Source organism: Legionella sp. ST3F1, assembly GCF_048553315.1.
Classification (GTDB): Bacteria; Pseudomonadota; Gammaproteobacteria; order Legionellales; family Legionellaceae; genus Tatlockia; species Tatlockia donaldsonii.
On the sequence record NZ_JBLZIO010000009.1, the window covers coordinates 1 to 115,343 of the forward strand.

Sequence of the window (115,343 nt, forward strand, 5' to 3'; positions counted from 1 at the left end):
ACAGCTAGCCGAAATCCAGGCCTTACTTTCCAATACCTGGATAAGACTACCGATTTGTTTCGACCTGCGTTTAAGTGAGCAGGAAAAACAATGTCTTTACTTATCCGCCCAAGGCAAAGGGCTTAAAGAAATTGCCAGTTTTTTAAATGTCTCCATGCGGCGAGTGACTCAATATCGGCAAGCAATCTTTAAAAAACTAGGATGCAGGAATATAACCAGTGCAATTATTGTAGGTATTCGCTACGGTGTGATTAAGAAGGAGAATGTACTGGAAGATTAAATTGGTTTGGTAAGTTGCAAATTTCACTTCCTGTGTCAGCACATCCTTGTGCTGGCTCCCTTTTCACGGACATCATGTCCTGGATATTTGCAACTTCCAATAACGCCAGTATGACTTAATTGCTGATGCTCGTCATTAAGACAAACCTGGTAAATAATGTAAGAAATATCTTACAAATCATCAAGCTGAGGGTGTACCAAGTATGATTTATTATTAGATGTAATCATGGTGGGCAGCGGAATCGAACCCGCGACAATTTTTCCTAACGTATGGTTATCAATGGGATTATATTAATCCCTCCGTTTTTTGGGCAGATATTGGGTGGTTTTTCACAATGGGTTATCGCTGTTTCATCGCCCAGTTAATCGCAGGATGATTCTTAATTCTTTGTGATATTTCCAGATCATTGGTGATAAGTTCAGGTGATATAATCCCCTCGTTTCGAATTTTATTAATGAACAAAAGCTCGTGCTCTTCAAGGGGTAATATGCTGGATAGCTCCTGCCTTAGTTCGCTTATTCTTGCAGTCGCCCATTCTTTTAATTCTCTTGTATTTCTTGAAACAGAGAGCTGATGCATCACTGGAACCAATCGATTGCGCAAATCCGTTAAATCATAATCTATTTGTTCTGGTTCAAGCTTTGAAAACTCAATCCTCGTCATTGCCAAATAGGTGACAAAAGCAAGTTTTAACTTATTTTTATCGATGGGTATCTGGGTTAACAGATAATGCGCATCAAACCAATCCCTGCTCGCACCTCGATCAAATAAAGCAGATAACTTACCTGCCGCTAATTCATGAATATCAAGGACTGGACCATTGAGGGTTTTGTAGGCTTCGATGTTTGGGGATTTTAAACCGATTGGAAACAACGGTTGTCGATACATGAAGTTGATATCAATTTCCAATGAACCCCGCTGCCCCAACAGACTTGGATAAAACCATACCATCTTCCCTCCGGCATGTCTCATGGGTGCTCGATGGCGCTCAAATTGATTTTGTACCATGATCTGCTCAACAGCATCGGCAATCATTGGTTTTTCTTCCAGCATTTTTTCTCGATCAAGTGCTCCAATATAGTTGAGATCGATATCGACAGACAGTCTTGGTAATTGTTCAAAACAGAACAGGTTGAGTGCCGTTCCACCTTTTAGAATGAGGCGCTCTTGCAGGAAAGGAACTGCCATGATTTGTTGAAATACATCAAGCAGCCGATAAACTTTTTCAAGAATTTCCGGTTTATAACCGCCAGCTCGCGCTTGACTCATCAGCTGCTCTTTAGAATTCAACATCAGGTTCTTCCCATGATTGATTGATTACAGATAAAGGTAAATAGATGTTCCAATCTTTAACAAATTGAAATGATTCGCCGGATACCCCCGCTATGTATTGAGCAACTTTGGGCTTTTCTGCAAGCAGAGGAGCCAATTGCTCTTTTGTAACAGCAAAAGCTCCCTGACGTTGACTTAAAAAATACCCCACTTTTGCATTGAGTCGAGCATTGTTCAGCATTAAACAATAATCAATTACCTGATCAATATTCAAAACCGCAAGGCTGCTGAGTGACCGAACGACCTCTTCCCATCCACCACAAAGCTCGATCCGATCCAGTGCATCAACATAGGTGCGAGCGGCATTGGTCACCCTGATATCAACACCTTGCCGGTTTACAGTATCAACATAACTATTTGCTGCTTGTTTTTTTTGTAATGCCTGCGGTGCCGCAACCGATTGATACCAGTGACCATCAAAATCAAACGGTTTGCTTTTTTGCTGAGTAATATAGGTCAATTGTCCAAAGCTGGAATAAGCCACACCCAGTAATTCCAATGCTGAATGATAGCCAATCACGGCATCTTCAGTTGCTTTCCCTGCTACAAGATAAGGATCTATCAGTACACTGTCAGTAGTTTGATTAGGAGGAATAACGGCATATAGCATTCGGCGAATGGGCTTTATTTTGCCTGATTTTGCGTAATAGGTTAATGCAGTATTTACTGATATTGGAGAGATATCGCCGTGAGTTAATTTGAATTGCACAAATTCCTCATGCCTAAAGACTGGGTGTTCAAAGAAAAATTGATCAACTGACATTTGCATTAATCTCCGATAATATGCATATATTAGTACTTATTGGAGATTAATGCAAAAATCATTCATTGTAAAAATGTGATTTAAACTGAACTGGAAAGTCAGTGTAAGAGTAATAATAAGAATAGATGGGGCTTATGGCGTGCTTACTTGGCTTAGTACGCTATACTACTAACAACATCGTAGTATAGAAATATTGGAACTTATAAAACTATGGCTATTGGTGTAGTAGTAGATGGATATTATACCGGTCGTTATTATGCTAAGTGTTTTGGAGCACAAAACCTTAAATGCATGCATGTTCAGAGCACTAAAAACTTGCCTGAATTACTTACTTCCGATTTAGATGCTAAAGACTATTTAAAAACGTTAATCCACTCTGATTTAGAGCAAACCATTTCTGAAATTAATCAGGTGGGAAAACCTATTATTATTGTTCCTGGATCAGATACAGGAATAATTCTTGCAGATAAGCTCGCTAATTTTTATAAGTTGAATACGGCAAATGATGTCACTATTAGTCCTGCGCGAAGAGACAAATTTTTAATGGGAGAAGAAGTACGTAATAACGGCATTAGGACGATTAGGCAAACAAAAGCAAAAAGTGCTTCTGCTGCAATTAAGTGGATAAGCAAGGAGAAGTTGCGCTACCCAATTGTAGTTAAACCGTTGAAAAGTACCGCAGGTGAAGGGTTTACCTTGTGCAAAAATGAAGAAGATGTTGAGAAAAGTTTTGCTCTTTATTTAAATAAGCCTGATTTATTTAATCACTTGAATGAGGAAATGTTAGCACAAGAGTATATTCAGGGGCCTGAATATGCGGTGAATTGCGTTAGTTGTAATGGCTACCATAAAGTAAGTGAGATTTGTCGCTATTCAAAAATAATTACCGAAGAGGGACATTCTTTATATCTATCTATTGACTTTATACCCTTAAATATACCGGAAGCAAACGTGTTATCAAATTATTTATTTAAGGTGTTAGCTGCTTTAAAAATAAAGTATGGGCCTTCTCATACAGAAATCTTTCTTGATGAAAATGGTCCAGTTCTATGTGAAGTGGGGTGCCGTCCTATGGGACCAGCCGCTAGTCCAACTGTGTTTAATGAAATTTATGGGCATAATCAGTTTGATTTGTCAGTAATCGCGTATACCCATCCCGAAGAGTTCATTTCTGTCACAACCAATCTAAAGCGCAGTATAAAACAACACTATAGTTTTGCCTTCATGTACAACACGAAGATAGGGATATTCAATAAATTAAATGATGCCAAAATAAAGCGTTTACCGAGTTTCAAAACCCTGGAGGTATGTGTTGAATCAGGAACGCGTATTAAAAAACCTCGCCATGTAAATGATGCAATCTGCATAGTACATTTAAAGCACCATGATGCGCAGGTTATACAAGCCGATATTAAGCAATTGAGAATATTGGAGCGAGATGATTTGGTCCTGGAAATTTATCCCGATTAGTCTCTGACCCCTTTTCTAGCAAGTGTAGCAAGTGTAGCAAGCGTAGCCTTGGTGCAGCCAAAGGCGTAACCAAGGTTTTATTTGTGGTTTATCGTTGGGTCGCGACCCAACCTACATGAAAGATAAGAATGAATTTTAATTTGGTGGAGGCGGCGGGAATCGAACCCGCGTCCGCAAATCCTCTGCCGTCAGCTCTACATGCGTAGCCTTGTCTATTAAGTTAACCGTGGCCCCTCCGACAGGCAGGATGGTACACGGCGATTCCCTTGATTTAACACCTTGATGCGGGACGGACCAAGATGCGAGCTTATCTTCTATGACCGTTGATTCGATACCGGTAAGCAAGCTCGGTCAACGGGGCGCTGGTTTTATGGCAGCGCACGGTGCGGTTACACTATCAAAGCTTACGCAGCGATAGCTTCACCTGCAAAGTTTTCATCGTTTGCATTTATATTTAGTGAGTCTGATTTACGAGAGTTCTCATTCTCGGCATGCACATCAGGTTTCGCAACCCACGTCGAAACCAGGTCGCCCCCTTTTTTTGTACACTTTTATTATAACACAGAACACAAGGGACAAGTTCAACTCGACTCAATTATTTTCACAGGAAAACACCTGGCTTGTAGAGCAACAAGCCAGGTGCTTTTTTATTAGGGATTAATGCCATTGTGACGCAGAAGGGCATCTACCGTTGCTGCCCGGCCTCTAAACCCATGGTAAGCATCGGCGGCTTTCTTCGAGCCCCCGGCTTCCAGGATAAAATGGAGGAAATCATGTCCTGCCTGCGTGTTGAAGATGCCTTCTTCCTCAAAGCGGGCAAAGGCATCACTGGAGAGGACTTCTGCCCATTTATAACTGTAATAGCCGGCTGCATAACCGCCGCCAAAGATATGGGAGAAACTGTGTTGAAAGCGATTGTAAGATGCAATCGGCACAACCGTCGTTTGTCGACGTACTTCAGTCAGTGTTTTACTGATAAAGTCTGGCGTACGCGGACTAAATTCCAGGTGGATGCGAAAGTCAAACAAAGAAAACTCTAACTGGCGCATCATCGCCATGGCGGATTGGAAATTTTTAGCAGCCAGTAATTTTTCAAAGAGCTCGTCAGGTAAATGCTCACCGCTATCGACGTGCTGCGTCAATAATTGCAGGGCTTTTTGTTCCCAACACCAGTTTTCAAAAAATTGGCTGGGCAGCTCAACCGCATCCCATTCCACGCCGTTAATCCCGGACGCACTGAGATAATGAACTTTGGTTAATACATGGTGTAGGCAATGGCCAAACTCATGGAATAAGGTTAAGACCTCATCGTGAGACAAGGTCGGCATTTTTTTCCCGGCCGGCTTGGCAAAATTACAGGTCAAGGTAGCAACAGGGAGTTGAATACTGTCGTCAGCCAGTTTACGCCGGCTTTGGCAGGAATCCATCCACGCGCCGCCGCGCTTGTGTTGACGGGCAAACAAATCCACATAGATATAACCGCGTACCAGTCCTTTCTCATCCGACACGCGATAGCACTTGACGTCATGATGCCAGATATCCACCCCTTTCACTTCTTCCAGCTTCATTCCATACAGTTTGTTGATGATGGTAAATAAGCCTTCCATCACTTTCGCAAGCGAAAAATAGGGGCGTAGCTCTTCCTGTGAAATCGCATACTGGGCCTGTCGTTTCTTCTCGGAGATATAGGTGATATCCCAGGGTTCAAGCTTGGTTAAGCCATGGTGTTTTTGGGCAAACGCCTGCAACGCCTGGAGCTCGGTTTCTGCCTGATGGTGGGCGCGAATTGATAAGTCGGTCAAAAAATCAATGACCTGTTTTGGCGATTCAGCCATCTTGGTCGCCAGTGATAATTCGGCGTAATTGGCGAAACCTAAGAGCTGTGCTTTCTCATGGCGCAGAGCGAGAATCTCATTCATGACGTGACTATTATCAAATTTTCCAGCCTGGGGTCCTTGTTCGGAGGCACGGGTGGCATACGCTTCATAAAAGGTTTCGCGAAGGGCTCGATCGTCGGCATGAGTAATAATGGCGATATAGCAGGGAAACTCAAGGTTGAACATCCAGCCAGACAAGCCTTTCTCGGCGGCTAATTCAGCGGCGGTATGCAAGGCATGTTCAGGTAAACCCGCCACCCGTTTTTCATCGCTAATGTGCAGGCTAAACGCCTGGGTAGCGTCCAGGACATTGTTTTCAAATTGATTGGATAATTCAGACAAGCGTGTTTGGATCGCTTCAAAACGTTGTTTCTTTTCTGCCGATAAAGCAACGCCAGCCAGTTCAAAATCACGGAGGGTATCTTCAACGATCTTTTGCTGGACAGGATCTAATTGGTCTTTCGCTAAAGACTTAACCGCATCATATAAATCATGGTTATGGCCAATGGCTGCTTCGTACGCGGAAAGCTTGGGTAAACAGGCTTGATAACACTCTCGCAGCGCTTTGGAATTAACAACGGCGTGCAAATGGGATAAAGGCGACCAAAAGCGCTCCAGAACATCGTCTATGTCTTCCAGCGGACGCATCAGATTATCCCAGGTATAGTGGGCATTCTTTTGCGCCAACAGGGTAGTTATCTGCTGAAGGTTATCTTGTAAAAGCGAGTCAAGGCGGTTCACAAAACCCGCCGGATCGAGAGAAGTAAATTGTGGCAAACTAGCGGTTGACATAGAGATCCTCAATGCTATCAAAGCCCTAAGGATAGCATTGAACGTATTGAACCTCCATGCTCTTACATAAACGAGGAGTTAGGTGAATCATGCGTGATGATAGGGTCGCTGCTTGCCAGGGGGGACTGACTAACTAGAAAGTGAGGCTCACTATTTGAATGAGACATTCCTTTCTCATTAGAAATCAACTTTCCCATACCTTTGCGGACTTCCTCCTCTAAGCCAGTGTTCTTGGGTGGTTCTGTAGGCTCGCTAGGACGAAACAAGGTGAGCCCCGTTTCATAGATTGATTTACCACTTTTATCATTCAACGCGATGACGCGATCAACAGGCCTTAGTTGTCCCAGGGCCTGGAGATGTCGATTAACCATGAATGTAGTCGTTAATACGATCAATGCACCGAGAAAGGGAAGAAGTGGCGCCGCTGCGAAAGCCGGGAAGGCGAAGCACATCCCAAACATCAGCGTCTGGGTGTTAACCAGGGTGACAAACAATCGTCTGTCTTCAAAATCTACTCGCTGGGCAAGGTGCTCACGATAGCTTTTTAGCTCTAACCATTCTTTAGTTTCTTCACCCCCCATTTCCAGGGCCATATCGTCATAGATCTTTTGCTGCCCAGTTAAACGGTTGTGTTCAATGCGGGCTCGTAAACGGGCCCAGAGTACGTCGAAGAGAAAGAGGCTAAGCGTGACATAGATACCGAGAGGCGCCAAAGGCCCAGTCAGCACAAAGCAGTTTAGTAATCCTGATGTCATCCACAGGGAATCATTGCCTAATTCAAACCAGCGCTGCTGCAATTGCCCCAGAAACCCCAACCACAATCCCATTCTTTTGTCCTTTGTCGCTGTCCACCAGCTAGGAACAAGAAAATTTAATAAAACGATAGAATTTACGGTTAATCTCGGTGCAAAAAACAGCCAGGAAGCGTGACTGACAATTACTCCCAGGTAAGGGTCAGCGGCTGCCACTTTACGGCCTAACTTGGACTCTATCAGATAATCACGGACGAATTGAAAATCCTTTATGATTGGTACCAAGGTGGTAAACAAACGCCTGCTGCGGCCAAACATCAAACGGGGAAAATTCCAATTGGGGGTCGCGCCCCGTACGCGCTGGCCAGACCAGGAAGACAAGGCAATCGCTTTGTCCTCTGACGCGCCAAACGAATAATTTTGTGTCGCTAATAAGTCCCGAAAGACCTTTTTCTCATCCTGCAGACGCGCAACCTCATGCCCTTCACCCAAAAAATCACGATAAAGGGGGGTTAATAATTCGGCCATCATCAGGGCAGCAACCAATTGCTCAACCAGCTCAGCTTTACTGACACCGGGACGACTGAAGTCGTGGAGAAGCCTTGTGCAAAGTACGCTATACGTCACGTTCAGCTCAAGATGCTTTGAGATCATTGGATGAAAGAACGTGGCGGGCTGCTTGGCCAGCTCTTTACCAAATTCCCAATTAATGGTTTCGTTATCCCCTGGACTCGTAACAGGTAGTTGATCAATTCCAATTAACGAACCCATGTGTCGCAACACGGCTACTGTCATACAACCCCGAAAATGAGTTAAACCAAAAAATAATCTCAAAAAATAACCAAAAAGTAAAATTTAAATGAACTTAACTACTATTTGCTCCACAAAAGCTCATTATTGTGCATAATTATTACAACAAGCACGCTGCTAACTTGCTGAATAGAAGCTTCTGAGCGACAATAGTGCCCCTAATGATTACATAAGAGAACGCATGAGTCTTTCTAATGATTTAGCCAATGCCATCCGTTTTTTAAGTATCGATGCTGTTGAGCAAGCCCAATCCGGGCATCCAGGCATGCCTTTGGGCATGGCAGATATTGCTACGGTATTATGGAAGAAGTTCCTTAAGCATAATCCTAAAAACCCTCATTGGTTTGATCGGGATCGGTTTGTTTTATCAAACGGCCATGGCTCCATGCTGCTCTATTCCCTATTACATTTAACAGGCTATAACCTAAGCCTGGATGAGCTTAAAAATTTCCGCCAATTGCATTCCAAAACCCCTGGCCATCCTGAACATGCTGATACCCCGGGTGTTGAGACAACAACGGGTCCGTTGGGGCAAGGACTGGCCAATGCGGTGGGTATGGCTATCGCAGAAAAATTATTGGCAAACCACTTTAATCGTTCCGAGCTGGAACTGGTTAATCATTATACCTATACTTTTGTCGGTGACGGTTGCCTGATGGAAGGTATTTCCCATGAAGTCTGTTCGCTCGCCGGCACCTTGGGACTGGGCAAGTTAATTGCCTTTTATGATGACAATGGCATCTCCATTGATGGCAAGGTCGAATCCTGGTTCACTGATGATACCGCCAACCGCTTTAAGGCTTATCATTGGCAAGTGATTGGCCCTATCGATGGCCATGATCCCAGTGCGATTGAAAAAGCCATCGAACAAGCCCGTCAGGAAACGAAAAAGCCCAGTTTAATTATTTGTAAAACCGTGATCGGTTATGGTTCACCGGTTGCCGGCAGCGAAAAATCACATGGTTCCCCCTTGGGAGCCGCCGGTGTCGCCAAGGTGCGAGAACACTTTCATTGGCCTCATCCACCCTTTGTAATCCCTGACGCACTTTACGCCGCATGGAATCATGTCGAACAGGGACAACATGACGAAAGCCACTGGCTTCAAAGCTGTCAAACTTATCAGCAACACCATCCACAAGATTACCAGGAGTTTTTACGTCGTATTAATGGCGATTTACCCGACAACTGGCCAACTCAGAGTGCCGCTTTTATCGAGCAATGCCGTACTAGCGATAAAGCGTTGGCAACGCGTAAAAGCTCCCAGCAATGCATTGAGCAATTTGCTCGTATATTGCCGGAAATGTTGGGTGGTTCCGCTGATTTAACCGGCTCCAACAACACGGATTGGTCGGGTAGTAAAGCGATTAGTGCCGAGGATTTTTCCGGTAACTATCTTTATTATGGTGTGCGCGAATTCGGTATGGCGGCGATTATGAATGGCTTGGCCTTGCATGGCGGCTTTATTCCTTATGGCGGTACTTTCTTAGTCTTTGCCGATTATGCCCGTAATGCAGTGCGCCTAAGTGCGTTAATGAAGCAACGTATTATTTATGTGTTTACCCATGATTCAATCGGCCTGGGTGAAGATGGCCCGACTCATCAACCCATAGAACACGCAGCGATGTTGCGCATGACCCCTAATATGCAGGTATGGCGACCCGCTGATCTGATGGAAACTGCGGTGGCCTGGCAACAGGCGCTTGAACATCATACGGGTCCATCCAGCCTACTGTTATCAAGACAGAATTTGCCTGCTCTAAACCATGATGCAAAGGCCGCTGAACGAATTGAACGAGGCGGTTATATCCTGAGTGATTGCCAGGGATTACCTGATGCCATTCTGTTAGCAACCGGCTCCGAAGTGCAACTGGCTCTCGCTGCTGCAGCGCAAATGACGGCATTAGGGAAAAAAATCCGTGTTGTTTCCATGCCCTGTTGCGAGCGTTTTATTGCTCAGGATAAGAACTATCAGGAAGACGTTTTACCCAATGCGGTCCGCAAGCGAATAGCCATTGAAGCGGCTGCGAGTGGTTATTGGTACCGTTTTGTAGGTTTGGACGGCGCGGTCATTGGTATTGATCGTTTTGGTGTTTCTGCACCCGCTGCGGAAGCTTACAACTATTTAGGCCTTACTGTTGAAAAGATAGTAGCCGCTTTAAAAGCTCTATTTTAAACTGACTCGCTACGAGTCACTGTTATTCGGAGAAGTAGTATGACGATACGAGTCGCTATAAATGGTTACGGCCGCATTGGCCGCTGTATTTTGCGAGCCATTTATGAATATGGGCGTCAAAATGAATTTAATGTAGTAGCGATTAATGATTTATCGGGGATAGAAACCACTGCTCATCTTACTCGCTATGACTCCACGCATGGTCGTTTTGCCAACGATGTCCGTGTGGATGGCGATAATCTAGTGATCGATGGCCATCCTATTCGGGTGATTGCCGAGCGTGATCCGACTGCACTGCCCTGGAAAGCGATGGAAGTTGATGTGGTTTTTGAATGCACAGGCCATTTCACCAGTCGTGATGCAGCCATGAAGCATATTGCAGCGGGTGCCAAAAAAGTTTTAATTTCAGCACCGGGTAAAAATGCCGATGCCACGATTGTCTATGGCGTAAACCATCAAAGTTTGCGGGCAACCGATATCATTGTTTCCAATGCGTCCTGTACGACCAATTGCCTGGCACCCGTCGTTAAACCTCTGAATGATGCGTTGGGTATCGATCATGGCCTGGTCAATACCGTTCATGCTTACACGAAGGATCAAATGTTATTGGACGGCAGCCATAGTGATTTGCGTCGTGCCCGTTCTGCAACGCAATCGATTATTCCCACCAAAACAGGGGCAGCAGTGGCTGTGGGTTTGGTGTTACCAGAATTAGCAGGAAAATTGGATGGTTTTGCCATGCGTGTTCCTACTTTAAATGTGTCTGTTGTCGATTTAACCTTTACTGCGCAACGTGAAACCAGTGTTGCAGAAGTCAATGACATCATGCGTAAAGCAAAAAATGAAATTCTGCATATTTGTGAAGAACCGCTGGTATCTTGCGATTTTAATCATTATCCAGCCTCTGCTGTTTTTGATACCACTCAAACCAAAGTGTTAGGAAATTTAGTAAAGGTAGTTGCCTGGTATGACAATGAATGGGGTTTCTCTAACCGCATGTTAGATACAGCAAACTACATGATGAATCGTTAAGGATAAGTGTAATGAAGTTAATGAAAATGAGCGAAATCAGCCTTCGTGGTAAACGAATACTGATTCGTGAAGATTTAAATGTTCCGATCAAAGACGGACTCATTACCAGTGATCAGCGTCTGCAAGCTGCTTTACCTACTTTACAAGCTGCTCTCGATGAGGGAGCCGCCGTGATGGTGTTGTCCCATTTAGGCCGCCCGGAAGAAGGTAAATTTGATAAGCGTTTTTCTTTGCAGCCAGTCGCTGATTATTTAGCCAAGCACCTTGATTACCCTGTGCGTTTTGAGAGTGATTATTTGGATGGAATCCAAGTCAATAATGGGGAATTGGTGATTTGCGAAAACGTGCGTTTCAACGTGGGTGAGAAAGCCAATGATGATGCCTTAGCGAAAAAATTGGCCAAGCTCTGTGATATTTTCGTCATGGATGCCTTTGGTACGGCGCATCGTGCACAAGCCTCAACCTATGGTGTTGCGAAATATGCACCTGTTGCGGCAGCGGGTCCCTTGCTCGTGCGGGAACTGGAAGCCTTGCAGCATGTCCTGAGGAATCCTGAAAAGCCTATCGTTGCTATTGTTGGCGGCGCTAAAGTGTCCAGTAAATTGAGTCTGCTAAAACAATTGGTTGGTATGGTCGATTACCTCATCCCCGGCGGCGGTATTGCCAATACTTTTTTGAAAGCCCAGGGATTCGAAATTGGGGTGTCACTTTATGAAGAGAACTTGCTTGGGGAAGCCCGTGAAATTTTAGATTTGGCGGTTAAAACAGGCTGTCAAATTCCCTTGCCTTCCGATGTTGTGGTGGGTAAATCGTTTTCAGACAGTTGTCCGGCGTTCAATAAATCACTAAGCAATGTTGCCAGCGATGATATGATTATGGATATCGGTCCTGAAACAGTAAGCCGTTATGTGGATATCATCGACACCGCAAAAACGGTGATTTGGAATGGTCCTGTAGGGGTATTTGAATTCCCGCAGTTTGCCTATGGTACCAGGGCGTTAGCCATTGCCATTGCGGACAGCTCTGCATTTTCAATTGCTGGGGGTGGTGATACCTTGGCTGCGGTGGATCAATATGATTTGAACCAGCAAATTTCTTATATATCGACAGGAGGCGGCGCATTTCTGGAGTTTCTGGAAGGTAAAACACTTCCCGCTGTTGCCATTCTGGAAGAGCGCGCCAATGTTACCACGTCGCACTAAAATCGTTGCGACTCTCGGTCCTGCCTGCAGTGATGTAAAGACGCTCCGTGCGATGCTTACTGCAGGTGTGGATGTTTTACGAGTTAACTTTTCTCATGCCAATGAGACTGTCCTTGCCCTTATCCAACAAGCCCGGGCAATTGCTGCCGAATTAAAACATCCGCTAGCCATTATGGCTGATCTTCAGGGTCCGAAATTAAGGATCGGCGTCTTCAAAAAAGGCAAAATTAATTTGCACGATGGCCAGGCGTTTACCCTTCATTGCGCCAGTCAGGAACCGGGTGACCAACAGGAAGTCAGTGTTGCTTATAGCAACTTATGTTATGAGTTGGCCGTGGCTGATCGCCTGTTGCTCGATGATGGCTTAATCGAATTGGAAGTGGTGGACATTAAACCGCCTTTAATCCATTGCCAGGTGATTGAAGGGGGGGTATTGCATAGCAACAAAGGCTTAAACCGCAAAGGGGGAGGCCTGGCAGCCAGAACCCTGACTGAAAAAGACAAGAAAGATTTAGAAACGGCTATTGCGATTGATGCGGATTACCTTTGCCTTTCTTTTGTTAAAGATGCAAAAGACATTAGTGATGTGCACGATTTATTGAAACAATTTGGTGGTATCGATATACCGATTGTTGCAAAAATAGAACGAACGGAAGCCTTGCAGCATTTAACGGAGATCATTAACGCGGCTGATGCCATTATTGTTGCCCGGGGTGATTTGGGTGTGGAAATTGGAGCGGCAGAAGTCCCGGCCATCCAAAAGCGTATTATCGAGCAAAGTCGTCGCCTGGATAAAGTAGTCATTACCGCGACTCAAATGATGGAATCCATGATTAATCAGCCGCAACCCACGCGTGCAGAAGTATCTGATGTTGCCAACGCGATCCTCGATGGTACGGATGCAGTGATGTTATCTGCCGAGACTGCCGCCGGTCATTTTCCCGTGAAAGTGATTAGTATGGTCGATAAAATTTGTCGCAGTGCAGAAAAGCATGCCGCTTTCTTCTATCAGGCGGATAATGAAAGCTGTCATTATCATCGCGCTGATCAGGCGATTGCCATGGCGACTATCCATGCTGCCAATCACTTTCCTATTAAAGCAATCGTTGCCCTCACTGAATCGGGAGCCACGGCTATCTGGATGTCACGGCAACATAGCAATGTTCCTATTTATGCAGTAACCGCGAATGCCCGTACAGTGAGTAAATTAAGTTTGGTCAATAATGTTTTTCCTATCCTGCTTGATTACCATCATCTGGCAAGTGAGGCAATTAATGAGCAAATAATTGCCCATCTTTTAGAGCTTGGTTTGTTAGAAAATAACGCGTATGTGCTTTTAACAAGAGGGCGTCTGATTGGCGAAGCGGGTGGAACCAATTGTATGGAAATCATCCGCGCTACAGATTAGAAATGCAGTGTATCCTTCTTGCTGTCTTGAACGACCTGATATTGCCAGAAACGACCTTGTCAAAACCGCAGCTTTTCCAGCGTTAGAAAAGCAGTTTCAAATCACTTCAATAAATCGGATCCGTCAACAAAAATCAAGCGAACTACTCAGCGGTCTCTTCTTCCATTTCAACCTTACGTGATAATCCCAATTTTTCTTTTAAACGGGCTACCGCATCGGGATCAAACTGACGTGATGTTTTATGCTTGACGACTATGGCTGCTGCCGAACGCTGTGGTTGCACCAGGGCGTTTTGTGCACTAAATGCGGGTGTACGTTCTGGATAGGGAATAAAGTCTGGTGTCTGGTTAATCCCGTGTGAGGAGGGTTTGCTATAACTGCTGGATGTTTTAACAGGCGCTGCTTTGCGTGCGTTTCGTGCACTTTTTTCAATACGTTTTTTAATTTTGGTCGCTGCTTTTTCTGCTTCCTCTTCGGTGACCATTTCAGTAGGCGCACCCGTTAAATCAACCCGCATTTCACGCGCTTTCAGGCAAGTGAGATAATCAATACGACGAGTAAACAAAACAACGGCTTCACGCAATTTACTTTTTGAGATACCTGCTTCGGCAGCCTTATCAGCATAGGCTAAAACGTCATTCATGATCCCAATTTTCAAGGGGCGAATGTGCAGGCTATTGTCAAATACTTCAGGGAAGGTAGCGGCAAGCCACAGTAAGGCTTCATTACGCGCTTTTTTGGATTGATTTTTTTGTGTTTTATTCAGTATTGCTGTGCGTGGATGAAGTTCTTGCCTTCTCATTGTACTACCCTTGTTAGATAACGCTTAACGGCTACAGTAAAAGACGATGCCGCTGGAAAATACTTGGGAAAAGTTGCGGAATATCGTTTCGCTGTATCGGAAAAACAAAAAAATTCGCTGTAAAATGCGCATACAATGTACAGCGTTTGGATCCCATTTGCAAGCTTTGCATCACCAGCAAATCAGCACGAGAAATTTCTTTTCTCGGATGACCAAGCCAAGGCAAATCGATATGCAGCGACTTTATAGCAACCAAGAAACAGGGCTTGCTTCTTTCTCAATAAAAATTTAAGGTGGGTTGTATTAGAACTCCTGGTTCGGTGTATACTTTAGCTAGTGCAATGTGAAGGTTATTAGCATGATAAAACGTATGTTCATGACATTTCTTGCTGTTTTTTTTCCCTGGCTCATACTGTTCATGGATGATAATCCTGGTGGCGGTGTGGTAGCCTTGATTATGCAAGCGACAATCATTGGCTGGTTTCCTGCCAGTCTTTGGGCATTGCGCATAGTCAATGAAAAAGCAATGGCTGAGCGGGTCGCCCGTGCGGAAAAAGTCGTTCGTGATGCGCAAGAAAAATCGAAACAAAAAGAAACCAGACCCTAAAAGATCCTCTCTACGCTTATTTAATCGGAGATAGCATGCCCGCTCGAGTCATTGTCAATGGTGCCCAAGGAAAAATGGGAGTACTTGCCTGTGAAACCATTAAAAATCATCCTGATTTCGAATTAGTAGCGGGGTTGGGCCGTCAGGATAACCTGCGCCAGGCAATTAGAGAAAAACAGGCCGCGATCGTCGTTGATCTTACCCGTGCTGACTCTGTCTATGAGAATAGTGTAACCATTATCGAAAGCGGTGCTCATCCCGTTATCGGTACTAGCGGCCTTGTTGAGGAGCAAATCCAACATTTGCAAAGTCTGTGTGCTGAACAACAATTAGGCGGTATTATTGTACCCAATTTTTCAATTGCGGCTGTCTTAATGATGCGTTTTGCTGCCCAGGCTGCCCGCTTTCTTCCTGAGGTAGAGATTATTGAAGCCCATCATCAACAAAAATTTGATGCGCCTTCAGGGACAGCGATGAAAACTGCGGAAATGATCGCCAAGGCAAGAGGTCAAGATAAAAAAGAGCTGCCTTCCCACGAACTGATCCTGGGAGTCCGTGGTGGTTTACACCAAAATGTTCCTATTCACTCACTTCGGTTACCCGGTATTCTTGCGCGTCAGCAAGTTATTTTTGGCAGTCGTGGTGAAACCCTGACGCTCACCCATGACAGCATCGATAGAGCCTCTTTTATGCCCGGTGTTATTCTATCCTGCCAGCGAGTACAGCAATTGGATTCCCTTTATTACGGCCTGGAACAACTCCTGGACGCTTGATGATCGTCATTATGCGACTAGTACACAGCGATTGGTTGTTGGTTTTCTCTGAAAAATTCATTTTTGATGGTAATCAGATGTTCAACTTGCTGTGCACATATTTGTTCAGGTTCAGCATGCTTGAATAAAGCAAGAATACTATCATAAAGCATTTGCGTCACCTTATCGCGGGTTGACGATGTTTCTGGACGCTGATGAACAATCTCATAGATCTCGGCAAGCGTTTTGGTCATGTGCGCACTGGAGTACTGGCCAGGAACATTCAATAACTGTTTGATCTGATCAACGCCGGTTGGCGGCGCAGGATAAAAAGGAAAGCTATAAGTTCTCTTTTCCCACTGTTCCTTTTCTTCCACAATAATTTTTATCTGCTCAATGAGCTTTTTCTGATTTGGTTTAGATAATTTTTGTGCGGCGACAACACAGGCAGCAAAATTAGGGGCGATTCGCGCCTTGGCATCACCAATTTTTCCGACCTCATTATTAGTCGCTATGATATCATCAACGGTTAGGGCTTTTTTTCCTAATCGGTCACAAATGGCTTCCGCAATATCAGCAGGCCAATAATTAGCCGGCGTTTTAATACTATCTGCCCCTGGCGCATTTTGTCCGGCATGTTCTGCCCCATGTCTTGATAGATATAATTCAACAACCAGTTTCACAAAATTTTTGCGTGCCGCTCCTGTATCAGTAAAACCAGGCCAACGACCGTATAATTCCTGATACAATAACATGGCATCTGTATGGATGATTTCGATTGCTTTCCTATCTTTACCACTCACGCAGGATCCATAACTCACGCCATCCATGTACATGATTAACAGATTTTCGAGAGAGCTTAAGAAGAGTTCCCGGCCCGAATAATCAAGGATAGTCCCTGATCCAAAAGGGGAGTTTAATACCGCTCGATATTCTTTTGCCAAGGCAGTCAAATCATCGAGACCTTGCTGATAAGTCACGAAGGTTTGATGTTCGGACTCCAGGTGGTTATGCATGATAAACAGATGTTGGCTAACGACTTTTTGCCAATCGGGTAACTGCTGTAACGCCTGATAATGGGTACGGAATAACTCGGCCAGATTGTCTTTTACTGATTTGGGGCCCAGGATATAGAAACTACTCGGGGTCAAGTCATCTTGTAACTTGTTCTCAGCAAGATAGGTCGAAGCAAAGGCCTCCCGCACGAGCTCTTCAATTTGCTCATAACTCCAATGACCTTCCAGATCAGGTAATTGACCCAGAACGGAATAAGCCTCGGCCTGCTGCAACAAAGCCGTGCATCCTGGATCGGTGGCTGGCGTAGGATAAAGTACCCGCGCCATGTTGAAGGGATGATTGGTAGAAAAAAGTAACTTCGCCCCTTCTTTTTTTGCGGCCGCCACGGCTTTTTGGCGATGCTGCTCAAGGGTGTAATCAGGCATAAATCCACTGAGCAATTTGACTGGGCTGATTAACGTTTGCAGCAGTAGCATTCTATTTGCGGCGATATTTCTAATTTTTGCCAGATTCCGCAGTGTGTATAACTCCCCGACCTGATGGAGCTGGCCTGCGACATCACGGGATGCCAGATGGCTTGAGCGCAGTTTGGCTGGAAATGCTTTCGTAATCTTACCGTCCTGGTTGAGGAGTAATAACTGATGTTCAGCAAAATTTGCGAGGATGGGTAAGGTGCGTAAACGGCTGGGTAAAAAAGAAATAGCCTCTTCCACTCGTTGAACCTGATTCAGGACCGTATTAAGGAAACGCTGTTCGTAATCGGCCAGCGTTAAATACCAATAGGGTACGGTCTTTAATTCGGTCAACTCCTCATTAAACTCGGGTGAATTGCTGGCATGCATTCTTTGTAACCGGCTTTCCAATGCTCGCAGATTGTTAGTCACTTCACTGACTGTAACCGTGGGGGACACCAAATTTCTGATCAGGTTTTGTTGATTAGCCGGCAAATCTCTAAACCAGGCAGGCAGGTTAGTTTCCCCAGCAGCAATACGTCTAAGTTCTTCTTGTAGGGAAGCGGTTGTTTTTAGCTTAAGCCAGATGACGAGTAATTTGTTCAGATCAATCGCTAAATTTTCAATGGAATTGACTTGGGTGTTACTCCCATGAAAATAGGCTTGCTGATAAAGCGGTAAACGACGAAACCAGTCTGGTGTGGTGAGAGTCTTCTTCTTTTTTGCCCACTTTAAGCCAAGCGCTTTGATGGTTGCCAACTCGCTTACCGTCTCCTCTGAATAGGGGGGCAGTTGTCTATCCCATTGCAAGACGAATTCATTCTGGCTACTAACCTTGAGTGGCGTTAAAGTCGCCAAATCAGCGCGGCCTTCGTGCATAAGGACATATTGCTCGGCTTTGTTAAGCTGTTCTATGGCTATCTTCTTCATTTCCTCCAATTTTTTTTGTGCGATAGCCTTCCGATCGCTAAACATGGATATTTCCGCACCATCCTCTTGCGGCCAATCGTAGTAATCAACGATAGCGTCAGTTAACAACGCCGTATACTGAGAAAGAACGTTCTGATAGTCTTCAATTGAGCCATTAGGAGGCAGCTTGCATAGTTTTTTACACCAGTCGAGATAGGTTTTTAATGCAGGGGGTTCTATTTTGAGCGGTTGGGTCTGGAGAATAAAGAGGAATGCTTTTTCCAAACTATCGATGCGGCGTTGGTAACTTCGTAATAAATTGGGCGATTCGGTATAGCGTTCTAATTCAAACTCGCCCAAAATTGCTTTTAAGCGCTCTAACAGCAGCTCACTCATTTCGACGTGCTCAGCTACGCGAACGATCGTTTTTTTCCCCATGCTTACTATCCCTGGTACACATCGGTTTTTTATTATTAAATAAATCGATACTCTAGACAATTTTTATCAATGATTCTTACAAGATATTCATTACAGTTCATGCTAAACTGACTATTCATAACAATCTGAAGGGATATGCAGATGTCGACAAAAATAGGAGATTACACCGGCTATTCAGATTCAGGTATCACTGATGCAGTTGAAAATGCCCTGCAAAAAGCTGTGGAACAGCATTCTTACTTTGAAATAATAGAAACGCGCGGCGTACATGCGGGTGACGATAAGCGCCATTATCAAGTGACACTCAGTCTTTTTTCTGATTAATTTAAAGTACTATTCTGGGATTATGAAAAATTTCGAGGTCGAGGCAAAATTTGATTTTAGTGAGGGAGTTTAGCTTAACTAAGCGACTGAATTAAAATCAAATTTTAACGAAGAGAACGGCGTTTTTCGTAAGTCCTGATTCTGAAGGAGTTTCGCAATGGTTTATACGGTTCCTCATTATATAGGTGGCAAATCCCTGCTCGAAACCACCACAAATTCTCATACTATTTATAATCCAGCTAATGGTGAAGCAATTGGCCAGGTTTATTTTGCTGACAAAGCGCTTTGTGATAAAACGGTGGCCATTGCCAAAGAAGCCTGGCCTTCCTGGGCGGAGACTGCCCCCGTTAAAAGGGCAAGGATTTTATTTAAATTTAGAGAGCTGCTGGAAAAATATCTGCCTGATATTGCTAAACTGGTGACACGCGAACATGGTAAAACCTTAGATGATGCCAAGGGCTCTATTTTACGCGCCATTGAAGTGGTTGAGTTTAATTGTGGACTGGTCAATCAATTGCAAGGTGACTTTTCCGCTGACGTAGCAACTCAGATGGATTGCCATACCCAACGGCAGCCTTTAGGCGTTTGTGCTGGCGTCTCACCCTTTAATTTTCCCGTGATGGTGCCAGTATGGATGACCATCCCTGCTATCGCTTGTGGTAATACCTTCATTTTAAAACCCTCTGAACAAGACCCCTCAGCCACCATTCGCTTATTTGAATTATTAACTGAGGCAGGCTTACCCGCCGGTGTGGCAAATTGTTTACAAGGGGATAAGCAGACTGTTGAGCAGCTATTGGCACATCCTGATATTGCGGCCTTTACTGCGGTTGCCTCAACCCCGGTTGCCGAAGCAATTTACCGAACTGCCACGGCACATGGTAAACGGGCCCATACGTTTGGCGGTGCAAAAAACCATTGTGTGGTGATGCCTGATGCTGATTTTGATCAGGCCGCCAACGCGATTGTGGGTGCTGCGTTTGGTTCAGCCGGCGAGCGTTGTATGGCGCTTTCAGTCGTGGTCACCGTAGGCGATCAAACGGCTGATAAACTCCTGGATAAGTTAATACCCCTTGTCCGTGCGATTCGGATTAATGCTGGTGATGAAGCCAATAGTGATATGGGGCCCTTGATTAGCAGTGCCCATAGACAGCGCGTGCTGGCTGCAATTGATAAAGGGGTTGAAGAAGGGGCAAAATTATTAATTGACGGCCGCTCCTTTAAGCACCCTGAACATCCGGAAGGTTATTTTGTCGGTCCCTCCCTTTTTGATCAGGTTAATGAGTCCATGTCTATCTATCAAAATGAGATTTTTGGTCCGGTTCTGGTTGTCGCCCGAGTCGCTGATTTTGAGCAAGCCTTATCGCTGGTCAACCGCCATCAATATGGTAATGGCACCGCCATTTTTACCCGTGATGGCTTTAGTGCCCGCGAATACAGTCAACGCGTCCAGGTTGGTATGGTGGGTATCAATGTCCCTATTCCAGTTCCCATCGCAAGCCATCCTTTTGGCGGCTGGAAACGCTCTTCTTTTGGTGATACGAACATGCACGGTGAAGAAAGTGTTAATTTTTACACTCGCCGTAAAACCATTACCAGTAAATGGCCTACCACGAAACTTGGTGAAAACAGCTTTGTGATGCCGACAAATGGATAAATACGCTTTTAAGAGATGGCTGGAAATGAGGTAGTCAAACTTGTTAACGTAACCAGGTTGGCTACAAAAGAAATTGTTAGGAGATGAGAATGGCGCGCATTGGATTCGTAGGTTTAGGCCACATGGGTTTGCCTATGGCTATTAATTTAGTGAAGGCGGGGCATTCCGTCACGGGTTTTGATTTGCAGGCAAAATCAGTCGATGCTTTGGTCGCCGCAGGAGGCTCTAAAGCGTCTTCTCTGGCACAAGCGGCTCAAAATCAAGACTTCATTATTACGATGCTGCAAACCGGGAAACAAGTTCGGCAGGTTTGCTTGGGTGAACAGGGGCTCTTTGCCCATACAACGCCTAAGGCATTGTATATCGATTGCTCCTCTATTGATGTACAGACCAGTCGCGAAATCCATCAACACGCAACCATAAGACACATTCAGGTAATCGATGCCCCAGTATCTGGCGGTGTAGCCGGCGCTTCTGCCGCAACCTTGACCTTTATGGTCGGTGGAAGAGAGCAGGCTTTTGAAAAAGCAAAACCGGTCTTATCCGCAATGGGCAAAAAACTGATCCATACTGGTGCTGGCGGCAGCGGACAAGCGGCCAAAATCTGTAACAACATGGTTCTGGCTATTTCAATGATCGGCATATCAGAAGCGTTTACGTTAGCAGAGCATCTGGGCCTGTCGCACCAAAAATTATATGAGGTTGTTAATAATTCATCGGGCCAATGCTGGGCAATGAGTCAGTATGTACCTGTACCCGATGTCCTTCCCAATGTTCCTGCGAATAATGCCTATCAACCCGGTTTTACTGCCGCGATGATGCTGAAAGATTTGACGCTCAGTCAAAGTACTGCCGCGATGGTGAATGTTGAAACGCCTATGGGCGCTAAAGCCATGGCGCTTTATCAAAAAATGAATGAAAAAGGGCTGGGGCATATGGATTTCTCTGCCATTATCAAGCTTATTGCCCAGGATAAGGACGAGGATTAATGAGTTCATGGAAAATTCAACGCAAGAAGTAAAGGACACTTTAGAGCAATTTTGGGCTGAGACAGCCCGGAAGTATGTTGATTGGCTGGAACCATGGAGCAGCGTTTTAAAAGGGAACCTCACGCAGGGTGACATGCAATGGTTTACAGGCGCCAAACTGAATGTCAGCGCCAACTGCCTGGATCGACATTTACCTGCAAGAGCCAATCATCCTGCGATTATTTGGGAAGGCGATAACGCGAATGAAAGTCGCATTCTGACTTTTGCCGAGCTCCACCAGGAAGTATGCCGGATGGCCAATGTTCTTAAAAAATTGGGTATTGCTAAAGGCGATACCGTTGGTATTTATCTGCCCATGATCCCGGAGGCAGCGATTGCAATGCTTGCCTGTGCCCGAATTGGGGCCGTACATACAGTCGTATTTGCCGGTTTTTCAGCAACCGCCTTAAGACAGCGTTTAGAGGCTGCCAATTGCAAACTCTTAATCACCGTCGATAGTTACCAGCGTGGCGGCAAAAAGGTTGCCCTTAAACAGCAAGCGAATGACGCGAGTAAAGGGCTTCCTTTGCAAACGTTGGTGATCAGCGATCAGGAAACGACGGTTCCCTTTGATGCTAATCGGGAGCACCGGTGGCATGAACTCAAGCAAACGGTTAGTAACTTTTGCCCTGCTGAATCGATGGATGCCGAAGATCCCCTCTTTATCCTTTATACTTCGGGCAGTACAGGAAAACCGAAAGGCGTCGTGCACACAACCGGCGGCTATCTGGTGCAAGTCGCTTATAGTCACCAGCATATTTTCAACTGCAAGGATAACGACGTTTTTTGGTGTACTGCCGACATTGGCTGGATAACGGGGCACAGCTATGTGGTTTATGGCCCTTTATGCAATGGGACTACAACGCTTATGTTTGCTGGTGTTCCCACCTGGCCGTCACCTGCCCGTTGCTGGGAAATAATTGACAAATATCGCGTGAATGTTTTTTATACCGCTCCCACTGCTATTCGTGCTTTAAAAAGGGAAGGCGATAAATGGTTAACGACAACAAGTAGAAAGTCATTGCGTCTATTAGGTACGGTGGGTGAACCCATTAATCCTGAAGTTTGGCAATGGTACCAACAAACCGTTGGCTTAAATCATACTCCCATCGTTGATACCTGGTGGCAAACGGAAACCGGCGCGATCATGATTTGCCCGCAGGGCGATCTTCATACAGCCAAACCCGGAGCCGCTAGCCACCCCATGCCAGGCATTTATCCAGTGTTGCTGGATGAAGACGGGAAGGAGATAAAAGGAGCTGGCGAAGGGTTGTTAGCCATCAAATACCCCTGGCCTTCGATGGCGAGGACCATCGCCGGTGATCATGCACGCTATTGTCAGACGTATTTAAGGGATGGTTATTACCTGACCGGTGATGGTGCGCGTCGAGATAGTGACGGTGATTACTGGATTACCGGACGTCTTGATGATGTCCTCAATGTGGCTGGCCATCGTCTCGGTACTGCTGAAATTGAAAGTGCCTTGGTTGCCCACCCATTGGTAGCCGAAGCGGCAGTGGTAGGCATTGAGCACGAGATTAAAGGGCAAGCCGTTTACGCTTTTGTTAGCTTGAAAGAAGGGCAAAAGCCCAGTCCTCAACTACAAGAGCAACTGCTTAACATCGTCAAAACGACCATTGGCGCCATTGCCAAACCCGATGTTATTGAGTGGGTTATTGATTTGCCGAAAACTCGCTCGGGTAAAATTATGCGTCGCATATTACGCCAGATTGCTAATAAGAAAATCTCTACACTTGCTGAATTGGGTGATTTATCTACCTTGGCCAATCCGCAAACGGTCACGGAGCTTATGAAACAGGCGGTGGGGAAAACGGACTAGTTGATGTTGATAACATAATGAATTTTATAAATCCGGTCGATATCACGCTGGCGGGTCAGTTCAATACCCAACAAGCCATGCTTTATCAACGCCAATGGTCCGCCCTACTCAGTTTGGACGATCAAAACAAACCAATAGAAACGGTTGCTGGTGTCGATGTCGCTTATGATAAAGCAACGAATCAAGCGTTTGCGGTCGCTATCGTTATCGATGCTGATTCCCTGGCAATTCGCGAGGTGCAAGAAGCAACGTCTACCATCACTATTCCCTATTGTTCAGGTTTTTTATCCTTTCGCGAAGTACCAGCAATTAGCAAGGCACTGGATAAGTTAAACCAACTGCCAGATTTAATCGTCTGCGATGGTCAGGGCGTCGCGCATCCAAGAGGCTTTGGCTTGGCCTGTCATTTAGGCTTGGCTTATAACATTCCAACGATTGGCTGCGGCAAAAGCAGGCTTTGCGGAGTCGCTGAGGAACCCGGGCCATCAAGGGGGAGTTTTTCTTATCTTTACGATAAACATAAAACAATTATTGGTTGTGTCTTAAGGACGCGTAACGGAGTCAAACCAGTTTACGTCTCTAGCGGCCATAAAATCTCGCTATCCACCGCGCGGGAATGGATATTAAAGCTATCCCCCAAATATCGCCTGCCCGAAACCACCCGTCTGGCGGATGGTTACGCCGATGAATACAAGAAGAGTTGGTTGGCTCAGCAGCCTAATTGTCCCTTATAAGGTTTTGCAACTCATTGGGAGGGGGCTATGCAAATTGAAATAAGAGTTCAGCTCCTCGTCAAGACAGGATTATTAGAGTTTTGTGGATTACCCGTTAAAGGCGTTGAAACTGCAAAAAGAATAGAGGCAATACGCCAGTAGATGTTAATCAGTAACGACTCATAACCAATTAGATTTAAGTCATATATTCCTCCCTGCTTTTAAGTTAATCTTACAGCGTTTTATCTAGATATAGAAAAAATGCAAAGACTAAAAGAAATCATAGAGAATTGGCAAATCAGCATATATTTTATTGCGATCGTTATAGCCATAATCACTGCTTTATTAATTCCAGGTACCTCCATTCTCGAACAATGGATTAACCCCGCATTAGCATTCATGTTATTTGTTACTTTTTTGCAAGTGCCATTTAGTGATTTGAAACAGGCATTCGGGCAAATTCGGTTTCTTATTATTCTTCTGATTGCCAATTTTATACTCGTACCAATCGTTGTGCTGGGTCTTATGTTGTGTTTGCCTGCAGATATAATGATGAGACTTGGAGTATTATTGGTTTTACTAACCCCTTGTGTGGATTATGTAGTTACTTTTTCACATCTTGGGGGAGCGGATGCACGTTTATTGTTGGTTGCCACACCAATATTATTGATTGCTCAGATGCTACTCTTGCCAGTCTATCTGACTCTATTTCTCAATAAAAATGCTGCTCTTTTAGTTCAGGCTGGTCCCTTTATCCATGCTTTTGTGTGGCTAATAGCAGTACCTCTTCTTTTTGCTTTTTTAATACAGCTAGGTGCAAATCGAAACGCTACTGGCAGACAAGTATTTTCGATATTGAGTATATTGCCTGTGCCTGCAACGGCACTTGTTCTTTTCCTGGTAGTTGCCGCGGTGATGCCGACGATGGGGGAAGCCATGGATGAAGTAATGAAAGTATTTCCTGTATACCTCCTCTTTGCAATCATGGCACCCCTTATTGGATGGTTCTTTTCGCGACTCTTTAAGCTATCTGTTCCGGCTAGCCGCTCCATTGCATTTAGTATAAGTACACGTAATTCGCTTGTCATTCTACCGCTTGTTTTTGCTGTACCAGGGGCTATTCCAGTACTCCCGGCGATTGTTATTACTCAGACCTTAGTTGAATTGGTGAGTGAGTTAGCCTATATACGATTACTACCTTTAATGATCAAATAAGAAATTTCCCATGTTTTCGCTCCAGTTTATAGGGAAGGCGCGCAAACTGTACGGGGTACGGTTATTAACCTGAGTACCGCTTACCCGAGTTATGATACCTGTTTAGCAAGCCAATTTTTTAATTGATTATAATGGGAGCTTTGCCAATAAATTTTTTTACAAGTCTGGCATTGCATGAAAGATTGATAATATTTTTAGGCCGTGTCGGGCTAAGACGGCCCGACTACATGGCTGCAACTTGAATTAATTAAATAATCGCACAGTAAGATCCTGGCGGCGGGATAAAAGGATCAATGTCGTCTACAGCCTCATTACCCGCATCAGCAGGTAAGGCCGTTAATTTTTCCTGTAAATCAGCAGGGAGGTGATCTATAGGCAATGCATGCGTTGTAACTGCTTTTTTAGCTGCAAATAAAGATAAATTCAATAAAGAAGAGGGGGTGTAGACTTTCATCTTAATAAACTCTTCCTTAGACCATTTTGCAAAGGTGCTGCCGGTAGGAATTACGGGGGGGACAAACGTACTATCCAGTTGTTGCAGATAGTCGAAATAGACCTTTAAGGTGTGAGGGAGACAAGGGGTGAGATACAAAGGGCTTCTAGAGGCCTGTTCAATAGTACGGATCGCGATTTCCGACGCTTTTGTCGCTGACAAGGGGGAACCTGCCACTTTTCGTGCCATCCGATACATATTAAACCAACTTTCAATTTCACTTCGATATTGGTTAGATACCGCTTCACCAATGCTTGGATTATAAATATTTGCATATTTATCAGTTTGCAAGCAAACCGCAAAATTGATAATCCCTACCATTAATCTCTCTAAACTTAGGCTAGTGTATTTATCAATATCGCCCAGCAGGGATATTGCGGTGTCCAAGACCTGGAAATTAACTTCCCCACTATGTTTAGCTGTTGCAATATCTTTCCTAAGAGCGTCGATTAATTTAGGGATAAAATCAATTTCTAATTCACGTAAAGTCATATTATGGTGCCAAAAATAAATTTGGCAGATCGTATAATTAATATCACTATTTGTCAATTATATAAGCATTTTATTTATAATTATTACTTTATGGTCTAATGGTGCTCTATCATTCACATAAAGAGTACAACATTCTAAGTGGAAGACAATGAAAGCCGGAGGCTGCAACCGGAATTCAAAAATAGTCCCAACATGAATGAATCAAAACACTTTTCACCATCCGTCGTAACATCGGCTTCACATCCACATGACTCACTCCCAAAGCCAAACAATAGTGTTTCTTTATGTAAAGGATTGGTGCGAATGAGCAGCATAATTCCGGGATGCAATCGCAGGACCCTGCTGTTCGCAACAAAAGCCCAAAAATCACATGGCAGATTGGGTATTAAAGCACTTTGTCTTAGAAAAATTTCGGGCCAGATCCCTGGCCCGAGATGGTTTAAATCAAAGCAGTTGAGGGAGAGTCCTCTAACCGCTGTTCTGTCTCTTCTGCCTGTTCTACTTTTAATGCGCGTAGAGATTCCCGGCATTGACCTAAAAAAGCATCTTTTAGTTGTTTTGAGTTTTTACCAGGGACGGGAAGTAATTCTATTGCCGGAATCAAGTTCTCCAGGAAGGAGGCGCACTTTTCATGCGAATGCTCTGGTGCCGCTTCCAGTTCTGGCTGCGCCAAATACAATAGCTCTTTACCTGATTGTTCGCTTAACATTTGTTCAAAGTAAGGCGTAATAAAAGGGCTGGTTTCCAATGCTTCTTCGCTGCCATACCATTTCACCAGGGCTTCTTTATATTGTGCAATGGCTTCAGGTTTGAGAAAGTCAGTGTAGCTTCGAATACCGAAGGGAAAATTCTTACCCAGGTGGAAACGTGGTTTAATGCCAATTTCGGACAAATAGGCCAGCAATTCTTTCTCAAAATTGGCAATTCCAGGCGCATTGGGATGGGTGACTATATCAATTGCCAGGATATGCTCATCCTCCGAGTTGGTTGATGTCGTGGACAACCCGCCATTGCTTCCCTTGATGTAGCGTGCATAAACAGCGTAAGTAACAGGGCATTCACCGCGTGCTATTGCTGCTTTTGCTAACTCTTCAATTTTTTGTAAAACAGCAGCGAGTACGTCACCGGCTTCTTCATCTTTCACTGGTAAGAGATAACTGGTATCCCTCATTTTCTTGGGAAAAGCAGTTTGATAATGGGTAATTTTGTTTTCATGATCAACAATTGGATCCGTTCCGCGCGTTTCTGTTATCGTTGTTGCAGCCAGCGATAAATAGTAGGGTAAGAGTTTTATCAGTTTAGAGTCGAGGAGGAATTCTTGCAGAGAATCACCGACTCTTACACTTAATTCTTGTGCCAAAGAACGGGCATCAGCAGCATAAGGTGGATTTAAGTGTTGAGTAGGCGCTTCGTCGGTGTGATTCCACAAACGAATTTGCCATTTATCATGCGAAGATAACTCATCAAGCGGGGTGGGATTCCCGACTCCAACACCAATTAAACTAAAATATTGATTCTCTGCCAGGAGTTTCCCTAGATGAGGTCCCATTGCTTTTGCGTCAGGGAAGTTCTGAATGGTCTCTTTCAGATTAAATGCTTCGACGACTTTCATCGTCATGCTGAGAACAATCCCTAATGCACCTGAGTGGGCTGCAGACAAGATAGCAAAGTCTTCATCGCCAACCGTTATTTCCCGGATATTTCCATCATGATCACAGATTCGTAACCCAGTAATCTGGCCACTGAAAGCAGGTTCATCGCGGCCAGTTCCATGCCCTCCGGTGCCTGCCAAACCGACGGCACTCGCCCAGGAAAGCATGCTGACTGTTCTTAAAGAAAGTCCAAAATCTCTAAGTTTTTGCGCAAGTTTAGCGATTTGTACGCCTGCGGTGACTAAAATTTCGTAAACTCGAAGACGATCGAGAGGGTTCTTTGAATCCACAGAGGGAGTATGTTCCATTTCGCCCAGTTTTTTTACGCCTTGGTATTTGGGACTAAAGCGAATAATAACATCAGCAACGGAGCCTTCCGAGAAGGAAAAGGATTCATTGTAGCGTTGCTCTTGTACTTTTGCCCAAGGGAAGCAGCACCAGCTTTGCTCTTTGTCCGCCCATCCTGCGGTACCTTTTACACTGATTTTATGGTCAGTATGCTGGGCATTTTGCTTTTTAACGGCCCGCATGACCTCTTGTACTTGTTTTTCATTGTCAACTTGGACAACAACCGCTTTACGTTTTACAACATTTTCCATGTAGTTGGTCCAGGTTTCTACCTTATAGGCAATTCCCCTGGCTTTGAGGTCTCCCAGAAAAGCTGCTTTGGATCCTTCTGCAAATGGCATGTTCACTCCTTGAACGAGGTTGAGGTTGGAAATTTATACTGTCATGTTTTTGAATAATCCGTCAATAGCCTTCCTTTTTAAGTTGCAGCCAGGTCGCTGCGGTTTCACTTTTACAGTCGGTTATCCTTAGAGCTTTCCATGTCGAGTAGGAGGACAATGCTGTGCATCGGTGTTTATTGGAGTGGGAATTCATCACTTTTTACCATCTTGATACCGAGATGGAAAAGCTCTTCTTTTTTATTGTTATTAAAGTCCTCTTCATTAAAAGAACGGGTAGCATCTTCAATTAAATAACAGGTGAAGCCTTCTGCATGGGCATCTTTTAAGGAGAAATAGACGCAGACATCGGCGCATAAGCCGCAAAAATAAAGTGTTGTGGCTCCCTTATCATGCAGATAGCCAGCCAAGCCAGAGCTTCTTTGGCGTTGACTGTCATAAAATCCACTATAACTGTCTATGTCCGCATGGGTGCCTTTGCGAAAAATGGCTTCAATTGCGTTAGTATTTAACTGTGACGGAAATGCAGCGCCGATGGTTCCCTGGACACAATGATCTGGCCAAAGGATTTGCTCTATTCCATTTAGCTTGATTTTTTCAAACGGTTTTTTACCAGGATGGTTGGATGCAAAACTCTTGTGATTGGGGGGATGCCAGTCCTGAGTTGCGACAACCAGATCAAAGTGGTTTAACAACCGGTTAATGACAGGGATGACCAAATCGCCATGCGGGACAGCGACTGCTCCTCCTGGGATAAAATCATTTTGCATGTCCACGATAACCAGGGTCTTCATCGAAAACTACCTTCTGTGTTCTGCAATTAATTGATTGCGTAGTTGATACAATGGTTCGCTAAGCCCAATTTTGTAAAGATGGGGATTGCTGAATCGTTTATACTCCTGAGGCAACTGATTGATACGTTCTTGGCTGTACCTTGCTATCTCATTGAGCGGCTTGGCTGCCAATAAGCGTTGACCTTTTTCCATAACCTTTTGCAGTACAGGCTCCAGGTTATAATCTTTAATGGAAAATGATTTTGAATGTTCGAAAGGGTGATACATCATTGCCGGCTTTTTTTCTGTTCCAAGCGCGATAACATCAGCGCAGAACGTGTTATCTGTTTCCAATACGCGAAATACCTGCTTTTTATAAGGGATAGTTATTTTTGCCAGGGTGTCAGAAAGTTTGATGCAGGGTTTATTGTTAACAAACGCCAGTTTGTAGACCCCATCCAAAGCGGCATCGGGTGCGCCTATAGCCAGATTAGTACCGACTCCAAAGGCATCAATAGGAGCGCCCTGGTCCAGTAAATTTTTGACGATAAATTCATCCAGTTGGTTTGAGGCAGTAATTTTTACATAATCAAGTCCAGCATCATCGAGCATTTGACGGGCTTTTTTTGCCAGCCAGGCTAAATCACCACTATCTAGACGAATTCCTTGCAAGCGGCAGCCGCGCTTTTCCATTTCTTTTGCTATGGTAATGGCGTTAGGTACACCACTCGTCAGCGTACTGTATGTATCAACAAGTAAATGACAATGATCCGGCCAAATCTCGGAAAATTCGCGGAAAGCTGATAATTCATTGTCATAACTTTGGATAAAGGAATGAGCCATTGTCCCTGCAACGGGAAGATGGTAGTCACGTCCGGCACGTACATTACTGGAGGCATCAAATCCACCGATTATAGCGGCCCGACTGGCATAATAGCCGCCAGGACCTTGGGCTCTTCGCAAACCAAAATCAATGAGTTGCCGCTTTCCTGCTGCCTGCCTTATACGACTGGCTTTTGTTGCTATCAGGGATTGAAAATTCAGTATATTAAGTAAAAGCGTTTCAATGAGCTGCGCCTCAATAATGGGCGCTTCAATAGTCAGAACAGGTCGCGTCGGAAAGATAATATCGCCTTCCTGAGAGGAATAAACGCTGCCATTAAATTTGAAACTTTTCAAATAATGAATGAACTCCGGGTGCATTTTTTGCTGCTGCAAAAAAGCAAGGTCTGCCTGATCAAAACGAAGGGTTGCCAATATATCCAACAGATCATCCAGGCCGGCAAAAACAGCATACCCGCCCTTAAAGGGCGGTGCGCGAAAAAAATAATCAAAAACGGCGCTGTGATCCCGGTATCCCTTCAAAAAATAAACCTGTGCCATCGTTAATTGATAGTGATCAGTATAAGTGCCTGTATAGTTAATCATTGGAATCCCTAGCTATTGCCTTAGCTCATACTCATGGTGTGGCCAAAAACCAGAGGATAGCGCTATTCCCTCTATTTGGTCTGGTATCTATTTTAATATAGCTCTAACCGCGTAAGTCTTTCTTCTACCAGGCTCAGATATTGATTCGTTGCGGGATGGCCTCTTTGGTTTCCTGAAAAAACAAATTATTTCTTCGCAAGATATTGTTATAGCAGTAAAAGGCAGGTTGCAGGATTAGTAAAACAGTTAAAAAGGCACTTCAACGTTATCAACTACCTTGATGCCGGGGATGCAATCAAAGCACAAGCTACACACAAAGAGTGAAGTGTGGCATGCCTCTATTTCAGATCCAGGTTATGCCATTATTCAATTGGCAAAACCTGCTGGATTTTACCGCTTAATTTTGCACCAAACGTTAGAATACCTGGAAATTGTTTGACAAGAGGTAAGAGGAGAGAATTAGCCCAGGGAGCCATCATTGCCAATCGGGCAAACACAGCAGCAGCATGGATACGTTTTACAAAGTGTTTGCGCCATTGTTTGGTATAGTCGGCGCCAGCGTTATTGAGCCCCTTGCCCGTCAGAATCTCATTTTTGTGGGCGATTAGGGTTTGGGAAAGCAGCCACGCAGATTGCATGGCCATACTGATTCCTTCGGCAACAACCGGGTGTGCTTCGCCAGCCAGGTTACCCACAAAAAATTGATGATCCTTATAACAATGGCGAATGCCAGGGCGAATCGGGCCTGCAGCAAGCCAGTTCCCTTGACGTTCTGCCCGCATAAGCGTCTCTCGCACACCCCGGCAGTGCGCCATGAGGTATTGCAAGACCGCTTCACCCGCTGATAAACCGGGATAGTCTGATCTCAGATTATGTAAGGTATCACGACGAATACAGCACGAAAGTGTGACTCGTTGATGATCACTGTGAACGAGGCCCCCGTATCCACCTGGAAAAGCCAGTAAGGGCATTAAGTCAGAAGGTAAATTGGCATTTAAAAAGTGGGCTTTGAATGCCAATAGGTCGGACGGTTTATGGTCTTTACTATCCGGTCGCCCAACCTGTTTTTCCCAGGAACCATTCGCCATCACAATAACAGCCGCGCTGAGTTCTTTGGTTCCATTCCCGTCTCTGAAAGTACAGGTGAATTCATTCGCTTTAGGCTGCAAAGTTTTTGCTTCTGCAGGTTGCCAAATATGTGCTCCATAGGCTTGGGCTTCATGAAGAAGTGCGGTGTCCAAATGTTCTCGCCCCAAAGCCCTGCCCCCTCTGGCAATTGAAGAGCCAACAAGAGGCATGGCAGAAGTTACGACAGTATCCGCAGTATATAAACCAACACGCCTCACTTCCGGGCCACTGTGGGAAAGGTAAAATTCCGCCATTCCCAATTTCTGCAAAAGAGGTAAATTCGTCGCTGATAAAAATTCACCACACACTTTTCTGCGCGGGAAGCGTTTTTTTTCTATTAGACCTACTGACCAACCTGCTTTAGCAAGTAATAATGCGGTTGTTGCACCGGCAGGGCCCCCTCCAATAATAAGTGCATCTAACTTCATCGATTTCATCCATTATTTTTCAAAATGAGAATGCTCCACCTAAAAGGGAAATGCCATTTAATTTGATAATTATGAAGATTTGCCCGCTGCAATAAATGCTTCAATTCCTTGCGGGTAAACCCTTTCTGAATAGAGGTGAGGCCGTCCAGAGTAATCAAGCGATTACCGAATAAAGGGCTGAGCAGTTTATAAAAATAATAGGCTATGGAATGCCTATGAAGATCATTAATGATAACTGCCTTACGTGTAGCGTTGCTTGCTTTAATTAGAAATTCAATGAGTTCCTCATCGTCCAAATGATGGCAAACCAAGGTTAATAAAATGATGTCGACACTGTCTTGTTCTAAGGTCAATTCGGCTTGGTGCTGGAGTTGAAATTCAAGATGATTGCCAATGGGACGCTTTCTCTGTTGCCATTGTTTTAATTCGTTTTGCGCTAATTTGATTGCTTCGGCCGAGGTGTCTAAACCCAACATACGCATGTCAGGATAATAGTGATTGAGATGAAGCAAGAACAGGCCGCCGCCACAACCAACATCTACTAAAACAGCCTCTTTAGGAAAACGCTTGAGTAATTTGACTACCTGTTTAAACGAGCCGAGTAATTTATTTATTCTAAACAATATTTTTAAGCATTGTTCATACTCTTTTGGGGAGTAAAAGTCATGGCCAAGATCGATTAATTCCTTTCTTTTTGATCGTTTCGCTAGCATGAGTGTCACCAGGTCATTTGGTGATATCTTTTTAAAAGATAACGAGAATTTTCATTCTGCAATGATTAGGAGAGGATTACAAGGATGATGGATAATTATTAACTAGCTTGCTGCATTTATCTCCCTTCGTGTAGGATAGGGCGATTTTTAATAAAAATTATAATTAAGGGAAGACGATGAAACGATTACTAGTTGCGACAAGCCTGCTATTTGCTTCCACGGGGTTGTTTGCAGATTGTTCAGAAATGGGGATCAGTATACAGAATGATTCTAACCAGAACTGCCTATTAAAAAATTATATCATTTACTATGGCCTTTTTTCAGAGGGTTCAATTCCCACTACTATCCCAGCTAAAACGTCCACAAGCTTTTTTTATGGAAGCCAGGATAGCATTGGTGTAGGTATTACACTCGCGTATACCTGTGGCAATGAAACCGTCAAATTTTATTCAGGGCAAAACTACTGCAGCTTCTGGACTGGTGCAGGCGATATAGGGGGAATGCCTTATGACTCCAGTACGCTGAGTGTTTCCTACACGAAAACCGCAGGTAGCGCGCTGGCCAATTATCCAGGCCATATTGTCTGGAGAATCTCCTAACCAGGCAATAAGGGCTGTCTTTTTAAGACAGCCTTCGATTTGCCAAACGACTGGAAGGAAAAATAACTTATAATTTAAAAGTTAAATTTTCTTCCATTGTCCTTAACTCGGCTGCATCCAACGGAAAATTAACAGTCCAGGGTCTGATAGGTTTTGGCAAGACAGTTTCTGTGCAATGCAGTTTTAAATCCTCCGCAGAAACATGATGAATATCGAATTCATCAGCCAGTAGTTTTACCCCTTCTTCAAAACTTGCCAGAACTTTTTGTACTGAACTGCTGCCTTCTTGTTTAGAAAATTTCAACAGCTTTGATTGAGAATCCCAAATTAACGATTTACGTCCTTGCTCGCTAATGATTCCAATAACCGTTTTATCATCACGTATGGGAATTGCTGATGGATGGCATTGAAGTTTTAGCAAATTCATTTTAGCGGTTTGGAGACTTATAGGCGATAAATCAGTCTGCATTAACCGCAGCCAGCCCTGACTCGTTTTTTTTTCAAGAATATATAAATCACTAGCGCGATAAAATTTGAATACATCATTGTCCTGATTAATGGGTTCATCCTCTCCCGTAATAATAATGGGCATGCGCGGGGCTGAAGAACCCATGCCTGGGTCAAGGAGAAATTTTACCTGGTTGATGGTAACGATTAGAAAAAGATGGGTGGGTGGTCGTGCTAATATCTCTGAGTCATTAATCGCCGCGCCCATAAGGACATGTGCAGCGCAGAGTTCTGTTTTATACCCCAACTGAGTGAGGGCATCAAATAGTAAAGCGGCCGTTTGAAAACAATAGCCATCATGTTGAGAGGAAAGCATCTCTTTATAGCTGAAAAAAGATAATGAATCGCGCTGAATGGGATGCTGGCGAGCGATTTTTCGCAGCTCAAAATTAGAATAGGGAAACGTGGTCACATGTGCAAAATAAATCTTGCGCAAAAAGTTAATACTGTCTTCTATTGACGCATCAGAGAACTCAGGGGCAGCAACCTGTATTTTTTTTAGATATTGCTTTAGATTAATAGGTTTCACTGTTGCCATAATGAAATTAGCCCGTATAGGATCGATAGACGATCATAACTTTATCCAACTGGTGTTGCCAAGGACAGTTTGCCGCGCAATTTTAACTCGTTTCTAGCTGTACTCTACAGTCGGTATTTCGGCTAATAGTGACTGTGCGTTATAGCCTGTCAGAGTTTGCAGTCTCTTTAGGTCTTCACGAATTTCTACCACCAATTCAAGATCGGTAACACGAGTAAAGAAATCGTTGATGTTATAGTCTGATTGCAATTGTTTTAATGCTTTGACGAACGGCATATATTCTGGCGGCACAGGGAAAAATTGGGGTGTAACAGCGGTTTGGGGTAAATCATATTTTTTTAGTAGGGTATTCAGGGTTGCTTGAAAAAGCGTCTCGAATTCGGCCAGTTTATCGATGAGTGGTTGTGCGATCTCTGCATATTGCGCGTCGACTTGGATTGCACTTAACTCGGTGGGGGTATATTGCACCGTTTGCAAATGACGGAGGTTAGCGAAGTAAATAAGGTCAAGCCGCTCATTATATTGAGCTAGTTGCTCTTGATTCGCGATGAGGTAATCGGTGCGTAAAATAGCTTGTTTATGCTGTAGCACACGCTCTTTGCTGCTATGGGCATCCAGACGATTGGGATTAAACTCGGTAGCCCATTTAATTGACCGTCTTAAAAATAAAAAATTCATCAATAAGTAATTAGTTCGGCAATTAACATCATAGAAGAGATGTAAGATCTCCAATTCATGCACTAAATCATCAACTATTTGTATCGCTTCCCCTGCGTTTTGGGTATTGGGAATAGTACGATTATATTTCTGTAATGCTTCTTGAGCCCATTTAAGCGCCAGAGTGGGTTCGGGAGTAAAAAGGTGGATGTTTGCTCCACCCTGGATCTCTTTATAAATTTTTTTCGCTAAATCATCAAGTTCCTGTTCAGTGAGGTCTTGGATATTAACCGCAGGGGGCGTTACACTTCCGGCGCTTGCCAGTGCATGGGATCTGGCAACACCAAGATCATACTGATACTCTGCTTTGGGCGAGGAATGACGATAATTAGTTGATAAATCAGAATAATAATAACTAAGGTTAGGCCAGTAATGGGACTTTACTACTCGCTTGTGGGGAGTAAAATCTTGCAAGAAGCGCTTGATAATGGCTTTTACATCCTCTAGTGGAATGTTTTTTGATTTAGCCGTTTCGTTAATTGCCAATGCTTCCAGTCGCTCTAACTCCGATCTTTCGAATTCTTCTAATTCTTTTAATCGTTCTGACGTTAATACCTCCTCTTCGTCTAAGGGAAATTTTTTCCAGGGTTCTTCTTGCCTGATAAGGATAGACATGTTGTTACAAAAGCTTGATACAATCAGGCTTTTCTTAAAATAGCCAATTCTAAATCCTTCCGCTTGTTTATCGGATTTGATTCGCTGCAATAATTCCTTAATACCGGCAATGGTTACTGCATCATAGTGCAGAGGAAAGGAGTTATAACTTTCCCTGAAAATCCCGCGTTTATCCTCTTTTAAGTTAGCAAAAACACTCTCGCTTAATTGCTTATGCAATGTTTGTATTTCTTCCATAGTGAGGGTTGCCTTTGACGGTGTCATTAAACGCTCACAGAGGGTTGTTGTTGCATGAAATAAATCATACACACAGCCTCTCCCTTTCGGTTCTCTGGCATTATAGTGACGCCAGTTTTCAAAGTTGAGAAAAAATTGATGATCGGTGAATAACAAAAAAAGGAGTTCTGGTCGGATTTTTTTTAAATACAGTAACGGCGGTTGTGTCAGTTGTAATGCTGAATCCTCGACAGGATTAAAGTCGAAGGACTGACGTTGAGCCGCTTCGCGTTCTTTTAGATCTAACTCAGCAAACGGAAGGGTGAACCCTTTAACATGTACTTTTTTTATAAAGGCCGACAGTTGTTTCGTTCTTTGTTCGTCGGAGGATAAGGCCAAAATATCTGTACAGCGGCGGGAGATATAATCAGGGCTTAATTCACTCTCCTCGTTTCCCTGCAGTTCGAGAATACCTCCCATGGGAAAGCGGGTTCTAAATAGGGAGTCTTTAGGATCACTGGCTTCCTGGCGTGTTGAGTGGGCTTTAAAATACTTCTGGGCAATCGCCTTTTTTATAGCGGTTGCAATTTTTTGAGGATAGTCTCTGTCATCATAAAAGGTTGTTAATTCTGGAATAAAAATATAGCGTGTTACCGGCATAGTAGTCTCGTTCTATTAAGTATCTAGCATAATATCAAATAATTTTGAGTTAATAGTTAATCTTTGTGTTCTATATTAAAACTATGGAGTGCCTGATCAAGAGAAGCGATACCTCATGCGTGAAAAGCAAAAATCCCTGACAATTCCATTACTGAGACCAAGACGGAGATAATCATGAAATCCTGTATGCGATTTTATGCGGCATTCGTTAGCTGCGTCGCCATCCTGATAACAACACCTGCCTGGTCGGTCATTATCCTGGAGAGTACCTATCAAAAATCGGGTTTTAAGAAAGCGGAGTCCCTGGCTTTAGAGCCGCAATTTGCGTCCTTAATCTACCTTGAGGGTGACGAAAGCTCGGGTTCTGGATCGTGGATTGGTAACTATAAGGGACATGGGTATGTCTTAACGGCAGGTCATTTATTTACAGATGGGATAAAGGCGTCTTATTACACGTACCAGACTATTGATGGAACAGAATATCATGGGGAGGCGGTTTTCTTTCATCCTTTATGGAATGGAAATCTTACGACTCGGACTGGCTATGATTTTGCCATCGTACGTTTGAAAGAGAAGGTGACAGATGGCGGGACTCAGCCCGTGCTGTATGGGGGAAATCATGAAAAAGGAAAGATGCTAACCTTTATTGGTTATGGCTGGCGTGGAGCTGGTAAAAAGGGGCAGGATACTTCGATTGACACCGGTGATCGTCCAGCGGCAGCCAAGGGATTAATTGAGTCAGTTGAGGAGGCGGTTGAACCGGTACCTAAAAAAGGGGATGCCGGCAATTACATAGGGATTTGGTTACCTAAAGAAGATGGTTCGCTGTCTAATCCATTTACGGAGGAGGGTATTACTAAACCCGTTTCTGCGCTTTCAGGTATTCTTGGTTCGGGAGATAGTGGTGGCCCTGCGTGGATTAGAACCGAAAATGGTTGGGCCATTGTGGGGATTAATTCCAATGGTAGTGGAAATGCTGCCTATGGTGACAAATCGTGGTTTCCACGAATAAGCCATGTCCGTGGATGGATCGAGCAAATCGTGCCCAACACCTTATTTACAAAGTAAAATCTCTCATGCTGAGACAGGAGTCAATGTTGTCTCTTTCGGTCAGCTCTCTGCCCAAAAGAGTTGTTTCGGGTTGTTCGAAATCCAGGTATTTTCTGCAGCTTGTAAGAGCAGGATTGCATTGACGTAACTGCTCTAACGCGGTTTTCCCTCTCTTGAGTATTTTCTTTGCCCATTGATCATCCAGGGTAAAGGAAAGATCCACCAAGTGGCGCACAATATTCGCCAAAACAAGATCGCCAGCCCATCGCTCAATTTTATTGCTTGATTTCCCTACCAGTGCTTCATGAGAAGCAGGAAATAACCAGCTTGCCGAATGATGCTTATAGTCAACTCCAGAGACGGAATGGATGGTATTTTCGGTCTTGTCGAGAACGCCACTGAAAAAAGGCGTGTTTACCCGGTATTCTTCAGGGAGATATCGGAGGATATAGGCCCAAAGGTTAAGATTACCCGTGTTTGATAAATAACTGTGTACCCCTAAATGCATCGGTGCTTTGGGGCGATAGGATGGGACTTTAAGGTATCGTAATCGGTCGGTAGGACCCCCTGCTACTGAATCAATATAATGGAGGTAAACTGCCTCGATGTTGATATCTTTTTTTACTGCTTTTCCTTCAAGCCATTCCTTCATTTGAAGCAGAAGGAATGCACCGCGACTCCAACCTACACCGCAAACGATCAAGCTATCGCCTGCCATAGCGGCTTCATCAGACTGTTTTTTTAAAAAGCGCTTAATTTTTTCAAAATTAGCATTAATGCCGCTATCACCTATATGCCCATCGATTAAAGCACTGACCGATTTCATTAGCGAGCCCTTGTCATTAGTCACATCGGTACCTGGGCCATCAAGAACAAGTCGATGTTCCTCTTTGCACTGTTCAGCTAGTTGGTTAATAAAATTACCCGGATCAAACATTAACCAGGTAGCCGCGTTGCGGAAATTAAAAAAGCCGAAAAATCCGTCTCTACCCGATTGCTTTTGGGTTACTGAAACGGTTCCGTTAGCAAGAATAAGAACTTTTCTAATACCCATTGTCGGATTTCACTCTAGAGTTTGCGGGGGAATAATGGTACTTAATTAATACGTTTTGTAAAATATTTTCTGAACAAGAAGAGGAAAATATCCCTGCTGCACTCGTCAGTGGAATATGCGCCAGAATCTCACCTAATGGGTATAGGTTGTAAATAAACAAGAAAAGTAAATAAGCGAATTGCCTGCAAGTTGCCCACTGGTGTATGCTTGGCGCGAATTAAATACAGAACGGATAAGGAGAAAAAATGACTTCTTTCAGTGGAGAGATGGCGTCATTAGAAGGGCTGGGACTTTTACCAGATTACAAGGTTACCTCTTACAAAAACACAGGGGAATTTTGGTTGGGTCTGGCAAAGCCTGTTTATTTGCCCATAGCAAATGGCTTAACGGCCTGTTTTTATGCTGCAAGGGCCATCTGGTCTGTTCTGCGTACGTTAGGCAATTTAGCGATTTGCAAACCGGTTGCTGCCAGTGAGGCCTTGTCTGATCTAAGCGTAGAGGTTTCATTAGGCCTTCTTATGGGAGTAATGGCACCTATTAACCTGCTCTGCTCTGCAATGGAATTCATGTTTAATATAGCGTCTTGCTGGATTGCAGGAAAAGAAATCACAGACGACTTATCAAAAAATAGTTGGTTTAAAAAGTTTGCTACTGACGCAGGCGAAGTGGATCATCTTCTGCCGTCGGCAAAATATTTTATGAATCGATTCTTTAATAGGTATAAAGATGTAGGCAACTTTCTTGGGACTGTATTTTATACAGCAGGTATACCAATTGAAACGGGCTTTCATTCACTGTATCACGCTTTGCGAGCAGTCGAAAATGCTCTCAATTGCATTGCCAATGTGATTATAGCCAGGCCTCTCCATGCTCAGGAGTGTTTCCGTGATGCGAGTGTCGATTTATCCTTAACTCTTTCTCTGGCAATCATGACGCCGATTAATGCCCTTGTCCAGGGAATTGAAGTCATTACCCGCCTCGGGACTACCTGGGTGTCTGCTTGTATGGAGGGTGAGGACCGCGATTATAGAGGGACTGGTCATAATTTAGTCTGATACATAAAATTGTACCGGGATTACTTACAAAGCTAATCCGGGTGCAAGTTTAAAATTTACGACCACTGTGAGACCTTCCTTAATGTCTTTGTCTATATTAAATATAACAGCCATAGCGATAGGGATATCTTGTGCAGAAGAACAAGTTCTATATAGGAACCTCCGGTTGGAGTTATGATGGTTGGGTCGGCGTTTTTTATCCAGAAAAAATAAAGCCTAAAGAAGTCTTGCCTTATTACGCGAAAACGTTTGATTCGGTGGAGCTTAATAACAGTTTTTATCAAATACCAAAAGAAAAAAATATAAAAACCTGGCTAGAATTAACGCCTGAAAATTTCGTTTTTTCCTGCAAGGCCAATCGCTATATTACCCATATAAAACGATTACAAGAAACGAATGAGACCGTTGAAAAACTATTAAACGCGTTTAGTCATTTTGAAGAAAAATTAGGTCCAATTTTATTTCAATTTCCTCCTTACTGGCCTTTAAACATCCCTCGGCTACAAGAGTTTATAAAAAGCTTGCCTCACAAATACCTCTACACCTTTGAGTTTCGCCATAAAAGTTGGTTTTGCCCAGAACTGTATGACTTACTTAATGCGCATCAAATGGCACTTTGCTTCTACGATCATAAAAATTATCAAACCCCGGAAATTGTGACGGCTTCCTTTATCTATATCCGCATGCATGGTCCAGAGATAGAGGCATATAAAGGGGCCTATGACGATTACAAATTAGCTGAATGTGCCGAGAAAATTATCCATTGGCAAAACGATGGAAAAGCAGTTTATTGTTATTTTGATAATGATGAAAAAGCGAATGCACCCCAAGACGCATCGCGGCTCAAAAGGATGGTAGAGGCGAAGGCCAGGGAAATCCAACCAGATTAAATTTTCTCATCTTACAGGGTGTTATCTTGAGGGATTTGTTTTGAAAAAAGGCTCAGGTAAACCGCGATAAGGTGTTTTGATTGCAAATAAATTGCCTGATGCAGGATTTTGTTGTAACTGTTCATTACTTAAACCCATGCGAGCAGAGGTAACATAGAGAGTGGAAAGATCGTGATCACCAAAGGCCACACTGGTGGGCCGTGGAATCGGTAATGGGATGGAGCTGACTTTTTCCCCCAGTGGGCTGTAACGATTAATACCACTGCCATCCCACATGGCAACCCATAAAAATCCATCCGCATCAACGGTTAGACCATCTGGTAACCCGTCATTATCAGGTATAGCGATAAAGTGTTCTTTGTTAGCGATTGTTCCGTTTTGCAAGTCAAAGTCAAAACGATAAATCGTGTGAGCCATTGAATCGGCAAAATACAAATGCTTGTTATCAGGACTAAAGCCAATACCATTCGATAAGATAAATCCTTCGGCCATCGGTTTAAACGATAAGTCCGCGGTTAATTGAAAGAGAATACCAATCGGTGACTGCCAATCTTTGGCTGCCGTACCCGACCAAAAACGTCCTTTGCGATCACATTTCCCATCGTTAAAAATCACCGCTTTATTGGCATAAGGATCGGCAATAAGGTCTAATTGCCCTGTTTTTAAATTGACGAAGGCATATCCCTGTTCAACAGTAACCAGTAAGTAGTCAGGCGAATGCAAGGCAACACTGGTGACTATCTGGTCTAAAACAATGACACGATTCTCACCCGTCAGTGGATTGAAACGATAAATCGCTGGTCGAAGGCAATCAAGCCAGTACAGAACCCCTTCGTCTACAGACCATAGAGGGCTTTCGCCCAAGATGGCTTCAGTATTTAAAATCGTGTTTGGACTAGGTATTTTCATAATAATAGCAGCCTGGCACTCTTTTTATTATTCAAATAAATGGGACGATACCTTCGCCTCAGAATGTAAAAGAAGAATAGGAGTCATCTAATCCTACATGAGGATGCCCTTCTTCGTGCAACGCTTGAGATTGTTGTTCCTTGGCCTTGGTAAAGGTATCAAGGCTATTTAAGAAATAACTTAAAGGCTTGGAACGACGTTTGTTGAGCTCAAGAATCATGGTTTTAATGAACTGGCCTTCCTCTGATTGAAAGCAAGCCTGCTCAAAATCATATTTGTTTCTCCAGTTAGGATGATGGGTGATTTTGGGAACTGGCAATTTATCACAGGCTAGCTCATACAAGGTATTCGCCAGAGTTTGCCGTTGCAATCGCTCCAGATTCATTTCATTGTCTTTATAAACAGAGGATTGGTAATAAGCGGCAGACGTGCTCGTTTGGGAACTGCGGACCATTTTTGTAGACGAGATCACAAGACCTTTGACATCACTAATAATAATGTCGCCATCCTGATTCAATAGAACATTGCTGGGTTTCAGATCCGTATACCAAACATCATGTTGGTTTAATTCTATAAAGAACGCCAGGAACTGGCGTGCATACAAAAGAATTAATGGGTTCAAATCGATTGCTGTTTCGTCGTTTCCTTGTTGGTGTAATTCATCAAAAAGCCTTTCAAGGCTACCGTGTTCATAATACTCACTACATTCCAGATAAGTTACTTCGTGACGGTCGTCTTCGAGCTGACTGAGAAAATAAGGTTGAGGGATCTGTTTCATGCCCGCGATACGTTCCCGCGCTATTCTGGGTGAAATCCCTGCGGCATCCTCGCTGCTGTTCAATCTTAAAAAGCGGACAACACAATGCTGTTCTTTTGCCAGGGAGATCCTAACAAGAGGGTTATTGCCGCCACCCAGAGAGGCTACTTTATAATGCGGGTTGATAGCGGTAATACAGGCTTTAATTAAGGTTTTAAAACTGTCTTTGCCTTCATACTCTCTGTAAAGTGAAACCAGATTAATTTGCTGGAAAAGGTTCACTACTTCCAATCGTAACCGGTGCTTATTAATAATTTGTTCAACTTGTCTTTGTGTCCTAAACAAAGGATGGTCGGCAAACCAGGTTCGAATGGGTTGTTCGGCTTCTTTTTTTACAAAGGTTTTTTTATGAAATGCAATCAATTTATCGAGGTAATGTTGCAGACGTTCAGGATTATAGACTTCACAACGATTCATTTTTTTTAAAATGCTATTGAGTTCATTAATTTGTTTTCTTTTTTGGCTGAGCAGGCCGCCAGCAAGCGGGAGTAGATCAAACATAATTGTCCATCCTTGGTTATCTTATGTTTTAACTATAGACAAAAAATTAAGCATCTGATCATTCTTTATTCAATTTGGAAAGATTGCACTACATACACCAGGATTCAGGGACGTCAAAAAAAAATTTCTTCACTAATGATATGCTTAATAATCACTTAAGCTGCCTTTGCTAAGATGAAATCAAATGATAGTTAGAAAGTGAATATCATGAGCAATAATAAAATTTCACCTCGTTTAGCAGCTGGCTTTTTTGGTGCTCATTATCATCCCAAGACTGCTTATAAGGATTTGGCACCGAATGTTGTTGGTGTTTCTCCTAAACAGGACGACACGACAAACATAGCAGAAAAAAAGCCACCTGTAGTGCCAAAATTGAGAGAGGCCGTAATGAAGTCCCTCATGGAGGCGTCGTTACAACCTCAAAATCCGTTAGCGATTTTTACAAAAGATTAGCTTTTAGCGACCAGGCGTTTAAATAAAAGTACTGGCTTTAAAAAAGGGATTATTCGTTAATAATCCCTCTTTATTCACGATGCTTGCTCTTTAGTTTTATTCTTGTATTATCCCGTTCCCTTTAAATAATTTTGAGAAATAAGATGACAAGACTAACGTATACTCCTGAGCAACTCTTAAATCTAAGAGCCTACGCACCCAAAGAAAAACCAGCGGGAATACCGGAAGAACTTTGTATTTCCAAATACGGGAATATAGACACCCTATTTAATGGCAGAACAGGGACCTCCTGTAGGCCCGTTGAAAAAATCAGGTTTGAGGATGATTCGAACATTGGAAACTCACCATTGGTTTGCCTCTAACTAGATTGGTCGTGAATAAGAATCAGTCATACCCGATAGTGTTAAACGTTTCTTTCAATCATCCAGCTTGAACGTGGTGCTATTCTCCCTTTCCTCTGTGATTTGACCCTGACTTCCTTTATCGGAAGGTGTTACTAATACAGGAGGGAAATGTTGATGATCGATAGGCGACGTTGGCTCAGGCGTTCCTCTACCCCCGAGCCTTTTTATTATTGTAGTAGGACTATGCTCAGTTACAACATTTACTACAGTATCAACAAGGCCCAATACAATTTTGGCCAGGTCTGGTTCTTGTTCAAACGCAGGGCCTGTTTCTTCTATGAAGATTACCGGGCGTAAGTCAGGATCGTCCGGAGGACCAATCTCGTTAATACTCACCTGCAATTTCACAGCAAATAATTCGTGAACGCTTGCAAGAAGCGAGTGTTTCGCTAAAAAAACCAATGCCATAACAGTTAAACAACTGACACTGAGAAAGAAGCTAGGTGGAATTAGACACATGAAGGCTACTGTCAGGGTTGTAAAACCGGCCGCTAATAATTTAACCCATACGGTTTCTGAAGAGCGTTCGATTAAATTTATACTTCTTCTTTGCTGGGCCTGCTTTTCCCAGGGAGCAGATCTATCGATAACAAAATCAATGGTTTTCTTGTGTCGATAATTGATAAACAAGGAACAGACGCTTTTCACGACATCACTAAAGCTACTGGCAATAAAAAGGCAGGCAGGAATTATAGTCATATGCCCTATAGCCATTAAAGCTAATAGATAGGCGATAATGGTTAGTGTTTTTGCGAGCGTTTCGAAGAATAAATAATACACTTTACGCGGGTTGGTTGTCGTACCATAAGCCAACGTGCTGCGCCAAATCCAGCTAAGGGTCAGACTGTTATAGATGACGCCAAGCAGTGGCATATTACGTAAGATAGAGACCGATTTAGAGAGCCAGTGAATGAGTGGGGGGGCAATTCTCTCAATCCAGATAAGAATGGCATGTCCTGCGCCACTGTTATAAGCCCAACTGCCCAAACCAATACTGGAGAGGGCGCCGGCAATAAGAGTCCACCAATAAGAAGGCTTCGTTTTATCAATTACTTTTAACAAGTAACCAAGATGATGATGGCCATCATGATAAAGATGGGTCAAAAGTTCATAAAGATTTTTAGAGTTCGCAAAGAGTTTTTCATAGGCGCCCTCTGTTTTAGAATCAGCTTTAGAAGCACGGTTAGGCCTATTTTTTTTAACGGCAAGACTTCCTAAGATAGCGAGAAGAAGCGGATCGTTCTCATCTTTTAACTCAATGAATTCAAAGAGATCCTGGCAAGGATAATTTAACTCGAGGCATTCTCTTTCTAAACTCTCTTTGGTAACGTCCAAATTTGCCCCTTGCAAATAGCGTAAAACAATGAGCTTAAGGGTTTTGGCTTTCCTATCACTTAATTTCGGCATCGTTGAATCTCTTCTTCATTAAAAGACCACTTTCTTATGCTCAGTTGCTTGAATTTGGAAATTAGAGCGTTTCATAGGCGTATTTAACGGCAGCACTTATTTGTAGTGACTTGATAAAACGCATACGCTTGGATGTTCCGGGCGGATCGTAAGAAAATGGTGAGTAGAAGACAAGATCAAAAAGCATTATTTTATTTCAAGATAAAATTAAATTGAAGCCAATGAGGGCCTGAGTGCCTTTTAATGCATGTTGTACTTCCTTATAATTTGACCGATATCATCGATCTTGCGATGTTTGTCATTTCTAGCTAATTCATCTTCGATGACAAATTCGCCAGGCACTGAAACATTTGAAGAGAGGCAGGACCTACCACTATGCAACGATTACCTGTATTAAAGCCTGGTGATAGTGTTGAAATTATTGCACCTGCCTCCCGTTGTACTGATGAGGTATTGAGTGATCTGAACGATTTGCTGGGGTCATGGCAATTAAATTGCATCATTGATCAAGCTATTTTTGGTAATGACTTGTTATGTGCCAATACCGATGAGATACGCTTCAATCTGTTAAGAAAGGCTCTATTAAATTCAGCAACCAAAGCGGTTATTTGTGCCCGTGGCGGCTATGGCAGCATGCGGTTACTGCCCCAACTAAGTCAAATAACACCGGTAAATCCTCCCAAACTCTTTGTTGGTATGAGTGATATCACTGCGATTCATTTGTTTCTCGAGCAACAGTGGCAATGGCCAACTATTCATGGTGCGCTTGCAAGAGATAAATTTTCTCCTGAATCGATTCTTTCATTAAAATCAATCTTATTTGGAGACGTGGAACAAATTAGCTTATCGGGTTTGCCGCTGAATGAACTTGCTGCAAGCGATAAGGTAATCGAGGCGAGGTTAACAGGAGGAAATTTAACCCTGGTACAAACAAGTATTGGCACAATATGGCAACTTGATGGGCAAAACAAAATTATTTTTTTAGAAGAAGTAGGCGAGCGAGGCTATCGTGTTGATCGCATGCTGGAGCATTTATCCCAGGCAAGTGTTTTTAAAGAGGCAGCAGCTATTTTATTTGGTGATTTTCTTACTGGCAATGAGCCAAATGGTTCTTCTCTGGTTAAACCGGTACTGGAGCGATTTGCGCAAAACAGCCCCATTCCCGTTGCACAAATAGAAGGAATTGGGCATGGTTATACAAACTTCCCTCTCTTATTGGGAGCGGTGGCCAAATTGCAATTGGGGGAGCGAGTCGAGTTAACTTGTTTTAGATAACAATCAATTAGAGTCTTTTTCCAAACTATTAAGAGACTCGTTAACGTTTTTTTATCTTTCTCAATCTCAGGGAGGATTAAATTGAGAGATCGAAAGTTCCTGAAATTAGGTGAAAAACCACTTAAAATGGCCTGCCGTTCCATTGATAAAATCGCTCAACCTTTATTTGAGTCATTTGATTTGACTTTTTTTTCTTATAAATTATCACAGGGGGATAAATTTATATTTCTAACCAATAACTATCCCTGGCTTAAGAATTGTATTGATAAGGACTATGCGACTTACCTCTCATCATTTCAACCTGAGCATGAGATTATTATTTGGGATGCGCTTCCTAAAGATAATCCGGTAATGGTTGTTTATAACGATGCGAAAGAAAATTTCAACATTGCTCATGGGGTTACTATTATCAAGAGTAGTGGAGCCAAAGAAGAGCATTTCAATTTTGCGACAACCAGAGACCATTATGAAATGAATAATTTCTATTTTCAGCATCAGGAAATTCTTGAACGCTTTATTCTTTATTTTCGTGATAAAGCGAAAAAAATTATTGATGCTGCTTTGACGCATGCGCTTTCTTTGCACGAACTGGGACTGATTAAAAGCGCTCTACTGCAACAAGAGTTTTATCGTGAAATCGATTATTTTATAGAAAATACCCAGATTAAAGCGATTCAGATCGACGTGGAAGGAGAAAGTATTGATCTTAACTACACGTTAGCCCATACGGGCTATTATTTGCTTCAGGGGCTAAGTACGAAGGAAATCGCAAGAGCCTGTTATGTTTCAGTAAAGGCAGTGGAAGCAAGATTGGCTAAATTGAGAAAAATAACAGCCACTAAAAATAAAAAAGAGTTAGTCGACTTTTTAAATAAAGGGGAGGTTAGAAAAGCCCTGGATTTAGCCTTACAAAAAAAATCAAGGCATGTACATAGCAAACTGGGTTGGATGAGCAGGCTTCTTTCCTAGCCAGGGTGCAACCCGGGAGTGTTAACTCCCAGATGGCGAAGTGCTGGTGTCATCTGCCTGTTAACGTTAAAAAAGGGACAGGCAAGTCATGATGATTTTGGGCTCTTGTTGGATTAAAAAAACCACTTTGTCTTGCTGTGACTGACAGGTCGTAACTTAATTGCTGGTATTTGCTCTGGCTTTGGGTATAGGCGCGTACCCTCATTTCAAATTGCCCAAAAATACCATCAGCAGCCAAGGCACTTACTTTGGAAGAAAGACCATTATTTCCAGGCTTCCCGTTATCAAAAGTAAACTCTGGGTGTGATTGGGTGATGCAAATGTTTTGATCTAAATTTTCTGCTACCGTATCAAGGTCAAAACCACTACTGGTTCGAGTTGACGCAGTGGCTGTCAATCCATGTGCTGTATCCAGATTATAACCTTGATGATGCAGAAAAATGACTGCCAGGTTTTCTCTATTACTGCGCGCAATTAATCTACTCTGGGTAGACAAGCGTGCCGTTTCCTCTGTCGTTGCGGCTTTCGGAATAAGGCGTTCAACCAGATAAGCTGCTCTTTTTGGATCGCCTACATCTTGATACAGGGTTCCATCATACGACGCTGCAATAACCTGAGAGCCACGGCAAATTCCACATAAAGGTTTGGGTTTAGAGGCTCGTTGCTGGATATAGACCAGGCTAAATTCTAATGCATCGCGTCTTGCATCGGAGAGCTCACCGTTTAAATAGTTAGGCAGTTTGGTTTTTAAATGCAATGGTTGGCCATAAAAGCGTGGGTCAATATCCTGGCCGCCGGGGATTAATACTCCATCAACCTGGTCAAACATGGATTTCGCATAGGCATAAAGTGCTGCCATTTGAGGAAACTTTGTCGGCTCATTAGCATGAAGTTCCCGCATGGTTTCGATCATGACCATGGGGAAACTGATTTTTTCCTTTTTCCAGCCTTCAGCAAAAAGAAGAGAAATTTCCAGTGGTAACAGGTGGTTATTTTTAGCAGTAATTTTTGCTAATAAATCAGCTTTTAACCGGTCTATCCTCCGAGAAGCCAATTGATTTAATTCAGTAATTTCTTTATCCAACTCGACTTCGTTGACAGTTGGGCAGTAATCCATGCGGACGGGATTAAGGTTGCGTGCCGCCAACATTGTTTCGGTCAGTGATCCGGCTACACCAGGCATACTATTATTCCATGAAACCAAGATGGCAGGCTGGCTATTTTTAACATGGATCTTATCAAAGTAGATGGTCTTATCGGTTACCAACTCGGCTACACCAAGCCCATCATCAGCGCGGATAATAACCTCTCTGGCGGTTGCTCCACCAACGATGGAAACATAGTCCATCGGACAGTTTTGCCAAATAACCGAATCAAATACTTGTAAATTATTTAAAGAGCAGTGGGAAACAGGGCATTGCTTAAACAAAACCTGTTGCAGTTGGCTATGGTCAAAGCTGGTACCATTAAAGGAGCAATACTGCGCTTGCGTGTTTTTTATTGAGGCTTTATTGAGTACGGTGTTATTAAAGCTGCAATTTTCTATGTTTAGATTTTCAATCTTTGCGCCACTGAGATCACAACAGTCGAAGCTACAATTTTTTATTGTGACAAGCCCAGAAAAATCCAGCTCAGTGAATAGTTCTGTTCTACGTAATACCTGAGTAGACGTAACCATACTTTCGTCAGCATTTTTTCCCGGGATTTGAAAGACCGCTTTCTGAGGTACTGTAAAATGAAGACTTTCCAGAACAGGTAAAAAACCATGGGTCTGTAAGTAGTCTGCCAGAGACAATTTTTTCCCTTTGCCAAGCTCTTTTTTCTTTTGAGCCAAGTCATCTAACAGGGTTTCGAATTCTTGTTGGGAAATTGGTCGCATCATATCTCCAAGCGGCCTAACTATTGATGTAACGGAGAGCGCTTTTGTTTAAACGCTGCTGCTAAAACAAAAACTATGCATGGATTCAAAAAGCCGTTAACAACGTATGCCAGGGTAAAAGTTTATAAATTATACTCGATGAGTAAATTGTGATCAATAAGTGTTGTGAAGAAGTCGGAGTACGAGGCTTCATGCCCCCTATGCAGAAAGTTGGCAAGGTTTAGTGGCGAGTCATGCATTAATAAAGAAGGCATGATATGGTAAGGTCTTTGCAGACATAACCAAGCGGTCACACCAGGTCGATATGGAAGAGGCCTTTAGGACATGAAAACCAGTCAATGGATAGTCACTTTATGGCTGGGGTTGCTCAGGTGCAAATGGTTGTCAGCAGTTATTGGTACTCCAAACCCTTGTTAGGTCAATCAGATTCAAATAGGTTAGCTATTGGGTGTTTGAATCCAAATCAATCCGACCCATTTAAAAAGGTTTAAAGTGAATTACTATTATGAAAATTGTTATTAAGGTGGGTACACAAAGCATCTTGTCGCATGATGGAACACCATTTGAACCCATCATGAAGCATTTGGTTGAGCAAATCGTAGCCTTACAGAAAGCCGGGCATCTTATTGTTCTGGTTAGTTCTGGTGCAGTTGCTTCAGGACGTAAGGTAGCGCAACAGCTGCTGGGACGGCAATATGGAAGTTCGATAGCCGAAAAGCAAGTATTGGCATCTCTGGGGCAACCTGAACTCGTTCATATTTATGCTGCGATGTTTAGAGCGCATAAAATCCTCGCTGCGCAAATTTTACTGACCAAACAGGATTTTCGAACCCGGCAACACTATTTAAATATAGCCAGATTACTGCGGGAAATAGTAGAGCAAAAAAATATTATTCCTATCATTAATGAAAATGACAGTGTTTCTATTGAAGAACTGATGTTTACCGATAACGACGAATTAGCAGGTCTTATTGCAGCGCAAATGAATGCTGATAAATTAATTATCTTAAGTAATGTGGAAGGGGTGTATACAGGCCACCCGGATTATGCTGACTCGGAATTTATTCCTGTTATCGGACCTGAAAAAGGCTGGCCTGCAGTATCTGCAGTAAAAAGTACGCATGGACGCGGCGGCATGATTAGCAAGCTTGGCACCGCCCGCAAAATGTCCGCTCTTGGCATTACTACCCATATAGCAAGCATCAATCAACCTTCCGTGATTATGCGCATTATTGCAGAAGAACAAATTGGCACTATTATTTTGCCTGCCAAGAGAAAATCAAATATAAAAAGATGGATTGCGTTTAACAGTGAAAAAAGAGCAGGTTCAATTTCGATTAATCCCCGCTTATATCAACTTTTAAAAGAAAATAAACGTGTTCTAAGTATATTGCCAGTAGGGATAGAGAAATACGACGGGGATTTCAAGCGTGGTGATCTTATAGAGATTCGGACCCTCGAAGGGGAGAAAATTGGAATTGGTTTGGCTAAATATGATGCTAATAAATTAGCTGACTATGTAGGGCAAAAAGATAAGCCTATCTTTATTCATTATGATCATTTGCATATTTTCCAGGAGATTTAAGTGAAAGAGAAAGTAATGACGGCACTTAAAGCAGTAAAAGAAGCCAGCCAGAGCTTAATTTCATTCAGTGAAGCGAAGCGCAACGAAGTACTCCTGGATCTTGCCAAGACCTTAGGCGAAGAAACGCAACAAATTATTGCTGAAAACAAGAAAGATTTGGCCGCGATGGATCAGGCTGATCCCAAATACGATAGGCTTCTTTTGTCGGAAGAGCGGGTTCATGCGATCGCCTCTGATGTTGCATTAGTGGCTTCTTTGAAACACCCGCAAGGCCGCATACTTGATGAAAAACAGTTGCCTAATGGTTTGCGAATACAAAAAATTTCCGTTCCCCTGGGCGTAGTGGCTGTGATTTATGAATCCAGACCAAATGTGACCATTGATGTTTTTTCTTTGTGTTTTAAAACAGGCAATGCATCTGTACTTAAAGGCGGTAAAGAAGCTTACTATAGTAATCAATGTTTAGTATCCCTTATCAATAAGACTTTAAGTCGCCACAATATTAATCCTGATGTGGTCTATTTATTGCCGCCAGAACGCGAGGCCATGAATGTTCTTTTGACCGCAAATGAGTGGGTCGATGTTTGTATTCCAAGAGGGGGGCAAGCGTTAATTAATTACGTGCGTGAGCACGCCAAAATCCCTGTGATAGAAACGGGTGCTGGTATTGTTCATACCTATTTTGATGCCAGTGGGGATAAGGAAAAGGGTCGTCTGATTATTAACAATGCTAAAACCAGGCGAGTAAGCGTTTGCAATGCCTTGGATACCTTGATCATCCATGAGAAACGCCTGGATGATTTATACCATTTAGTTGAATTGCTTGCTGAAAAGAATGTTGAACTCTTTGCCGATGAGTTAAGTTATAGAATGCTTGAACAGTCTTATCCTAAAACATTGCTTCATCAAGCCGGCCCTGATGATTTTGGCCATGAGTATTTATCTTATAAGATGTCGATAAAAACAGTTTCTTCAAAAGAAGACGCTGTTAAACATATTCATGACTATACCTCGGGTCATAGCGAAGCGATTATTACAGAAGATAAATCAGCCGCTGACTATTTTATAAATCAGGTCGATGCGGCGGCTGTCTACGTTAATGCCTCTACTGCGTTTACCGATGGTGGGCAATTTGGGATGGGGGCTGAAATTGGCATTAGCACGCAAAAATTGCATGCTCGGGGGCCCATGGCATTAGAAGCACTATCTAGCTATAAATGGGTTATTTTGGGTGACGGCCATATAAGAACATAGCCATAGAGTAGGACGATTAGGTTAATCCTCAATTATTTATTTTTATAATTAGGTTCTATAATTAATTTAACTAATCCACTAGTGAAAAGATTATGCTTTTACGTAAATCGATTTTGGTTGGTATGAGTATTTTTCCCTTCTTTCCTGGTGCTGCCCTGGCTGAACCTAATTCGGCTGCTTTAGAAATCACGATGCAGGCTTTACGGCAGTGTTATGAGGTAGAACATAAAACAGAGTCTGAAGTCGCTATCTGTATGAATGAACGAATAAGACAAAATCCAAACCTTATCTATTTTCAGGCTCATCTATCCGGCGATATTCCCGGTGATTTGGAATTGATATTGTATAATCATGCTGGTTACACAACAAAATGCGCGCTCTATGCTGGAAGAATAATTGAGTTAAGGCAGTGCGTGAATTATCAAGCCCCCCCTCTTACCAATAGCCAGGAATTATCCATTACTCCCCCGAATGAATAAAAGCAAGGGATTGTGGACAGCATAAAAGAATGGAATTTTACGCGTATTTATTTTGGGTACTCCATGAGCTCTGGCAATGGTGCAATTGTTTGTTGCCTCTCGCCCGTACACAGTCAAATATCTGTATTCCCTGTGAACAAGAATTTTGTTGGCCAAGGATAACTATTGTATGTACAATAGTGAATTTTGTGATCATTTAAAGCGCACAGAGATTTATTTTTAGTACAAGATGATAGGAAACTTGAATGGCTACGAATCGGGCAGTTATGTTGGCAATGATTCATGAAAGAGATCGGAGGTTTCTTCTGCATTCGGGCGTCACTCTTGAAAAATTCACGTCCAGTATTTTGCACGCTTCAGCCTCTTCTCCCGACATATTACAAGTTCATTTAGAAAAAATGGCAACCCTTGAGGAATCCGAACGCCTTGCCTTGTTGAATGAAAAATATCGCGGAAGGACGCTTTTACATGCAGCTGCACGATATCCGGCCTCCTTAAAATTGGTTTTAGCAGCTTATTCTGAGGAGGGGCGCAAAGAGGCAGTGCAAGAAAAAGATCAGGAGCTGAAAACCGTCTTGCATTTAGCAGTTGCAAATCCTGAGTCCCTGCAAATCATTTTAGACTTATATTCGCCGGAGGAATTGCTAGAAGTTGTCCAGGCAAAAACAGCACAGGACGACACGACTTTGCATCTAGCCGTTCCCTATGTTGAATCCTTCCAACAGATTTTGGCCATTTACCCCCCTGAGAAACAGTTAATGGCTCTGCAGCAGACAAATAAAGGTCGTCTCAGTGTTTTGCAATTGATCCTGTCTTATCCCAAGACCTTAAAAACCATGTTGGACTCCCATGCTCATGCTATTTGGAGTTTACATCCGAAGAATGGGCGAGAAACCCAAGGCGAAATGGAACCCACGATGTGGCACATCGCTGTCAAAAATCCGGACGCATTGGAATTGCTTTTACAAGCATTACCGGAAGCAGGGCGGGTGCAGGCCGTACAAGGAAAACTAGCAGGTCACAACCTGTTGAATTGGGCGCAAGATAATCCCAATACTTTGCGAGTTATCCTCCGATATTTACCTGAGCTGGCTCGACTCCCCTTACTTTTGGAGCGAGGCCCAACTGGTAGCAATATTTTGGAACGACTGGAGATGAGCTCAAATTTTTTGAGCCTTGCAGCGATTTTGGAGTCGTTTCCTGAAGCGGCAGGCTGGATGGGGGAAGCAGGTGGTAAAACACGCTGGTTACCGCCATTTAATACAGCGAATAATCCTGCCAAGCTGATGCAGCAAATGTTAGTCCTTTATGATCATATAAAACAATTAAAACAGTGTGGTATGGAGCTATCCGATGCTAAGGGTGTTGGCAAACAGACGATTGAGTTGGCAGACAGTTTAGTTTTATCACTGAATCAATTTATCAAAGCAAAGAAAGGGCTTGATGTTCCCGCAATTGCGGCTACGCAAAAGGAATTTTGCATGAAGCTTGGTCAAGGCTATAAAGAAATGAGGACACGCTCCGAATTGGTAGGCGCGATTATTCTCAATATTGCCATCGCGGCCACAGTGATAGGTTTTCCTTTTGTGTTGGGTAAATTATTTAGTACTGGCAGTGGTTTTTTTATGCAAACCGAAAGACAGTACAGGGTATCTGCAATCAGGGATGCTTTCCTCACTTTGGAGCAGAATAACGATTTCAGGACAGCGTTGCTAACACCGGGTGGTGGTGGCATGTAGTTATCTTCCATTTATTCTCTGTGTGATAGTCATTCTTTTAGGATAAATCTTAAAATGGTATTTCCTTGATGTTCAACCTGTTCACGCCAGACTGAAAGGGCTCTGACCCATATGAGCTTGTCACCATAGAGAGCCTGGTAGACGACGCAAGGCTCTTCCGTATTTTCATCAATGGCGATGGCCAATACTTTATACAAGCGCTCTGGTTGACGATAGTGAGCATAAAGCCCTCCAATCTTAACCGCTTGCTCTGCTTGGTCGATGGTTTTTTTCAAGGTATCAGAATTGTGCATGGCTTGGCTCTCCATTTAAAGATCAACGGGTTTTCATTAGCCTGTTCTCATTATCGACCTTAAGTATGACAGTTTTGCCTTTTAGCGTCATTTTGCGCATAATAGCGCGTCTAAATTATTCAGTGGGTGAAAAAATGGGGTTAATGGATATCAAAAGCGGTCGTGACGTACCCAATGAAATTAATGTAATTATCGAAATCCCTATGCATGGGGAACCAGTAAAATATGAGGTTAATAAAGAAACAGGCGCTTTGTTTGTCGATCGATTTATGACAACAGCGATGTTTTATCCTACCAATTATGGTTATGTTCCAAAGACGTTGTCCGAAGATGGTGATCCGGTTGATGTCTTGGTGGTAACCCCTGTGCCCTTAATCAGTGGTGCCGTGATTCCTTGCCGTGTGGTTGGTATGCTTAAAATGACCGATGAAGCAGGCGTAGATACTAAAGTATTGGCTGTCCCTACCAGTAAATTGAGTAAAATGTATGATCACGTGAAAACGTATGAAGATTTACCTCATCCCTTGTTGCTATCGATTGAGCATTTTTTCCAGCATTATAAAGATTTGGAAGAAGGCAAATGGGTCAAGGTAGACGGCTGGCAGGGACCAGACGCTGCTCGTAATGAGATTATTTCAAGCGTTGCTCGTTTTGAACAAGATCAGTGAAAGAGGTTTTTCGTAAAGGCAGAAGGGTTCTTCTGCCTTGCTGGTTGTATGGGCCTTTGTTTGGCTAATTTTTATGTTCAGTTGTACTGCTTGTCTTATCTTCTTGTAATATCTGCTCCAATTCGCCGGAAGCTTGGCGGGAAAAACTGATTAATTCGTGTTCTTTTTCAAAGAAAGCAAACGATCTCCGGAGAGAGCTTTCATCGTGCTGAGCGAAAGCATGTGCTTTTCTGCGCATGCTGTCAGCACTGTAGCCCAAAAATTTCATAATTTCCTGGGCCATCGTTAATGAAGAATCAAAAATTTCGCGTTTAAAATAATCGACGCCGGCTTTATGCAACTCATAAGCATGACGGCGGTTGCGGGCTCGAGAATAGATGGCCAGATGGGGGAACTCTTCCTTGCATAATTTAACGATTTCAAGGCTGGTATCAGGATCATCGACCGCTACAATCAACAGTTTGGCTTGCTGTGCGCCAGCATTTTTCAATAAATCAAGGCGTGACGCATCACCAAAATAACCTTTAAAACCGAACTTCCGCAGTAATTCTACTTGTTCGGGATCTTTTTCTAATACCGTAAGTTCGATGCCTTGGGCTGTGAGAAAGCGGCCGATGATTTGTCCGAAACGACCATAACCAGCGAGAATAATGGGCTGTTGCTTATCGATAGCATCAAATTGGCGTTGAGGAATTGCACTCATAAAGGAGGGGACAATGAAACGTTGATAAAAGAGCATTAAAAAGGGGGTTGTTGCCATTGAAAGGGCAACGGCAAGTGTATAGAAATTGGCTTCTGCTAATGAAATTACATTGACTGAGCTGGCGAATTTGAATAATACAAACGCAAACTCACTTCCCTGAGAAAGCGCCAGAGCAAAGCCGACAGTTTGTAGCTTGGTTAAACCAAAACCTTGCCCGAGAATAAGAAGGATGAGGGCTTTGATAGCGATAAAACTGACTACCGTACCCAACAGTTGCAGGGGTTGAGTTGATAGCAAGGTAAAATTCATTCCCATACCAACTGAAATGAAAAATAAGCCAAGCAGTAAGCCTTTGAAGGGTTCAATATCGGTTTCTAAAGTACGTTTATATTCGGAGTTGGCTAGTACGACGCCTGCTACAAAAGCACCCAGGCCAGGTGAAACACCAATAGCCTGCATTAATAGAGTAATACCCACAACCAGGGCTAAGGAAGTAGCGGTGAACACTTCCCGTAAATTAGTTTGGGCAATGATGAAGAAGAAATGACGCGATAGGTAATGCCCTGCAACAATAATCGCTGTGATAATACCCGCAATTACTCCGGCATGAGTCCATCCTGAAAGTGCGTGAAGGAAGCTGGTAGAATGGATGGCTGTATTTGGCTGAGCTGACGGGGCCAATAAGGGTATAATAATAAGGATTGGGATTACAGCGATATCCTGAAACAATAATACGGCAAAGCAGGTTTCTCCTGTTGCTGTGCGCATCAGGTTTCTTTCCTGCAACATTTGCAAAACTAGCGCGGTGGACGATAAGGCAAGCGCCATACTAATTGCCAGGGAAACATGCCAGTCGAAACCGAGCAGGATGCCGCTCATAGTAAGCGCCATTGTCGTGAGCGTAACCTGTAACCCTCCGAGACCGACAATGGCTTTTCTTAAACGCCATAAAGTTTCTGGCTCCAATTCCAGACCGATAAGGAAGAGCATCATGATCACACCAAATTCAGCAAAATGCATAATTTGTTGTGCATTACCTATAAATTTGAAGCCAAAAGGGCCAATGAGGACACCAACAATGAGATAACCGAGTACAGAGCCTAATTTAAAACGACTGGCGATAGGTACAATAACACAGGCTGCTGCAAGGAATGTAAAAACATTAAAAAGAAAATCATTATTCATTCGTGTCTTGTTTTGGTTGGGGAACTCTCAGAGTATACCTGAACTCGACAAGACAACTAATGGTTTGTTTTTCTCTACCTTGCAATTACCCTGGGAGATTAAATAAAGGCGCGTGCCAGGCTGCTATCGGGTTGAGTTACTCCCACATTTTCTCTGTGACTTGCGCTGGTCTTCGGTTCTATGAGAGGGCTGAAAAACGTCACTTTATCTTGTCGAGGGGGATTATTCAGAGTAAGCTCTGACATGACTTCTTCTAAATCAGGCATAGGATCTAGCTCTTCTTCCTGCAACACTGCAGTTGATTGCGAGGCGATTCCCTGTTGTGCGGGAGTCCGCGAAGCCACTATGGATTGTTGAGCGACTATGGGTTCTTCGAGCGCTGCTAGTGAGGTCCCTTGTTGCCCTTGGTAATCTTGAATCATATCGGCTACTACGGAAAGTCTCATCATTAAATCAAGCAGATTTTTTCTATCCTTACTTTGCAGTGAAAAAAGCAGGTTGCTGAATTCAGTAACCGCATGGTCAAATTTTTGTTTTTGGGGTTCTGAGGCAAAGGTTATGCTTTCCAGCATCGCCCCAGTGATTGCACTGCCTACAACAGCACTGACGGATTGATCCGGTTTTGGGGTAAAAAAGTGAAGCGGATGACTTGCTGTCACAGTTGTTTCTGGTTTAGGGCTTTCTCTTTTAAAATAAGTCTGCATCCAATTAACGAGTAAATTAGGCTGCTCTGAACGAATAGCAAAAGAGGGGCTTTCTTGTGGAGGCAAGGTGGAAGGAACTACAAAATAATCTTTTGTCGCTTGAAAAGTATCAATCATATCTCCTGGGTAGGTCACAAAATTATAACCCAGGGCTGCCCCTAGCCACATTACGGCCGGGCTTTCTTCCGTCAAATAACCTACAGAACGCTGGTACCAAAGGTCATAACCGCCTTCTTGTTCATGGCGCTTGGCAAACTCGTGAGCGGTATGTTCGATACTCTTCTTTAATTGTTCGGTTGTTTCATAGAGTTCCCTAATGGCAACTTTATTTTTTTGGAAATCAGGTAGAGAATCAGTCCAATCCTGCCATCCTACAATTTGGAAACTCAGGCCGGCACGGCGAGCAAGACTGTTGATAAGGGTTATTTTTTCTTTAGTGCTTTTATCACCATGCGCCTCGTTAAATTTTTTGACTGAGATGCCAAGAGGGGCCAGGAAATGTTGTAAATTACTTTCAAAATATTGAGCACCTAACTTAAGAGCATCCTGTTTAAGTTGATTGATTTTCTCTTGGGAAAGGGGTGCTTCCTCGGAACTTTGCGGTTTTAAATTATGCCAATAAACCTCATCTGCAATGAGCAGCGTGGTGTATTGATGGTGTCGCAATGAATACTTGAGTGCTGCCTCCAGATACTCCCCTGCGCAATATTCGTTACCTACGATACTAAGAAGCATCAAATTAGTTGTGCTGCTGAGATCAGAAAAATTCTTTTTGGATTTTCCTTTACCAACAAAATTAGCTTTTAAAATGGGGCCTTTCCCTTTAACTCTAGGCATCTCTCTTCTCATTTCAGCAAAATGGACCTTAATAATACAGATCGAGTATTAAGTTATCCTTAAGACAGTCCGAAATGTCGCATTATATCGATTGTTGTATTTTATGCATAACATGGACATTAGCTGATGTTTGGCAGGGTATTCAGCGCGCTAACTATTGAGCTGTTTATTAACACAATATTAGGGGCCTTCTAGATTCTGAGGAAAGCAATCACGCAAACCAGCTAGAATGGAAGTAGTTCACATAACGCCAGTGCCTGATTGCAATCCGTGCTGATTAAGACGAGGTTGCTTTGGAAATCTCCTTCACCGGGGGAGTCGAGGATTGTAAATGCATCATCCCTCGTACTATCGTACCTAAAATCTGGATAGTGGGTAGATTTTTACTTTGTAAAGGATCGGCGCTCAAGATAGTCATGTCAGCCAGTTTGCCTGGTTCGATACTACCTTTGTCTTGTTCTAAACCATAGAGTAAGGCTGCATCGATTGTAAGTGCCTTGAGTGCATCAGTGAGATCCACCTGCTCATTAGCGGCAAATCGGTCGATACACGCCTTTGTCGGAGGGGAATCCCAGTTTTGTATTTCACGGGTGTTCATGAACTGAATCATTTGTAAGGGGTTGGGGGCTGTGGTTGGTGAGTGGGCATGAGCACTGATTGTGCCAAATGTCCTTTTAGCGCTGGCTAAGGGCGTATCTTTATAGAATCCGTTGGGGTTAGGTATTCTTTGGCATAAAGCCTCACCCCAATAATACAAATGGGGTACAAACCAATTGACAGTCACCCCTAACTGGCGCATACGCTCTAATTGATCCTCGCGTACAAATTGGGCATTCACAATGATTGGATGAAACAGCGTCTCAGGATAAAAACGTTGTACTTTCGCTGTAAGATTTAAGGCCAAATCAATGGCTGCATCACCATCGCACTCCAGCGCCACCGGTGTTTTTGCACGGCCTGCAGCCATCAGGATTGCTTCCAGTTCTCTGGGCGAGTAATTCAGAGGCCCCTTCCATTCCAAATTAACGTTTAAATAAGAGTGGTTGAGGAAGGCCCTGTATTCATTTGCAGCACCATCAACCTGGATAGAGACGGGCCCTGGATACAGACGCGGCTTGTCTTGATAGACCAGATCCATTCGTTGTTTTTCAGGAACACTCGCGGGATTAACAATAATATCTACCGGAAAATCATCCTGTTTGGTTAATTGCTCATAACGACTGAGCCACTCAGGTTGGGCTCGTGCTTCAGTGACTGTCGTATAACCTCGTTGTGAATAACGCTTGGCTGCCGTCTGAATCCCTGCTGTTACTTGCTCTTCTTTAATTAGAGTTGCCAATAAATTGTATAAGGGGGCATTGCGAATGACGCCGTCCTGATTAATTTTATCAGCCAGGGAGGGTACTTTTTTTATCGCAGCCTGATTAAGCAATGCCTGGTGGCCTGAAGAAAAGAAGACTATGATGGGTTTCGTGGTACTAATTTTATCCAACATCGCCTGGACAAGAGGTTCTCCTTGCATACGCATTTGATCGTAGCCATTAATAATGAGCCATTCGTCATTCGTGTTCAGTTTATTTTTTATTGCGGCTAAAAAAGCGGAGGTTGTTTTGATTGGTTGCCAATCAGGCTGCTCGAGGGCATTCGTAGTGGATAAATCAATAGCGTGGTCGGTTAACCAGCCATAGAGCAGGAATTGTGAGTGAGTATCGATAAAGCCGGGTGTTACGACTGCACCTTGCAAATCCACCAGTTGGGTATTTTTACCGCGGCAGTTAGCTACTAATGTTTGTTGTTCTCCAACGGCTACAATACGGTGATTAGTGACTGCAACAGCCGTAGCGTGCGATTGATTGGGATTTAAGGTGATAAAATTGGCGTTTATAAAGAGAGTGCTTGCATTTTGACAAAGAGTATTATTGGTGACCTCAGCGAATACAAAACAGGAATAGGTTAACCAGGCAAGCCCCGCGACAACGATTTTGCGCATATGTTGCATCATTCACATCCTAGTGTAAGGCATATCATAATCCTAGCGTAAGTTATTAAGAACTGGCAAAGATTTTCACGCTTCCACAGTAATTGAATGATAAAAAGTTGAATTATCCCTTCGATTTGGCCCTATAAAACGTAGTTTTATGTGTTAAAAAATTGTTGAGATATCCTGACAGGACCCAATAAAATTATTATTGTTAAATTCCTCTTGTACACTAATTTACAAAACGGTCAGAGTCGCGTAAAGTGAATGCGGTTTTTGTTTATTTTTTACACGATTATTAAGGTTATCTTAAGCTTGCCCCGGTACAATAATCTTTTTGTAAGCGTTGGAACAATAGAAAAGGAATGCAATGAGTAGTAAACACACGTTGTCCATTTTCAGTCTCACAATGATTACGGTGGGTTCTGTAGACAGTATTCGCAATTTACCAGCTACAGCCCTTTTTGGTAGTCAGTTGATTTCCTTCTTTATTTTAGGTGCATTGTTTTTTTTAATTCCTACGGCACTGGTATCCGCGGAGCTTGCCTCTGGATGGGCAAAACAAGGCGGGATCTATATCTGGGTAAAAGAAGCGTTTGGTAAAAAAACAGGATTTTTAGCAATTTGGTTGCAATGGATTGAAAATGTGATTTGGTATCCCACCATTTTATCTTTTGTGGCTGGAACAATTGGTTATTTAATTAACCCCTCTATGGCATCTAACCCTTATTTCCTCTGGATAGTCATTGTCAGTGCTTTCTGGGGCGCCACTTTAGTCAATCTGCGTGGTATGCGTTCCTCTGCCTTGTTTAGCAATGTTTGTGCGCTCTCCGGTTTACTGTTGCCTATGGCTTTAATTATTGGCTTGGGCGCTGCCTGGATTGTTGGAGGTAACCCTTTGCAGGTGCAATTTGATTCGGCAAGTATCAGCCCGCACTGGCAGGACAGATCCATGTGGGTTTCGCTAACAGCAATTATGATGTCTTTTTGCGGTATTGAGATTGCTACTGTGCATGCTAATGACGTCGATAATCCGCAACGCGCTTTTCCACGCGCATTAACTTATTCAGTACTTATCATTTTGAGCACGTTGATTTTAGGTTCACTGGCGATTGCCGTTGTTTTACCCCATCAAGAGATTAATCTGGTTGCTGGTATTATGCAGGCCTTTGATGCTTTTTTTGCTAAGTATCATTTGATTTGGTTTATGCCTTTGATTGCCTTGATGTTGGTTATGGGAGGGCTTGGTGGTGTGAGCAACTGGATCATAGCACCCACTAAAGGTTTGCTGGTTGCTGCTGAAGATGGCAATTTGCCAGAGGTGTTTCGACGTACAAATACCCATGGTGCGCCTATTGTCATGTTAATTAGCCAAGCCGTAATCGTCACTATTTTATCTGCATTGTTCTTATTTATGCCAAGTGTCAACGGTTCTTATTGGTTATTAACTGCGTTGGCAGCGCAACTTTATATGTTGATGTATTTGTTAATGTTTGCTGCTGCTATTAAATTGCGTATAAGTGCGCCGGAGCACCCACGTGCCTTCCGCATTCCAGGTGGTATGGCGGGCATGCTCCTGGTAGCCGGGATTGGTATTGTAGGGGGGTTAACAACGTTGGTAGTGAGTTTCATGCCGCCAGAAGGAATTAATGTGGGTGGTGTTAGCCGTTATGAGTTGACCTTGGTTACAGGGTTGTGTTTGATGTGTTTGCCTCCTTTTGTCAGTTCCTGGTTTCAGTCACGTACTATTCGTGTTCAACAATTGGGAACAGATTTAGTCTTGTAACAGGCTGGTATGACTATTGAACAACTCTTGCTTGCTTTGGAAGCGCGACTACCCGAATTGGAATGGAAAGTGAGTTCATTGGTGAATGCACATTTTTCCACCAAGTCGTTACCCAGGGGGTTATTTCATTCACAGGGGGATGCAAGTGCCTCTGCTTTTATTAATGAAATTAAAGCCGATATTCAAAATTTGGCGGCACAGAAAAACCAATCTTGTGCGTATTATCTTGCTCAACGAATCAATCAAAAAATTAATGTCTTGGTAACCTTATGCAATCTCCAGGATAAAAAGCCAAAAGCAAGGGCAACCATCAGTTTTGGAGTCAACTTAATCAGTACACGACAGCAGTGGTTACAATCTCTGCAAAGTGATATTGAGCGTCTATCAGCACAACAGCAGGCCATGGTTAAATCTCAGCAACTCATGCAGCAATCTCATACTGATCTGCAAGCTTTATTAAACTTGCAAGCAGAATTAGGTGAGGTAGAGAAACGCTTAACGCTTGCAAAAGAAACCTTGGCGCGTGCTACAAATTGAGTTTGCTATAAAAGCATGACTGCATTATAGGCTGCCAAGCGACGTCTAGTCCGCAAAAGAGGTAGCCTGTTGTACGTGAACTAACCAAATCCTATGATTACTCGCTACTGTAATCCAGATCCTCACTCAGCAGTTTAGCGAAGGCTGCAGCACTCATTGGTTGGCCGTAAAAAAATCCCTGTCCCTCATCACATTGGCACTGCTGTAAAAACTGCAGTTGTGCTTCGGTTTCTATGCCTTCTGCAAGCACTTTGAGTTTGAGGCTATGTCCCATAGCGATAATTGCCTCAACGATGGATGCATCATTTTGTTCGCTAATACAATCGCTCACAAACGATTGATCAATTTTCAATTTGTTCACTGGAAATTGCTTTAGATAGTTTAAACTGGAATAGCCCGTACCGAAATCATCAATAGTCAGGTTGATACCAATTTCCTTGAGTCGTCTTAAAGTATAGAGATTTTGAACGGTGTCATTCATGATGGTACTTTCAGTGAGTTCAATTTCTATATACTGTGGAGATAATTGGGCATTCGCTAATGCGTGTTTCACGATATCAGCAAAATTTTCGCGCATGATTTGAACGCCAGAAACATTGATTGCTATACGCACTGGCCTCAATCCTTGGGATTGCCAATCCTTATTTTGCAAGCAAGCATTCTGCAAGATCCATTCACCCAATGGGATAATGATTCGTGACTCTTCTGCAATTGGTATAAAGTGCTGAGGAAGAATGATCCCTCTCTTGGGATGTCGCCATCGAACCAGTGCCTCAACACCAATAATCTGCCCGGTTTTTAAATCAATCGTTGGTTGGTAGAGCAAATAAAATTCATTACGTAGCAAGGCATTACGCAACTCAATCTGCATTTCCAAACTCTTTTTGCTATGGTGTTTAATTGATTCGTGGTAAAGCTTAAAGGTATTACGGCCTTGATTTTTAGCCATATACATTGCCATATCAGCATTCTTAAGGAGCGTAGCAGCATCATTTCCGTCATGGGGATAAATGCTGATACCAATACTGGCAGTCACCACTATCTCATGGCTTGCCAATTCAATAGATTGTGTCACCCTGGTGAGAATACGCTGTGATACAAGGCGGATCTCTTTATGAGTATTGGCTACCAATAAGATCACAAACTCATCCCCCCCAAAACGCGCAACGGTATCACTTTCGCGAGTACAGAGAAGAAGGCGTTGAGCAATTTCCTGGAGCAGCATATCGCCGGCATTATGGCCAAGGTTGTCGTTAATGAGCTTAAAGTTATCAATGTCCAGAAACATGATGATGAGTCTGGTTTGATCACGCTTCGCATGGGCAATTCCCTGATTGATGCGATCATAAAGTAAGGTACGATTAGGTAAGCCAGTCAACAAATCATGATTCGCCTGGTAAGCAAGTTGTTGCTCCATTTGTTTGCGCAGGGTGATATCACGGAAGCTCCACACGCGACCTGCAATCTTATCATGCATCTTGTGTGGTTTAGCATGCCACTCAAACACGTTATTGTTAATAGATACAATTTCGTCAAAACGTTCCTGTTGTGGGTTTGCCTGTAATTCATCAATGTTTGCCAAGAATATTTGTGGATGCTTCAGTTTTTTGAAGATCTCATTAATGAAAAGTTGCCAATCAGGGTCTTGAGTGAATTTTCTGGGCATTTGCCACATATCTATAAATTTTTGATTGTAATATTCAATATTCCCATGGTGATCAACCACTAATAGGCCTTCTGCTGTGGCTTCCAGTGTTGATTGTGTCAGTGCCAGGTTTTTTTCCAGTTCACTTGTGCGATGGGCTACCCTTTTTTCTAATAATTGATTAAGTAAATCAAGGTTTACATTTTTGTAGGCCAGGGAGAGCGAAGTGAGTAAAAATTTGTTCGAGTAATAGCAACTGGCAAAAATAATAGGGATATAAATAAGGCCGCTAAAACCTAAAATAATATAGATCCCCCCCTGGAGAAACAGCCAAATGTTAAAAGGGATGAACGTAGGCAAAAGAAACAGGCTATAGATGCTCGTAACAGGGGAAAAAAAAGAAATTGAACCGGCGGTCATACCAAAAATGAGGATCACTACAAAGGTTTGATGGACAAGGCTTTCAGCAGGCATTAGTAAGGAGCCGGCGATTCCCCAGCCACAACCTGAGAGAAAGGTAAAAACAGCAAAAAGGATTAACCAGGTATCTTGCGATAATCGATTTTCTTTCAAGTGATAGTAAATAGCGGTAATCAGCCACAAAGTTGAGAGCAAAAGCATGTAAAAGAGCCAACTAATCAAGGAGGACCTGGGAACTACTTTCCACAACGCAATAGTAAGAAAAACGGCAGCAAAACTTTGGGCTGCGATGCCAAATGGATTTTGCTCATAAAGAAGACGGATCTGATCACTATGAATACGAGGGGCTAATGGCTCCGGCTGATCCTTTTCCTGATCATTCGGATACTGTTTTTTTGAGTCCTTTAGTTCCATCAATCAACCAGCCTCCAATCGTCAAATTTTATCTGTTTGACCGATGTTTCTGCTTCTTGATACCAATGGTATATAGCTAATTATAGTATTAATCGATTGATAATTAGGGATTCAGGAGGGGATTTACAAGGTATAAAGCATTTTGCAGGAGACAACGTTTGAGGGTACGGGTTAGATGAAGCAGGAAATCGACTATTAATAAGTTTTTAGCCGCGTCACATAGCATGGTTTCTTGCTGCCCCCTGCAAAGGGGGAACAGCAAGAAAGACTGCGTGTTATTAGAGCGTAAACACTGATACGGGGTTCTCATGCTGATTCTCGATGTCATCTGCAGGCTGCCTGACTACGGGCCCACCTCCAACGACTACCGGCGGCGAGTTGTCCACTGGTATAGAGGAAGGCTCCTCATTACCTTGAACACCTGCTTCCACAGAAACAGCAGGCCTTGGATGCGTTTCTTTCATGCTGGACAGTGTCGTTCTAAAGGAGTCAAACATGGTTTGCTCGGGACTTTTCCAGCCAAACAAGAAGGCACGTAACGCGTTAACGAGTTGCATGAAGATACCATCAGAATGGTTGCTCAACACTGTTTCACAATCACTATCCCTCAAATGGGCTTTCACTTCTGTCAAGCGCCTTGCTGGAGTAATAAACGCCATATTATCACTGTAAAGCATGTGTTGCATGCGTCCAATTTCTCTCATTTTGGCTTGGTCATCGGGTGTTCTTTCGCTTTCCTGCTGCATGATATAAGCGTCCATCTGCATAAGTGTTTCATAAGTTTTGATTGCTATATCATAATCATTGCACTCATCCAGGAAGTCTTGAAGATCATTTTGAATGCCAGTTACCGCTTCAACAGTTCCATATAGCTCTGTTTTCATCAATTCTTCTTGAAAGGCTTCCATCCAAGCCAGTTTTTCTGCTCGGAGGGGATTAACGAGCGGCTTAGGATAACTGTTGTCTTTAGCAATGAAGCCATTGAGTTGCTGCAGGGATTTATTCAGAGCAGCATAGGCTTCTCTGCCCGCAGCATGCCGATGTACAATCTCGGGTACGAGGGCTTCAATCTTTTCAGCAATGACTGTCGGAATGTCATGGTCCATCGTGACGTCTTCGAGAAGCTTGGCCTTTTCCTTCTCAAAGTCAGGCTCCATAAGCGTTAAAAATAACCTGGCATAAGGGCCTAACTCTTCAAATTGACTGAGTACTTCAGCATGGAGGTAATTGTCAAACGTATCGCTCTTGAATTTTTCAACTTTCTCTGCAGCAGCCTTTTTCTCTTCAGCTAACTTGGCAGTAAAGTGTTTGACGCGCTCTTCAGCGATTCCCTGTTTCAAGGCATGCGCATTTTTCAAACCTTCTACCAACTCGTCCAGTTGGCCTTTCATACCAACAATCCCATCTAACGCCGCCTGAAAATCTTTCCCTGTGCGCAACTCTCTTACGAACGAAGAGGGCCAATAGGTACCGGAAATTTGCACAAGATAAGGCTGTAATTCTGCGAAAAGACGCAGGAATTTTTCACGGTTTTTCTTCCCTGCCTCATTATCTTCAAAAATGGTGTCCTCGTCCCAATCGATATCCCAAGACATTTGTTCAAGCTTGTCATAGGTGCCTGGGTGAGCGTTAACGAGACCTTGTATACCTTGTAAATTTTCAATGGCTTCAGTTAACTCTTCTTCAGTCGTTAGAGAAGAAAGGTATGACTCACCAAATTCCCCAGCTAATTCACTGTTTTCAAGCAGATAGGGGCGCAGTTTTTGGTAATGTTCCAGTAATCTGGCCTTGATATCTAACAAGGGTGTTTCCGAATCAGTCGCTTGAGCCTCAAGGACGTCATTAGCAAGTGTTGCAAAAAGGTAGTTAATCCTGTCAGCATCCCTATGGGGCATGCCAAAAATAGCTGCCTGAACTTGAGCAGCACCTTGCGTGTCGGCCTTTATGGCGTTCAACCGCTGTTCTTCTCTGGCCAGGCGTTTAGCTGTTCCTGAGGTATCAGTTAATAAGGATAAGCCGTCCTGATCACTGACCTCGGCGAAACTGGTAATAAAGCCTGTGTAAAATGCTTCGAACCTATCGCTAATCGATTTAGCCAGTGTATTGGGTTTTAGGCCCAAACGGAATTCAGCATTATCAGCAGCAGCAAGCAAATCAGCGCCTAATTCAGAGCGAATTTGATTAAGTTTGGCCATGATTATTGTACGGCTGGTTTTACCGATCCCGGCTATGTCGGCTTGCAACTCATTAATAATTTGCAACGCTTTTTTCGCGGTGCGGGGGTCATAGTAGGCCAAACCGTCTAGCTGTCCAGCGAACGCTTTGGCTTTTGCCTGCCGTTCTTCTGGTGTTTGGGCTACATGGCCGGGATTTTTGTATTTTTGCAAGTCATCGGAAATTTCATAGAGCCGTTCTGATACTAACTGTAAATAGGACGTCGGGTAGACGCTCGTTACTACAGCATCATAATACCCATTAAATTGTACGTTTATTGCTGTAAAGGAGTCACTCAGGCTACCTGCTGTTAAGCCTTTTGCTGTTTCCAATTCGGCAACAGCGGTTTTTAAGTCAGCAGTAAACGCTTTACGGACGTTTTCCAGAGAAGCCATGACTTGGTCACGGTCATCTACACCAACTCTTGCCATTTGTGCTTCCATGGCAGCAATGGTTGCTGTCAGCACAAGCAATGAATCCTGGGAAAGAGGCAGACTGCTTAATGCTTCTATGAACGCGTTTGCTTTGGTATCGACTTCTTTTGTTGAATTGCCAGGTATTGTTTTTTGTCGTTCTGCAATGGCTGCAAGCTCTGTGGTTAGTTGTCTGCGTGTATCCAGCAATCCCTGAAGCACAGTGTTATCAACATTCGCCGCGTTTGGTTGATTAAGCGTATCAACAAAAGCCTTAATTTTTATTTGTACGGCAGCGAGTTCTAGCTCTTTCGCTTTTCTTTGTTCCTCTACCTGTTTTGCAGTCTGTCCAGTTTCAGGTGCTTTTATCTGACGTAACAGATCAGAAATTTTTTCCAGTTTACTCCTGAGCAGTGCTGTATCCTCAGGGTTGATCGCTAAATGAAAATGCTGTTGAACTGGTTTTTGTGCAACAGGAGGGATAGCTGGTCCTGCCAGTAAAGACTCCACTTTCTCATTGAGAAGGCGCTCCGCCTCTTCATGCATCAACGATTCCACTTGATCTTTCAATGCGAGAATGTCATGTAAAGCGGTGACATAATCATCTGGCGATTCCAGTGACACAGCAAAATTGACAGTATACTTCTCATCGATTTGAGCCAGGAAAGGTTGGATCTTTGTATATTGGCTAGTAAAAAGCGGTCGATTGGCAAGATCAATGAAATAATCCTCTTCACTAAGGTACTCTTGCATTGCTACCGCGATTTTACCAAGCGCTTCATAAACTAATGAGGATCGGTAATTAACAATACTGGCAGCGGCATGTACCTTTGCTACGAGCATGCGTAACTCTTCCACAGAATTTAGCTCGCTAAAATCTTCAGGGAATTGCTCGGCTAAGCTGCTTGCTTTCAGATAAGGGAGCATTTTTTTATAGGCGGCTTCCAAATCGTATTTTGCAGCAACTAACGCATCTTGCGGACGAGGGCCTATTGTATTGACCCTCATATTCCGCTCTTTATAAGCGTCAGCAATGACTTGTTGAAATTGTTTATAAGCTAGCTCAAAGTCTTTATTGGGTATCACATAGCCAGTAAGTGCTTGATAAGTTTCATCTTGTGCGGCAAGCGTAGTGACAATTAACCTGTGTTGCGCTTTAGCTGCTGCACGGGAGGACTCGCTTTCTCTGGCTAGAGGCCCAGGTTGGCGCTCAGCATTGGCTATTTTTTCCAGTTTGTCTTTCAGAGCGACAATGGCTTTGCACGCAGTGGCATAGTCTTTCGCTGTTTTTAAACTATCAATAAAGGATGGCGTATAACGGTTATCAATTTTGGCCAGATAAGGCTGAACTCGTTTATAATAAAAAGCAAATTGCTCCCTATTAACGGTCTGTTTAAAAAAGTCGGCGTCCTCATCGTCATTCCGGTTTAACATACCAAAATCACCATACACATAATGATGGTCGACGAGTTGCTGGACCTCACGCAATCTTTCTAAGGCTGCAGTTAAAGCCTCATCAGTAGTGAGTTTGCTTATGTAGTCCATAGCAAATTCTGAAGCCAGCTTTGTGCTTGCCAAGTGAGGATAAAGGGCTTGATAGAATTCTTCTATATCCGTTTTTACGGCTAATAGAGAGGGCTGATCGTTAATTGCTTCTTCGAGCGTTTCATAAAGATTGTCAATCAAATCCAATTCTTCTTCAGCACCAAAAAGTTTAAGATAGGCTGGCGTTCTTGCCCTGCTTAATGGATCGATATTAGCAGCAACCAAATCTTGCTCATTTTCCCATAAGGCAACAATATCCACAGGGATTTGCTCAGTAGTTGGGCTTGCTTCACCGGTCGTTCTTCTTAAACTATCACCAACAATGGGTAGTGCATAGAGTGGTTGTAAGAGCGCAAGATTTTCTTGAACCAATGCGTGCAATTGAGGATTACCCGCTACAGCCGACAGATTGCTCTTAAGGCCAACGACATCCATGACTAACGCATTAAAAGCGTTATACACAAAGTAGGCTCTCTGCCGAAAAGAATTTGGTTGGCCCTGTAAATTTTCCAATCCTGCCAGGCTGCTTTTTAAATGGTGAATAGCATTGATTAATTTTTTATACAGGATTACTTCCTGGCTATCCTGATGGAAGCCCTTGAACGGCAGTCGGCGGCTATCGATGGTTTCCCCGTCGAAAGAGAGTTGCTGCCAAATTTCGGGTGAAAGATTGTCTTTTAAGTAGGGCACCAGTTTTTTATTTAAAAATCCATCAATATCATTCGATAATTTTAATTCAGCCAATTGACCAAACAATGAGTTTTTCTGTGCTTCTTTACCTCTGGCAACAAGTGGTTGTTCCTGGGTATAAGCTGCCTCTTTGTCTAAATAATATTTTTTATCTCGTTGTGAGTTTTTAATTAAATCGGCCAAGGTGGTGCCAATGTTGCGTTTCATAAAAGCCAGACTTTCATCATTGGCTTTAAGGGGTGTTTGTGGCACTTCACGGCTGGTTAAGCTCGTGACGAGGCGGGCATTTAACTGCGCAAAGTTATACTCAGGATGACTAGCCGCTGCTGCGAGCACATGGGGCTGGATTTGTTTATACGCTTTACGCAATGTTTCTTTTTGAGTATCGCTTAACTCATGAAAATTGCTGGTTGGGGCAATTTTATTAGCAACTTCATCGAAGAAGTCGTTTAACGCTTTTTGTGCTATCTCAAGCTGACTCGTTTGATCCGCAAAGCGTATAGCTTGTTCACGATAGTAGGTTGGCGGGAAAGCTTCAAGGGCCTCATTTTCTAAACGTATCAAGGTAGCGCTAATATCACGTTTCATGGGCGCAAAACCTTCATCGTTGGCTTTCAGTGGCTCTTCTGGCGCCTCACTACTGGTTAAACTGGTAACTAAACGAGCATTCAACTCAGCAAAGTTATACTCGGGATGGCTAGCAGCGGCAGCCAGTACGTAGGACTGGATTTGTTTATACGCTTTATACAATGCTTCTTTTTGGGTATCGTCTAAGTCGTGAAAGGCAATCGTTGGCTCTGTTTGAGTTTCAATCAATGTGAAAAAATCAGTTAATGCTTTTTGGGCTGCCTGAAGCTGACTAATTTGATTAGCCAAGTGCGTGGTTTTCTTATGGGGAGAGCCATTCTGGAAAGCGACTAATGCCTCATCCTCCAGTCGCCTGCCTCTTTCAGTGGGAACGGGATCGTTCACAGGGACTACCGCTACCTCAAAAGGCTCAATATTAACATTTAACTGAGTTTGTTTTGCCTGAGCGGTATAAGTCGTGGTATCCGCGTGACTGATTGTTTTTTCAACGAACGTTTTTTTGAACGCAGCTTGTCCGATTGCCTGCTGAATAGTATTTAAAACAGTCTCTTTGCACGCCATAATACTGCTAAAATGATTGGTAGAAGGCCAGAGTCCCTGGTAGGCACTACTGAGCATGCTTCGGGACGAGCTGTTATTAAGTGCTTGTATGATTAGCTGATCCATCTCGGGGTAATGGGCTGCGAAATGAGATTGAAATTTCTTGTATTCCGCCGCTAGTATTTTCTTCTCAACAGGGCTAATTTTTCCCAAATCGGAGTTAAGCCAAGTCGAGTAACTTCCAATTTTCTCAAAAAAGGCACGTGCAGCAGCTAATTGCATTCTAGAGGATTCTTCCTCAACGCTGGCTTGGTTTAATCGTGTGAGCTGGTGTGCTTCTCTCGCCGCAATAAAGGTATCGTCCATCATAACCGTTAGATGGAGGATTGGTTCAAGTTTTTGACCGACGGCCAAGGTGTTGGTATCGCCAATTGCGTTTCGCACAAATCGTCCATACCAGGCGTCTAGATGAGAGGCAGTTGTATCAATAATGCCTGCTGCAGCAGCAATACTCTCAACTTGAGTAGCCAGTTGAGTGTAGTACTCATTCATTTGTTTGATTGCCGGCTCAGTTAATACGCCAGTTTTTAATCCCAAATTCTCTTCAGCTTGCTCTAATTCAGCGATTAATGCTGGAAAAATTTCATGCTTGATTTCATGCAATTTTTTTACGGCTTCTTCATAGGCTGTCTTTGTGAGCGGTGCTCCGGTATTGAGTAAATCGGAACTGTAGGCAATTAATTTCTTTGCTATAGAAAGATAGCTTGGAAGTAAAGAGAGAACACCACTGTTATTGGCAAGACTTTCAAGATCTCTTTTTGCAGCATTAGCGCGCTCTATCATGATAGCTTGATAAGCTGCGGTGCTAGTAACCGCTTTAAGCTGGGTATCGGGGAGTAGTTTACTTTGTAAGCGTTCAAAATAATTGGGTAGGGCATAAATCAAGCTGGATAAGCTCTCTATACTTTCTTTATCCGAGCGGGGATTGGAGGGTAGCATTTCTACAGCGGTTGCTAAGACGGCTCCCCTGGTTTGCGAATTGGCTGAAGGCGACAGCATTTTTCTTGCATTTTCAGGAACAAACTCTTCCACTTTCTTAACGGTAAATTCTTGTAATTTGTCAGCGACCAAGGCTACTCGTGGTAGTAAAGCGCTTATTTGTGGTCCGACGATATTTTGTACATCAGGACTAGTATGATTGATTAATTGCAGCGTAGTGTAGATTTCGTTAACCGTTTTTCGGGTTGCTCGAACCAGTTCGATATCAATACCAAGTTGGTAGCGATCCTTATGAAGATCAATCTGCTCGATAGCGCGTAAACCAACTTCAGCATGTGCCAAGGCATTGACTAATTTCTTCAGCACAGCTACTTGAGAGGGATCAGTTGGAGAAAGCTTATAATCCCCTTTTTCATCTTTGCTAAAATAGGCTCTTAATTCTGGCGAAAAATAATCTTCACTATTGATCAGCGTCTCAATATTTGTACGCACCATTTTGCAGGTGTCTGCGATTTGCAAATCTTCCCTGAGCCATAGAATTAACCATTCGTGTTTTCTTCGCGCTGTCCACTCATAGGTTGTTCCGGCATAACCAAGATAGGTTTCCAATGTTCCAGGAGTTTTTTGAGCCGTTGGTTGGTTTTCAGTTTTTAGATGCATTTTTAATCCAGCCACTTTATGGAAATAGTTTATCACGCGAGTATAAATCATTTAGATTAAGGTTATCTTATGCTTTAGAAGCAATTAGAAGACTAACCCTTTACTATTATCTTCCTGTTTTGTACTCGAAAAAATATTATTTATCAAAGCATTAAAAAATCCATAGACGCAGTTCGTGTTGCTAACACTGCTCACCTCGTCCACATCTATGCCAGTCTTTGACGCTTGCGTTAAATAAAACGCATGTCGTTTCATTTTTTCTTGGAATTCCGGAAAATCAATGACGTCTGCCATAGTCAGCCTGCATCCTGTCTCATCGAGATTCCCCGTTTCATGCAAATACTGTTTCAGTGCTTGCTTGTCATAAATTTTCCCTGCAGCAGTAAGGACCGGCTCTTTGATTAGCTTTTTACTAATAGGACATAAAAAGAGAGCTGGATTCGCACTGGGCGGGTTTGCATAAGCCAAATCACTTGCCTGACTGATCAATTGTTTCTTAATTTCTAAATAACTCGTTTGTCGTTCAGTAAAGATTTTTATAGCGTCCAACAAGCCAGGGAGCGGCTTTAAGTTAGATGGCTTTAAGGGCGCTCGATTCTGTGGATCGGTTGGATTCGTTGCCAATGCTTTTAAAATATTTTTTTTGTCATAGACATAGCCAGTTGGGGTATACACCGGCTCGGTCATTAATTGCAGGCTGATCGGGCAAATTAATGGTTGAGGCGCTGAGGCAGGATGTGCAGTCAATGCTTCATGCCTGGCTAGTTCCAGATAATTCTTTATCGATTGCGGAAGAGCACTACTAAAAAATACTGATAAGGGTGAGTTTGAAGCCATTTCATTCCTTCAGTTAGGTGTACATTTGCTTAACTTAGAAAACGACTTAAGTCGTTAGCAGCAGGGTCTCCTCCAAGCCAAGCGAATCATTCAGAACAAGGCCGAGTTAGTTTGTTATAAAAATTACCACTCTATCTTACCTTAATTCACGGGAATTGGAAAGAAGTTAGTCAAATCGTGACCTGGGGAGCGTGATGGCATTTTTTGTACAGGATTAACCAAATGAGATAAAGGAAAAAATACAGCGGTCTATTTTTCTTCCGAGATAGTATCGCCTCGGCAAGCTTTGCTATGATGGGTTAACAGGTCGTGTTTGTTCAAGGAATGAAAATGTTTAAAAAAATTCTTGTAAGTAATCGCGGCGAAATTGCCCTTCGTATCGTGCGGGCTTGCAAGGAAATGAAAATTTCAGCAGTCACCATTCACAGTGAGGCAGATCGGTATGCCTTATATGTCAAGCGCGCCTCTCAATCGCATTGTTTAAGTACTAATCCTTTAGAAGCGTATTTGAATGGTCATCGCATTATAGAATGTGCCAAGGCGGCTGGCTGTGATGCGATTCATCCGGGCTATGGTTTTTTATCAGAAAATGCTGACTTTGCTGCAGCCTGTGAGCAGGCAGGGATTGTCTTTATTGGACCTTCCGCAGCTGTTATTGCGACGATGGGCTCAAAAGTAGCTGCCAGGAAGGCTATGATCAAAGCGAATATTCCTGTCATTCCAGGAAGTGAGGATAATTTAGCGTCAATTGAGGAAGCGATCGCCTGTGCTGAACAATTGGGGTATCCAGTTATGCTTAAAGCCACTTTTGGCGGAGGCGGTCGTGGGATTCGTTTATGTCACGATGCAAATCAAGTTCGCAATCAGTACGCGAGAGTACAGTCAGAGGCTGGAAAAGCGTTTGGTGATACTCATCTTTTTATGGAAAAATTTATCTCTAATCCACGTCATATTGAGGTACAAATTCTTGCCGATAACTACGGCAAAGTCCTGCATTTGTTTGAACGAGATTGTTCCATCCAGCGCCGCCATCAGAAATTGGTGGAAGTTGCTCCCTCTCCTTTATTGGATGATAAAACGCGAGAAATCCTTTACGAGTATGCTGTCAGGGCAGCGACAGCCGTAGGGTATACTAATGCAGGGACAGTAGAATTCATTCTGGGTGAAGACAATCAAGCCTATTTTTTAGAAATGAACACCCGCTTGCAAGTGGAACATCCCGTAACAGAACAAATAACCGGTATTGACTTGGTACAACAGCAAATTCTGATTGCTGCCGGAGAAAAATTACCGATGACGCAGGAACAAATTACGCGTCGCGGTTTTGCGATTGAATTCCGCATCAATGCTGAAGATCCGCAAAATGATTTTCTACCCAGTTTTGGGCGAATTACTCGTTATTACGCGCCCGGTGGGCCAGGCGTTCGTACCGACAGTGCTATTTATACCGGGTATACTATTCCGCCGGATTATGATTCTTTATGCGCGAAGCTCACTGTGTGGAGTCTTGATTGGCCTTCCGTTTTGCGTCGAGCAGCAAGAGCATTGGAGGAAATGCGTTTATTTGGTGTGAAAACCACGATTCCATACTATTTGGAGATGCTTAAGTCAGAAGCCTTTCAACAGGGTTTGCTGACGACAACACTCATTGACAGGCATCCTGAGTGGTTACGTTATTCCAATAAATCCTTACCGCAACACAAGGCAGCGGTAATTGCAGCGGCCATTGCTACTTACAATCAAAATTAGCGGTTCCTTGTAGAAAGAAGCAGGTCAACAAAATGCAGGATTTGAAAGTCATTGGAGTCCGGATTAGGATGTTGACCGGCTCCAATGCGATATAATCTGTCGCTGCAGGCTTCTATTTTTTACACAGGATGGCTTTTCTAGTCTTGAACGCGTTCAAGGGAATAATTATCGATTAAACGGATATCCCCGATTAGTACAGCGGCAAAACGTCTATTTTGGTACTCCTCAAGGTATTCAACCCGAATGTTATTGCTGCTCAATTCCGCCAAGAGAGCGTCACGAGATTTTTGTTGATGAAAAATTCGCGCAAATTTTTCGGCTTCCTGGCGCTGTGTTTGATTGAGACGATTATTGCGTGAACTGTAAGCTAAACCACTTGCTTCACGAATAGTAGGGCAGGCTTTGATCGCTACATCCATAAAAAAAGCCTTCGCCATATCACGGATTAACAGGTATTGCTGATAGTCTTTCTCGCCAAAATAAGCACGCTGGGGTTTAACCAGATTGAGTAATTTCATCACTACAGTCAATACACCATTGAAATGCCCTGGCCGATGTTTTCCTTCCATCAATTGGCAAAGCGTGGTTTCCTGCAATTGATAGCGATAATTATCAGCATATATCGCTTGTTCGGAAGGAATTAAACAATAATCAACCCCCGCCTCTGCTAATAAACCAAGATCGGCTTCCAGAGTGCGGGGATAATGGATGAAATCATCGGGACGATTAAATTGCGTAGGATTAACAAACAAACTGGCGACGGTGTAATTATTTTCTTGTTTACTAGCGGCAAATAAAGAGGCATGGCCCGCGTGTAAATTTCCCATAGTAGGAACAAAGCCAATGGAATGAGTCGTCGCAAGGGAACGACGAATGGCTAGCCATTCATCAAGATGGTTGAAAATCTGCATGAAATACTCCTAAAAACAAATGAGGTATCCGATTTCTTTGCTTATTCTTGGGTGGGCTCCCACGTAGTGAGAGCTTTCTTGTTAAAAAGCATGTTCGACGGCTGGAAATTGAGCCTGCTGAACTTCCTGGACGTAGGCATTAATCGCAGTCAACATCATCGTTTTAATTTGCGCATACTGCTTTAAGAATTTAGGTCTAAATTCCGTTTGCAGGCCAAGCAAATCATGCCAAACCAAGACTTGGCCATCGGTATGGACGCCGGCGCCTATCCCGATTGTAGGAATTGTGAGGGATTGGGTAATTGCTTGGGCTACTTGTTGGGGAACGCATTCAATGACAAGCGCAGAACAACCTGCTTTTTCTAGCTCCGCAGCCTGTTGTAGTAAATCAGCTGCTTGCTTGGTTTCTTTACCTTGTACTTTATAGCCCCCAAGTTGATGTATGGATTGCGGTGTTAAGCCAATATGACCTACAACAGGAATGCCGGAATCAACTAAATAAGCAATTGTTTGACAGGTATCTTGATCGCCGCCTTCAATTTTGATGGCATGGGCACCTGCCTGCATAAGTTGCCTGACATTGCTAATCGTTTCAGAACGGGAGAGACGATGGCTTAAAAAGGGCAGATCGGCAATTAAAAATTGTCTCTTAAGGCCGCGTGCAACAGCTTGTGTATGCATGACCATCATTTCTATCGTTGCCATGATCGTTGTTTCGTAGCCGTGCACAGCCATAGCGACTGAATCACCGACCAACACACAATCAACATCGGATTCATTCACGGTACAGGCCGAAGGATAATCATAACAAGTGATTACACTGATCTTTTTTCCTTGCTGCTTTTTTGCTTTGAAATCTTGAATTTTCATGCCGCACTCCTTCGGTTAAAGGTAGGCGCAGAAAAAATAGAATAAACTAGAGATAACACTGGTACCTGTCGCATGGATCAAGTCCTCCATTGATTATGTTAAAGGCTGTTAACATGTCTACTATCTTGGTACTTATGCCTTGATTTTCTATCCTCGTCCCGCTGCGATGCTTGAAAATCAAGGTATAAGCACTCAAGCTAGCAAAATGTCGGCAGTCCTGTAAAAGGGTCACCGCTTATCAAAATGACTAAGTCGATGCTTACAGGAGCTTGATTTTAAAGAACGCGCATGAAATTACAAGATGCGCTATGATTTACTTTTTAGTGATTCGGGTTTTTTTATGATTTTAGTGAACAAATTAAATACGATTGGAGAGCATCCTTTTGTTTTTTCCGGACAGGCTGGCCAATTAGAGGCGGTATTAACCATACCTCCTAATAGGCACGAATCTTATGTAGCGTTGTTGGGCCACCCGCACTCTTTGCAGGGCGGAACCATGAATAACAAAGTAGTGACAACCATGGCACGTGCATTTAGGGAAATAGGTATTCCCAGCCTTCGCTTTAATTTTCGTGGCGTAGGTCAATCAGAAGGGCGTTATGATGCTGGTATTGGTGAAAGCCACGACATGCTGGCATTGATGCGTCTTTGGCAGCAGGAAAACCCAACGGCTCGTTTTTTGTTAGCCGGATTTTCTTTTGGCTCCTATGTTGCCTATAGGGCGGCGGCACAAAGTAAACATGAGTTGCTGATTACTGTTGCGCCACCTGTGCACCATTACGACTACCGTGAATTTACAGCTTCACCGGAGCCCTGGTTAATTATGCAAGGTGATGAGGATGAAGTGGTGCCCTTGTCATTGGTACTTGATTTTGCGGCACAATCAACACCCCCTTTAGCGGTTACCCGGTTTGCAGAAACAAGCCATTTCTTTCATGGTAAATTATTGGAGCTTAAAGATCAGCTCATTAAAGGGATTAGTCATGCAGGACTGAAATTATGACTGTAATCAGCCAATATGAAGCGGCTATTGCCAGTGGCGATATCCAGGATGACTTGATGCAGCGTAAAGTCTTGCTGGCGATGCAACGGCTTGCAGAGGAACTACAACCTCCTAAGCGGTCGTGGTTTCGCCGCCGACACAAACAAGCGATTAAAGGATTATATATTCACGGACCTGTCGGTGTGGGAAAGAGTTACTTAATGGATTTGTTTTATCAACAAATTGATGAGCGTAAGAAAGCACGCTTTCATTTTCACCATTTTATGCAGCAAATTGATGCTCAATTACGGCGTTTGCAAGGACAAAAAGATCCTTTACGTCGTATAGCGGCTGATTTTGCCAAGAGAACGCGGTTATTGTGTTTTGATGAATTTCTAGTCCATGATGTGGCGTACGCCATGATTCTTGCTGAATTACTCCAGGCTTTTTTTGCGCAGGGTATAATCCTGGTGGCAACCTCAAATACCTGTCCCGACGATTTATATTTAAATGGCGTGCAGCGAGCACGATTTTTACCGGCAATTGCCTTAATTAAATCACGTTGTGAGGTCATTAGCCTGGGGGAGAAAAAGGATTACCGCTTGGGGCGAGATCCTTTGCAGGAAGCCTATCTTTATCCACTTGGTGCCGCTACCGATAAGATTTTAAACGAGCAATTCACCGCAATTGAGCAAAATAGCGTATCGCAGGGTAATCTGACGGTACAAACCCGTGATATTCCTTTTGTTAAATGTGGTGAGCGGGCAATATGGTTTGATTTTAAAGTGATTTGTAATTTGCCGCGCAGTCAGTTGGATTATCTGGAAATTGCTGATCGGTTTGATACGGTTTTTGTTAGCGATATTCCCGTTTTAACAACCAATGATACCGTGTATGCAATTCTGCTGGTTCATTTTGTTGATGTGATGTATGACCGCGGTATTCGGCTGGTGATTTCTGCAGCAGTGCCGTTACCACAACTGTATGTGCAAGGTGAAATGAAGGATTCGTTTAAACGTACTTTAAGCCGTTTACAGGAAATGCAGTCAGTCGATTATGTCAGACGCCATCCTCGGCGCGAGGTGCAAAATTTGCTGAGTAGTTCGCCTTTTAATCAGGAAAAGGAGACTGCTGGTCAAAGTAAGAAAGCTAAAAAATCGACTAAATAATTTAGGGCTGTTGACTTTTCTACTATCCAGGCCCGAAAAATATTGATTTCCTGTGCTTCGCTGCTCATCACCCCGTGTTTTTCGACTCAAGCGTGCACAAGGGACGATCATGGACGCTCGTAATGGTTATTTTTTTTCTAAAATGAGAATGATTCTCGATATCATTTGTGTTAAACTTTACTTCTATCTGTTTTTGAATTGGAATGATGCGAATTACTGAATTGGTAAAGGGTGATCATGTTCGTTTGGTTGATTTTGGCCAAACCGACGCCGTTTATAGACGTAAATTGTTATCTCTGGGCATTACTCGCGGTGTAGAGCTGGCGGTAATAAGAGTAGCCCCTTTGGGTTGTCCAATTCAAGTCGAAGTACGTGGTACCTCGTTAACCCTGCGAAAGGAAGAGGCTGGCGAGTTAATATGGGAGCGTTTATGACTCATATTTTGTTAGCCGGTAATCCTAATTGTGGTAAAACGACTTTATTTAATGCCTTGACTGGCGCTAATCAACGGGTAGGAAATTGGCCTGGTGTCACGGTTGAAAAAAAAACAGGCTCTTATATTTTATCGAATCAAACGATTGAAATTACCGATTTGCCTGGGGTGTACTCGTTAACGTCCTCAGCAAGTGGTTCTAGTCAAGATGAACAAATTGCAGCAACAGCAATCGCTGATCTTGATACGGATCTCATTATTAATGTGGTGGATGCTTGCCATTTAGAACGTCATCTCTATCTCACCAGTCAAATCCTTGAGTTGGGTAAACCGGTCATTGTTGTCCTTAATATGATGGATATTGCCAGGCAACAAGGCATTAGTATCGATACAAAAGCATTAGCCCAGCAGTTAGGCTGTCCTGTAATTCCTATTCAGGCCCATAAAAAAATAGGCCTTGAGGGGTTGAATCAGGCCATTGATAACCTTCCTCCTGATAGCCAGGAATTATCATTAAATTTACCGCCTGTAGTGCAAGAGTCATTAACTCTTCTGGAACAGAAATTAATAGCACAGGGCTTTAATACCCGCTTGGCCAGCTATTATGCCCACAGGGTCTTGGAAGGTGATAATACGCTTTTATCGGATGACTTAGTCAATACGTTGATGATCTCTAAAGAAGATGAGCTGGATATTGTGTTCGCTGATGCGCGTTATCAAAAAATACATCAGATAGTTGCTTGTGTGCAGAAAAAGCGCAGTGATAGTAGTGAGCATTTCACAGCAAAGCTTGATCGCATTATTTTACATCGTTATTTTGCTTTGCCTCTATTTTTCGCGATGATGTATCTCATGTTTCTCTTTGCAATTAATGTGGGTGGCGCATTCCAGGATTTTTTTGATATCACCACGGATACTATTTTTGTTCAAGGGAGCGCCTGGCTGTTAGCACAAATGCATGCGCCAGATTGGCTGACGGCTTTAATTGCCGATGGAGTTGGCAAGGGTATTAATACGACCTTGACCTTTATCCCGGTTATTGCAGCAATGTTTTTCTTTTTATCCCTGTTAGAAGCTTCCGGCTATATGGCTCGAGCGGCTTTTGTTGTCGATAAGGCTATGCGAGCCTTGGGTTTGCCTGGGAAATCGTTTGTGCCCATGATTGTGGGCTTTGGCTGTAATGTTCCAGCCATCATGGCTGCACGCACACTCGATTCAGAAAGGGAGCGCTTATTGACCGTTTTGATGAGCCCCTTCATGTCCTGTAGTGCCCGTCTGGCTATTTATGCCGTTTTTGTTGCAGCCTTTTTCCCCACTGGGGGGCAAAATGTGGTGTTTTCTCTCTATTTGATTGGTATCTTAATGGCAGTGCTCACCGGTTTTGTATTGCGTCAAACCACGTTGGGCGGCAAGGCATCTCCATTGATTCTGGAATTGCCTGCTTATCATAAACCGGCGTTAAAGCGTCTGTTGAGAGAAACCTCTCTGCGCTTACGGTACTTTGTTATCCGCGCAGGTCGCTTAATTGTTCCTGTCTGTGTGGTTTTAGGTGGTTTGAATGCGTTGACTATACATGGTGGTATTAGCACAGGGGAAGCGAGTGCCCAGTCGGTATTGTCTTTGCTAGGCAAATGGTTAACCCCCTTTTTTGCGCCAATGGGTCTGCAACAAGATAATTGGCCTGCTACGGTGGGTTTATTAACTGGTATGCTGGCGAAAGAAGTCGTTGTTGGTTCTTTGAATTCGCTTTATGCTCAACTTGGGCATATTGGCCAGGCCAGTGTTGCTAATTTTGATTTTTGGGCTTCATTACAAATGGCAGTCTGGTCGATTCCGCAGAATTTGGCGGATTTGGGACATGCGTTGCTAAATCCCATTGTTGCCAGTGCGCCAGATGGAGAAATGTCGCAGTCTGTTTATGGAATGATGGCTCAACGCTTTGATGGACAAGCGGGTGCTTATGCTTATTTGCTGTTTATTTTGCTTTATATTCCCTGTGTTTCAACAATGGCAGTGATTCGCCAGGAGGCCAGTCGCTCATTGATGTGGTTCTCCATTATCTGGTCTTTTGTTATTGCTTATACGATGGCGGTTTCGTTCTATCAGTTAGCAACGTTTTCGGTTCACCCGCAGCAATCAATCCTCTGGATTTTACTGATGTTGGTTTGTGTTGGACTTGCTGTGGGATTTTTATTTTACAAAAAATCGGCTTCTGGAGAGGCGCATGTTGCTTCAAATTCGTGACTATATACGCCGTATGCGCGTTGCCAGTAATCAACAGATAGCGCGGGAGTTTGGGCTTGATATTCAAGCATTGCAACCCATGCTGGAGCTCTGGCTACGAAAAGGCGTTATTGCCTGCTGCCAGGAAAAATCAGCTTGCCAAAGCAGTTGTTTTAAATGCAAAATTCAACCCCCGACCTATTATCAATGTCTTGAATAGTTCGAATAAACGCTTTTTTGTCACTTATTTTACATTTTCTTAAGCGTTTTGGCCGTGCTCCAGCCCTCATTTTGGGCTAAGATAGAGTTATAAAAATTGATAACCGGTACTAAGAATGCCTGATAATGAACAAAATTCTGAAGTTGATTTTTCAGAACTTGGAGCGGAAGTCCAAAGTAGAGTTAGAAGTGATTATGAGGATAATCCACTGGGGCGTGTGGAGGATGTTTACCAATTATGGTGGTATTGGGCTGATTTTGAATTAGCAGTTATTACGCCGACGATTGAGCCGATATCCCCGCCTGTCATTCTTAATCCCGAGCCTTTACCTGATTCCAATGAACTCGAATTTGTCTATCCAATTCATGATCATGGTTTTAAACTGGTTACTTCCAAGGGGCAGGAGATGTATTCTGCCGGTATGTCGATGTGTAAATTATTTTACACCATCGAAAAAATGATTTATTTGCTGGTTGAGCGATTAAAGACTGGCGGTATTGATGCTGAAACAGAGGTGCAGGTTGCTTTTGCTGGCCACGAGCTTGCACAGCGTAAGGCCTTTGAGTCGGTAATTAATTTGAATTTTAATGTTGTGGTCACCAATTTTGATCCTGGACTTTGGGGCGAGCGTTATCTGCAAATAGTAAAACGACTTGCTGATAAGGGCTATGGTTATCCCACAGAGGCACCGCGCGATAGCTTCCGTCAGTCACATGGCGCAGCATCAGTGAAACCTCGTTAAACGCGAAGGGCGTTTTGGGGATTTACTCGTATCATCCAAATCGATCGTCTGAAATTAATTCAGTTTTTGTCCAGCATAAAACGAATATTTTTGGGTTTTGCCGCATGATCAAGCCGCTTAGGACTGCGGGGATTAATAGTATGAGGCGCATGAGGGCCTGTAATAAGCCGGGCTTGCCTTGCTCGGTGATAATCGTTAAACGCCAGGCACGCATCCCAATCGTTTTCCCCCCACCACAAATGGACAGTAAATAATAAATTAAAAAAATTGCCAGGAGACTGAATTGATACCAGCGTGAGGCGGGAGGAATGGCTACACCATGGTTGGCACAAAGGCAAACAGCGGTAAAGGCAAAAAACAAAGCGAGTAGAATAAATCCATCATAAAGCTGGGCCGCTAAATATTTAAATAACAACATGCTTTTTCCTTTAAGGTGGTTCACTCATGGCCTTTTTGCCGAGGGCTACTTGCTCGAGGCAGTCAATATAAATTTGACTTAGATCAAGACCTGAATAAGCGTTTTTTTTAAGAGTATCCCAATGTCCCTCTTCATAAGCAACGACTGTTGCAAGCAACTCTCCCAAAGGGCCCTTATGGGCAGTCAAGGCTAATTTGATTTCGTCTGTCAGGGTAATTTTATCGACAAGATTACTCATAGGGCTATCCATTAAGCTATCTAATACTGAAAGTAAACCGGTAGTATAGGCACTTTGCGGGCAAAGGTTAGCCTGTGTTTCAGCCAGTTTTTGCGCCATGTGTGCCCGGATTAACCCTGATTCAACAAGCTCCATTGGTTTTTGGGAGATATTGGTCATTGATATCACCATTACCCAGTTTTTTAAATTTGCAATGCCTAGCCGCACAACGGCTTGTTCAATCGATTCAATAGCCTGGAAACCAGAAAAGGCAGCGGAGTTCACTACTTTTAACAGTTGATAGCTTAACACCGGATCGGTTTGAATTAACTCTACGATCGTTTCGATGTCAGTCTCTGCTTGCTGCAATTTACTGATTAATTCCAAGAGATTAAATTTATTCGCTGCAATTTCAGTATTTTCCGTTTTTTGGGCCTGGAAGAGAAAATTGCCGCAATAGTAGTCCATTGCCATGGTCTTACAGTGTTCAAAATTCATATATTCACTCAGTCCATAGGCAATCACTTTACGTTGCCGATCTTGGCTGAATTTCACTACCTTAGTCAGGTTAGCTGTTTGCATCAAATGTTCACTGAGGGCAATGTATTCCGCAAAATTCAGCCAGGCCAGCTGTTCAGGCTTATCAATCACCAGGGCAAATGTGGATTTGGATGTTTCTAGTTCTGCCCGCGGACAAATGGTATCAATATCGATAGCCGCGAGTTTTAAAATAATGGGATTGGCAAAGGGAGGCTTTGCCTGCTCAATTAAGAATTTAAACGTATAGGGGATAAACACCAGTAGATTTTTCTCTGTATTTGCAAGTAGGGTTGTAAAATGCTCCAATAAATGTTCATGTTCCTTTGCTTGCTGATTAGCGATAATATCCACAGCCACACATTCTAATTGCTGATTATAAATGGGGCGCTTGATGAGCATGGCTATGATCCCTATAAGCCGTGTAATAAAAGCATAGTATGAGTATAGCGAGATAGCGAAAAAGAGGTTGCAGAACAACGGTATGCTGCGTACCGGGGCAGAGTCTTTTTTTATGCAGCGCTTGCCCTTCTTTGACTGTTGACTATCAAGCAATATGTGTAAAAATAAGCTTATTGATACTTATAATAGTCATTTAATTTACCTTCGTGAGCTTGAACTTTGCGCTAAAAAAACAGAGTGGTATACTGCGCACGTTTTCAATTTTGAGTGGGCTGCGTGATTTTGCTCAGGGGCTGATTATGGGCTTATTTATGCTATATTTATAAACGTTTTTCTCTTAAGGAAGATTTTTACAGTGAACCAAAAAAGACCAGTAAATCTTGATTTGGCGACGATGAAATTTCCAGCAATGGCAATTGCCTCGATTTTACATCGTATATCCGGGTTGGTATTGTTTCTCTTGTTGCCATTCATGCTCTATTTTCTTAGCATGTCGCTCAACAGTGCTGAAACGTTCTCCGAGTTGCATAACCTGCTTGCCAGCCCTTTTAATAAGCTTCTATTATGGGCTTTTAGTGCCGCATTAGTTTACCATTTGCTTGCAGGTATCCGTCATTTGCTTATGGATTTAGGCTGGGGTGAGGATGTTAGTGCAGGTCGTCACAGCGCTATCTTTGTTATTGTTTTGGCTGTAATTCTGACAATTTTTCTAGGAATCTGGATATGGTAACCAATGTAACAAGCTTAACTGGTAATGGTTTAAAAGATTGGTTAATTCAGCGGGTAACTGCCGTTTATTTTGCTGCTTATTCTCTGTTTTTACTAGGTTATTTGCTTTTGCATCCACAGCTCAGTTATGACCAATGGGCTACTCTGTTTCATTGTATCTGGTTTCAGATGGCTAGCATCATTGCTTTGTTTGCACTGAGTTTGCATGCCTGGATAGGCATCTGGACTGTAACCACTGATTATATGAAATGTACGGCGCTGAGGCTTACAATTCAGATGCTGGTTGTCATGTGGCTGCTAGGTCAGTTTATTTGGGGCTTAATGATTGTGTGGGGGCGATAAGCATGGCATTTGCACGTAACAAATTTGATGCAGTAATTATTGGTGCGGGCGGTGCTGGAATGCGCGCTGCTCTGCAATTGGCCAATTCAGGGTTAAAAGTTGCCTTGTTATCCAAGGTGTTTCCTACCCGGTCACATACGGTGTCCGCACAGGGAGGAATTACTGCCGCGCTTGGTAATGCTGATGAAGATGACTGGCGTTGGCATATGTATGATACGGTAAAAGGCGCTGACTATATCGGTGATCAGGATTGCATAGAGTACCTTTGCAAAACAGGACCAGAAGCCGTTTATGAGCTTGAACATATGGGCTTACCCTTTTCACGTATGGACAATGGCAAAATTTATCAACGTCAATTTGGTGGCCAATCCAAGAATTTTGGTGGTGAGCAGGCCGCCCGTACTTGTGCGGCTGCTGATAGAACTGGCCATGCGTTATTGCATACGCTTTACCAGCAAAATTTAAAAGCTAAAACCCATGTATTCAGTGAATGGTATGCGCTTGATTTTGTTAAAGATACCCAGGGTCGTATCGCCGGTGTTACAGCAATGTGTATCGAAACCGGTGAAGTGGTTTTTTACCAAACCCGCGTATGTATTCTTGCCACAGGAGGTGCCGGCCGTATTTATCAATCAACTACCAACGCCCTGATTAATACGGGTGACGGTTTTGGTATGGCTTTACGCGCAGGTCTGCCTTTACAGGATATGGAAATGTGGCAATTCCACCCTACCGGGATTGCCGGAGCTGGTGTATTAGTCACTGAAGGGTGTCGTGGCGAGGGTGGTTACCTCATCAATAAAGATGGCGAGCGCTTTATGGAGCGTTATGCGCCACGAGTAAAAGATTTGGCATCGCGCGATGTGGTTGCCCGTTCAATGGCATTGGAAATTCGTGCGGGGAAAGGTTTTGATCCTAAAGGAGTTGATCACGTTAAACTAAAACTTGATCATCTGGGTGCTGATTTGATTATGTCACGCCTACCCGGTATTCGCGAGTTATCAATGAAATTCGCCGGTGTTGATCCTATCGTTGAACCAATCCCTGTCGTCCCTACTTGCCACTACAGCATGGGTGGAATCCCTACCAATATGCATGGTCAGGTGTTAACCCGAAAAAATGGCAAGGAATCTCTTGTTGAAGGACTTTATGCTGTCGGTGAATGTGCTTGTGTTTCAGTACATGGTGCGAACCGTTTGGGTGGGAATTCTCTCCTGGATCTCGTTGTTTTTGGTCGGGCTGCAGGCCTTCACGTAGAAGAGTTGTGGCAATCTAATCAAATGCCGGAAATGCCTTATATTTCCGAAGACGATATTGCTGCTTCGTTAGAGCGTTATTATCGTTGGGAAAACTCAAAAGAAGGGGATAGCGTTGCTGTGATTCGTGATGAAATGCAACGGGTCATGCAAGAAGATTTCGGTGTTTTCCGTACAGGTGAAGTAATGACTTCAGGCTTGCATCGATTGGAGGCTTTACGTCAGCGCTTGGCTAACGCGTATTTGGATGACAAGAGTAAAATATTCAATACTGCACGCATTGAAGCGCTAGAATTAGATAATCTAATGGCAACAGCCTGTGCAACGGCTCAATCGGCGCTTACACGAACGGAAAGCCGTGGTGCGCATAGCCGGGAAGACTATCCTGAGCGTGATGATAAAAATTGGATTAAACACACGTTATATTTTGCGGAGGGTGATGCCATTAATTTTCGCCCAGTGAATGTATCGCCTAAATATATCGCGCCATTTGAGCCGAAAGAACGTGTTTACTAGAGAGGATATGCCGTGGCTGACACTAGAAATTTAACCCTGTCAATTTACCGTTACAATCCTGAGAAGGATACCAAGCCTTATATGCAGGATTATGAGATACAGGTTCCAGTTAAAAGCGATCCGATGCTGCTCACTTTGCTTGAACGGTTAAAAGCAGAACAGGATCCAACCATTACGTATCGACGTTCCTGCCGTGAAGGAGTGTGTGGTTCTGATGGGATGAATATCAATGGTACTAATGGCCTGGCATGTATTACGATAGTTTCGCAGTTGAAAACGGACAAAATTGTTTTGCGGCCTTTACCAGGATTTCCTGTAATACGCGATCTCGCTGTTGATATGACGCAATTTTATCAACAATATGAGCGTATTGAGCCTTATCTACAAAATGACAGTGTTGCTCCAGCTCGTGAGCGGCTACAGTCGCCTGAAGAGCGGGCACAGCTCGATGGTTTATATGAATGTATATTATGTGCATGTTGTACAAGTTCATGCCCATCTTTCTGGTGGAATCCAGATAAATTTGTCGGTCCTGCCGGACTTTTGCAGGCGCGACGTTTTTTGGCAGATAGTCGCGATACAGCCAAGCAACACCGTTTGGATAAATTACAAGATCCTTTCAGTGTTTTTCGCTGCCGTTCGATCATGAATTGCGCGAATGTCTGTCCGAAGGGACTCAATCCGACGGAAGCAATTGCTAATATTCGCAAGCAAATGCTGACTCAGGAAACTTGATAACGATTTTGTTGTTGCCCCGATAAAATTCGGGGCATACCCCTTTGGAGAGAACAACTATGAGCAGTAGTGATCTGCAAACTCAATGGGCTTCTTCCTACTTGTCAGGTGGAAGTATGGCTTATGTCGATGGTCTATATGAAGACTACCTGACTGATCCGGATTCAGTCCCTGCAGACTGGCGGGCAGCTTTTGATGCCTTGCCAAAGGTCAATGGCGCGCCAAAAGAAATTTCCCATCGCGATATCCGCGATTATTTTTTGCAAGCCAGCGATAAGAAACGGACACAGGTTGTTACTTCTGAGGATAGTAAACAGTACCAGGTGGCTCATTTAATGAATGCTTACCGTTCCCATGGCCATCATGCGGCTAAGCTGGATCCTTTGGAAATGGCTGAACGGGTCAATGTACCAAGCCTTGAGTTGAGTTATCACCAACTCTCAGAAGCAGATATGAATCGCTCTTTTTTTGCCGGTAAATATTTCAATGGTTCTGAGATGCCGCTACATGAGATATACCAGGCATTACGTGATACCTATTGCGGAAGTATTGGCATTGAGTACATGCATATTTCTGATAACGCAGAAACAGAGTGGCTGCAGCAAAAGATGGAATCCGCCCGCGGTCGACCCAATTTTGACAAGCAGAAAAAACTTAATATTCTTAACGAACTAATTGCGGCTGATGGTCTAGAGCGCTATTTGGGAACACGTTATGTAGGTCAAAAGCGATTCTCACTTGAAGGCGGGGATGCTTTTATTCCTATGATGAAAGAGCTGATTCGCAGAGGGGGTAGTGAAGGCGTTAAGGAAATCGTTATTGGCATGGCGCATCGTGGTCGTTTAAACGTTTTAGTCAATGTATTGGGTAAAGAGCCTGATCAACTGTTCCAGGAATTTGAAGGAAAGGTTAAATACGAGCGTACTGGCGATGTGAAGTACCACATGGGCTTTTCTTCAGACATACGTACGGAAACAGGGGAAATTGTGCATCTGGCTTTGGCATTTAACCCCTCTCATTTAGAAATTATTGGTCCAGTGGTTGAAGGGTCTGCCCGCTCCCGTCTGCGACGTCAACATGATTTGGATAAGAAAGATAAGGTTGTTCCTGTTGTTGTTCATGGTGATGCAGCGTTTGCAGGCCAGGGCGTAGTCATGGAAACATTTAATTTTTCTCAAGCCCGCGGTTATTCAACCGGTGGAACAATTCATATAGTGATTAATAACCAAATTGGTTTCACCACCTCAAACCCTTTGGATGCACGATCAACGCTATACTGTACTGATGTGGCAAAAATGGTGCAGGCACCAGTTATTCACGTCAATGGTGACGATCCGGAGGCTGTTGTTTTTGCGACGCAAATTGCTTTTGATTTTAGAATGAAATTTAAACGCGACGTGGTAGTTGATCTGGTTTGCTATCGCCGCCATGGCCATAATGAGGCCGATGAACCTGCGGTTACCCAGCCGGCTATGTATAAAAAGATCAAATCAATGCCTACGTTACGGGAAATCTACGCTGATGAATTGATAACTCAGAGCCTGATTAGCAGCAAAGAAGTTGATAATTTGGTAGAGGATTATCGCGAGAGGCTCGATAAAGGACAGGCAGTTGTTGAACTGGTCCGTGGTGATTATGAAGGGCGAGTCTCTGTTGACTGGACTCCCTATATTAATGCGAAATGGACGGATAAAGCCGATACCACGATTAGCAAAAGTACGTTGCAATTGCTCTCCAAACAGCTACACACGTTACCAGATGGCTTTGAATTGCATCCCGTTGTCAAGCGTCTTCTTGCCGACCGGGAAAAAATGACTGCTGAAGAAATCCCAATGAATTGGGGCTATGCAGAAACAATGGCTTACGCAAGTTTATTGCATGAAGGCTACGGTGTGCGCTTATCAGGGCAGGATTGTGGTCGTGGAACCTTCGCTCACCGCCATGCAGTATTACATGATGTAGTAAACGGAGAAACCTACGTACCGCTGGAAAAAACAGTGACTGATCCCCACAAGTTTTTCACGGTTATTGATTCTGTCCTGTCAGAGGAAGCAGTACTTGCTTTTGAATACGGATATGCCTCTTCTGAGCCGACGTCTCTCGTGTTATGGGAAGCCCAGTTTGGTGATTTTGCGAATGGCGCTCAGGTCGTTATTGATCAATTCATTAGTTCTGGTGAACAAAAATGGGGACGGTTGTGCGGTTTGGTAATGTTGTTACCACACGGTTACGAAGGGCAGGGACCAGAGCATTCTTCGGCTCGCCTGGAGCGGTTTATGCAGCTTTGTGCGCAGCATAATATTCAGGTCTGTACGCCAACAACACCTGCTCAAATGTTCCATATGTTGCGTCGTCAAATGTTGCGTAAATTCCGCAAACCTTTGATTGTCATGACACCAAAGAGTTTGTTACGCCACAAACTGGCTGTTTCACCCTTATCTGATTTGATGAAGGGTAAGTTTCATACGGTCATTCCAGAAATAGATGACATAAATGCAGCCAAAGTCACAAAAGTAGTGTTATGTTGTGGCAAAGTTTACTATGATCTGTTGCAAAAAAGACGCGATGATAAATTGAATCATGTAGCCATCGTGCGTGTGGAGCAACTTTATCCGTTCCCGAAAAAAATGTTGACTCAGGAATTGGAAAAATTTCCGCAAGCAAAAAAGATCGTTTGGTGCCAAGAAGAACCACAGAATCAAGGCGTATGGTTTTCTTCTCAACACAATATCATAGATTGTTTGCGAGATGATCAATCCTTGCATTATGCTGGCAGAGAGTTTGCCGCAGCTCCAGCAGTGGGTAGTGCTATACTGCACGCGCAACAGCAGCAAGCATTGGTTGAACAGGCGCTATTGGATTAATCGATTAGGCCTTTGATAATTCGACTATCTTGGCCTAAAAGTCTCGATTGCCTGGGCCCGTTGCTCACATACTATCAGGTATGTTTTGCTACGGTGCCCGAAATGGAGACTTTTGAGTTCAAGCTAGCGAATTGTCAGTAGCCCCTAGATAATATAAGAAGGTATAACCATGTCTATTGAAGTTAAAGTCCCTGCTTTACCTGAATCGGTAGCAGATGCCACTATAGCTGCGTTGCATAAGAAAGTGGGTGACAGAGTTACCCGCGATGAGAACATCATTGATTTGGAAACAGATAAGGTGGTGCTTGAAGTGCCAGCTCCTGCCGACGGCATATTGAAAGAGCTCCTTTTTAAAGAGGGCGATACCGTTCAATCTGGCCAACTGTTAGCACGCATAGAAGCAGGTGCTGCTGCTGAGCAACCTGTCGCTAAAGAAGAAAAGCCACCTGTTAAAGAAGCTAATCTTGCTAGTGAGGATAAAGCGGCAAGTCCAGCTGTAAGGCGCTTACTGGCAGAGAACGATTTACAATCCGGCCAGATTTCCGGTTCAGGTAAAGAGGGTCGAATTACGAAGGAAGATGTGATTGCCTTCATTGAATCAGGTCGCGAAAAATCATCCAAACCTGCTCCCGCAAAGGCCGAGCCAGCGGTTCAACTACCAATGGGAGCACGTGAAGAGCGCCGCGTACCGATGTCGAGACTAAGGGCAAAAATTGCGGAACGCTTGGTACAAGCCCAACATAATGCCGCCATGCTGACGACTTTTAACGAAGTTAATTTGAAAGCAGTCATGGATTTGCGTGCTCAATATAAAGATGGCTTTGAGAAAAAGCATGGTGTAAAACTCGGGTTTATGTCTTTCTTCACCAAGGCTGTTGTTGAGTCTTTAAAGCGTTTCCCAGCAGTAAATGCCTCTATTGACGGACAGGATATTGTCTATCATGGCTATTATGATGTTGGTATTGCTGTGTCAACTGAACGTGGTTTGGTTGTTCCAGTAGTAAGGGATGCTGATCAAATGAGTATGGCTGATATAGAAAAAGCGATTAATGATTCAGCAACACGTGCCAGACAAGGTAAGTTAAGCATGGAAGAAATGCAGGGCGGAACTTTTACCATTACCAATGGTGGAGTATTCGGATCTTTATTAGCAACACCTATCATTAATCCGCCTCAAACCGGTATTTTGGGTATGCATAAAATCGAAGATAGACCCGTTGTTGAAAAAGGCCAGATTGTTATTCGTCCGATGATGTATGTGGCACTTTCCTATGACCACCGTTTAATTGATGGTAAAGAATCCGTGCAGTTTTTGGTGAGTGTGAAAGAGCTGCTGGAAGATCCATCGCGTTTATTACTAAATGTTTGATAATAAAATTTAACCGCAAGACCCGCGTTGACGGGTTTTGCTTTTTTAAGGGTGCTAACGATGAATTTACATGAATATCAGGCCAAGCAATTATTTGCCAGCTATGGCTTACCAACTCCCCGCGGTCAGGTAGCTTATAATGTGGAAGATGCTTTGCAAGTCGCTTCTCAATTATCAACACCACGATGGGTTGTCAAAGCTCAGGTGCATGCGGGTGGCCGGGGTAAAGCAGGCGGTGTTAAACTCGTTTCTACTAAAGAAGAATTGGCTGCAGTTGCCAAGTCATTGTTGGGTACACGTTTGGTCACTTATCAGACTGATGCGAAAGGACAGCCGGTAAATGCTGTTCTGGTTGAAGAAACGTGCGATATTGCGCGCGAACTCTATCTTGGTGCCGTTGTTGACAGGGCTACGCGACGTGTAGTTATCATGGCATCCACCGAGGGTGGTGTGGAGATTGAAAAAGTAGCCCATGAAACACCTGAGAAAATTTTCAAGGTGGTGGTTGATCCCCTGGTCGGAGTAATGCCTTATCAATGTCGCGAGGTGGGTTTCAAGCTCGGTTTGAACGATGAGCAGATTAAGCAATTTACTCACTTAATGCTGGCCCTTGGCAAAATGTTTGTTGAGTGTGATCTTAGCTTGTTGGAAATTAACCCGCTTGTGGTTACCAAAACCGGCCAACTTCTTTGTTTGGACGGCAAAATTAATATTGATGGAAATGCCCTCTACCGACAACCCAAATTAAAAAGCATGCGCGATACTACTCAGGAAGATGAGCGTGAAAATCGTGCAACTGATTGGGAATTGAACTACATTCCTTTGGATGGTTCAATCGGTTGTATGGTTAACGGCGCTGGTTTGGCTATGGCTACCATGGATGTAATCAAGCTGCATGGCGGTGAGCCGGCAAATTTCCTCGACGTGGGAGGTGGTGCCACGAAAGAGCGCGTCAGTGAAGCGTTCAAAATTATCCTTTCTGACGAAAATGTCAAAGGTATCCTGGTTAATATTTTCGGCGGTATCGTTCGTTGTGATTTAATTGCGGAAGGCATTATTGCGGCTGTTAAAGAAGTGGACGTAAAAGTCCCTGTCGTTGTCCGTCTTGAAGGAAATAACGCCAAATTGGGTGCTGAGATTTTAAACAAGAGTGATTTAAATGTAATCGCCGCAAACAGCTTAACTGATGCAGCGAAAAAGATCGTGGCGGCTGTCGCCTAATTATCCACTTGGCTACAACCCAGGTGAATCAATGGGAATAGCCGGAACTAAATTTGAGGTTAAGCAATGAGTGTATTAGTCAATAAACAAACTAAAGTGATTTGCCAAGGTTTTACTGGCAAACAAGGGACCTTGCATACAGAGCAAGCGATTGAATATGGTACGCGCATGGTTGGCGGAGTAACACCAGGTAAAGGTGGCCAGACTCATCTAGGCTTGCCTGTCTTTAACACAGTGCGTGAAGCAGTTGAGGAAACCGGTGCAGATGCCAGCGTGATCTATGTGCCTGCGCCATTCTGCAAAGATTCCATCCTGGAAGCAGCGGATGCTGGTATCCAATTAATTGTTTGTATTACTGAAGGTGTTCCAGTACTGGATATGCTGCAAGTTAAAGTGTATTTAGAGAATAATACACAAGCGAGACTTATTGGTCCTAATTGTCCAGGCATCATTACTCCTGGTGAATGTAAAATTGGTATCATGCCTGGTTCCATTCATTTACCTGGTAAAGTTGGTATTGTTTCTCGCTCTGGTACATTAACTTATGAAGCAGTAAAACAAACTACCGACAAAGGTTTTGGTCAAAGTACTTGCATAGGAATTGGTGGTGATCCTATTCCAGGAACTACTTTTATCGATGCCTTGGCTCTTTTTGAAAAGGACAGCCAGACACAAGCGATCATTATGGTCGGTGAAATTGGTGGTTCAGCAGAAGAAGAAGCCGCTGAATACATTAAATCAAATGTTAGCAAGCCCGTCGTCTCCTACATCGCTGGTGTTACTGCGCCTGCAGGCAAGCGCATGGGGCACGCAGGGGCAATTATTTCGGGTGGTAAAGGTACTGCTGCGGAAAAATTTGCTGCATTGGAAGCTGCAGGTGTAAGAACAGTTCATTCGCCAGCTGATTTGGGTGATGCTATCGCTGAAGTGACTGGCTGGTAATAAAAAGTCAGGCTCTTTTTCAGGAAAAAGAGCCTGATTTCCCCTCTCTATGTAGAATCAATTTAATTAGACTTTCATTTAGTCATTAATAGCTACACCTAAATTTTTAAGTCGTTGTAAACAAGATACTGAATCAGAAAATAAGATCGTATGAAGGCCTAGCGAGCTCGCTGCTCGAGTGTTTGGTTCGTGATCGTCAATAAATATTGTCTCACGGGCAATTAAATTATTTCTTTGTAACGCATAATTAAAAATTTCTTTACCAGGCTTCATAAAACCAATGTCGGCAGAAACAGTCGCGTGAGTAAAATAATTCCAGAAATCATACTTGTTTTTTAAATAAATGATAATTTCCTTTATATTGTCAGTCAGCGCAAACAAATGATAGCCATTTCTATGTAATGACTTGATGAGGTCTGTGGTTCCTGGAATTAGGACTTGTGTCGACTTTACATAATTGAAAAGAGCAGTCAGATGTTGGACATCAATCTCTTTCAGCTCTGAGAGATAGCCCAGTTTTGCCTCCTCTTCAGAAATTTTGCCCAAATTTAAATTAATCCAAATACGGCTTTTAAATATTTTTTCAACTAAATAGTGCTGTTGATGCTGTTCATAATTTGGAAAAGTATTTCTAACAATCTCAGTGGGTGACCATCTGACAATCACATTGCCCACGTCAAAAATAATGTTCTTGATGTTCATTTTGATAACCAGCCATGTAGCCTGCGACCTTGCAAACAGGATTAAAAATCGTCCTGTTTCTCTCATTGACCCATCACAACCCAGGGTTGAGTTCTGCTTCCAAGATTACACGAATCCGTTATTTGTTAAACTTTTTACTAATGACCAAATCGAAGGCTGCTTTTTGCTCATCAGATAATTCCTTACGGCGTAAAGCCATCATTTCTTGTACACTACCTTGCACACAATCTGGTGTTAACCTATCAATAATCAATGTGCCATTAAGATGGTCTATCTCATGTTGCAAAACTCTGGCATAAAATCCACTTTCAGTACTGCTGTGAGCTTGCCCATTTTCATCCTGGTAGTGAAGGGTTATTTGACTGTAGCGTGGGACCTTGCCGGCTTTACTCGATACGGAATAACAACCTTCAAAATCATGAATAAATCCTTTTTCCTCAACTCCCTGATAGCTTGGGTTAATCATAATATGCATTGGATAAGGGCTGACGTTATTTCTTAATAAAGCGGCTTCTTCGGGAATATAGATGGCAATAATTTGTTTAGCACGATTTACCTGGGGCGCCGCCAGGCCAACGCCACCCAGGTCATATAATTTTCCTTTCATCGCAGCAATCAGCTGTAAATCACTAGCGCTTAGCGGAAAAGAAACCGGTTTTGCCGGCTTTCGTAACACTTGATTATGGGCGACTTCTTCGACAGTGACAATTTCAAGTGCATAGACATTAGGTGAAGTCATGATAATTCCTGCCAGAAGTAAAAAAAATTGATACATAAGAAACAGGTTAATGATGAAAGGATTAATTTACAGAAAAAAGGGACATCTAAACAGTCCCCAGCTTTAGTATTTGATGGCTATATAACCTTCTGGGATTTAGTTTTATAATTTAATGACGTATCCAATTGTGGGAAGAGTATGAGTCATTGGCGAACCTTGGCGGAAATCCGTCGTGAATATGGTGATTTGAACCTTAATGAAGAGAACATTGAAGAATGCCCTATTACCCAGTTTAAGCATTGGTTTGAAGACGTGTTGTTGTCTGAGAAAAGTGACCCAACAGCAATGGTTTTATCAACGGTAGATGAAAAAGGATACCCGGATTCGAGAGTGGTCTTGCTTAAAGGGCTAGATGAAGGAACCTTTATTTTTTATACAAACTACGGAAGTAGCAAGTCGGTGCAATTAGGCCGTATTCCTTATGCAGCACTTAATTTCTATTGGCCTCAAATGGCTCGGCAAGTTCGAATTCGTGGCCGAGTAAAGCGAACTACTAAAAAGCAGTCGGATACTTATTTTGCCTCAAGGCCTGTAACAAGCCAATTAAGCGCAATTGCTTCGCCACAGAGCCAGAAAATTTCCGATAGAAAAAGCCTGGAGCAATCTCTCAATGAGCTAATAGAGCAACATGGCCAAGAACCAATAGTTCGACCAAGGCATTGGGGAGGATATATCGTAATTCCTGATGAAATTGAGTTTTGGCAAGGACGGGATAATCGTTTACATGACCGGATTTTTTATTACAAGAGCAAAGGACAGTGGATTCATTGCCGGTTAGCCCCATAATCTTCAATAAAATCAATGAGGTGATTTTTTATTTATTGTCATGGTTTTTATTTTGTCAAGAAAGTGTAAAAAAAGCGCATACTCCAACACAAGGTCAGTCTCCAGTCGTAGAATGAATGTTAAGTGATACACAAATCATGGCATTAAGAATGCATTTAATTTAGCAGGAAGCTAAAAATTACGAGTTATTTTGAAGGACTAAGAGAGGGTACCAACATGAATGACACAACAGAGCTGTTACCACATATTAAATTACGTTTTAATATTGAACATCCAAGTTTTGAAGAGTGTTATGCGGATGGTTACGAGTGTGCCCTGGCTGATATTCAGGAAGAAGAAAATCCTTTCAGTGAAGGTAGTCAGGAATACTATCAATGGCTTGAAGGCTGGTGGGCTGGATTTTATGGTGAGAAACCATTATTTGAGCTCACAGCAGATGCACCGGTCAGTGAAGAGCCTGCCGCGGCAAATGATCAGTCTTATCAGCGCCCACATAGCCTGGTAAGCAGCAATTTTTTCGCGAATGTACTCAAAATTACCGGTGCAATAGCTGCAACGGCAGTGGTTGGTTACCAGGTGTTGGATCTGGTTGCCTAAGAGCAATAAAACCAAGGCACATTCGATTCGACCTGGGGATGAGTCGTTTTCTCAGGTCGAATCAGGGTCTGCTGAACAGGTCTACCATCTTGGCCAAAAATCAATGCTTTTCGGCTCAAGATTGCAGATCGTCGGGTCCGTTATTTAAATAACTTTAAAACCATGGAGCGCATTCTAGCCAATTCTGCTGGATTGAATTCTTTATAAATTGGGCTGCCAATATTGAGACAAACGGTGACTTGCTCACCAATTCCTTTCAGTAGATCAACACCTGACAATTTAAGAAGCTGAATAGCATCACTAATCTCATCTGCCCAATGAGCAAAATAGTCCATATTAGTAAATACAGGTAGAAGAAATCCACCGTTGCTTTCTATATATAATACCTCTGGTTGATCAGCAGCTGAATTTTTATCAATTGGAATAATAAAATTCGCTTTGATGAACTCCAAATAAGCTTTGTTTGCTTCCTTGGAATTACCGGCCGCATCCAATGCCTGTTTGATTGCTAATTCAAGATCATTCATTCGCTTTCTACCTGCTAAAAAGCGGAATTATATCTAATTTTTACTCCAGTTACTGCTTAGTTGTAATTAAAAAAGCGTTAGTGATATATACAGTCTGTTAGAAAAATGCTAAGTTCTAGAATGCTCATTGTGTTGAAATAATTGTCGGTCACAGTATAATGCGGGGTTAAGTCTGTGTTTTTATTAAACAAAATCCTGTTTTTCCGCTACAACTAATCGATTGATTTTTATTTCAATCAGGACGAAAATACTAGCTGAGTACTGAATTATGAATATGATGGTAATGTCTGAAAGTGATAAAGCAAGTCGTATAAATCAATTAGGTTTTGCATGGATTGTCTGGGGATTAGCTGCTGCATTTTACTTCTCTGACTATCTGGCGCGTGTAGCTCCCGGAGTTATGCACCGAAGCCTGCAAATCGATTTTGGAATCAATGAAGCTGGGTTTGGTATTCTGACCGCTTCGTTTTATTTTCCTTATATTTTGATGCAAATTCCAGTTGGACTTACAGTCGATCGCCTGAGTATTCGTGCGATTTTAACGGTCATGTCTTTAATCACCGCTCTGGGGTGTGGTGTTTTTGGCTTGGCAGATGGCTTGATGATGGCTTCAGTCGGGCGTATGTTGATCGGTTTTAGCGCCGCGTTTGCCTTTGTGAGCTCCTTACGGTTAGCCACATCCTGGTTTCCTCCAGCCATGCTGGGCTTATTGGCGGGTTTAACCCAGGCACTTGGTATGTTAGGGGCAGCAGCTGGCGAAGCGCCCGTTTCCTTTTTAGTGGCCAATGTTGGTTGGCGGCATAGTATGCTGATTATTGCCTTTTTATTTATTGCACTAGCCGGTCTTTTATATCAGTTTGTCCAGGACAAACCGGGTACGAAGCGACGTGAAATCAAATATGAAGCAAGACTGAGTATTTTAGAAAGTTTGCGTATTATTTTGTCCCATCGCCAAACTTGGTTAAATGCACTCTATGCGGGCTTTCTATTTGGACCTACTGCTGTCATTGGTGAAGCCATCGGTCCTGCCTATTTACAATATGGCCGCGGTTTGACTGCTCATACTGCGGCTTTTGCAACAGGCCTCATCTTTATTGGCTGGGGAATCAGCGGTCCACTATCAGGTTGGTTGTCAGATAGAATGGGGCGTCGCAAACCATTAATGATTTTTTCTGCTCTGTGCGGTATCGTTTTAAGTTCATTGTTTGTCTTTTACCCCTCCCTGGATAAAACGTCCGCTTACCTTATTTTCTTTGTGTTTGGTTTGACTAATACTGGTGTAGCTATTGCCTATGCGGTATCGACTGAGATTCATGAGAGCAACGTGGTCGGTACCTCGATTGCCTTTACCAATATGATTTCTATTTTTGTTGGTGCACTAATGCAGCCTTTGGTAGGTCGTTTGGTTGATTTGGTAGCAGGTGCCCGAGCATACAATGTTGAGTCTTTATTACTTTCCGATTTTCAGGCCGGGTTGAAAATCTTACCCCTCTGTTCGCTTGTCGCTTTGATCCTGGCATTTACAGTGAAAGAAACTTACTGCAAGCCCATTCGTAAGATGTAATAACGCTTAACGTCTCTCCATAACCAATTGCCGTGCAGATACACGGCAATTGGCTGAACTTTTTCCAAAGTGCAATCTTGATTTCGCAGAATATACGCCAGACCCTTAGGATGACGTGCCCCGGTTCTACTCCTGAAGGATCCCTGCTAGACACTCTATTTTATTTAAGCCCATTTGTGGGCACTTACCCTGTTTTTATTCGCATATTTCTTTGCTAGTTAGTGAATCTCGTGTTTTAATTAGGGCGGTAACCCTCTGCGGGGTGGAAGTGCTTTCTTCATCTGCATAGGACGAACACTAACACGGAGATAATAATGAAAAAATTCACAGGATTAGTGGTTCTTTTAGCCGCTCTAGTCCTCGGCTCTTATTATGGTATGGGTTATCTCACCGAACGTAAGGTGAGAGAAAGCCTCAATATAGTCAATCAATCCAATGGTGTTGCTGCTGAAATTGTGCAGTACAAGCGTGGTTGGTTTACTTCCGAGGCTTCATTGGACTGGCGTTTACATGTTCCTGAGCGTGTCGTGCAGATAGATGGTAAATCGCAGACAGTGCCTGCTGAAGATTACCAAATGCAAATGCCGATTACTATTTACCATGGTCCTGTCATATTCTCAGATCGCGGTATAAAATTCGGTTTAGGCTTCGCTCACACTTTATTAACTTTACCAGCACAATATACTGATAAATTTAATAATTTATTCTCAAGCCAATCTACTCAACCAAAGTTAAATATGAGCTTTTTCGTAAATTATTTTGGTAATACGAGTATTGATACTTCTTTACCGGCCTTCAAGTTATTTGCTAAAGAAGGAAATGCGGAATTTAATTGGTTGGGCATGTCTACATCAACCAGTGTTTCCTCTAACATGAGTGAAGTGGATGGTAATATAACCATAGATGGTTTGCATTTTACAAAAGACCAAATCGATACAACGATGTCGGCTGTTACTAGCGAATATAATTTACACAAGACGCCAACAGGTTTGTTCTTGGGTGATGCCAGTTTATCTTTCCCCTCGCTCGTAGTCATGAATAAGGACGCCAAGCTGCTTGAGCTAGGCCAATTCGACATGCGTTCTAATAGCGATATTGACGATGGCTTATTTAGTTCGCAATTTAAAACGTCATTAGAAAAAATAGTCGCTAACGGCAAAACTTATGGTCCAGGTAATTTAGAAGTAGCGATTAGAAATCTTGATGCCGATGTATTAGCTAAATTGAATGATCAATTAAATCAGCTGCAACAAGGTACAGATGCTCAACGTCAACAAGCCGTATTCGCCATGTTGCCTGAGTTACCCAGGTTGTTTAGCAAGGGGGCTGAGTTTGAAATTTCAGAAATGAATTTTGTGATGCCTCAGGGGACACTCGAGGGTAACTTAATGGTTTCTCTGCCGAAAGGTGAATTTGCTAACCCCTTTGAACTGATGCAAAAAATTCAAGGCAATGGTAAGTTGAAGATCCCTGCTGCAGTTGTACAACAGCTAATGACAGAATCAATTAAGCAAAAGATGATGTCACCACAGCCTAGTGCAAGTCAGCAAGGTCCTGTTGATCAAGTACAGCCGCAAGCCAGTACTGATACTACTACGCAAGCGGCTACAAGTTCTGCAGATGTCAATGAGCAGGCTACCACACTGGCTACCAAGCAATTATCTACCCTGGTACAGAATGGCGTCCTGACAGTACAAGGAAGTGATTACGTGATTGAAGTGAGTCTTAACCAAGGTCAATTAGCAGTTAATGGCAAACCTTTCAATCCAGCTATGTTGAAATTTTAATAGGTAAAATTGACCCATTTGAGTGGGCTTGGATATTTTAAGCCCATTCAGTAATTCCTGATTTTTAAGTCAAATTTGCTAGGTCTGTACTTGTCAGGAATTGCTCAATTGGGTAAGATGCTGCTTTTAAAAGGAGGAGTTAATAAGAATGACAACAATCGGTAATGAGGCCGGAGATACTACTACTTCGTCGTTGGCTGCCAGTGTCACTCAATCAGTGCAGAAATATTTCACCGAGCTGAAGGGAACTGATCCTGTTGATCTGTACCAGTTTGTTCTTGAGGAAATTGAGACACCGCTATTTCGTGCTGTAATGGAGCATTGCAAGTATAACCAATCACGTGCTGCCATTATGCTTGGAATTAGTAGAGGTACATTAAGAACTAAGCTACGTCGTTACTTTGACGACAAGTACGTAGGGACACGAGATTAAACGCCTGATTAGCTCTCTGCGTTAATAATTAGTATCAAAAAAGGGGAAATGATTTCCCCTTTTTCATTTCTGGGCGCTAAATCCGTCAATGCTTCTTGATCCCAGGGAGTCTAGTCACAAAGGTTTTAAGCCACAGGTGGCCGTGAAATAGAATTGACAGAATAACGAAAGGATTTCATGAGACGGCCCTGGTGTTGCAAAACTACTCCACCAAGGCTACAGAAGTATAACTGTCCAGCAATTTTTGTCAGGTTACTCGGCAAACATTGAGCTTACAGATTCCTCAACATTAACACGCTTTATCGCTTGCGCTAACATATCTGCCAAACTGACAACCCGGATCTTTTTACATTGCTTAGCTGCTTCTGACAGGGGAATTGTATCAGTAACAACAATTTCATCTAAAGAGGAGTTAACTATATTATTGACAGCAGGACCAGACAGCACTGGATGAGTAACGTAAGCCCGCACGCTAATAGCACCATTTTGCTTAAGTTGATGTGCTGCGGAACATAAAGTACCTGCCGTATCAACAATGTCATCAATGATGAGACAGTGTCTTCCCGCAGGCTCACCGATAATGTGCATGACTTCTGACTTATTGGGTCCACTACGGCGTTTATCAATAATAGACAGTTCAGTGTCATTAAGAAGTTTGGCCATTGCCCTGGCACGAACTACTCCGCCTACATCAGGTGAAACAACCATGAGATCCGTTAGATTTTTCTCTCTAATGTCTTCCAGCAGAACAGGAGTGGAGTAGACATTATCTACAGGCATGTAGAAAAAACCTTGAATCTGATCAGCGTGTAAATCGACGGTAAGAACGCGACAAATACCTACAGAAGCCATCATATCAGCAACTACTTTTGCAGTAATCGGTACTCTTGCGGAACGCACACGGCGGTCTTGGCGTGCGTAACCAAAATAAGGCACGACAGCGGTAATTCGTCCTGCTGATGAGCGCCGCAGGGCATCCGCCATACTTAATAGTTCCATTAAATTGTCATTGGCTGGCGCACAAGTGGATTGGACAACAAAGACGTCCCTGCCACGTACATTTTCGAGTATTTCAACCATAGTCTCGCCATCGCTGAAAGTACCTACGGTCGCCTGACCAATAGGAATTTGCAGGTGGGAAGCTATTTTAAGTGCCAGCTCTGGATTAGCATTGCCGGTAAAGATCATCATTGTCGACATGTGCAAAAAACCTTAGATTCGAGTTTTAATCAGGTGACTTAAACACATAGCAGAAGACAGCCAGAAAGATATAGTTATTATTTGAGCGATCCGGTGAACGCATCCTTCCCGGTTATCTTCTGCCGTCTGTTTACTTGAATCAACAAGATTGTGGCTGGGGTGCTAGGATTCGAACCTAGGTATGCAGGGATCAAAACCCTGTGCCTTACCGCTTGGCGACACCCCAATAAGTTGTAGATTCTATTATTTCATCCGTGAATAATCATTGTGTGCATTGCTGCAATGTGCTGCGTATTTTGCAGAGAATTTAAAAGCTTGTCAACGTTGAAAAGAAAAAATTATTCTATAGGGCTCAGTACGCAAGGGAGAGGGAACGACTTGCTAAACGTGCAAATGGTTCCCCGATCCACTATTCCTAGACCCGCCAACGTCTAATGACCACTTTAATAAACACCCCATTGCCTTGTAACCTTATCTGGCTTGGTAGTACATATTTACCAACCGTGGTGTATTGAGTGTATTCAATGGTGTAGCCAGACTGCCGCAGAAGGGTTAAATGGTTGGCTTGATCCTTTTTAGCTGATTGGACAGCGCCCGGTGCAGGTAAACCTCTTACCCAGTAATAGAGATTATTAACGGGTAGACGAACCCCGGTTTGTTGCCTTAGCAGTTCATCAGCATTGGATGAGGACGCTGTTTTTGGGCCGTCACGCAAAGTAACTACCCCCCCCTTTTTATTGACAAGAACGGTGCCGCTGCCAAGAGGTCCTGATAAGCGAATTTGGTATTGGCCAGGACCGTTTTGTACCCAGTTAAGAGAAGCACTCCAGCCTTTACTTTTATTTCGTGCTGCCATTGCACCGGAAATTTCCCAGGAAGAAACGCCGGCGGGAGACGCGCCGGCAACTCGTGATGCGGTATCAGCCGTACGATTAGCTTTATCGGTCGTTGTCGTGTTAGCGCCAGCAACAGTCGTTTTGCCAGCCGCTGTTGAAGCATCTGCTGTCGACGGAGTCCCTCCTTTTGTTGTTGAGGAGGTTGACGCAGAAGAGCCAGCATTAGGATTGGTTTCAATCGTGGGGTGGGGCGCACAGGCAGTCAACAAAACAACAGCGGTTAGAAAAAGATGTTTACTGGGAATCATTACATTTCTCCAATCCATATTGTAAAGAGGTTGCTAACTCACACCGGGGAAACGCTGCGTTGCTATCGGGTGAATTAACGAGTCCTTGATGGTTGCCAATAGTTTTTCTATCCACAATACGCTAGACTGCTTAAACTTGCAATTGTGATGTGGCATTATGAAAAATAAAGCGATTTATCCTGGGACGTTTGATCCGATAACGAATGGTCATGTTGACATTATCGCTCGCGCATCCCGGTTATTTCCTGAAATAGTTGTTGCTGTAGCCAGTAATCAAGCTAAACGTCCTTATCTAACCTTACAGACTCGTATTGAGTTAATAAAAACGGCTGTAGGGCATTTGCCAGGCGTCTCGGTTATGGGCTTTGACAACTTATTGATTGATTTTGCGCGTGAACAAAAAGCAGGCATTATTTTGCGTGGTTTGCGTGCAGTAAACGATTTTGAATATGAGTTTCAATTAGCAGGTATGAATCGTAAATTATGTCAAGAAATTGAAACGCTGTTTTTAACCCCTTCTGAACATCTGTTATTTATTTCATCAACTTTGGTGCGGGAAATTGCCCAACTTGACGGCAATGTATCACAATTTGTGCCAGCAGCTGTCGTTAGCGCCTTACAGGAAAGGAAGAAGCAAGGGCTATGAGAGGAACAAAGTGCTTATTGACCGTTATCCTATTTTTAATTCTTAATCCCGTCGGTGCAAAAGAGTATGCGGAAAAGCCTTCCGGCTATGCAGTGGCCTCCGCGCACCCCCTCGCAACGAATGCGGGTTTAGAAATTCTTGCTGCGGGTGGTAATGCCTTCGACGCAGCAGTGGCTGTTGCTGCTGTACTTGCAGTGGTTGAGCCCTACCATTCAGGTCTGGGTGGTGGTGGGTTTTGGTTGCTGCATCAAGCGAAAGAAAAGAAAAATATTTTTATTGACGGCCGCGAGACAGCGCCTCTTGCCGCTTCAAAAACGATGTTTTTGGGAACCGATGGTAATCCTGTTCCCGGATTATCGTTAAATGGGGGCTTGGCTGCTGCTATTCCTGGTGAGCCGGCAGCATTGGTTTATATTGCTGAGCATTATGGCCGTTTGCCCTTGGCCAAATCATTAGCGCCGGCCATTCGTTTTGCCGAGGAAGGCTTTATTGTAGATCATCAATTTAATTATTTTTCAATAATGGATGACCGACTACAAATGTTACAGCGCTTTCCTGCTACGGCAGCAGTTTTTTTGCATAATGGAAAACCTTATCAAATTGGAGAACGTCTTAAACAACCTGATCTGGCAAAAACACTAAGATTACTTGCTGCAAAGGGACACGATGGATTTTATCGTGGTGAGGTGGCTGAGCGCTTAGTAAAAGGAGTCAATGCAGCAGGTGGTATTTGGTCGCTGAAAGATTTGGCTGCGTACCAAATTAAAGTGCGTGAACCTTTACAAGGTGCTTACCATAATATGCTAATTATTACCGCACCTCCTCCATCTGCAGGTGGAGTGACTTTATTAACCATGTTAAATATAGTGGCTGCTTATCCTTTATCAACGTTTAGTAAAAGCCAGTGGATTCATTATTTGACGGAAGCGATGCGGCTCGCTTTTTGGCAACGTTCGATGTTCTTGGCCGATCCGGATTTTGAACAAATCCCGCTGGATAAATTACTGTCAGCGGACAATGCAAAGCAGCTTCGCTCCTTAATTCCTCCAAACAAAGCCTTACCGAGTGATGTTTTACAAGGCCAGGCCAGCAAAGATGGCAGTGCGAATACCACACACGTTTCTATCATCGATAACGAGGGAAATCGAGTCTCAGCAACCATGACAGTGAATTTTATTTTTGGCTCCAGTGTTGTTGCTGAAGGAACAGGCGTATTACTAAATGACGAAATGGATGATTTCTCGAGTAAACCTGGTGAGAGAAATGTATTTGGTATTGTTGGTACCGAAAAAAATAGTATTGCCCCTGGCAAGAGACCTCTATCGAGTATGACGCCTAGTTTTCTTGAAATGCCCGGCCGTATCGCGATTGTGGGTACACCTGGAGGGAGTCGCATTCCGACAATGGTATTTCTTGCTGCACTGGGTTTTTATGATTACTCTGGAGCAATCTCTATGGTTTCGGCGATGCGTTTCCATCACCAATATTTACCCGATTGGCTGCAGTTTGAACCGGAAACATTTTCTCCGGCTTTGCAGGCTGAATTAAAAGCGATGGGTTACAAATTAATGGCTTTGAATCAATATTATGGTGATATGCAGGCAATCACCTGGGATAAAGAAAAGAATTTCATCACGGCAACATCAGATCCAAGGCACATCGGGTTATCAGCTACCGTTGGCGTAAATCAGGATGGCTATGGTGTTACCCACTAAATTAGTTGGGTGCTGTTTCTCCTACCAGCGCCTTAATAGACTGATAGACCTCTTGCACCAGTTCATCTTTATTTTTAGGGGTATATTGCGAAGCATCAATTGGTTTGCCAACATGGATTTCAGCAATTTGATTGAGATTAAATTGAGTCGTGCGTGCCGGTAAAATATCATAAGCGCCACGAATACCAATCGGAATAATGGTGGCCTTCGTTTCAATAGCAGTAATAAAGGCCCCTTTTTTAAAAGGCGCTAATTTACCATCCTTTGAACGAGTCCCTTCCGGCGCTATCCACATAACAATTCCACTTTCCAATAATTGACGCACTTGAGCTAAATCTTTTATCGCCTGATGTCTATTTTTACGATCAATAAAAGGAAATTCTGCTGCTGTCATTCCTTTCCCCATAATAGGAATCTTTGATAGTTCTTTTTTAGCTAACATGCGGATTGAATGATTGGGAAAGGCTTGAAAACTGATGGGAATATCATAAAGGCTGCTGTGATTACACATAATGATAGTTGCTTTCCCTGCCTGAGGTTCGACTTTATAAGGATTAACCACTTTACAGGTTACACCAACTAAATTGAGCAGACGGTTTACCCATCGGTGAATCACTGCATCGGACCATGCGCGAGTTTGCTTTCCAGAGAGGCGTTTAAAAATGGAGCGCAAACAGGCGTCGCCTGTACTGAGTATGGAAAGAAACATTATCCACTGGGTGCGTAATTTACTAATCTTCATAGTTAATCATTATCGTTAGAGAGGGTTGATAATACTGCATGTGCCGAATACTGCACAATCAGGACTTACGCAAAACCCCGATCGCTTCGTTAAAATTTAACTTTAATTCGGTCATTTAGTTTGGGCTAAACTCCCTCATTAAAATCAAATTTTGCCTCGGCTCGGCGTTTTTCGTCAGCCCTGATAGTACGCAAAACCCCGATCGCTTCGTTAAAATTTAATTTTAATTCGGTCATTTAGTTTGAGAGCTAAACTCCCTCATTAAAATCATATTGATATCAAGGCAACGCTTTTTGACTCTGCATAGTGCGGGAAACCGGGGGTTGGCAGCGAGGACAAAAAGCAGAATTTCTTCCGGCTATTACGGTGGTTTCAATCAATGTCTGACAATGAAAACAGGGGCGATTTTTGCGGCCATAAACTTGTAAATCATTGGTAAAATAGCCAGGCTTTCCATCGATGGCATAAAAATCACGCAGCGTTGTGCCCCCGGCCTTGATGGCTTGTTCCAAGACCTGCTTAATATGGCTGGCCAGTCGGTCGTATTGAGCCAACTTAAGCGAGCCTGCAGGTGTCAACGGGTGAATGCCCGCTAAAAACAAGCTTTCAGTGGCATAGATATTCCCTACGCCAACGACAATGTCATTACTCATAATAAAGGATTTAATACTTTGCTTTTTATGGCGGGCCCGCTGACTTAGGTAACTGCCAGTAAACGAATCCTCCAGTGGTTCCGGGCCTAAATGAGCTAAGAGGCGGTGCTGATAAGGATTTTCCTTTAAATAAAGCCACAGTCCAAAGCGGCGAGGATCATTGTAACGAAGGATTAACCCGTTCTGCAGTAACATATCGATGTGATCATGTTTACTGGCAACAGATGTTTTATCCGTCATACGCAAATGGCCGGACATTCCCAAATGAATAAGCAAATAACCTTCAGACAATTCTAACAGCAAATATTTGGCACGCCGGTAAATGGCCTTCACTATCTGGCCGGTGCAGCATTGATTTAAGGCGGGGGTGACCGGCAAGCGCAGTTGTGGCTGTCTTATCGTAATGTCTATAATAGTCTGATTCAGTAAAAACGGGCTTAGACCACGCCTGGTCGTTTCTATTTCCGGTAATTCAGGCATTAGTCTTTGTCGTTATGTTCAATAACGCGCCCTTCGGTTTTTGTAGGTGTATTACTGGGGAAAAAATAGCTTTTCACAAACGATATTGCCCAAAGAATACCACCGATTAATAAGCCCCATATCAGGACATAGGAAAACATAATGAATAAACCGATGACTAATGCAATCGCTATCCCAAGCATCAGGAAGGGAACGATGTTTTCTAAAAGACGCTGTAATTTTTCATTCATTGAAATAGTCCTACTGTGAAGGAAATGAGCCATATCTCATACCCTTATGTGAAAATTATCGTCCACAAGTGGATACGATGCAATGCGAATTGTGCAATTTGTGGTATTATATAGAGAGTGCATTGAAAAATTGTTGTCTCAATGCATAATTATTTACCAGGGGAGAGTAACCGATGATTTACGGTGTTTTAAATTTGTCGTTCTGGGGTTATGTAATAGCCACCATTGTGCTAACTCAAATCACAATCGCAGGCGTTACGATTTATTTGCATCGTCACCAAACGCATCGCGCGTTGACGTTACATCCGATTATTAGTCATTTTTTCCGCTTTTGGTTATGGTTAACTACCGGTATGGTGACCGCAGAATGGGTAGCCATCCATCGCAAACATCATGCTACTACTGATGTTGAAGGCGATCCGCATAGTCCCAAGGTTATGGGCCTGAAAAAGGTATTCTGGCAGGGTGCCGAGTTATACAAAACAGCAGCCAACGATAAAGAAATGGTTGCCAAATACTCACATGGTACGCCGAATGACTGGATAGAGCGCAATGTTTACTCGCGTTTTTCTGCCAAAGGCATTCTATTAATGTTTATTGCCGACTTGGTACTGTTTGGTCTTCCCGGCATTACTATTTGGGCAATCCAAATGATGTGGATTCCACTTCATGCTGCCGGTGTGGTGAATGGGGTAGGCCATCACTGGGGTTATAGAAACTTTGAATGTGCTGATACCTCAACGAACCTGATTCCCTGGGGTTTTTGGATCGGTGGGGAAGAGTTACATAATAATCATCATACCTTTGCTTCTTCAGCCAAATTTTCGGTGAAATGGTGGGAGTTTGATATTGGTTGGTTATATATCCGCTGCTTAGCTTTCCTCGGTTTGGCCAAAGTCAAAAAATTGCCGCCCAAATTGGCGATGGATGCTGGTAAATTACAAGTTGATCTTGAAACAGTTAAAGCGGTAGTGAGTAATCGTTTCCAGATTATGTCTCATTATTACAAGCGTGTTGTGCGCCCTATTCTTAAAGATGAGAAGCGCATTAGTGAGACTAAGGGAGAGAAACACCTTTTTCAGCGCGCCGGTCGGTTGTTACGATTGCAAGACAGCTTGTTATCACCACGGGCAAAATCACGTTTGCAAGCCTTGCTGGCCAGCCATGAACAACTGCAGGTGGTTTATAGCTATCGTCAATCACTGCAAAATATCTGGTTGAAGACAGCCACTTCGCAAAAAGAGTTAGTGGAAGCCTTACAAAATTGGTGTAAGCAGGCTGAAGAGTCGGGTCTCGAGGTGTTGCGTCAATTCGCTCAACAACTCAAAGGCTATGTTCCACAACCAGTAAAAGGTTAGGCAATTGCTTATCGTTTAAGTCATATCTCTGTGCCAGGTTCGTCATCGTTAATGAGTGAAATTGATGATGACGAACTTGTTCTCCTCGCTAATAACGCTTCATTCTAAAGCGTATTTATTTTTAGTCGACTCCCTGTTTACTCCATTGAACCACCAATTGAATGCTAAAAAATTAGAGTACTTCCGCTGTGTTGGCATTGACATTGCTATCGTTTTACTTTGAAGTAATACTTACCAGTTACATTATAGAAAGGAGTTATTTATGGAACGAAGGACAGCCGTAGTTACTGGAGGCACTGGTGGAATAGGTTCAGCCATTTGCCAGCGCCTGGCTGCTGATTATCGAGTAATCGCTTGCTATTTTAAAGATGGCCGACATGAGGAAGCGAAACAGTGGCAAGCTGCCCAGAAAGAGGCTGGCTATGATATTGATATTTTTTATGCAGATATTGCCAAGTTTGATGATTGCGAAAAACTGGCTGCTTTAATTCTGGAGCGCTATGGTCAGATTGATGTTCTGGTCAATAATGCTGGAATCACAGTCGATGCCAGCTTGAAAAAAATGTCTCCCCAACAATGGCAACAAGTCATTGATGCCAATTTGACGAGTGTATTTAATGTGACACGGAATGTCTTACCCTCCATGCTGGAAAAAAATTATGGCCGCATCATTAATATTTCTTCCATTAATGGCCGCAAAGGGCAGTTCGGCCAATGCAATTATGCAGCCAGTAAGGCAGCCCTTTTTGGGTTTACCAAGAGTTTAGCCTTAGAAGTGGCTGCCAAAGGGATTACCGCAAATACCATTTCACCTGGCTACATTGAAACACCGATGTTAGCTGGGGTTAGAGAGGAGGTATTGAAAGCTATTATTGCCAACATTCCGGTTGGGCGTTTAGGTACGGCACAAGAAGTTGCCCATGCTGTTGCATTCCTTGCTTCACCAGAGTCAGGGTTTATTACGGGTGCAAATCTCGACATTAATGGTGGCCAATACATGTAGCCTCGCGCTCGTCAACCAAGGTAATCCTATGCAAAAAGAAAAAGTTGTATTAGTTACTGGCGGCACAGGTGATATTGGAACTGCCATTGCCAAACACTTAAACTCGCTCTATGGGAAAATAATTGCCTTAGACGTACTTGCTGAGAATAAAGGTTCTTTATGGGAGGCTGAGCTCCATGAGGAAGGTTATCAAAACGCGTTCTACAGACATATGGATGTCACCGATTTTGATCAATGTAAAGTAGTGGTTGATGACATTGTCAAAGAATTTGGCCGTGTGGATGTATTGATTAATAATGCTGGCATTACACGCGACGCGGTATTTAATAAAATGACGAAACAGCAATGGGATGAAGTACTGACTGTCAACCTTGATGGTATGTTTAATGTAACTCGGCCTGTGGTGGAATATATGCGTGAGCAGGAAAGTGGACGAATTGTTAATGTTTCCTCTGTAAACGCTCAAAAAGGACAGTTCTCGCAAGCGAATTATGCTGCATCCAAGGCCGGGGTTTATGGCTTTACCAAAAGCTTGGCGCAGGAGCTGATGGCAAAAAATATTACGGTTAATAGCTTATCACCAGGGTATGTGAATACGCGATTGATGAAAGGAATTAGACCCGATATTTTGGAATCAATCATAGCTCTGATTCCTGCTAAACGGTTAGCCGAGCCTGAGGAAATTGCGTGGGTTGTCGAGTTTCTAATCAGCGATAAAAGTCGTTATATCACTGGTGCGAATTTAAGTGTTAATGGCGGCTTGCATATGTATTAAAACCTAAGCTTACAGACTTGTTCTGTAAGCTTGAAGTGGGTAAAGAGAGTAAAATGACAATGAGATTGATTAAAAAATATAAGAATCGCAGGCTTTATGATACAGAGAAAAGCCAATATATTACCGTTGAAGAATTACAACGTTATGTGGTGGACGGTATCCCCTTTCGAGTCGAGGACTCAACGAATGGCAAAGATATAACCAATATTACTCTACTACAGATTTTTGTGGAGATGGAAAGTGGCTCCAGTCAATTTCTTTCAGTCGATATGTTACGGCAACTGATTGTGTTAGCCCACCACCCAATGAATCAAGCTTTTAGAGGGATGTTAGAACAGATGTTTTCTAGTCTGGAAAAATCTCTGCAAACGAATCCCTACCTCAAAGATTATCAGCAAACAACCGATACGGTGTCACAGCAGATGCAGCAATTATTTAAACAATGGCAAGGATTTTTCAAACAATAGAAAGCGTTTATGCTGCACTGCAAAATAAATGGAAAAATCTCTTGACAATCATGTTATATAAGTACTAATCTAATATTGTGCAGTGCAACATAATGGAGAAAATCATGAATCAGGCGTCTTTTGAAAAATGGAGTGAAATGGCTAAAAAGGCACAAGAACCTTTTCAAGCAATCGCTGAACTTAACGTTAAAACCTTACAAGGGTTAACTTATTTAAAACCAGAGGAACTGGCAAGCCTCAAGAAACCCGAAGAGTTATTGGAAAAGCAAATCAATTTGGCAGTTGAAAATGGCCATAAGGCATTGGATTACATGCAAAAATCATTTCAAATTTTTGAAAAGGCCATGCTCTCTCTGGTTCAGGAAGTAAAAAATAAAGCTGGCGAAAAGAAATAAACGCCTTTTTATCGCTTCAAATTTTTAAAGAGATTACTCCATGCAGTAATCTCTTTTTTTTTGATTCATTGAGGTTCGAAAGAAGTCTAGGTCAACAAGCCTTAATTTTGTTCTTTCGCTGGTTCTAATTTATAAGTTTTGAAAACATAGGTTCCGGGTGCATCCACCAGGCCTTTGAAGGGCAAGTCGGTAAACGTTGGAGGGGAAACCAGGGGGCCAGACTCTTTTTTCAACCACTCTAGCCACTCTGGCCACCAGGAGCCCGGGTTGTGGGTCGCATTGGCTAACCATTCTTCCGCGGTCTGTGTGGTGCTGTTATTGCGATAGAAACCATATTTTTCACTGCTTGGCGGATTAATTATACCGGCTATGTGGCCTGAGCCGCCCAGCAAGAAACGTTTTTTTCCACGCATGAGTTGAAAGCCTTTATAGGTGGTTTGCCAGGGGGCGATATGATCTTTTTGTGTGGAGAGGAAAAAAGTGGGGACATCAATTTTGGTCACATCTAATGGCGTATGATTAAGATGTATTTTTCCCGGTTTTACCAGATCATTATGGAGATACATCCAGCGTAAATATTGTGAGTGCATTTTGGCCGGCATATTAGTCGCATCAGCATTCCAATATAAGATATCAAAGGGAACAGGATTTTTACCCTGGAGATAATTTTTTATAAAAAACGACCATACAAGGTCATTTGCACGCAGAGAATTAAACGTACTGGCCATGAAGCGCCCGTCGAGAAAACCTTTGGAGTGCATTTCTTCTTCAATACGGACAATTTGCTGTTCATCAATAAAAACGGAGATATCACCGGGATCACTAAAATCAATCATTGATGCCAAGAAAGTAGCGCTGCGGACCGAGTCTTCACGATGCGCTTTAAGATAGGCTAACATACAGGCAATTAAGGTTCCGCCAATGCAAAAGCCAAGTACGTTCACTTGCTTTACCCGCAATTGTTCCTGAATGATTTCAATAGCCGTCATCGGCCCATCTTTGAGATAGTCATAGATACCTTTTTGAGCATAGCTCGCATCGGGATTAACCCAGGAAATCACAAAGACAGTAATTCCTTGCTCAACTAGCCAACCGATCAATGAATTGTGCTTACTTAGATCCAAAATATAATATTTATTAATCCACGGTGGGACTAAAAGCAGTGGTACAGCCTGGACTTTGTCGGTTTTAGCCGTGTACTGGATCAACTCCATCATGTCGTTGCGATAAACGACTTTACCAGGGGTTGTCGCAATATTAACACCTATTTTAAACGCATCCGTATCAGTCATTTTAATCAATAAACGCGACGAACCTGCTTCCATATCGGTCAATAGGTTTTGCAGGCCGCGTAATAAATTTTTACCGTGACTTTGTAGTGTTTCCGCCATCAATTGCGGGTTAGTGTGGAGGAAATTAGCCGGGGATAAAGCATCCAGGTATTGTCTGGTAAAAAATTGAACTCTTCTGGCGAGCTGTTTATCACCATAGTTAAGATGTTCAAGCAACGAGTTCATATGCTCACTGGCCAACAGATAGTGTTGGCTGAGTAAATTGAAGAAAGGATTATTGAGCCATTCATCGCCACTAAAGCGGCGATCATTAATTGGCATCGGTTTACCTTCCAGCCAATGATTGAATTGGTCTTGTGCCAAGCCTATAGCATCTTGCCAGTAAGCAATTTGCATCTGCCATACTTGCTCAGGATTTTTTAACAACGTAATGACCAGCGCCTGGTAATCACTGGTTAAATCCATAAATTGCTTAATAAGGCCTGGCATTTGCTCCGGTTGCTTTTTAAAGCCTTCCAAAAGATTCAGGCTTTTTGCAGCAATTGTTTGCATAATG

At 43.2% G+C, this 115,343-nt stretch carries 95 protein-coding genes, 1 tRNA gene, 1 other RNA gene and 1 pseudogene (1 of these 98 running past the window's edge); 56 read left to right on the forward strand and 42 right to left on the reverse strand.

The window, feature by feature from the left end; all coding sequences use genetic code 11:
* Positions 1-280, forward strand: a 280-nt coding sequence (locus tag ACN4Z1_RS07700) for a response regulator transcription factor (protein WP_419423042.1), incomplete at its 5' end; no start/stop codon positions are given.
* A 339-nt stretch (positions 281-619) separates the two neighbouring features.
* Here ACN4Z1_RS07700 and ACN4Z1_RS07705 read toward each other — a convergent pair.
* The gene (locus ACN4Z1_RS07705; RefSeq protein ID WP_228365036.1) at positions 620-1,573 is read right to left on the reverse strand and encodes a nucleotidyl transferase AbiEii/AbiGii toxin family protein; all 954 of its coding nucleotides are present in this window, start codon (positions 1,571-1,573) and stop codon (positions 620-622) included.
* Entirely contained in the window at positions 1,560-2,375 is an 816-nt protein-coding gene (locus ACN4Z1_RS07710) for a type IV toxin-antitoxin system AbiEi family antitoxin domain-containing protein (RefSeq protein ID WP_228365035.1), read from the reverse strand. The genes ACN4Z1_RS07705 and ACN4Z1_RS07710 overlap by 14 nt, the downstream gene beginning before the upstream one ends.
* Positions 2,376-2,585: 210 nt before the next feature.
* Between ACN4Z1_RS07710 and ACN4Z1_RS07715 the strand changes: the two genes are divergently transcribed.
* Positions 2,586-3,845: an ATP-grasp domain-containing protein gene (locus ACN4Z1_RS07715; RefSeq protein ID WP_419388098.1), complete on the forward strand. Its 1,260-nt coding sequence runs from the start codon at positions 2,586-2,588 to the stop codon at positions 3,843-3,845.
* Between the two features lie 141 nt (positions 3,846-3,986).
* Here the strand turns inward: ACN4Z1_RS07715 and ssrA are convergent.
* The 3 genes from ssrA to ACN4Z1_RS07730 all read right to left on the reverse strand — a co-directional run bounded on the left by ssrA (position 3,987) and on the right by ACN4Z1_RS07730 (position 8,100).
* Positions 3,987-4,381: a transfer-messenger RNA gene (ssrA, locus tag ACN4Z1_RS07720) on the reverse strand.
* A gap of 114 nt (positions 4,382-4,495) precedes the next feature.
* On the reverse strand, positions 4,496-6,514 hold the full coding sequence (locus ACN4Z1_RS07725) for a M3 family metallopeptidase (protein ID WP_419388099.1): 2,019 nt from the start codon (positions 6,512-6,514) through the stop codon (positions 4,496-4,498).
* A 62-nt stretch (positions 6,515-6,576) separates the two neighbouring features.
* Positions 6,577-8,100 (reverse strand): hypothetical protein, encoded by a 1,524-nt coding sequence (locus ACN4Z1_RS07730; protein WP_419388100.1) that lies wholly within the window; start codon positions 8,098-8,100, stop codon positions 6,577-6,579.
* Between the two features lie 157 nt (positions 8,101-8,257).
* Here ACN4Z1_RS07730 and tkt point away from each other — a divergent pair, with 157 nt between their 5' ends.
* Genes tkt through pyk form a run of 4 tightly spaced genes read left to right on the forward strand, consistent with a single transcriptional unit; the run spans position 8,258 to position 13,891 of the window.
* The gene (gene tkt, locus ACN4Z1_RS07735; RefSeq protein ID WP_419388101.1) at positions 8,258-10,249 is read left to right on the forward strand and encodes a transketolase; all 1,992 of its coding nucleotides are present in this window, start codon (positions 8,258-8,260) and stop codon (positions 10,247-10,249) included.
* A gap of 39 nt (positions 10,250-10,288) precedes the next feature.
* On the forward strand, positions 10,289-11,281 hold the full coding sequence (gene gap / locus ACN4Z1_RS07740) for a type I glyceraldehyde-3-phosphate dehydrogenase (protein ID WP_228365023.1): 993 nt from the start codon (positions 10,289-10,291) through the stop codon (positions 11,279-11,281).
* Between the two features lie 11 nt (positions 11,282-11,292).
* Positions 11,293-12,483 carry a phosphoglycerate kinase gene (locus tag ACN4Z1_RS07745; RefSeq protein ID WP_228365022.1) on the forward strand — a complete coding sequence of 397 codons (1,191 nt, stop codon included), beginning with the start codon at positions 11,293-11,295 and terminating at the stop codon, positions 12,481-12,483.
* Positions 12,464-13,891: a pyruvate kinase gene (gene pyk / locus ACN4Z1_RS07750; RefSeq protein WP_228365021.1), complete on the forward strand. Its 1,428-nt coding sequence runs from the start codon at positions 12,464-12,466 to the stop codon at positions 13,889-13,891. Before ACN4Z1_RS07745 ends, pyk begins: the two co-directional genes overlap by 20 nt.
* Before the next feature lie 142 nt (positions 13,892-14,033).
* On the opposite strand, the gene ACN4Z1_RS07755 is transcribed toward pyk, so the two are convergent.
* Positions 14,034-14,693 carry a ProQ/FinO family protein gene (locus ACN4Z1_RS07755; RefSeq protein WP_115222313.1) on the reverse strand — a complete coding sequence of 220 codons (660 nt, stop codon included), beginning with the start codon at positions 14,691-14,693 and terminating at the stop codon, positions 14,034-14,036.
* A 358-nt stretch (positions 14,694-15,051) separates the two neighbouring features.
* Here ACN4Z1_RS07755 and ACN4Z1_RS07760 point away from each other — a divergent pair, with 358 nt between their 5' ends.
* Positions 15,052-15,300, forward strand: coding sequence for a YqaE/Pmp3 family membrane protein (locus tag ACN4Z1_RS07760; protein WP_228365019.1), 249 nt, complete (start codon positions 15,052-15,054; stop codon positions 15,298-15,300).
* A gap of 35 nt (positions 15,301-15,335) precedes the next feature.
* Positions 15,336-16,073 carry a 4-hydroxy-tetrahydrodipicolinate reductase gene (dapB, locus tag ACN4Z1_RS07765; protein ID WP_228365018.1) on the forward strand — a complete coding sequence of 246 codons (738 nt, stop codon included), beginning with the start codon at positions 15,336-15,338 and terminating at the stop codon, positions 16,071-16,073.
* 17 nt (positions 16,074-16,090) lie between these two features.
* On the opposite strand, the gene sidP is transcribed toward dapB, so the two are convergent.
* Positions 16,091-18,868 (reverse strand): Dot/Icm T4SS effector PI-3-phosphatase SidP, encoded by a 2,778-nt coding sequence (sidP, locus tag ACN4Z1_RS07770; protein WP_419388102.1) that lies wholly within the window; start codon positions 18,866-18,868, stop codon positions 16,091-16,093.
* 141 nt (positions 18,869-19,009) lie between these two features.
* Here sidP and ACN4Z1_RS07775 point away from each other — a divergent pair, with 141 nt between their 5' ends.
* The 6 genes from ACN4Z1_RS07775 (at position 19,010) to ACN4Z1_RS07800 (ending at position 25,645) form a co-directional block, all read left to right on the forward strand.
* A complete protein-coding gene (locus tag ACN4Z1_RS07775) occupies positions 19,010-19,192 on the forward strand; it encodes a dodecin domain-containing protein (RefSeq protein ID WP_228365016.1) in 183 nt (60 codons plus the stop codon).
* A 157-nt stretch (positions 19,193-19,349) separates the two neighbouring features.
* Positions 19,350-20,849 (forward strand): CoA-acylating methylmalonate-semialdehyde dehydrogenase, encoded by a 1,500-nt coding sequence (locus tag ACN4Z1_RS07780; protein WP_228365015.1) that lies wholly within the window; start codon positions 19,350-19,352, stop codon positions 20,847-20,849.
* Between the two features lie 89 nt (positions 20,850-20,938).
* Complete coding sequence (gene mmsB / locus ACN4Z1_RS07785) at positions 20,939-21,838, forward strand: 3-hydroxyisobutyrate dehydrogenase (RefSeq protein WP_228365014.1); 900 nt, start codon at positions 20,939-20,941, stop codon at positions 21,836-21,838.
* A gap of 7 nt (positions 21,839-21,845) precedes the next feature.
* Positions 21,846-23,717 (forward strand): acetate--CoA ligase, encoded by a 1,872-nt coding sequence (gene acs, locus ACN4Z1_RS07790; RefSeq protein WP_228365013.1) that lies wholly within the window; start codon positions 21,846-21,848, stop codon positions 23,715-23,717.
* Between the two features lie 17 nt (positions 23,718-23,734).
* A complete protein-coding gene (gene nfi, locus ACN4Z1_RS07795) occupies positions 23,735-24,451 on the forward strand; it encodes a deoxyribonuclease V (protein ID WP_228365012.1) in 717 nt (238 codons plus the stop codon).
* A gap of 240 nt (positions 24,452-24,691) precedes the next feature.
* Positions 24,692-25,645: an arsenic resistance protein gene (locus tag ACN4Z1_RS07800; protein ID WP_228365011.1), complete on the forward strand. Its 954-nt coding sequence runs from the start codon at positions 24,692-24,694 to the stop codon at positions 25,643-25,645.
* A gap of 89 nt (positions 25,646-25,734) precedes the next feature.
* On the opposite strand, the pseudogene ACN4Z1_RS07805 reads toward ACN4Z1_RS07800, so the two are convergent.
* The 7 genes and pseudogenes from ACN4Z1_RS07805 to ACN4Z1_RS07835 form a co-directional block, all read right to left on the reverse strand.
* Positions 25,735-25,824, reverse strand: a pseudogene (locus tag ACN4Z1_RS07805) (Mut7-C RNAse domain-containing protein); the annotation flags it as partial.
* A 68-nt stretch (positions 25,825-25,892) separates the two neighbouring features.
* Positions 25,893-26,630 (reverse strand): hypothetical protein, encoded by a 738-nt coding sequence (locus tag ACN4Z1_RS07810; protein WP_228365010.1) that lies wholly within the window; start codon positions 26,628-26,630, stop codon positions 25,893-25,895.
* A gap of 439 nt (positions 26,631-27,069) precedes the next feature.
* Complete coding sequence (locus tag ACN4Z1_RS07815; RefSeq protein ID WP_228365009.1) at positions 27,070-28,971, reverse strand: L-gulono-gamma-lactone oxidase; 1,902 nt, start codon at positions 28,969-28,971, stop codon at positions 27,070-27,072.
* Between the two features lie 173 nt (positions 28,972-29,144).
* Positions 29,145-29,762: a bifunctional nicotinamidase/pyrazinamidase gene (gene pncA, locus ACN4Z1_RS07820; RefSeq protein WP_228365008.1), complete on the reverse strand. Its 618-nt coding sequence runs from the start codon at positions 29,760-29,762 to the stop codon at positions 29,145-29,147.
* A gap of 6 nt (positions 29,763-29,768) precedes the next feature.
* Positions 29,769-31,169, reverse strand: coding sequence for a nicotinate phosphoribosyltransferase (locus ACN4Z1_RS07825; protein ID WP_228365007.1), 1,401 nt, complete (start codon positions 31,167-31,169; stop codon positions 29,769-29,771).
* A 362-nt stretch (positions 31,170-31,531) separates the two neighbouring features.
* Positions 31,532-32,725, reverse strand: coding sequence for an NAD(P)/FAD-dependent oxidoreductase (locus ACN4Z1_RS07830; protein ID WP_228365006.1), 1,194 nt, complete (start codon positions 32,723-32,725; stop codon positions 31,532-31,534).
* Between the two features lie 5 nt (positions 32,726-32,730).
* Positions 32,731-33,438, reverse strand: a complete 708-nt coding sequence (locus tag ACN4Z1_RS07835) for a methyltransferase domain-containing protein (RefSeq protein WP_228365005.1) — start codon at positions 33,436-33,438, stop codon at positions 32,731-32,733.
* A gap of 176 nt (positions 33,439-33,614) precedes the next feature.
* Between ACN4Z1_RS07835 and ACN4Z1_RS07840 the strand changes: the two genes are divergently transcribed.
* Positions 33,615-34,037: a hypothetical protein gene (locus tag ACN4Z1_RS07840; protein ID WP_228365004.1), complete on the forward strand. Its 423-nt coding sequence runs from the start codon at positions 33,615-33,617 to the stop codon at positions 34,035-34,037.
* 67 nt (positions 34,038-34,104) lie between these two features.
* Here the strand turns inward: ACN4Z1_RS07840 and ACN4Z1_RS07845 are convergent, their stop codons facing one another.
* Positions 34,105-35,082 (reverse strand): arylamine N-acetyltransferase, encoded by a 978-nt coding sequence (locus tag ACN4Z1_RS07845; protein WP_228365003.1) that lies wholly within the window; start codon positions 35,080-35,082, stop codon positions 34,105-34,107.
* A 93-nt stretch (positions 35,083-35,175) separates the two neighbouring features.
* On the reverse strand, positions 35,176-37,290 hold the full coding sequence (locus ACN4Z1_RS07850; protein WP_419388104.1) for a hypothetical protein: 2,115 nt from the start codon (positions 37,288-37,290) through the stop codon (positions 35,176-35,178).
* Positions 37,291-37,464: 174 nt separating this feature from the next.
* Between ACN4Z1_RS07850 and ACN4Z1_RS07855 the strand changes: the two genes are divergently transcribed.
* On the forward strand, positions 37,465-38,358 hold the full coding sequence (locus ACN4Z1_RS07855; RefSeq protein ID WP_228365001.1) for a trypsin-like serine protease: 894 nt from the start codon (positions 37,465-37,467) through the stop codon (positions 38,356-38,358).
* On the opposite strand, the gene ACN4Z1_RS07860 is transcribed toward ACN4Z1_RS07855, so the two are convergent.
* A complete protein-coding gene (locus ACN4Z1_RS07860; protein ID WP_228365000.1) occupies positions 38,348-39,394 on the reverse strand; it encodes a hypothetical protein in 1,047 nt (348 codons plus the stop codon). The two genes, ACN4Z1_RS07855 and ACN4Z1_RS07860, sit on opposite strands and share 11 nt — an antisense overlap.
* Before the next feature lie 245 nt (positions 39,395-39,639).
* On the opposite strand from ACN4Z1_RS07860, the gene ACN4Z1_RS07865 reads away from it, so the two are divergent.
* Together ACN4Z1_RS07865 and ACN4Z1_RS07870 are read left to right on the forward strand one after the other, a co-directional pair.
* Entirely contained in the window at positions 39,640-40,449 is an 810-nt protein-coding gene (locus tag ACN4Z1_RS07865; RefSeq protein ID WP_228364999.1) for a type IV secretion protein Dot, read from the forward strand.
* A gap of 131 nt (positions 40,450-40,580) precedes the next feature.
* Complete coding sequence (locus ACN4Z1_RS07870; protein ID WP_419388105.1) at positions 40,581-41,339, forward strand: DUF72 domain-containing protein; 759 nt, start codon at positions 40,581-40,583, stop codon at positions 41,337-41,339.
* A 21-nt stretch (positions 41,340-41,360) separates the two neighbouring features.
* Here ACN4Z1_RS07870 and ACN4Z1_RS07875 read toward each other — a convergent pair whose 3' ends face one another.
* Positions 41,361-42,248, reverse strand: a complete 888-nt coding sequence (locus ACN4Z1_RS07875; protein WP_419388106.1) for an SMP-30/gluconolactonase/LRE family protein — start codon at positions 42,246-42,248, stop codon at positions 41,361-41,363.
* Between the two features lie 58 nt (positions 42,249-42,306).
* On the reverse strand, positions 42,307-43,566 hold the full coding sequence (locus ACN4Z1_RS07880; RefSeq protein WP_419388107.1) for a hypothetical protein: 1,260 nt from the start codon (positions 43,564-43,566) through the stop codon (positions 42,307-42,309).
* A 207-nt stretch (positions 43,567-43,773) separates the two neighbouring features.
* Between ACN4Z1_RS07880 and ACN4Z1_RS07885 the strand changes: the two genes are divergently transcribed.
* Complete coding sequence (locus ACN4Z1_RS07885) at positions 43,774-44,019, forward strand: hypothetical protein (RefSeq protein ID WP_228364995.1); 246 nt, start codon at positions 43,774-43,776, stop codon at positions 44,017-44,019.
* A 416-nt stretch (positions 44,020-44,435) separates the two neighbouring features.
* On the opposite strand, the gene ACN4Z1_RS07890 is transcribed toward ACN4Z1_RS07885, so the two are convergent.
* Positions 44,436-45,830 carry a hypothetical protein gene (locus ACN4Z1_RS07890; RefSeq protein WP_419388108.1) on the reverse strand — a complete coding sequence of 465 codons (1,395 nt, stop codon included), beginning with the start codon at positions 45,828-45,830 and terminating at the stop codon, positions 44,436-44,438.
* A gap of 375 nt (positions 45,831-46,205) precedes the next feature.
* On the opposite strand from ACN4Z1_RS07890, the gene ACN4Z1_RS07895 reads away from it, so the two are divergent.
* Positions 46,206-47,105, forward strand: a complete 900-nt coding sequence (locus ACN4Z1_RS07895; protein WP_228364993.1) for a S66 peptidase family protein — start codon at positions 46,206-46,208, stop codon at positions 47,103-47,105.
* Between the two features lie 81 nt (positions 47,106-47,186).
* Positions 47,187-48,074, forward strand: a complete 888-nt coding sequence (locus ACN4Z1_RS07900; protein WP_419388109.1) for a helix-turn-helix transcriptional regulator — start codon at positions 47,187-47,189, stop codon at positions 48,072-48,074.
* Positions 48,075-48,123: 49 nt separating this feature from the next.
* Here the strand turns inward: ACN4Z1_RS07900 and ACN4Z1_RS07905 are convergent, their stop codons facing one another.
* Entirely contained in the window at positions 48,124-49,956 is a 1,833-nt protein-coding gene (locus ACN4Z1_RS07905; RefSeq protein ID WP_419423043.1) for a gamma-glutamyl-gamma-aminobutyrate hydrolase family protein, read from the reverse strand.
* A gap of 502 nt (positions 49,957-50,458) precedes the next feature.
* Here ACN4Z1_RS07905 and proB point away from each other — a divergent pair.
* The 4 genes from proB to ACN4Z1_RS07925 all read left to right on the forward strand — a co-directional run bounded on the left by proB (position 50,459) and on the right by ACN4Z1_RS07925 (position 55,010).
* Positions 50,459-51,538 carry a glutamate 5-kinase gene (gene proB, locus ACN4Z1_RS07910; protein WP_419388111.1) on the forward strand — a complete coding sequence of 360 codons (1,080 nt, stop codon included), beginning with the start codon at positions 50,459-50,461 and terminating at the stop codon, positions 51,536-51,538.
* Positions 51,539-52,792 carry a glutamate-5-semialdehyde dehydrogenase gene (locus tag ACN4Z1_RS07915; protein WP_228364989.1) on the forward strand — a complete coding sequence of 418 codons (1,254 nt, stop codon included), beginning with the start codon at positions 51,539-51,541 and terminating at the stop codon, positions 52,790-52,792.
* Between the two features lie 92 nt (positions 52,793-52,884).
* Positions 52,885-53,271 carry a hypothetical protein gene (locus tag ACN4Z1_RS07920; protein WP_228364988.1) on the forward strand — a complete coding sequence of 129 codons (387 nt, stop codon included), beginning with the start codon at positions 52,885-52,887 and terminating at the stop codon, positions 53,269-53,271.
* A gap of 245 nt (positions 53,272-53,516) precedes the next feature.
* Positions 53,517-55,010: a hypothetical protein gene (locus tag ACN4Z1_RS07925; RefSeq protein WP_228364987.1), complete on the forward strand. Its 1,494-nt coding sequence runs from the start codon at positions 53,517-53,519 to the stop codon at positions 55,008-55,010.
* A gap of 29 nt (positions 55,011-55,039) precedes the next feature.
* Here the strand turns inward: ACN4Z1_RS07925 and ACN4Z1_RS07930 are convergent, their stop codons facing one another.
* A complete protein-coding gene (locus ACN4Z1_RS07930; protein WP_228364986.1) occupies positions 55,040-55,303 on the reverse strand; it encodes a DUF1653 domain-containing protein in 264 nt (87 codons plus the stop codon).
* A gap of 134 nt (positions 55,304-55,437) precedes the next feature.
* Between ACN4Z1_RS07930 and ppa the strand changes: the two genes are divergently transcribed.
* Positions 55,438-55,971: an inorganic diphosphatase gene (ppa, locus tag ACN4Z1_RS07935; protein ID WP_115222775.1), complete on the forward strand. Its 534-nt coding sequence runs from the start codon at positions 55,438-55,440 to the stop codon at positions 55,969-55,971.
* A 64-nt stretch (positions 55,972-56,035) separates the two neighbouring features.
* Here ppa and ACN4Z1_RS07940 read toward each other — a convergent pair whose 3' ends face one another.
* From ACN4Z1_RS07940 to ACN4Z1_RS07950, 3 genes are all read right to left on the reverse strand, one after another.
* On the reverse strand, positions 56,036-57,859 hold the full coding sequence (locus tag ACN4Z1_RS07940) for a monovalent cation:proton antiporter-2 (CPA2) family protein (RefSeq protein ID WP_228364985.1): 1,824 nt from the start codon (positions 57,857-57,859) through the stop codon (positions 56,036-56,038).
* 98 nt (positions 57,860-57,957) lie between these two features.
* Positions 57,958-59,400, reverse strand: a complete 1,443-nt coding sequence (locus ACN4Z1_RS07945) for a hypothetical protein (RefSeq protein ID WP_228364984.1) — start codon at positions 59,398-59,400, stop codon at positions 57,958-57,960.
* Between the two features lie 277 nt (positions 59,401-59,677).
* Positions 59,678-61,402, reverse strand: a complete 1,725-nt coding sequence (locus ACN4Z1_RS07950; protein WP_228364983.1) for an amidohydrolase — start codon at positions 61,400-61,402, stop codon at positions 59,678-59,680.
* Positions 61,403-61,748: 346 nt separating this feature from the next.
* Here ACN4Z1_RS07950 and ACN4Z1_RS07955 point away from each other — a divergent pair, with 346 nt between their 5' ends.
* Both ACN4Z1_RS07955 and ACN4Z1_RS07960 read left to right on the forward strand, forming a co-directional pair.
* Positions 61,749-63,164 carry an APC family permease gene (locus ACN4Z1_RS07955; RefSeq protein WP_228364982.1) on the forward strand — a complete coding sequence of 472 codons (1,416 nt, stop codon included), beginning with the start codon at positions 61,749-61,751 and terminating at the stop codon, positions 63,162-63,164.
* A gap of 9 nt (positions 63,165-63,173) precedes the next feature.
* On the forward strand, positions 63,174-63,701 hold the full coding sequence (locus ACN4Z1_RS07960) for a hypothetical protein (protein WP_228364981.1): 528 nt from the start codon (positions 63,174-63,176) through the stop codon (positions 63,699-63,701).
* Between the two features lie 97 nt (positions 63,702-63,798).
* Here the strand turns inward: ACN4Z1_RS07960 and ACN4Z1_RS07965 are convergent, their stop codons facing one another.
* From ACN4Z1_RS07965 to ACN4Z1_RS07975, 3 genes are all read right to left on the reverse strand, one after another.
* Positions 63,799-66,180 (reverse strand): EAL domain-containing protein, encoded by a 2,382-nt coding sequence (locus tag ACN4Z1_RS07965; RefSeq protein WP_228364980.1) that lies wholly within the window; start codon positions 66,178-66,180, stop codon positions 63,799-63,801.
* Positions 66,181-66,458: 278 nt separating this feature from the next.
* Positions 66,459-73,829, reverse strand: coding sequence for a hypothetical protein (locus tag ACN4Z1_RS07970; RefSeq protein ID WP_228364979.1), 7,371 nt, complete (start codon positions 73,827-73,829; stop codon positions 66,459-66,461).
* Positions 73,830-73,913: 84 nt separating this feature from the next.
* Positions 73,914-74,666 carry a U-box domain-containing protein gene (locus tag ACN4Z1_RS07975; protein WP_228364978.1) on the reverse strand — a complete coding sequence of 251 codons (753 nt, stop codon included), beginning with the start codon at positions 74,664-74,666 and terminating at the stop codon, positions 73,914-73,916.
* 330 nt (positions 74,667-74,996) lie between these two features.
* Between ACN4Z1_RS07975 and ACN4Z1_RS07980 the strand changes: the two genes are divergently transcribed.
* Entirely contained in the window at positions 74,997-76,415 is a 1,419-nt protein-coding gene (locus ACN4Z1_RS07980) for an acetyl-CoA carboxylase biotin carboxylase subunit (RefSeq protein ID WP_228364977.1), read from the forward strand.
* Positions 76,416-76,552: 137 nt separating this feature from the next.
* On the opposite strand, the gene panC is transcribed toward ACN4Z1_RS07980, so the two are convergent.
* Together panC and panB are read right to left on the reverse strand one after the other, a co-directional pair.
* Positions 76,553-77,326: a pantoate--beta-alanine ligase gene (gene panC / locus ACN4Z1_RS07985; protein ID WP_228364976.1), complete on the reverse strand. Its 774-nt coding sequence runs from the start codon at positions 77,324-77,326 to the stop codon at positions 76,553-76,555.
* Between the two features lie 81 nt (positions 77,327-77,407).
* The gene (gene panB, locus ACN4Z1_RS07990; RefSeq protein WP_228364975.1) at positions 77,408-78,196 is read right to left on the reverse strand and encodes a 3-methyl-2-oxobutanoate hydroxymethyltransferase; all 789 of its coding nucleotides are present in this window, start codon (positions 78,194-78,196) and stop codon (positions 77,408-77,410) included.
* 340 nt (positions 78,197-78,536) lie between these two features.
* On the opposite strand from panB, the gene ACN4Z1_RS07995 reads away from it, so the two are divergent.
* The 6 genes from ACN4Z1_RS07995 (at position 78,537) to ACN4Z1_RS08020 (ending at position 83,965) form a co-directional block, all read left to right on the forward strand.
* Entirely contained in the window at positions 78,537-79,199 is a 663-nt protein-coding gene (locus ACN4Z1_RS07995; RefSeq protein WP_228365079.1) for an alpha/beta hydrolase, read from the forward strand.
* Positions 79,196-80,347 carry a cell division protein ZapE gene (gene zapE, locus ACN4Z1_RS08000; RefSeq protein ID WP_228364974.1) on the forward strand — a complete coding sequence of 384 codons (1,152 nt, stop codon included), beginning with the start codon at positions 79,196-79,198 and terminating at the stop codon, positions 80,345-80,347. Before ACN4Z1_RS07995 ends, zapE begins: the two co-directional genes overlap by 4 nt.
* A gap of 206 nt (positions 80,348-80,553) precedes the next feature.
* A complete protein-coding gene (locus ACN4Z1_RS08005) occupies positions 80,554-80,781 on the forward strand; it encodes a FeoA family protein (RefSeq protein ID WP_112854864.1) in 228 nt (75 codons plus the stop codon).
* The gene (gene feoB, locus ACN4Z1_RS08010; protein WP_228364973.1) at positions 80,778-83,024 is read left to right on the forward strand and encodes a Fe(2+) transporter permease subunit FeoB; all 2,247 of its coding nucleotides are present in this window, start codon (positions 80,778-80,780) and stop codon (positions 83,022-83,024) included. Before ACN4Z1_RS08005 ends, feoB begins: the two co-directional genes overlap by 4 nt.
* A complete protein-coding gene (locus tag ACN4Z1_RS08015) occupies positions 83,005-83,223 on the forward strand; it encodes a FeoC-like transcriptional regulator (RefSeq protein ID WP_228364972.1) in 219 nt (72 codons plus the stop codon). Before feoB ends, ACN4Z1_RS08015 begins: the two co-directional genes overlap by 20 nt.
* 115 nt (positions 83,224-83,338) lie before the next feature.
* Positions 83,339-83,965, forward strand: a complete 627-nt coding sequence (locus ACN4Z1_RS08020; protein ID WP_228364971.1) for a virulence factor — start codon at positions 83,339-83,341, stop codon at positions 83,963-83,965.
* Positions 83,966-83,996: 31 nt separating this feature from the next.
* Here the strand turns inward: ACN4Z1_RS08020 and ACN4Z1_RS08025 are convergent, their stop codons facing one another.
* Positions 83,997-84,383, reverse strand: a complete 387-nt coding sequence (locus ACN4Z1_RS08025) for an RDD family protein (protein ID WP_228364970.1) — start codon at positions 84,381-84,383, stop codon at positions 83,997-83,999.
* Positions 84,384-84,393: 10 nt separating this feature from the next.
* Positions 84,394-85,539 (reverse strand): EAL and HDOD domain-containing protein, encoded by a 1,146-nt coding sequence (locus tag ACN4Z1_RS08030; RefSeq protein WP_115222266.1) that lies wholly within the window; start codon positions 85,537-85,539, stop codon positions 84,394-84,396.
* Positions 85,540-85,894: 355 nt separating this feature from the next.
* On the opposite strand from ACN4Z1_RS08030, the gene sdhC reads away from it, so the two are divergent.
* From sdhC to sucD, 8 genes are all read left to right on the forward strand, one after another.
* The gene (sdhC, locus tag ACN4Z1_RS08035; protein ID WP_181879408.1) at positions 85,895-86,269 is read left to right on the forward strand and encodes a succinate dehydrogenase, cytochrome b556 subunit; all 375 of its coding nucleotides are present in this window, start codon (positions 85,895-85,897) and stop codon (positions 86,267-86,269) included.
* Positions 86,263-86,610, forward strand: a complete 348-nt coding sequence (gene sdhD / locus ACN4Z1_RS08040) for a succinate dehydrogenase, hydrophobic membrane anchor protein (protein ID WP_115222265.1) — start codon at positions 86,263-86,265, stop codon at positions 86,608-86,610. Before sdhC ends, sdhD begins: the two co-directional genes overlap by 7 nt.
* A 2-nt stretch (positions 86,611-86,612) precedes the next feature.
* Complete coding sequence (gene sdhA / locus ACN4Z1_RS08045; RefSeq protein ID WP_115222264.1) at positions 86,613-88,382, forward strand: succinate dehydrogenase flavoprotein subunit; 1,770 nt, start codon at positions 86,613-86,615, stop codon at positions 88,380-88,382.
* A 12-nt stretch (positions 88,383-88,394) separates the two neighbouring features.
* Positions 88,395-89,117 carry a succinate dehydrogenase iron-sulfur subunit gene (locus ACN4Z1_RS08050; RefSeq protein ID WP_115222263.1) on the forward strand — a complete coding sequence of 241 codons (723 nt, stop codon included), beginning with the start codon at positions 88,395-88,397 and terminating at the stop codon, positions 89,115-89,117.
* A gap of 59 nt (positions 89,118-89,176) precedes the next feature.
* Positions 89,177-91,981 (forward strand): 2-oxoglutarate dehydrogenase E1 component, encoded by a 2,805-nt coding sequence (locus ACN4Z1_RS08055; RefSeq protein ID WP_228364969.1) that lies wholly within the window; start codon positions 89,177-89,179, stop codon positions 91,979-91,981.
* Positions 91,982-92,150: 169 nt separating this feature from the next.
* Positions 92,151-93,350, forward strand: a complete 1,200-nt coding sequence (gene odhB, locus ACN4Z1_RS08060) for a 2-oxoglutarate dehydrogenase complex dihydrolipoyllysine-residue succinyltransferase (RefSeq protein ID WP_115222261.1) — start codon at positions 92,151-92,153, stop codon at positions 93,348-93,350.
* Positions 93,351-93,410: 60 nt separating this feature from the next.
* Complete coding sequence (gene sucC / locus ACN4Z1_RS08065) at positions 93,411-94,571, forward strand: ADP-forming succinate--CoA ligase subunit beta (RefSeq protein WP_115222260.1); 1,161 nt, start codon at positions 93,411-93,413, stop codon at positions 94,569-94,571.
* Positions 94,572-94,637: 66 nt separating this feature from the next.
* Positions 94,638-95,513 carry a succinate--CoA ligase subunit alpha gene (gene sucD, locus ACN4Z1_RS08070; RefSeq protein WP_115222259.1) on the forward strand — a complete coding sequence of 292 codons (876 nt, stop codon included), beginning with the start codon at positions 94,638-94,640 and terminating at the stop codon, positions 95,511-95,513.
* Between the two features lie 78 nt (positions 95,514-95,591).
* On the opposite strand, the gene ACN4Z1_RS08075 is transcribed toward sucD, so the two are convergent.
* Positions 95,592-96,215 (reverse strand): HAD family hydrolase, encoded by a 624-nt coding sequence (locus ACN4Z1_RS08075; RefSeq protein WP_228364968.1) that lies wholly within the window; start codon positions 96,213-96,215, stop codon positions 95,592-95,594.
* Positions 96,216-96,333: 118 nt separating this feature from the next.
* Positions 96,334-96,954: a peptide deformylase gene (def, locus tag ACN4Z1_RS08080; protein WP_370634622.1), complete on the reverse strand. Its 621-nt coding sequence runs from the start codon at positions 96,952-96,954 to the stop codon at positions 96,334-96,336.
* A 177-nt stretch (positions 96,955-97,131) separates the two neighbouring features.
* On the opposite strand from def, the gene pdxH reads away from it, so the two are divergent.
* Both pdxH and ACN4Z1_RS08090 read left to right on the forward strand, forming a co-directional pair.
* Positions 97,132-97,779 carry a pyridoxamine 5'-phosphate oxidase gene (gene pdxH, locus ACN4Z1_RS08085; protein ID WP_228364966.1) on the forward strand — a complete coding sequence of 216 codons (648 nt, stop codon included), beginning with the start codon at positions 97,132-97,134 and terminating at the stop codon, positions 97,777-97,779.
* 216 nt (positions 97,780-97,995) lie between these two features.
* Positions 97,996-98,376: a transmission trait enhancer LetE gene (locus ACN4Z1_RS08090; protein ID WP_228364965.1), complete on the forward strand. Its 381-nt coding sequence runs from the start codon at positions 97,996-97,998 to the stop codon at positions 98,374-98,376.
* A 140-nt stretch (positions 98,377-98,516) separates the two neighbouring features.
* Here the strand turns inward: ACN4Z1_RS08090 and ACN4Z1_RS08095 are convergent, their stop codons facing one another.
* The gene (locus ACN4Z1_RS08095; protein ID WP_115222254.1) at positions 98,517-98,903 is read right to left on the reverse strand and encodes an SseB family protein; all 387 of its coding nucleotides are present in this window, start codon (positions 98,901-98,903) and stop codon (positions 98,517-98,519) included.
* 283 nt (positions 98,904-99,186) lie between these two features.
* On the opposite strand from ACN4Z1_RS08095, the gene ACN4Z1_RS08100 reads away from it, so the two are divergent.
* The 3 genes from ACN4Z1_RS08100 (at position 99,187) to ACN4Z1_RS08110 (ending at position 102,687) form a co-directional block, all read left to right on the forward strand.
* Positions 99,187-100,467, forward strand: a complete 1,281-nt coding sequence (locus tag ACN4Z1_RS08100; protein WP_181879407.1) for an MFS transporter — start codon at positions 99,187-99,189, stop codon at positions 100,465-100,467.
* A 314-nt stretch (positions 100,468-100,781) separates the two neighbouring features.
* On the forward strand, positions 100,782-102,254 hold the full coding sequence (locus tag ACN4Z1_RS08105; protein WP_228364964.1) for a YdgA family protein: 1,473 nt from the start codon (positions 100,782-100,784) through the stop codon (positions 102,252-102,254).
* 148 nt (positions 102,255-102,402) lie between these two features.
* Positions 102,403-102,687 (forward strand): helix-turn-helix domain-containing protein, encoded by a 285-nt coding sequence (locus ACN4Z1_RS08110; protein ID WP_115222252.1) that lies wholly within the window; start codon positions 102,403-102,405, stop codon positions 102,685-102,687.
* A 252-nt stretch (positions 102,688-102,939) separates the two neighbouring features.
* Here ACN4Z1_RS08110 and ACN4Z1_RS08115 read toward each other — a convergent pair whose 3' ends face one another.
* From ACN4Z1_RS08115 to lolB, 3 genes are all read right to left on the reverse strand, one after another.
* Positions 102,940-103,887, reverse strand: coding sequence for a ribose-phosphate pyrophosphokinase (locus ACN4Z1_RS08115; RefSeq protein ID WP_115222251.1), 948 nt, complete (start codon positions 103,885-103,887; stop codon positions 102,940-102,942).
* 151 nt (positions 103,888-104,038) lie between these two features.
* Positions 104,039-104,113 (reverse strand) — tRNA-Gln (locus ACN4Z1_RS08120).
* A 189-nt stretch (positions 104,114-104,302) separates the two neighbouring features.
* Entirely contained in the window at positions 104,303-105,031 is a 729-nt protein-coding gene (gene lolB, locus ACN4Z1_RS08125) for a lipoprotein insertase outer membrane protein LolB (RefSeq protein WP_228364963.1), read from the reverse strand.
* A 157-nt stretch (positions 105,032-105,188) separates the two neighbouring features.
* Here lolB and coaD point away from each other — a divergent pair, with 157 nt between their 5' ends.
* Together coaD and ggt are read left to right on the forward strand one after the other, a co-directional pair.
* The gene (gene coaD / locus ACN4Z1_RS08130) at positions 105,189-105,677 is read left to right on the forward strand and encodes a pantetheine-phosphate adenylyltransferase (RefSeq protein ID WP_255673213.1); all 489 of its coding nucleotides are present in this window, start codon (positions 105,189-105,191) and stop codon (positions 105,675-105,677) included.
* A complete protein-coding gene (gene ggt, locus ACN4Z1_RS08135) occupies positions 105,674-107,392 on the forward strand; it encodes a gamma-glutamyltransferase (RefSeq protein WP_228364962.1) in 1,719 nt (572 codons plus the stop codon). Before coaD ends, ggt begins: the two co-directional genes overlap by 4 nt.
* A gap of 1 nt (position 107,393) precedes the next feature.
* Here the strand turns inward: ggt and ACN4Z1_RS08140 are convergent, their stop codons facing one another.
* The 3 genes from ACN4Z1_RS08140 to ACN4Z1_RS08150 all read right to left on the reverse strand — a co-directional run bounded on the left by ACN4Z1_RS08140 (position 107,394) and on the right by ACN4Z1_RS08150 (position 109,497).
* A complete protein-coding gene (locus ACN4Z1_RS08140) occupies positions 107,394-108,134 on the reverse strand; it encodes a lysophospholipid acyltransferase family protein (protein ID WP_228364961.1) in 741 nt (246 codons plus the stop codon).
* A gap of 278 nt (positions 108,135-108,412) precedes the next feature.
* Complete coding sequence (gene mutM / locus ACN4Z1_RS08145) at positions 108,413-109,267, reverse strand: bifunctional DNA-formamidopyrimidine glycosylase/DNA-(apurinic or apyrimidinic site) lyase (RefSeq protein WP_228364960.1); 855 nt, start codon at positions 109,265-109,267, stop codon at positions 108,413-108,415.
* Complete coding sequence (locus ACN4Z1_RS08150; protein WP_115222246.1) at positions 109,267-109,497, reverse strand: hypothetical protein; 231 nt, start codon at positions 109,495-109,497, stop codon at positions 109,267-109,269. Before ACN4Z1_RS08150 ends, mutM begins: the two co-directional genes overlap by 1 nt.
* Positions 109,498-109,670: 173 nt before the next feature.
* On the opposite strand from ACN4Z1_RS08150, the gene ACN4Z1_RS08155 reads away from it, so the two are divergent.
* The 6 genes from ACN4Z1_RS08155 to ACN4Z1_RS08180 all read left to right on the forward strand — a co-directional run bounded on the left by ACN4Z1_RS08155 (position 109,671) and on the right by ACN4Z1_RS08180 (position 113,495).
* Positions 109,671-110,855 carry a fatty acid desaturase gene (locus ACN4Z1_RS08155; RefSeq protein WP_228364959.1) on the forward strand — a complete coding sequence of 395 codons (1,185 nt, stop codon included), beginning with the start codon at positions 109,671-109,673 and terminating at the stop codon, positions 110,853-110,855.
* Between the two features lie 64 nt (positions 110,856-110,919).
* Positions 110,920-111,078, forward strand: a complete 159-nt coding sequence (locus tag ACN4Z1_RS08160; RefSeq protein WP_228364958.1) for a hypothetical protein — start codon at positions 110,920-110,922, stop codon at positions 111,076-111,078.
* A 39-nt stretch (positions 111,079-111,117) separates the two neighbouring features.
* The gene (phbB, locus tag ACN4Z1_RS08165; protein ID WP_228364957.1) at positions 111,118-111,858 is read left to right on the forward strand and encodes an acetoacetyl-CoA reductase; all 741 of its coding nucleotides are present in this window, start codon (positions 111,118-111,120) and stop codon (positions 111,856-111,858) included.
* A 28-nt stretch (positions 111,859-111,886) separates the two neighbouring features.
* On the forward strand, positions 111,887-112,633 hold the full coding sequence (phbB, locus tag ACN4Z1_RS08170; RefSeq protein WP_115222243.1) for an acetoacetyl-CoA reductase: 747 nt from the start codon (positions 111,887-111,889) through the stop codon (positions 112,631-112,633).
* Positions 112,634-112,686: 53 nt separating this feature from the next.
* Positions 112,687-113,100 (forward strand): polyhydroxyalkanoate synthesis regulator DNA-binding domain-containing protein, encoded by a 414-nt coding sequence (locus ACN4Z1_RS08175; RefSeq protein ID WP_228364956.1) that lies wholly within the window; start codon positions 112,687-112,689, stop codon positions 113,098-113,100.
* 104 nt (positions 113,101-113,204) lie between these two features.
* Positions 113,205-113,495, forward strand: coding sequence for a phasin family protein (locus ACN4Z1_RS08180; protein ID WP_115222241.1), 291 nt, complete (start codon positions 113,205-113,207; stop codon positions 113,493-113,495).
* Positions 113,496-113,596: 101 nt separating this feature from the next.
* Here ACN4Z1_RS08180 and ACN4Z1_RS08185 read toward each other — a convergent pair whose 3' ends face one another.
* Positions 113,597-115,343, reverse strand: the 3' portion of a protein-coding gene (locus tag ACN4Z1_RS08185; protein ID WP_228364955.1) for a PHA/PHB synthase family protein. It continues 26 nt past the right edge of the window; 1,747 of the gene's 1,773 nt are visible here — the last part of the coding sequence; its start codon lies beyond the right edge, outside the window — the gene reads right to left on this strand; it ends in the stop codon at positions 113,597-113,599.

What these genes read in the sequence shown, in the direction of transcription:
- ACN4Z1_RS08030 (WP_115222266.1), bottom strand. Translation starts at nt 85,539, where the DNA reads ATGCTCATCAAGCGCCCCATTTATAATCAGCAATTAGAATGTGTGGCT.
- ACN4Z1_RS07810 (WP_228365010.1), bottom strand. Translation starts at nt 26,630, where the DNA reads ATGACTTTACGTGAATTAGAAATTGATTTTATCCCTAAATTAATCGAC.
- zapE (WP_228364974.1), top strand. Translation starts at nt 79,196, where the DNA reads ATGACTGTAATCAGCCAATATGAAGCGGCTATTGCCAGTGGCGATATC.
- ACN4Z1_RS08075 (WP_228364968.1), bottom strand. Translation starts at nt 96,215, where the DNA reads ATGAACATCAAGAACATTATTTTTGACGTGGGCAATGTGATTGTCAGA.
- ACN4Z1_RS08055 (WP_228364969.1), top strand. Translation starts at nt 89,177, where the DNA reads ATGAGCAGTAGTGATCTGCAAACTCAATGGGCTTCTTCCTACTTGTCA.
- ACN4Z1_RS07975 (WP_228364978.1), bottom strand. Translation starts at nt 74,666, where the DNA reads ATGGCTTCAAACTCACCCTTATCAGTATTTTTTAGTAGTGCTCTTCCG.
- ACN4Z1_RS07760 (WP_228365019.1), top strand. Translation starts at nt 15,052, where the DNA reads ATGATAAAACGTATGTTCATGACATTTCTTGCTGTTTTTTTTCCCTGG.
- ACN4Z1_RS07755 (WP_115222313.1), bottom strand. Translation starts at nt 14,693, where the DNA reads ATGAGAAGGCAAGAACTTCATCCACGCACAGCAATACTGAATAAAACA.
- ACN4Z1_RS07955 (WP_228364982.1), top strand. Translation starts at nt 61,749, where the DNA reads ATGAGTAGTAAACACACGTTGTCCATTTTCAGTCTCACAATGATTACG.
- acs (WP_228365013.1), top strand. Translation starts at nt 21,846, where the DNA reads ATGGAAAATTCAACGCAAGAAGTAAAGGACACTTTAGAGCAATTTTGG.
- ACN4Z1_RS07825 (WP_228365007.1), bottom strand. Translation starts at nt 31,169, where the DNA reads ATGATTAACTATACAGGCACTTATACTGATCACTATCAATTAACGATG.
- ACN4Z1_RS07930 (WP_228364986.1), bottom strand. Translation starts at nt 55,303, where the DNA reads ATGCACAATTCTGATACCTTGAAAAAAACCATCGACCAAGCAGAGCAA.
- ACN4Z1_RS08005 (WP_112854864.1), top strand. Translation starts at nt 80,554, where the DNA reads ATGCGAATTACTGAATTGGTAAAGGGTGATCATGTTCGTTTGGTTGAT.
- ACN4Z1_RS08110 (WP_115222252.1), top strand. Translation starts at nt 102,403, where the DNA reads ATGACAACAATCGGTAATGAGGCCGGAGATACTACTACTTCGTCGTTG.
- sdhD (WP_115222265.1), top strand. Translation starts at nt 86,263, where the DNA reads ATGGTAACCAATGTAACAAGCTTAACTGGTAATGGTTTAAAAGATTGG.
- ggt (WP_228364962.1), top strand. Translation starts at nt 105,674, where the DNA reads ATGAGAGGAACAAAGTGCTTATTGACCGTTATCCTATTTTTAATTCTT.
- pyk (WP_228365021.1), top strand. Translation starts at nt 12,464, where the DNA reads ATGTTACCACGTCGCACTAAAATCGTTGCGACTCTCGGTCCTGCCTGC.
- feoB (WP_228364973.1), top strand. Translation starts at nt 80,778, where the DNA reads ATGACTCATATTTTGTTAGCCGGTAATCCTAATTGTGGTAAAACGACT.
- panC (WP_228364976.1), bottom strand. Translation starts at nt 77,326, where the DNA reads ATGCAGATTTTCAACCATCTTGATGAATGGCTAGCCATTCGTCGTTCC.
- lolB (WP_228364963.1), bottom strand. Translation starts at nt 105,031, where the DNA reads ATGATTCCCAGTAAACATCTTTTTCTAACCGCTGTTGTTTTGTTGACT.
- ACN4Z1_RS07960 (WP_228364981.1), top strand. Translation starts at nt 63,174, where the DNA reads ATGACTATTGAACAACTCTTGCTTGCTTTGGAAGCGCGACTACCCGAA.
- odhB (WP_115222261.1), top strand. Translation starts at nt 92,151, where the DNA reads ATGTCTATTGAAGTTAAAGTCCCTGCTTTACCTGAATCGGTAGCAGAT.
- ACN4Z1_RS08175 (WP_228364956.1), top strand. Translation starts at nt 112,687, where the DNA reads ATGACAATGAGATTGATTAAAAAATATAAGAATCGCAGGCTTTATGAT.
- ACN4Z1_RS07890 (WP_419388108.1), bottom strand. Translation starts at nt 45,830, where the DNA reads ATGCCGAAATTAAGTGATAGGAAAGCCAAAACCCTTAAGCTCATTGTT.
- ACN4Z1_RS07885 (WP_228364995.1), top strand. Translation starts at nt 43,774, where the DNA reads ATGAGCAATAATAAAATTTCACCTCGTTTAGCAGCTGGCTTTTTTGGT.
- ACN4Z1_RS07715 (WP_419388098.1), top strand. Translation starts at nt 2,586, where the DNA reads ATGGCTATTGGTGTAGTAGTAGATGGATATTATACCGGTCGTTATTAT.
- mmsB (WP_228365014.1), top strand. Translation starts at nt 20,939, where the DNA reads ATGGCGCGCATTGGATTCGTAGGTTTAGGCCACATGGGTTTGCCTATG.
- pdxH (WP_228364966.1), top strand. Translation starts at nt 97,132, where the DNA reads ATGAGTCATTGGCGAACCTTGGCGGAAATCCGTCGTGAATATGGTGAT.
- ACN4Z1_RS07980 (WP_228364977.1), top strand. Translation starts at nt 74,997, where the DNA reads ATGTTTAAAAAAATTCTTGTAAGTAATCGCGGCGAAATTGCCCTTCGT.
- sucC (WP_115222260.1), top strand. Translation starts at nt 93,411, where the DNA reads ATGAATTTACATGAATATCAGGCCAAGCAATTATTTGCCAGCTATGGC.
- sdhA (WP_115222264.1), top strand. Translation starts at nt 86,613, where the DNA reads ATGGCATTTGCACGTAACAAATTTGATGCAGTAATTATTGGTGCGGGC.
- ACN4Z1_RS07950 (WP_228364983.1), bottom strand. Translation starts at nt 61,402, where the DNA reads ATGATGCAACATATGCGCAAAATCGTTGTCGCGGGGCTTGCCTGGTTA.
- ACN4Z1_RS07925 (WP_228364987.1), top strand. Translation starts at nt 53,517, where the DNA reads ATGGCTACGAATCGGGCAGTTATGTTGGCAATGATTCATGAAAGAGAT.
- dapB (WP_228365018.1), top strand. Translation starts at nt 15,336, where the DNA reads ATGCCCGCTCGAGTCATTGTCAATGGTGCCCAAGGAAAAATGGGAGTA.
- ACN4Z1_RS07940 (WP_228364985.1), bottom strand. Translation starts at nt 57,859, where the DNA reads ATGAATAATGATTTTCTTTTTAATGTTTTTACATTCCTTGCAGCAGCC.
- ACN4Z1_RS07945 (WP_228364984.1), bottom strand. Translation starts at nt 59,400, where the DNA reads ATGCCTAGAGTTAAAGGGAAAGGCCCCATTTTAAAAGCTAATTTTGTT.
- ACN4Z1_RS08020 (WP_228364971.1), top strand. Translation starts at nt 83,339, where the DNA reads ATGCCTGATAATGAACAAAATTCTGAAGTTGATTTTTCAGAACTTGGA.
- pncA (WP_228365008.1), bottom strand. Translation starts at nt 29,762, where the DNA reads ATGAAGACCCTGGTTATCGTGGACATGCAAAATGATTTTATCCCAGGA.
- ACN4Z1_RS08105 (WP_228364964.1), top strand. Translation starts at nt 100,782, where the DNA reads ATGAAAAAATTCACAGGATTAGTGGTTCTTTTAGCCGCTCTAGTCCTC.
- def (WP_370634622.1), bottom strand. Translation starts at nt 96,954, where the DNA reads ATGACTTCACCTAATGTCTATGCACTTGAAATTGTCACTGTCGAAGAA.
- ACN4Z1_RS07705 (WP_228365036.1), bottom strand. Translation starts at nt 1,573, where the DNA reads ATGTTGAATTCTAAAGAGCAGCTGATGAGTCAAGCGCGAGCTGGCGGT.
- panB (WP_228364975.1), bottom strand. Translation starts at nt 78,196, where the DNA reads ATGAAAATTCAAGATTTCAAAGCAAAAAAGCAGCAAGGAAAAAAGATC.
- ACN4Z1_RS08160 (WP_228364958.1), top strand. Translation starts at nt 110,920, where the DNA reads ATGATGACGAACTTGTTCTCCTCGCTAATAACGCTTCATTCTAAAGCG.
- ACN4Z1_RS07875 (WP_419388106.1), bottom strand. Translation starts at nt 42,248, where the DNA reads ATGAAAATACCTAGTCCAAACACGATTTTAAATACTGAAGCCATCTTG.
- ppa (WP_115222775.1), top strand. Translation starts at nt 55,438, where the DNA reads ATGGGGTTAATGGATATCAAAAGCGGTCGTGACGTACCCAATGAAATT.
- phbB (WP_115222243.1), top strand. Translation starts at nt 111,887, where the DNA reads ATGCAAAAAGAAAAAGTTGTATTAGTTACTGGCGGCACAGGTGATATT.
- ACN4Z1_RS08155 (WP_228364959.1), top strand. Translation starts at nt 109,671, where the DNA reads ATGATTTACGGTGTTTTAAATTTGTCGTTCTGGGGTTATGTAATAGCC.
- sidP (WP_419388102.1), bottom strand. Translation starts at nt 18,868, where the DNA reads ATGGGGAAAAAAACGATCGTTCGCGTAGCTGAGCACGTCGAAATGAGT.
- gap (WP_228365023.1), top strand. Translation starts at nt 10,289, where the DNA reads ATGACGATACGAGTCGCTATAAATGGTTACGGCCGCATTGGCCGCTGT.
- coaD (WP_255673213.1), top strand. Translation starts at nt 105,189, where the DNA reads ATGAAAAATAAAGCGATTTATCCTGGGACGTTTGATCCGATAACGAAT.
- ACN4Z1_RS08015 (WP_228364972.1), top strand. Translation starts at nt 83,005, where the DNA reads ATGTTGCTTCAAATTCGTGACTATATACGCCGTATGCGCGTTGCCAGT.
- ACN4Z1_RS07905 (WP_419423043.1), bottom strand. Translation starts at nt 49,956, where the DNA reads ATGATGCGACCAATTTCCCAACAAGAATTCGAAACCCTGTTAGATGAC.
- ACN4Z1_RS07830 (WP_228365006.1), bottom strand. Translation starts at nt 32,725, where the DNA reads ATGAAGTTAGATGCACTTATTATTGGAGGGGGCCCTGCCGGTGCAACA.
- sucD (WP_115222259.1), top strand. Translation starts at nt 94,638, where the DNA reads ATGAGTGTATTAGTCAATAAACAAACTAAAGTGATTTGCCAAGGTTTT.
- phbB (WP_228364957.1), top strand. Translation starts at nt 111,118, where the DNA reads ATGGAACGAAGGACAGCCGTAGTTACTGGAGGCACTGGTGGAATAGGT.
- ACN4Z1_RS07865 (WP_228364999.1), top strand. Translation starts at nt 39,640, where the DNA reads ATGACTTCTTTCAGTGGAGAGATGGCGTCATTAGAAGGGCTGGGACTT.
- ACN4Z1_RS07880 (WP_419388107.1), bottom strand. Translation starts at nt 43,566, where the DNA reads ATGTTTGATCTACTCCCGCTTGCTGGCGGCCTGCTCAGCCAAAAAAGA.
- ACN4Z1_RS08100 (WP_181879407.1), top strand. Translation starts at nt 99,187, where the DNA reads ATGTCTGAAAGTGATAAAGCAAGTCGTATAAATCAATTAGGTTTTGCA.
- ACN4Z1_RS07855 (WP_228365001.1), top strand. Translation starts at nt 37,465, where the DNA reads ATGAAATCCTGTATGCGATTTTATGCGGCATTCGTTAGCTGCGTCGCC.
- proB (WP_419388111.1), top strand. Translation starts at nt 50,459, where the DNA reads ATGAAAATTGTTATTAAGGTGGGTACACAAAGCATCTTGTCGCATGAT.
- ACN4Z1_RS07775 (WP_228365016.1), top strand. Translation starts at nt 19,010, where the DNA reads ATGTCGACAAAAATAGGAGATTACACCGGCTATTCAGATTCAGGTATC.
- ACN4Z1_RS07920 (WP_228364988.1), top strand. Translation starts at nt 52,885, where the DNA reads ATGCTTTTACGTAAATCGATTTTGGTTGGTATGAGTATTTTTCCCTTC.
- ACN4Z1_RS07845 (WP_228365003.1), bottom strand. Translation starts at nt 35,082, where the DNA reads ATGGCAACAGTGAAACCTATTAATCTAAAGCAATATCTAAAAAAAATA.
- ACN4Z1_RS07895 (WP_228364993.1), top strand. Translation starts at nt 46,206, where the DNA reads ATGCAACGATTACCTGTATTAAAGCCTGGTGATAGTGTTGAAATTATT.
- ACN4Z1_RS07840 (WP_228365004.1), top strand. Translation starts at nt 33,615, where the DNA reads ATGAAACGATTACTAGTTGCGACAAGCCTGCTATTTGCTTCCACGGGG.
- ACN4Z1_RS08115 (WP_115222251.1), bottom strand. Translation starts at nt 103,887, where the DNA reads ATGTCGACAATGATGATCTTTACCGGCAATGCTAATCCAGAGCTGGCA.
- ACN4Z1_RS08140 (WP_228364961.1), bottom strand. Translation starts at nt 108,134, where the DNA reads ATGAAGATTAGTAAATTACGCACCCAGTGGATAATGTTTCTTTCCATA.
- ACN4Z1_RS08025 (WP_228364970.1), bottom strand. Translation starts at nt 84,383, where the DNA reads ATGTTGTTATTTAAATATTTAGCGGCCCAGCTTTATGATGGATTTATT.
- ACN4Z1_RS07995 (WP_228365079.1), top strand. Translation starts at nt 78,537, where the DNA reads ATGATTTTAGTGAACAAATTAAATACGATTGGAGAGCATCCTTTTGTT.
- ACN4Z1_RS08095 (WP_115222254.1), bottom strand. Translation starts at nt 98,903, where the DNA reads ATGAATGATCTTGAATTAGCAATCAAACAGGCATTGGATGCGGCCGGT.
- ACN4Z1_RS07970 (WP_228364979.1), bottom strand. Translation starts at nt 73,829, where the DNA reads ATGCATCTAAAAACTGAAAACCAACCAACGGCTCAAAAAACTCCTGGA.
- tkt (WP_419388101.1), top strand. Translation starts at nt 8,258, where the DNA reads ATGAGTCTTTCTAATGATTTAGCCAATGCCATCCGTTTTTTAAGTATC.
- ACN4Z1_RS07725 (WP_419388099.1), bottom strand. Translation starts at nt 6,514, where the DNA reads ATGTCAACCGCTAGTTTGCCACAATTTACTTCTCTCGATCCGGCGGGT.
- nfi (WP_228365012.1), top strand. Translation starts at nt 23,735, where the DNA reads ATGAATTTTATAAATCCGGTCGATATCACGCTGGCGGGTCAGTTCAAT.
- ACN4Z1_RS08090 (WP_228364965.1), top strand. Translation starts at nt 97,996, where the DNA reads ATGAATGACACAACAGAGCTGTTACCACATATTAAATTACGTTTTAAT.
- ACN4Z1_RS07860 (WP_228365000.1), bottom strand. Translation starts at nt 39,394, where the DNA reads ATGGGTATTAGAAAAGTTCTTATTCTTGCTAACGGAACCGTTTCAGTA.
- ACN4Z1_RS07745 (WP_228365022.1), top strand. Translation starts at nt 11,293, where the DNA reads ATGAAGTTAATGAAAATGAGCGAAATCAGCCTTCGTGGTAAACGAATA.
- ACN4Z1_RS07710 (WP_228365035.1), bottom strand. Translation starts at nt 2,375, where the DNA reads ATGTCAGTTGATCAATTTTTCTTTGAACACCCAGTCTTTAGGCATGAG.
- ACN4Z1_RS07965 (WP_228364980.1), bottom strand. Translation starts at nt 66,180, where the DNA reads ATGGAACTAAAGGACTCAAAAAAACAGTATCCGAATGATCAGGAAAAG.
- ACN4Z1_RS08150 (WP_115222246.1), bottom strand. Translation starts at nt 109,497, where the DNA reads ATGAATGAAAAATTACAGCGTCTTTTAGAAAACATCGTTCCCTTCCTG.
- ACN4Z1_RS07780 (WP_228365015.1), top strand. Translation starts at nt 19,350, where the DNA reads ATGGTTTATACGGTTCCTCATTATATAGGTGGCAAATCCCTGCTCGAA.
- ACN4Z1_RS07835 (WP_228365005.1), bottom strand. Translation starts at nt 33,438, where the DNA reads ATGCTAGCGAAACGATCAAAAAGAAAGGAATTAATCGATCTTGGCCAT.
- ACN4Z1_RS07815 (WP_228365009.1), bottom strand. Translation starts at nt 28,971, where the DNA reads ATGCCATTTGCAGAAGGATCCAAAGCAGCTTTTCTGGGAGACCTCAAA.
- ACN4Z1_RS07850 (WP_419388104.1), bottom strand. Translation starts at nt 37,290, where the DNA reads ATGCCGGTAACACGCTATATTTTTATTCCAGAATTAACAACCTTTTAT.
- ACN4Z1_RS08180 (WP_115222241.1), top strand. Translation starts at nt 113,205, where the DNA reads ATGAATCAGGCGTCTTTTGAAAAATGGAGTGAAATGGCTAAAAAGGCA.
- ACN4Z1_RS07800 (WP_228365011.1), top strand. Translation starts at nt 24,692, where the DNA reads ATGCAAAGACTAAAAGAAATCATAGAGAATTGGCAAATCAGCATATAT.
- mutM (WP_228364960.1), bottom strand. Translation starts at nt 109,267, where the DNA reads ATGCCTGAATTACCGGAAATAGAAACGACCAGGCGTGGTCTAAGCCCG.